General features: G+C 62.2%; 110 protein-coding genes, 1 tRNA gene, 6 pseudogenes and 1 riboswitch (1 of these 118 only partly in view). Of the genes and pseudogenes, 70 read left to right on the forward strand and 47 right to left on the reverse strand.

Annotated features, from left to right (window positions below):
* Together C6558_RS08960 and C6558_RS08965 are read left to right on the forward strand one after the other, a co-directional pair.
* A protein-coding gene (locus C6558_RS08960) for an alpha/beta fold hydrolase (protein ID WP_025427545.1) crosses the window boundary here: on the forward strand, positions 1–285 show its 3' portion. 525 nt of this gene lie to the left of the window's left edge; only the last 285 of its 810 coding nucleotides appear in the window; its start codon lies beyond the left edge, outside the window; it ends in the stop codon at positions 283–285.
* A complete protein-coding gene (locus tag C6558_RS08965; RefSeq protein ID WP_025427544.1) occupies positions 282–1,145 on the forward strand; it encodes a hypothetical protein in 864 nt (287 codons plus the stop codon). The genes C6558_RS08960 and C6558_RS08965 overlap by 4 nt, the downstream gene beginning before the upstream one ends.
* Positions 1,146–1,185: 40 nt before the next feature.
* On the opposite strand, the gene C6558_RS08970 is transcribed toward C6558_RS08965, so the two are convergent.
* Entirely contained in the window at positions 1,186–1,869 is a 684-nt protein-coding gene (locus tag C6558_RS08970; protein WP_025427543.1) for a glutathione S-transferase family protein, read from the reverse strand.
* 275 nt (positions 1,870–2,144) lie between these two features.
* On the opposite strand from C6558_RS08970, the gene C6558_RS08975 reads away from it, so the two are divergent.
* The 3 genes and pseudogenes from C6558_RS08975 to C6558_RS08985 all read left to right on the forward strand — a co-directional run bounded on the left by C6558_RS08975 (position 2,145) and on the right by C6558_RS08985 (position 6,650).
* Positions 2,145–4,103 (forward strand): elongation factor G, encoded by a 1,959-nt coding sequence (locus tag C6558_RS08975; RefSeq protein ID WP_025427542.1) that lies wholly within the window; start codon positions 2,145–2,147, stop codon positions 4,101–4,103.
* Positions 4,104–4,314: 211 nt separating this feature from the next.
* Positions 4,315–4,788, forward strand: coding sequence for a VOC family protein (locus C6558_RS08980; protein WP_025427541.1), 474 nt, complete (start codon positions 4,315–4,317; stop codon positions 4,786–4,788).
* 646 nt (positions 4,789–5,434) lie between these two features.
* Positions 5,435–6,650: pseudogene (locus tag C6558_RS08985) on the forward strand (TCR/Tet family MFS transporter).
* Positions 6,651–6,714: 64 nt separating this feature from the next.
* On the opposite strand, the gene C6558_RS08990 reads toward C6558_RS08985, so the two are convergent.
* Positions 6,715–7,632 (reverse strand): LysR substrate-binding domain-containing protein, encoded by a 918-nt coding sequence (locus tag C6558_RS08990; protein WP_057206207.1) that lies wholly within the window; start codon positions 7,630–7,632, stop codon positions 6,715–6,717.
* A gap of 248 nt (positions 7,633–7,880) precedes the next feature.
* Here C6558_RS08990 and C6558_RS08995 point away from each other — a divergent pair, with 248 nt between their 5' ends.
* Positions 7,881–8,675, forward strand: a complete 795-nt coding sequence (locus C6558_RS08995; protein ID WP_025427538.1) for a transporter substrate-binding domain-containing protein — start codon at positions 7,881–7,883, stop codon at positions 8,673–8,675.
* Positions 8,676–9,097: 422 nt separating this feature from the next.
* Positions 9,098–10,615, forward strand: a complete 1,518-nt coding sequence (locus tag C6558_RS09000) for a M81 family metallopeptidase (protein WP_107027154.1) — start codon at positions 9,098–9,100, stop codon at positions 10,613–10,615.
* Here the strand turns inward: C6558_RS09000 and C6558_RS09005 are convergent.
* Positions 10,612–11,493, reverse strand: coding sequence for a hypothetical protein (locus C6558_RS09005; protein ID WP_025427536.1), 882 nt, complete (start codon positions 11,491–11,493; stop codon positions 10,612–10,614). The two genes, C6558_RS09000 and C6558_RS09005, sit on opposite strands and share 4 nt — an antisense overlap.
* A 684-nt stretch (positions 11,494–12,177) precedes the next feature.
* Between C6558_RS09005 and C6558_RS09010 the strand changes: the two genes are divergently transcribed.
* Positions 12,178–13,623, forward strand: coding sequence for a phospholipase D family protein (locus tag C6558_RS09010; protein ID WP_158268924.1), 1,446 nt, complete (start codon positions 12,178–12,180; stop codon positions 13,621–13,623).
* A 215-nt stretch (positions 13,624–13,838) separates the two neighbouring features.
* Here C6558_RS09010 and C6558_RS09015 read toward each other — a convergent pair whose 3' ends face one another.
* The gene (locus C6558_RS09015; RefSeq protein WP_025427534.1) at positions 13,839–14,327 is read right to left on the reverse strand and encodes a RidA family protein; all 489 of its coding nucleotides are present in this window, start codon (positions 14,325–14,327) and stop codon (positions 13,839–13,841) included.
* 199 nt (positions 14,328–14,526) lie between these two features.
* Between C6558_RS09015 and C6558_RS09020 the strand changes: the two genes are divergently transcribed.
* Positions 14,527–15,225, forward strand: a complete 699-nt coding sequence (locus tag C6558_RS09020; protein WP_025427533.1) for a TetR/AcrR family transcriptional regulator — start codon at positions 14,527–14,529, stop codon at positions 15,223–15,225.
* Positions 15,226–15,591: 366 nt separating this feature from the next.
* Positions 15,592–16,224, forward strand: a complete 633-nt coding sequence (locus tag C6558_RS09025) for a dihydrofolate reductase family protein (RefSeq protein ID WP_057206213.1) — start codon at positions 15,592–15,594, stop codon at positions 16,222–16,224.
* Between the two features lie 217 nt (positions 16,225–16,441).
* Here C6558_RS09025 and C6558_RS09030 read toward each other — a convergent pair whose 3' ends face one another.
* From C6558_RS09030 to C6558_RS09040, 3 genes are all read right to left on the reverse strand, one after another.
* The gene (locus C6558_RS09030; protein ID WP_025427531.1) at positions 16,442–17,299 is read right to left on the reverse strand and encodes a sigma-70 family RNA polymerase sigma factor; all 858 of its coding nucleotides are present in this window, start codon (positions 17,297–17,299) and stop codon (positions 16,442–16,444) included.
* A complete protein-coding gene (locus C6558_RS09035) occupies positions 17,299–17,769 on the reverse strand; it encodes a carboxymuconolactone decarboxylase family protein (protein WP_025427530.1) in 471 nt (156 codons plus the stop codon). The genes C6558_RS09030 and C6558_RS09035 overlap by 1 nt, the downstream gene beginning before the upstream one ends.
* Positions 17,770–18,080: 311 nt before the next feature.
* The gene (locus C6558_RS09040; RefSeq protein WP_025427529.1) at positions 18,081–18,338 is read right to left on the reverse strand and encodes a hypothetical protein; all 258 of its coding nucleotides are present in this window, start codon (positions 18,336–18,338) and stop codon (positions 18,081–18,083) included.
* Positions 18,339–18,477: 139 nt separating this feature from the next.
* Here C6558_RS09040 and C6558_RS09045 point away from each other — a divergent pair, with 139 nt between their 5' ends.
* The 3 genes from C6558_RS09045 to C6558_RS09055 are packed head-to-tail and all read left to right on the forward strand — an operon-like array spanning position 18,478 to position 22,282.
* Positions 18,478–19,458: an ABC transporter substrate-binding protein gene (locus tag C6558_RS09045; RefSeq protein ID WP_025427528.1), complete on the forward strand. Its 981-nt coding sequence runs from the start codon at positions 18,478–18,480 to the stop codon at positions 19,456–19,458.
* 29 nt (positions 19,459–19,487) lie between these two features.
* Positions 19,488–21,269 (forward strand): iron ABC transporter permease, encoded by a 1,782-nt coding sequence (locus C6558_RS09050; RefSeq protein WP_107027167.1) that lies wholly within the window; start codon positions 19,488–19,490, stop codon positions 21,267–21,269.
* On the forward strand, positions 21,257–22,282 hold the full coding sequence (locus C6558_RS09055) for an ABC transporter ATP-binding protein (protein WP_025427526.1): 1,026 nt from the start codon (positions 21,257–21,259) through the stop codon (positions 22,280–22,282). Before C6558_RS09050 ends, C6558_RS09055 begins: the two co-directional genes overlap by 13 nt.
* A 73-nt stretch (positions 22,283–22,355) precedes the next feature.
* Here C6558_RS09055 and C6558_RS09060 read toward each other — a convergent pair whose 3' ends face one another.
* Complete coding sequence (locus C6558_RS09060; RefSeq protein WP_025427525.1) at positions 22,356–22,652, reverse strand: hypothetical protein; 297 nt, start codon at positions 22,650–22,652, stop codon at positions 22,356–22,358.
* 219 nt (positions 22,653–22,871) lie between these two features.
* On the opposite strand from C6558_RS09060, the gene C6558_RS09065 reads away from it, so the two are divergent.
* The 3 genes from C6558_RS09065 to C6558_RS09075 all read left to right on the forward strand — a co-directional run bounded on the left by C6558_RS09065 (position 22,872) and on the right by C6558_RS09075 (position 26,053).
* Entirely contained in the window at positions 22,872–23,480 is a 609-nt protein-coding gene (locus C6558_RS09065) for a glutathione S-transferase family protein (protein WP_057206215.1), read from the forward strand.
* Positions 23,481–24,083: 603 nt separating this feature from the next.
* Complete coding sequence (gene ftsZ / locus C6558_RS09070; protein ID WP_025427522.1) at positions 24,084–25,133, forward strand: cell division protein FtsZ; 1,050 nt, start codon at positions 24,084–24,086, stop codon at positions 25,131–25,133.
* A gap of 119 nt (positions 25,134–25,252) precedes the next feature.
* Positions 25,253–26,053, forward strand: a complete 801-nt coding sequence (locus C6558_RS09075; RefSeq protein WP_025427521.1) for a nucleotidyltransferase domain-containing protein — start codon at positions 25,253–25,255, stop codon at positions 26,051–26,053.
* Positions 26,054–26,184: 131 nt separating this feature from the next.
* On the opposite strand, the gene C6558_RS09080 is transcribed toward C6558_RS09075, so the two are convergent.
* Together C6558_RS09080 and C6558_RS09085 are read right to left on the reverse strand one after the other, a co-directional pair.
* Entirely contained in the window at positions 26,185–28,323 is a 2,139-nt protein-coding gene (locus tag C6558_RS09080) for a mechanosensitive ion channel family protein (RefSeq protein ID WP_107027155.1), read from the reverse strand.
* 267 nt (positions 28,324–28,590) lie between these two features.
* The gene (locus tag C6558_RS09085; RefSeq protein ID WP_057206216.1) at positions 28,591–29,364 is read right to left on the reverse strand and encodes an SDR family oxidoreductase; all 774 of its coding nucleotides are present in this window, start codon (positions 29,362–29,364) and stop codon (positions 28,591–28,593) included.
* Positions 29,365–29,501: 137 nt separating this feature from the next.
* Between C6558_RS09085 and C6558_RS09090 the strand changes: the two are divergent.
* From C6558_RS09090 to C6558_RS09120, 8 genes and pseudogenes are all read left to right on the forward strand, one after another.
* Positions 29,502–30,397: pseudogene (locus C6558_RS09090) on the forward strand (LysR family transcriptional regulator).
* A gap of 336 nt (positions 30,398–30,733) precedes the next feature.
* Positions 30,734–31,216: a transcription elongation factor GreA gene (gene greA / locus C6558_RS09095; RefSeq protein WP_025427518.1), complete on the forward strand. Its 483-nt coding sequence runs from the start codon at positions 30,734–30,736 to the stop codon at positions 31,214–31,216.
* Positions 31,217–31,415: 199 nt separating this feature from the next.
* Positions 31,416–31,712, forward strand: coding sequence for a hypothetical protein (locus tag C6558_RS09100; RefSeq protein WP_225906314.1), 297 nt, complete (start codon positions 31,416–31,418; stop codon positions 31,710–31,712).
* A gap of 476 nt (positions 31,713–32,188) precedes the next feature.
* Positions 32,189–34,579 (forward strand): arylsulfatase, encoded by a 2,391-nt coding sequence (locus tag C6558_RS09105; protein WP_025427517.1) that lies wholly within the window; start codon positions 32,189–32,191, stop codon positions 34,577–34,579.
* Positions 34,580–34,648: 69 nt separating this feature from the next.
* Entirely contained in the window at positions 34,649–36,082 is a 1,434-nt protein-coding gene (locus C6558_RS09110; protein ID WP_025427516.1) for an FAD-binding oxidoreductase, read from the forward strand.
* A 152-nt stretch (positions 36,083–36,234) separates the two neighbouring features.
* The gene (locus C6558_RS39630) at positions 36,235–36,561 is read left to right on the forward strand and encodes a hypothetical protein (protein ID WP_128090503.1); all 327 of its coding nucleotides are present in this window, start codon (positions 36,235–36,237) and stop codon (positions 36,559–36,561) included.
* Positions 36,530–37,636, forward strand: a complete 1,107-nt coding sequence (locus C6558_RS09115) for an endonuclease/exonuclease/phosphatase family protein (protein WP_025427515.1) — start codon at positions 36,530–36,532, stop codon at positions 37,634–37,636. The genes C6558_RS39630 and C6558_RS09115 overlap by 32 nt, the downstream gene beginning before the upstream one ends.
* A 2-nt stretch (positions 37,637–37,638) precedes the next feature.
* Positions 37,639–38,373, forward strand: coding sequence for an NUDIX hydrolase (locus C6558_RS09120; RefSeq protein WP_025427514.1), 735 nt, complete (start codon positions 37,639–37,641; stop codon positions 38,371–38,373).
* A 241-nt stretch (positions 38,374–38,614) separates the two neighbouring features.
* Here the strand turns inward: C6558_RS09120 and C6558_RS09125 are convergent, their stop codons facing one another.
* Complete coding sequence (locus C6558_RS09125; protein ID WP_025427513.1) at positions 38,615–39,145, reverse strand: N-acetyltransferase; 531 nt, start codon at positions 39,143–39,145, stop codon at positions 38,615–38,617.
* Between the two features lie 92 nt (positions 39,146–39,237).
* Entirely contained in the window at positions 39,238–39,570 is a 333-nt protein-coding gene (locus tag C6558_RS09130) for a hypothetical protein (protein ID WP_025427512.1), read from the reverse strand.
* 173 nt (positions 39,571–39,743) lie between these two features.
* Between C6558_RS09130 and C6558_RS09135 the strand changes: the two genes are divergently transcribed.
* Positions 39,744–39,992: a hypothetical protein gene (locus C6558_RS09135; RefSeq protein ID WP_025427511.1), complete on the forward strand. Its 249-nt coding sequence runs from the start codon at positions 39,744–39,746 to the stop codon at positions 39,990–39,992.
* A gap of 153 nt (positions 39,993–40,145) precedes the next feature.
* Here the strand turns inward: C6558_RS09135 and C6558_RS09140 are convergent, their stop codons facing one another.
* From C6558_RS09140 to C6558_RS09150, 3 genes are all read right to left on the reverse strand, one after another.
* The gene (locus C6558_RS09140) at positions 40,146–40,682 is read right to left on the reverse strand and encodes a GFA family protein (protein ID WP_025427510.1); all 537 of its coding nucleotides are present in this window, start codon (positions 40,680–40,682) and stop codon (positions 40,146–40,148) included.
* Between the two features lie 12 nt (positions 40,683–40,694).
* Positions 40,695–41,315, reverse strand: a complete 621-nt coding sequence (locus C6558_RS09145) for a TetR/AcrR family transcriptional regulator (RefSeq protein WP_038576209.1) — start codon at positions 41,313–41,315, stop codon at positions 40,695–40,697.
* 319 nt (positions 41,316–41,634) lie between these two features.
* Positions 41,635–42,339 carry a DUF930 domain-containing protein gene (locus tag C6558_RS09150; protein WP_084815196.1) on the reverse strand — a complete coding sequence of 235 codons (705 nt, stop codon included), beginning with the start codon at positions 42,337–42,339 and terminating at the stop codon, positions 41,635–41,637.
* A 564-nt stretch (positions 42,340–42,903) separates the two neighbouring features.
* Here C6558_RS09150 and C6558_RS09155 point away from each other — a divergent pair.
* Both C6558_RS09155 and C6558_RS09160 read left to right on the forward strand, forming a co-directional pair.
* On the forward strand, positions 42,904–43,821 hold the full coding sequence (locus tag C6558_RS09155; RefSeq protein WP_025427508.1) for a PhzF family phenazine biosynthesis protein: 918 nt from the start codon (positions 42,904–42,906) through the stop codon (positions 43,819–43,821).
* A gap of 444 nt (positions 43,822–44,265) precedes the next feature.
* Positions 44,266–44,341, forward strand: a tRNA-Lys gene (locus C6558_RS09160).
* Between the two features lie 87 nt (positions 44,342–44,428).
* Here C6558_RS09160 and C6558_RS09165 read toward each other — a convergent pair.
* The 4 genes from C6558_RS09165 to C6558_RS09180 all read right to left on the reverse strand — a co-directional run bounded on the left by C6558_RS09165 (position 44,429) and on the right by C6558_RS09180 (position 45,580).
* Positions 44,429–44,689 (reverse strand): hypothetical protein, encoded by a 261-nt coding sequence (locus C6558_RS09165; RefSeq protein ID WP_057206220.1) that lies wholly within the window; start codon positions 44,687–44,689, stop codon positions 44,429–44,431.
* A gap of 109 nt (positions 44,690–44,798) precedes the next feature.
* Positions 44,799–44,993, reverse strand: coding sequence for a hypothetical protein (locus C6558_RS09170; protein ID WP_025427506.1), 195 nt, complete (start codon positions 44,991–44,993; stop codon positions 44,799–44,801).
* Positions 44,994–45,138: 145 nt separating this feature from the next.
* Entirely contained in the window at positions 45,139–45,327 is a 189-nt protein-coding gene (locus C6558_RS09175; protein WP_107027156.1) for a hypothetical protein, read from the reverse strand.
* A 55-nt stretch (positions 45,328–45,382) separates the two neighbouring features.
* Positions 45,383–45,580, reverse strand: a complete 198-nt coding sequence (locus C6558_RS09180) for a hypothetical protein (RefSeq protein ID WP_025427504.1) — start codon at positions 45,578–45,580, stop codon at positions 45,383–45,385.
* Between the two features lie 348 nt (positions 45,581–45,928).
* Here C6558_RS09180 and C6558_RS09185 point away from each other — a divergent pair, with 348 nt between their 5' ends.
* The 5 genes and pseudogenes from C6558_RS09185 to C6558_RS09205 all read left to right on the forward strand — a co-directional run bounded on the left by C6558_RS09185 (position 45,929) and on the right by C6558_RS09205 (position 50,938).
* Positions 45,929–46,540, forward strand: coding sequence for a hypothetical protein (locus C6558_RS09185; protein WP_025427503.1), 612 nt, complete (start codon positions 45,929–45,931; stop codon positions 46,538–46,540).
* Between the two features lie 878 nt (positions 46,541–47,418).
* Positions 47,419–48,936 (forward strand): DUF1254 domain-containing protein, encoded by a 1,518-nt coding sequence (locus C6558_RS09190; RefSeq protein ID WP_057206224.1) that lies wholly within the window; start codon positions 47,419–47,421, stop codon positions 48,934–48,936.
* A gap of 174 nt (positions 48,937–49,110) precedes the next feature.
* The gene (locus tag C6558_RS09195; RefSeq protein ID WP_025427500.1) at positions 49,111–49,431 is read left to right on the forward strand and encodes a hypothetical protein; all 321 of its coding nucleotides are present in this window, start codon (positions 49,111–49,113) and stop codon (positions 49,429–49,431) included.
* A 450-nt stretch (positions 49,432–49,881) separates the two neighbouring features.
* A pseudogene (locus C6558_RS09200) lies at positions 49,882–50,481 on the forward strand (DUF6596 domain-containing protein); the annotation flags it as partial.
* 94 nt (positions 50,482–50,575) lie between these two features.
* Positions 50,576–50,938 carry an SPW repeat protein gene (locus C6558_RS09205; RefSeq protein WP_025427498.1) on the forward strand — a complete coding sequence of 121 codons (363 nt, stop codon included), beginning with the start codon at positions 50,576–50,578 and terminating at the stop codon, positions 50,936–50,938.
* Positions 50,939–51,383: 445 nt separating this feature from the next.
* On the opposite strand, the gene C6558_RS09210 is transcribed toward C6558_RS09205, so the two are convergent.
* Positions 51,384–52,046: a hypothetical protein gene (locus tag C6558_RS09210; RefSeq protein WP_025427497.1), complete on the reverse strand. Its 663-nt coding sequence runs from the start codon at positions 52,044–52,046 to the stop codon at positions 51,384–51,386.
* 237 nt (positions 52,047–52,283) lie between these two features.
* Here C6558_RS09210 and C6558_RS09215 point away from each other — a divergent pair, with 237 nt between their 5' ends.
* Together C6558_RS09215 and C6558_RS09220 are read left to right on the forward strand one after the other, a co-directional pair.
* Positions 52,284–52,457: a DUF1328 domain-containing protein gene (locus C6558_RS09215; protein WP_025427496.1), complete on the forward strand. Its 174-nt coding sequence runs from the start codon at positions 52,284–52,286 to the stop codon at positions 52,455–52,457.
* An 83-nt stretch (positions 52,458–52,540) separates the two neighbouring features.
* Positions 52,541–52,942, forward strand: a complete 402-nt coding sequence (locus C6558_RS09220) for a hypothetical protein (RefSeq protein ID WP_025427495.1) — start codon at positions 52,541–52,543, stop codon at positions 52,940–52,942.
* A 375-nt stretch (positions 52,943–53,317) separates the two neighbouring features.
* On the opposite strand, the gene C6558_RS09225 is transcribed toward C6558_RS09220, so the two are convergent.
* Complete coding sequence (locus tag C6558_RS09225) at positions 53,318–53,806, reverse strand: hypothetical protein (RefSeq protein WP_128090504.1); 489 nt, start codon at positions 53,804–53,806, stop codon at positions 53,318–53,320.
* 168 nt (positions 53,807–53,974) lie between these two features.
* Between C6558_RS09225 and C6558_RS09230 the strand changes: the two genes are divergently transcribed.
* Positions 53,975–54,127, forward strand: a complete 153-nt coding sequence (locus C6558_RS09230; protein WP_025427493.1) for a hypothetical protein — start codon at positions 53,975–53,977, stop codon at positions 54,125–54,127.
* Between the two features lie 230 nt (positions 54,128–54,357).
* Here the strand turns inward: C6558_RS09230 and C6558_RS09235 are convergent, their stop codons facing one another.
* The 6 genes from C6558_RS09235 to C6558_RS09265 form a co-directional block, all read right to left on the reverse strand.
* Positions 54,358–54,762 carry a hypothetical protein gene (locus C6558_RS09235; protein WP_025427492.1) on the reverse strand — a complete coding sequence of 135 codons (405 nt, stop codon included), beginning with the start codon at positions 54,760–54,762 and terminating at the stop codon, positions 54,358–54,360.
* A 100-nt stretch (positions 54,763–54,862) separates the two neighbouring features.
* Positions 54,863–55,483: a C39 family peptidase gene (locus tag C6558_RS09240; protein ID WP_057206230.1), complete on the reverse strand. Its 621-nt coding sequence runs from the start codon at positions 55,481–55,483 to the stop codon at positions 54,863–54,865.
* A gap of 34 nt (positions 55,484–55,517) precedes the next feature.
* Positions 55,518–56,156 (reverse strand): putative immunity protein, encoded by a 639-nt coding sequence (locus C6558_RS09245; protein WP_199196992.1) that lies wholly within the window; start codon positions 56,154–56,156, stop codon positions 55,518–55,520.
* Between the two features lie 115 nt (positions 56,157–56,271).
* On the reverse strand, positions 56,272–56,691 hold the full coding sequence (locus tag C6558_RS09255) for a GNAT family N-acetyltransferase (protein ID WP_025427489.1): 420 nt from the start codon (positions 56,689–56,691) through the stop codon (positions 56,272–56,274).
* 256 nt (positions 56,692–56,947) lie between these two features.
* Complete coding sequence (locus tag C6558_RS09260; RefSeq protein ID WP_025427488.1) at positions 56,948–57,154, reverse strand: hypothetical protein; 207 nt, start codon at positions 57,152–57,154, stop codon at positions 56,948–56,950.
* Positions 57,154–57,591: a hypothetical protein gene (locus tag C6558_RS09265; RefSeq protein ID WP_025427487.1), complete on the reverse strand. Its 438-nt coding sequence runs from the start codon at positions 57,589–57,591 to the stop codon at positions 57,154–57,156. The genes C6558_RS09260 and C6558_RS09265 overlap by 1 nt, the downstream gene beginning before the upstream one ends.
* Positions 57,592–57,839: 248 nt before the next feature.
* Here C6558_RS09265 and C6558_RS09270 point away from each other — a divergent pair, with 248 nt between their 5' ends.
* Entirely contained in the window at positions 57,840–58,088 is a 249-nt protein-coding gene (locus C6558_RS09270; protein WP_025427486.1) for a hypothetical protein, read from the forward strand.
* Between the two features lie 447 nt (positions 58,089–58,535).
* Here the strand turns inward: C6558_RS09270 and C6558_RS09275 are convergent, their stop codons facing one another.
* Positions 58,536–59,225, reverse strand: coding sequence for a S24 family peptidase (locus tag C6558_RS09275; protein ID WP_025427485.1), 690 nt, complete (start codon positions 59,223–59,225; stop codon positions 58,536–58,538).
* Positions 59,226–59,468: 243 nt separating this feature from the next.
* Between C6558_RS09275 and C6558_RS09285 the strand changes: the two are divergent.
* The 7 genes and pseudogenes from C6558_RS09285 to C6558_RS09325 form a co-directional block, all read left to right on the forward strand.
* Positions 59,469–59,735 (forward strand): annotated as a pseudogene (locus C6558_RS09285) (LexA family protein); the annotation flags it as partial.
* A 4-nt stretch (positions 59,736–59,739) separates the two neighbouring features.
* Positions 59,740–60,117, forward strand: a complete 378-nt coding sequence (locus tag C6558_RS09290) for a hypothetical protein (RefSeq protein WP_025427482.1) — start codon at positions 59,740–59,742, stop codon at positions 60,115–60,117.
* A gap of 1,193 nt (positions 60,118–61,310) precedes the next feature.
* Positions 61,311–61,964 (forward strand): hypothetical protein, encoded by a 654-nt coding sequence (locus tag C6558_RS09300; protein WP_084815199.1) that lies wholly within the window; start codon positions 61,311–61,313, stop codon positions 61,962–61,964.
* The gene (locus C6558_RS09305) at positions 61,903–62,571 is read left to right on the forward strand and encodes a hypothetical protein (protein WP_225906313.1); all 669 of its coding nucleotides are present in this window, start codon (positions 61,903–61,905) and stop codon (positions 62,569–62,571) included. Before C6558_RS09300 ends, C6558_RS09305 begins: the two co-directional genes overlap by 62 nt.
* The gene (locus tag C6558_RS09310; protein ID WP_025427479.1) at positions 62,561–63,145 is read left to right on the forward strand and encodes a helix-turn-helix domain-containing protein; all 585 of its coding nucleotides are present in this window, start codon (positions 62,561–62,563) and stop codon (positions 63,143–63,145) included. The genes C6558_RS09305 and C6558_RS09310 overlap by 11 nt, the downstream gene beginning before the upstream one ends.
* Before the next feature lie 295 nt (positions 63,146–63,440).
* Complete coding sequence (locus C6558_RS09320; RefSeq protein WP_371412248.1) at positions 63,441–63,974, forward strand: hypothetical protein; 534 nt, start codon at positions 63,441–63,443, stop codon at positions 63,972–63,974.
* Between the two features lie 525 nt (positions 63,975–64,499).
* On the forward strand, positions 64,500–65,831 hold the full coding sequence (locus C6558_RS09325; RefSeq protein WP_038577126.1) for an amidohydrolase family protein: 1,332 nt from the start codon (positions 64,500–64,502) through the stop codon (positions 65,829–65,831).
* Positions 65,832–66,051: 220 nt separating this feature from the next.
* Here the strand turns inward: C6558_RS09325 and C6558_RS09330 are convergent, their stop codons facing one another.
* Positions 66,052–66,474 carry a YciI family protein gene (locus tag C6558_RS09330; RefSeq protein WP_025427476.1) on the reverse strand — a complete coding sequence of 141 codons (423 nt, stop codon included), beginning with the start codon at positions 66,472–66,474 and terminating at the stop codon, positions 66,052–66,054.
* A gap of 410 nt (positions 66,475–66,884) precedes the next feature.
* Here C6558_RS09330 and C6558_RS09335 point away from each other — a divergent pair, with 410 nt between their 5' ends.
* Positions 66,885–67,433 (forward strand): BA14K family protein, encoded by a 549-nt coding sequence (locus tag C6558_RS09335; RefSeq protein ID WP_025427475.1) that lies wholly within the window; start codon positions 66,885–66,887, stop codon positions 67,431–67,433.
* A 307-nt stretch (positions 67,434–67,740) separates the two neighbouring features.
* Positions 67,741–68,061, forward strand: coding sequence for a DUF4440 domain-containing protein (locus C6558_RS09340; RefSeq protein WP_025427474.1), 321 nt, complete (start codon positions 67,741–67,743; stop codon positions 68,059–68,061).
* Positions 68,062–68,181: 120 nt separating this feature from the next.
* Here C6558_RS09340 and C6558_RS41395 read toward each other — a convergent pair whose 3' ends face one another.
* The 3 genes and pseudogenes from C6558_RS41395 to C6558_RS40630 form a co-directional block, all read right to left on the reverse strand.
* The gene (locus C6558_RS41395) at positions 68,182–68,316 is read right to left on the reverse strand and encodes a hypothetical protein (protein ID WP_255569852.1); all 135 of its coding nucleotides are present in this window, start codon (positions 68,314–68,316) and stop codon (positions 68,182–68,184) included.
* A gap of 468 nt (positions 68,317–68,784) precedes the next feature.
* A complete protein-coding gene (locus C6558_RS09345; protein ID WP_158268925.1) occupies positions 68,785–69,276 on the reverse strand; it encodes a tetratricopeptide repeat protein in 492 nt (163 codons plus the stop codon).
* A gap of 657 nt (positions 69,277–69,933) precedes the next feature.
* A pseudogene (locus C6558_RS40630) lies at positions 69,934–70,086 on the reverse strand (IS5/IS1182 family transposase); the annotation flags it as partial.
* Between the two features lie 415 nt (positions 70,087–70,501).
* Between C6558_RS40630 and C6558_RS09355 the strand changes: the two are divergent.
* From C6558_RS09355 to C6558_RS09370, 5 genes are all read left to right on the forward strand, one after another.
* Complete coding sequence (locus C6558_RS09355; protein ID WP_025427471.1) at positions 70,502–71,074, forward strand: hypothetical protein; 573 nt, start codon at positions 70,502–70,504, stop codon at positions 71,072–71,074.
* 448 nt (positions 71,075–71,522) lie between these two features.
* Complete coding sequence (locus C6558_RS09360) at positions 71,523–72,080, forward strand: lysozyme (RefSeq protein WP_225906312.1); 558 nt, start codon at positions 71,523–71,525, stop codon at positions 72,078–72,080.
* Positions 72,077–72,181 (forward strand): LPXTG cell wall anchor domain-containing protein, encoded by a 105-nt coding sequence (locus C6558_RS40635; protein ID WP_225906311.1) that lies wholly within the window; start codon positions 72,077–72,079, stop codon positions 72,179–72,181. The genes C6558_RS09360 and C6558_RS40635 overlap by 4 nt, the downstream gene beginning before the upstream one ends.
* A gap of 117 nt (positions 72,182–72,298) precedes the next feature.
* Positions 72,299–72,556 carry a hypothetical protein gene (locus C6558_RS09365; RefSeq protein ID WP_025427469.1) on the forward strand — a complete coding sequence of 86 codons (258 nt, stop codon included), beginning with the start codon at positions 72,299–72,301 and terminating at the stop codon, positions 72,554–72,556.
* Positions 72,543–72,917, forward strand: coding sequence for a DUF1515 family protein (locus C6558_RS09370; protein WP_038576200.1), 375 nt, complete (start codon positions 72,543–72,545; stop codon positions 72,915–72,917). The genes C6558_RS09365 and C6558_RS09370 overlap by 14 nt, the downstream gene beginning before the upstream one ends.
* 159 nt (positions 72,918–73,076) lie before the next feature.
* Here C6558_RS09370 and C6558_RS09375 read toward each other — a convergent pair whose 3' ends face one another.
* From C6558_RS09375 to C6558_RS09390, 4 genes are all read right to left on the reverse strand, one after another.
* Positions 73,077–73,340 carry a hypothetical protein gene (locus C6558_RS09375; protein ID WP_025427467.1) on the reverse strand — a complete coding sequence of 88 codons (264 nt, stop codon included), beginning with the start codon at positions 73,338–73,340 and terminating at the stop codon, positions 73,077–73,079.
* Between the two features lie 440 nt (positions 73,341–73,780).
* On the reverse strand, positions 73,781–74,026 hold the full coding sequence (locus C6558_RS09380; RefSeq protein WP_025427466.1) for a hypothetical protein: 246 nt from the start codon (positions 74,024–74,026) through the stop codon (positions 73,781–73,783).
* 136 nt (positions 74,027–74,162) lie between these two features.
* Positions 74,163–74,366 (reverse strand): hypothetical protein, encoded by a 204-nt coding sequence (locus tag C6558_RS09385; protein WP_057206239.1) that lies wholly within the window; start codon positions 74,364–74,366, stop codon positions 74,163–74,165.
* A 302-nt stretch (positions 74,367–74,668) separates the two neighbouring features.
* Positions 74,669–74,965 carry a hypothetical protein gene (locus C6558_RS09390; RefSeq protein WP_107027163.1) on the reverse strand — a complete coding sequence of 99 codons (297 nt, stop codon included), beginning with the start codon at positions 74,963–74,965 and terminating at the stop codon, positions 74,669–74,671.
* 251 nt (positions 74,966–75,216) lie between these two features.
* On the opposite strand from C6558_RS09390, the gene C6558_RS09395 reads away from it, so the two are divergent.
* From C6558_RS09395 to C6558_RS09405, 3 genes are all read left to right on the forward strand, one after another.
* Entirely contained in the window at positions 75,217–75,603 is a 387-nt protein-coding gene (locus C6558_RS09395; RefSeq protein ID WP_038576197.1) for a cupin domain-containing protein, read from the forward strand.
* Positions 75,604–75,993: 390 nt separating this feature from the next.
* A complete protein-coding gene (locus tag C6558_RS39880) occupies positions 75,994–76,293 on the forward strand; it encodes a hypothetical protein (RefSeq protein WP_156407972.1) in 300 nt (99 codons plus the stop codon).
* 68 nt (positions 76,294–76,361) lie between these two features.
* Positions 76,362–77,291 carry a sterol desaturase family protein gene (locus C6558_RS09405; RefSeq protein WP_038576195.1) on the forward strand — a complete coding sequence of 310 codons (930 nt, stop codon included), beginning with the start codon at positions 76,362–76,364 and terminating at the stop codon, positions 77,289–77,291.
* A 52-nt stretch (positions 77,292–77,343) separates the two neighbouring features.
* Here the strand turns inward: C6558_RS09405 and C6558_RS09410 are convergent, their stop codons facing one another.
* The gene (locus tag C6558_RS09410; RefSeq protein WP_239637573.1) at positions 77,344–78,375 is read right to left on the reverse strand and encodes a GlxA family transcriptional regulator; all 1,032 of its coding nucleotides are present in this window, start codon (positions 78,373–78,375) and stop codon (positions 77,344–77,346) included.
* A gap of 118 nt (positions 78,376–78,493) precedes the next feature.
* Here C6558_RS09410 and C6558_RS09415 point away from each other — a divergent pair, with 118 nt between their 5' ends.
* Together C6558_RS09415 and C6558_RS09420 are read left to right on the forward strand one after the other, a co-directional pair.
* On the forward strand, positions 78,494–79,501 hold the full coding sequence (locus C6558_RS09415; RefSeq protein WP_057206241.1) for an alpha/beta fold hydrolase: 1,008 nt from the start codon (positions 78,494–78,496) through the stop codon (positions 79,499–79,501).
* Between the two features lie 76 nt (positions 79,502–79,577).
* Complete coding sequence (locus C6558_RS09420) at positions 79,578–80,522, forward strand: MBL fold metallo-hydrolase (RefSeq protein WP_025427458.1); 945 nt, start codon at positions 79,578–79,580, stop codon at positions 80,520–80,522.
* A gap of 300 nt (positions 80,523–80,822) precedes the next feature.
* Here the strand turns inward: C6558_RS09420 and C6558_RS09425 are convergent, their stop codons facing one another.
* Both C6558_RS09425 and C6558_RS09430 read right to left on the reverse strand, forming a co-directional pair.
* Entirely contained in the window at positions 80,823–81,935 is a 1,113-nt protein-coding gene (locus C6558_RS09425; RefSeq protein WP_057222780.1) for an NADH:flavin oxidoreductase, read from the reverse strand.
* Position 81,936: 1 nt separating this feature from the next.
* Positions 81,937–82,329: a RidA family protein gene (locus C6558_RS09430; RefSeq protein ID WP_025427456.1), complete on the reverse strand. Its 393-nt coding sequence runs from the start codon at positions 82,327–82,329 to the stop codon at positions 81,937–81,939.
* Between the two features lie 139 nt (positions 82,330–82,468).
* On the opposite strand from C6558_RS09430, the gene C6558_RS09435 reads away from it, so the two are divergent.
* Complete coding sequence (locus tag C6558_RS09435) at positions 82,469–83,365, forward strand: LysR substrate-binding domain-containing protein (RefSeq protein ID WP_025427455.1); 897 nt, start codon at positions 82,469–82,471, stop codon at positions 83,363–83,365.
* A 57-nt stretch (positions 83,366–83,422) separates the two neighbouring features.
* Here the strand turns inward: C6558_RS09435 and C6558_RS09440 are convergent, their stop codons facing one another.
* On the reverse strand, positions 83,423–83,716 hold the full coding sequence (locus tag C6558_RS09440; RefSeq protein WP_025427454.1) for a hypothetical protein: 294 nt from the start codon (positions 83,714–83,716) through the stop codon (positions 83,423–83,425).
* 249 nt (positions 83,717–83,965) lie between these two features.
* Positions 83,966–84,409: a MarR family winged helix-turn-helix transcriptional regulator gene (locus C6558_RS09445; protein WP_025427453.1), complete on the reverse strand. Its 444-nt coding sequence runs from the start codon at positions 84,407–84,409 to the stop codon at positions 83,966–83,968.
* Positions 84,410–84,563: 154 nt separating this feature from the next.
* On the opposite strand from C6558_RS09445, the gene C6558_RS09450 reads away from it, so the two are divergent.
* Positions 84,564–85,328 (forward strand): alpha/beta fold hydrolase, encoded by a 765-nt coding sequence (locus C6558_RS09450; protein ID WP_025427452.1) that lies wholly within the window; start codon positions 84,564–84,566, stop codon positions 85,326–85,328.
* Between the two features lie 379 nt (positions 85,329–85,707).
* Here C6558_RS09450 and C6558_RS09455 read toward each other — a convergent pair whose 3' ends face one another.
* Entirely contained in the window at positions 85,708–85,980 is a 273-nt protein-coding gene (locus C6558_RS09455; RefSeq protein WP_025427451.1) for a hypothetical protein, read from the reverse strand.
* Between the two features lie 104 nt (positions 85,981–86,084).
* On the opposite strand from C6558_RS09455, the gene C6558_RS09460 reads away from it, so the two are divergent.
* On the forward strand, positions 86,085–87,860 hold the full coding sequence (locus C6558_RS09460; protein ID WP_025427450.1) for an SLC13 family permease: 1,776 nt from the start codon (positions 86,085–86,087) through the stop codon (positions 87,858–87,860).
* A 56-nt stretch (positions 87,861–87,916) separates the two neighbouring features.
* Here C6558_RS09460 and C6558_RS09465 read toward each other — a convergent pair whose 3' ends face one another.
* Together C6558_RS09465 and C6558_RS09470 are read right to left on the reverse strand one after the other, a co-directional pair.
* Positions 87,917–88,918 carry an NADP-dependent oxidoreductase gene (locus tag C6558_RS09465; RefSeq protein WP_025427449.1) on the reverse strand — a complete coding sequence of 334 codons (1,002 nt, stop codon included), beginning with the start codon at positions 88,916–88,918 and terminating at the stop codon, positions 87,917–87,919.
* Positions 88,919–88,976: 58 nt separating this feature from the next.
* Positions 88,977–89,792: an oxidoreductase gene (locus C6558_RS09470; protein WP_025427448.1), complete on the reverse strand. Its 816-nt coding sequence runs from the start codon at positions 89,790–89,792 to the stop codon at positions 88,977–88,979.
* 89 nt (positions 89,793–89,881) lie between these two features.
* Between C6558_RS09470 and C6558_RS09475 the strand changes: the two are divergent.
* Positions 89,882–90,356: pseudogene (locus C6558_RS09475) on the forward strand (winged helix-turn-helix transcriptional regulator).
* A gap of 289 nt (positions 90,357–90,645) precedes the next feature.
* On the opposite strand, the gene C6558_RS09480 reads toward C6558_RS09475, so the two are convergent.
* Positions 90,646–90,939: a DUF1330 domain-containing protein gene (locus C6558_RS09480; RefSeq protein WP_025427446.1), complete on the reverse strand. Its 294-nt coding sequence runs from the start codon at positions 90,937–90,939 to the stop codon at positions 90,646–90,648.
* A gap of 187 nt (positions 90,940–91,126) precedes the next feature.
* Positions 91,127–91,343, forward strand: a riboswitch (cobalamin riboswitch).
* Between the two features lie 107 nt (positions 91,344–91,450).
* Here C6558_RS09480 and C6558_RS09485 point away from each other — a divergent pair.
* The 9 genes from C6558_RS09485 (at position 91,451) to C6558_RS09530 (ending at position 101,556) form a co-directional block, all read left to right on the forward strand.
* On the forward strand, positions 91,451–91,864 hold the full coding sequence (locus C6558_RS09485) for a DUF1636 domain-containing protein (protein ID WP_025427445.1): 414 nt from the start codon (positions 91,451–91,453) through the stop codon (positions 91,862–91,864).
* 22 nt (positions 91,865–91,886) lie between these two features.
* A complete protein-coding gene (locus C6558_RS09490; RefSeq protein WP_025427444.1) occupies positions 91,887–92,693 on the forward strand; it encodes an ABC transporter ATP-binding protein in 807 nt (268 codons plus the stop codon).
* Positions 92,690–93,643 (forward strand): ABC transporter substrate-binding protein, encoded by a 954-nt coding sequence (locus C6558_RS09495; RefSeq protein ID WP_025427443.1) that lies wholly within the window; start codon positions 92,690–92,692, stop codon positions 93,641–93,643. Before C6558_RS09490 ends, C6558_RS09495 begins: the two co-directional genes overlap by 4 nt.
* A gap of 75 nt (positions 93,644–93,718) precedes the next feature.
* Positions 93,719–94,723, forward strand: a complete 1,005-nt coding sequence (locus tag C6558_RS09500; RefSeq protein WP_239637572.1) for an iron ABC transporter permease — start codon at positions 93,719–93,721, stop codon at positions 94,721–94,723.
* A 76-nt stretch (positions 94,724–94,799) separates the two neighbouring features.
* Positions 94,800–95,360 carry a DUF924 family protein gene (locus C6558_RS09505; RefSeq protein ID WP_025427441.1) on the forward strand — a complete coding sequence of 187 codons (561 nt, stop codon included), beginning with the start codon at positions 94,800–94,802 and terminating at the stop codon, positions 95,358–95,360.
* Positions 95,361–95,496: 136 nt separating this feature from the next.
* Positions 95,497–98,247: a mechanosensitive ion channel domain-containing protein gene (locus C6558_RS09510; RefSeq protein ID WP_025427440.1), complete on the forward strand. Its 2,751-nt coding sequence runs from the start codon at positions 95,497–95,499 to the stop codon at positions 98,245–98,247.
* Positions 98,248–98,415: 168 nt separating this feature from the next.
* The gene (locus C6558_RS09515; protein WP_025427439.1) at positions 98,416–98,679 is read left to right on the forward strand and encodes a hypothetical protein; all 264 of its coding nucleotides are present in this window, start codon (positions 98,416–98,418) and stop codon (positions 98,677–98,679) included.
* Between the two features lie 467 nt (positions 98,680–99,146).
* Positions 99,147–100,766, forward strand: a complete 1,620-nt coding sequence (locus tag C6558_RS09525) for a caspase domain-containing protein (protein ID WP_057206247.1) — start codon at positions 99,147–99,149, stop codon at positions 100,764–100,766.
* An 85-nt stretch (positions 100,767–100,851) separates the two neighbouring features.
* A complete protein-coding gene (locus C6558_RS09530) occupies positions 100,852–101,556 on the forward strand; it encodes a peroxiredoxin-like family protein (protein ID WP_025427437.1) in 705 nt (234 codons plus the stop codon).
* A gap of 48 nt (positions 101,557–101,604) precedes the next feature.
* Here the strand turns inward: C6558_RS09530 and C6558_RS09535 are convergent, their stop codons facing one another.
* Positions 101,605–102,357, reverse strand: coding sequence for a hypothetical protein (locus tag C6558_RS09535; RefSeq protein WP_057206249.1), 753 nt, complete (start codon positions 102,355–102,357; stop codon positions 101,605–101,607).
* A gap of 285 nt (positions 102,358–102,642) precedes the next feature.
* Here C6558_RS09535 and C6558_RS09540 point away from each other — a divergent pair, with 285 nt between their 5' ends.
* Together C6558_RS09540 and C6558_RS09545 are read left to right on the forward strand one after the other, a co-directional pair.
* Entirely contained in the window at positions 102,643–103,404 is a 762-nt protein-coding gene (locus tag C6558_RS09540) for an MBL fold metallo-hydrolase (RefSeq protein ID WP_025427435.1), read from the forward strand.
* A gap of 180 nt (positions 103,405–103,584) precedes the next feature.
* A complete protein-coding gene (locus C6558_RS09545; protein ID WP_025427434.1) occupies positions 103,585–104,988 on the forward strand; it encodes a DUF1254 domain-containing protein in 1,404 nt (467 codons plus the stop codon).
* 148 nt (positions 104,989–105,136) lie between these two features.
* On the opposite strand, the gene C6558_RS09550 is transcribed toward C6558_RS09545, so the two are convergent.
* Positions 105,137–105,835, reverse strand: coding sequence for a thioredoxin family protein (locus C6558_RS09550; RefSeq protein ID WP_025427433.1), 699 nt, complete (start codon positions 105,833–105,835; stop codon positions 105,137–105,139).
* Between the last annotated feature and the right edge of the window lie 130 nt (positions 105,836–105,965).

Raw genomic sequence — 105,965 nt, forward strand, 5'->3', positions numbered from 1 at the left:
TGCGGCCTGCTCTACAAGGCACCGATCCTGGAAGACCTTCGGCCTAAATCGGACTTCATAAGGGATATCGAAGCCGGGACGTTGACGCGGCTGGCGCGGGGCCGACTGCGATGTCTGGTCGCGACCAAGATCACGATCGGCCAGTATGAAAATATCGTCGAACCCGGCGATTTTGCGCAGGATCCGCCGTTCTATACCGTTGATCGTCGCAACCACACGGATGTCTGCAAGAGCGATGCCGGCTATCGCCGGGTACTCGACGACATCGAGGAGTGCCTGCGGTGAGCGACGTGGCAAGCCCCCAACTGTCGCTGGAGAGCTTTGCCGGTTTCGAGCACAATTGCTTCGAGCGGCACGATCTGCGCCTCTACAACTTGCCCGTTGTCGGCAGCGGCTATCTTCTGGCGCGCTGGGCCGCATCCAGACAGGTGCGGCTTGCCTGGCTCGCCTATCTCCAGACGTCGATGCTGCGCTACGAATATCTGGCAAGCCGGGGCGAGATCGAACGGGGCGTGCCGGACGCCGGCATCGTGCGCCTGGCGGAGGCGGAAGCCGCGCGCGGCTCGCCGATGTCGCCTTCTACCGTCCGGCTGGCGCTCATCCTCGCCAGGCGCTCGATGCCCTATTTCAACCTTGACCATGAACTGAGTGAGCTTGGCCCGCTCGATGAAGCGGAATGGACCGAGCTGATCGACACGGCGTTCCGGATCGATATCTTCCTGTGCTCGCGGCCACGCTTTTCCGAGACGTTGCGCGCCTTGCCGCGCTATCCTGAGGCCGATCTCGGGGCCGACGGTTATCTCTTCCTCGTCAATTTTCTGTCGATCCTGGGTTTGCGCTCGGAGCTCAGCGCCGGTTCGCGGGGCTACCTGCAACGCAAGATCAACATCGTGCTGCACTCGCTCGGACTGAATGTCGATGCGCTTCGCGCCGATCTCTACCGGGTACAGGACGAGATCGGCCGCCGGGAAATACCGTCTTCGCGCGCGAGGCTTGAGCCGATCGATGTCAGCATCGCGCTGTTTGAAACCGAACTTCAGGCGGCCTGGGAGCTGGTGCGCACGCTCGAGGTTCTGCAGCCGGCGAAGGCGAGGGACAGCGGCCCGGAAGGCAGCGGGCAGGCCGAGCCGCAACCACAATTCTAGGGTGCGGCGTCCGACGGCGGGCGGCGGTTTCGAGGCCGTTTCAGGCCCCGGCAAGAAAGCGCGCGGGCATGAGATCCTTATAGGGAAACATGTGGAAATAGGGGCGCGCCTCGGCCAGCACGCGGGTCATCGAAGGGCGTTCGAGCAGCCGTTCGAAATAGGCGGAGAGATGCGGATAGGCGTCGGCAAAGGGCTCGACAATTCCGGCATAAAAGAGTGCGGGGGCCGCGGCGCAATCTGCAAGGCTGAAGGCGGCACCGCCGGCAAAGGCGTTGATTGCGAAATGCCGGTCGGCCATGCGATAGGCGACGCCGAGCGTAGCGCGGGCATCTGCGACACCGCGATGGTCGTTCTCGCCCTGGGCGCGCAGCGTGTCGGTGACGATCTTCTGCATCGGCACATGGATGTAGAGATCGAAGAAGCGATCCCAGAGCCGCGCCTGTAGCGCCGCGTCGCTATCCCTGGGGATCAGCGGCTGGCTGCCGGGGTAATGGCGATCGACATATTCGATGATGATGGACGTCTCCGGGATGGTGACATCGCGGGCGCTGTCGCGCAGCACCGGCATCTTGCCGACCGGCCAGAGCTCAGCGAAACGGGCCGCCTCCACGGGATCCAGAAGATCGACCAGGCTCGGCTCGAAGGGTGTATCGTTCTCATAGAGCGCGATCAGCACCTTGTGGCAGAATGAGGCGAGCGGATGCAGATAAAGCGTGAGCGACATGCGGACAATCTCCGATGCTGACGGTTCAGGCGGGCGTTGCGTCCGGTAACCCGGCGCAACGCTGATGGGTCGGATTTTACTGGGGAACTTATGGCAAAACTGATGCACTTATGCAATCAGTTTTTGGAGTGTTGCGAACGCCAAGTGGCGTGCTTTGAAGCACGGTTCGTGTTCCGTTTTTGCCCAAGGCCATTGAAAGCCCAAAAGATGCGCTAGACTTAATAGAAGGCAGGGCGTCGAAACGCACGGCGCTCCGCAACAGGGGAGGATCGCCGATGCGCTGCTTCACGGTAGTTGGGCCTTCGCAGACCGGAAAATCCACGCTGGTGGAAAAACTGGCTGCGCTGGGGGAAAGCTCCAGAAAGGCCACGTCACCTTATGGATTGAACATCACCGAATTCGAGATCGGCAAGGAAGCCTGGTGCGCGCTCGATGCGCCCGGCGGCACCGAGGCGCTCGCGCACGCGCAGCACGCGCTTCTGGCGAGCGACGCCTGCGTGCTCTGCGTCTCGCCGGCGCCGGAGGAGGCGGTGCTGGCAGCGCCCTATCTCAAGGTGATCGAAGCATCGGGCACGCCCTGCATCATCTTCGTCAACCGCATGGACGAGCCGCGCGGCCGGTTGCGGGATGTCATCGCCGCGCTGCAGGACTATTCCAGCCACATGCTGATCCTGCGGCAGGTGCCGATCCGCGAAGGCGACAGGATCGTCGGCAGCTGCGACCTGATCTCCGAGCGGGCCTGGCGCTATCGCGAGGGCCAGACCTCGGCGCTGATCGAGATCCCGGATACGACGCTGGAGCGCGAGAAGGAAGCGCGCACCGAATTGCTCGAACATCTCTCGGAATTCGACGACTGGCTGCTCGAAGAGCTGATCGAGGATCGCGAGCCCGGCAGCGACACGATCTATGCCATCTCCTCGCGGCTGCTCAGGGAAAACCGGATCATCCCTGTTCTCGTCGGCGCGGCGAGCCACAGCAACGGCATCCTGCGGCTGATGAAGGCGCTGAGGCACGAGGCGCCGCCGGTCGACACGCTGCGAAAAAGGCTCGGCGAGGCGAGCAAGGTTCCCGAAGCGAACCTCGCTGCCGTCAGCTTTCATGCCTATCACCGCCAGAATGTCGGCAAGACCGTGCTTGTCCGCGCGCTTTCAAACGGCATCAAACAGGGTGCGGCACTCGGCGGCGGCGGTGTCGGCTCGGTGCAGGACCCGGCGACCGGAAAACCGCTTGCCACAGGGACACCGGAGCCTGGCACGATCTTTGCAGCCGTCAAATCCGACCACCTGCCGGTGCCGGCGCTTCTGACCGGCACTGCCGCATCCGAGGCGCCTGACTGGACGGTGCCGCCGACGCCGATGCTGGAGCGCATCCTGGTGCCCGACAGCGAGCGCGACGAGACCAAGCTTTCCGGTACGCTTGCGAAGCTGGCGGAGACCGATCGCAGCCTCAAGGTGATGCAGGAGGAGGGCACAGGCGCGCAGCTGATCTGCGTGCAGGGGCCGGTGCATCTGCGCGATCTCTGCAAGACGCTGGCCGATGTCTTCCATGTCGGCGTCACCGATAGGCCGCCGAGCCCGACCTATCGCGAGACGGTGCTCAAACCCTCAGACGTGCACTACCGCCACCGCAAGCAGACGGGCGGGGCGGGGCAGTTTGCCGACGTCAAGCTCAGTGTTCACCCCAACCAGCGCGGCGGCGGCTTCAGCTTCAACGAGACGGTGAAGGGCGGCGCGGTGCCACGCAACTTCATCCCGGCGATCGAGGCGGGCGCACGCGAGGCGATGGAGAAGGGGCCGCTCGGCTTTCAGGTGATCGATGTCGGCGTGACGCTGACGGATGGCCAGCACCATCAGGTCGACAGCTCCGAATTCGCCTTCCGGGCTGCTGCCAAGATGGGCGTGCGCCAGGCGCTGTCGCAGGCCTCCGCCGTGCTGATGCAGCCGGTGGTGCGCGTCGAGATCCACATCCCGTCGATCTATTCCGGCAGCCTGGTGCCGGTTGTCTCGACCTTCAAGGGCCAGGTGCTCGGCTTCGACCGCGACGAGGCGGCCAAGGGCTGGGACGTTTTTCGCGCCCTGGTGCCGGGCTCGGCGCTCGACGAGCTGGCGCGGGCGTTGCGTTCGGCAACGCAAGGGATCGGCTACTTCTCCAAGAACTTCGACCATTTCGAGGAGCTCTACGGCAAGGAGGCCGAGGCGGTGATCCATTCTCATGGGACGGCGCAGGCTGGGTAGGTCGCGCACGGACCAGGCTTTCGCTCCGGCATAGTCCTCGGCGGCCCATGCGGCGAGGCTCCGGGCCGCGCCAGGCAAACGGTTCGGCAAACTGGCCGGCTTGTCTCATTTTTCCCATCAAATTGGGTGTCCGGGCTGGAGACAGGCGGTTTTCCTCCTACTTCAAGTCGTTCAGGCCGGATTGGGCAACGAACAGTGAGAGGACGACACAATGGCCAAGAATACGATCTGCCTATGGTACGACAAGGACGCGGAGGAGGCGGCCCGCTTTTATGCCGCGACCTTTCCCGACAGCGCAGTAGGCGCTGTGATCCGTGCGCCTGGAGATTATCCGGATGGAAAACAGGGAGATGTGCTGGTCGTTGAATTCACGGTTGCGGGTGTTGCCTGTATCGGCCTGAACGGTGGCTCCACGTTCAAACACAGCGAAGCCTTCTCCTTTCAGATCGCAACCGACAGTCAGGAAGAAACCGACCGCTACTGGAACGCCATCGTCGGCAACGGTGGCAAGGAAAGCGAATGCGGCTGGTGCAAGGACAAATGGGGCCTGTCCTGGCAGATCACGCCGCGCGTGCTGACCGATGCGCTCGCCATAGGCGGTGCTGAGGCCAAGCGTGCATTCGACGCGATGATGACCATGAGGAAGATTGACGTGGCGGCGATCGAAGCGGCGCGCCGCGGCTGAGACCATCCCTTTCGCGGGCGACGCGCCTGGCGTGAAGCGCGCCGGGCGGCGCGAGCTGGTCAGATGGTTGCTCTGTCCTTCCATCCACCTTCAGAGGACCGCGCGAGCGCAACAGGCGCCTGCGGCCTCACCAGCCGCGGCAAATGGCGGCTCTGCGTAGACGCAGCCGGCTACCTCAACACAACGGCCTACAATCTGGCTTTCAGCCACGGCAGCCGAGGATGCCGGGTCGTGGCCATGGCGCGCAAGTCCTCCGCTGTCGGGCCGGAGGCGCGTTCTTTCCAAAAGAAGGCAGGACTAGGACGGACGCATTGGTGCCGCCGTTTTGGCAGGGCCAGGTCCAAACCGACGCCTGGCAAGAAGCTGCCAGCCACCACGCGCCAGCAGCAGGGGGCTTGCCGCGCGCAATCGTCTGGCGTAAATATCGCCCATCGCGAAAAGCGACTGCTTCCCTTGATCCGCTCAGTGGCGGAGTAAACAGGTGGACGAATTCACGTCCAGGCGGTCAAGCACACGCCATCCGTACGCCTGACGTATGGATCGGCCAGCGGTTCCCAGAACATCAAACGCCTGACCTCTGTCGGGCCTTATCGTGAGCTCATGGCGCCTGGCGGCGTCCGCATGCTTGCGTCCATCGGAACCTGTCATGACCAGACCCCTCATCGTCATCTTTACTGCCATTGTCCTCGATGCCATCGGCATCGGCCTCATCTTTCCAATCCTGCCCTCGCTGCTCAAGGAGGTGACCCACGCCGACAACGTCGCCCCCTATATCGGCATCATGACCGCACTTTACGCGGTGATGCAGTTCATCTTTGCGCCGGTGCTCGGCGCGCTCAGCGATCGGCTGGGCCGTCGGCCGGTGCTCTTGATTTCGCTTGGCGGTGCCGCCATCAACTACCTGTTCCTGGCTTTTGCACCCAATCTCTGGATGCTCTTCATCGGCCGCGCGATCGCCGGCCTGACGAGCGCCAACATGTCGGTGGCATCAGCCTACATCACCGACATCTCGCCGGAGGATAAGCGCGCCCGGCGCTTCGGCCTGTTCAACGCCATGTTCGGTATCGGCTTCATCATCGGCCCAGTGCTTGGCGGCGTTTTGGGCGACACTTGGCTGCGGCTGCCATTCATCGCGGCGGCCGTGCTGAACGGCTTCAATCTGCTGCTGGCGTTCTTCATCCTGCCGGAGTCGCGCGCGCCGAGCCGGGAGAAGATCGATCTTGCAGCGCTGAACCCGCTTCGGCCGCTGCGCTGGGTGTTTTCTGTGAAGAGCCTGCTTTCCCGTCATCCTCACCTTCTTCATCTTCAGCGCCACCGGCGACGCTTATGGCACCTGCTGGGCGCTCTGGGGCAGCGACACCTTTCAATGGAACGGGCTCTGGATCGGCCTTTCACTCGGCGCCTTTGGCGTCTGCCAGGCCCTTGCCCAGGCCTTCCTTCCCGGTCCGGTCGTGAAACTGCTCGGCGAGCGCGCCACCATCCTGACGGGCATCGCTGGCGTTTGTCTTGCGCTTGTTGTCATGGCGTTTGCGACAGAGGGTTGGATGATCTTCGCGATCATGGCGGTTTTCGCGCTTGGCGGCATTGGCACGCCGGCGCTGCAATCCCTGGCGACCCGGCAGGTCGACGAGGACCAGCAGGGCCAGTTCCAGGGCGTGCTGACGTCGGCCGTCAGCCTCGCCTCGATCGTGGCGCCGCTGGCGTTCTCAAGCTTCTATTTCGTCGTCCGGGAGCAATGGCCCGGTGCAATCTGGCTTACGGTCGTCGTCATCTATGCGATCGCCGTGCCCCTGGTTCTCGGTCTGCGGTATGGGCATTCGCTGCCTGACGCCGGCCCAGCGACGTCGTCATCCCGAGGGTGAGATCGCGTCGGCTGCATAGTGGTCGCGGAGCGGTACGGTTGCCCCGTCACGGCCACTCCGCGCCTTAGCCAGCGGAGCCGGCCGGGGCAATCTCGGCATAGCGGCGTTGGCGCTCGTCGATTTCCTGCAGCAGCCAGCCGAGAAAGCTCTTGGTCACCGGTTTGGTACGGAACAGCTCTTCCTGGCAGACGAACTGGTAGGTCTCTGCCGGTTCGTAATAGTGGTCGTGCACCAGGCAGATCTGTCCGGTTCTGAGCTCATATTCGACCATAGTGCGGTCGACGAGGGCGACGCCCTGTCCTTCCTTGACCGCCTCGAGGATGATGTGCTGGTCGTCGAAGATCAGGTCCTGGCGGCTGGGCGAAAGCCGGAGGCCGGAGGAGGCGATCCAGCTCTGCCATTCCTGAAGGCCGCGATAGTGCAGGCGGTTGCCCGAGAGAAGATCGTGCTTGTCGGCCTGCCCCTCCCAAGTGGCTTTGCCGCAGACCGGCACCAGGCGCTCGCGCAAGAGCCGCTGCGAAAACCGGGCGGGTGGCGGGTGCAGGCAATAGTCGATGATGACGTCGGCGGTGCCGGAGGCGGGCGTGTTGGTTTCGAGGTGGGAGAGGTGGATCTGCAGGCCGGGATTTTCGGCCAGAAACTCAGAGATGCGTGGCGCAATCAGCTTCATCGAAAAGAACGGCCCGACCTTGACCCGCAGGATCTTCTGGGTGTTGCGCGGGCGGATATGCTGGACGACGCCTTCGAGATCGTCGAAGGCGCGGTTGCAGGAGGCAAAGAGCAGGGCACCCTCGGGCGTCAGTTCGACGCCGTGCTGCTTCCGGACGAACACGCTGAGGCCGAGATTGTCTTCGAGAATTCGGATCTGGTGGCTGATGGCGCCCTGGCCGATGCAGAGCTCGTTTGCCGCCGCCGTGAGGCTGCCATTGCGCGCCGCCGCTTCGAAGGCGCGCAGGGATTTCAGGCTCGGCAGATCGCGCATGGGTTTCTCCGGAAGGCGGTTCAATCGCTCAAGTATATATGAATTTTTTGGATGGCTGGGATTATTTCTTTGACATTGCGAAGCGCTGCCGCATCCCCCATTGTCGATGAATAATAAAGCGAAAATGCAACAACGATCGGCAGCAAGTTTACGGAATAACAAGCGAAATCCGCATTGGGTGTAACCCGGTGTGCGGCTTTGCGAGCGATATTCCGGGAGGCGCCGAGAAGAACAATAAAGGGAACGAGATGCAAAAGAAGTTCATGAGTGCGGCAGCGATGTTCTTCGCCTGTGCGATGGCTGGCACCAGCCTTGCGGCGGACAAGCTGGCGATCGGCACGGAAGGCGATTATGCGCCCTTCAACTATGTGACGGCGAGCGGCGAGATCAAAGGGTTCGACTACGATATCGGCCAGGCGGTCTGCGCCGAGATCAAGATGGAATGCGTGTGGAGCACCAACGAGTGGTCCGGCATCATTCCCGCCCTTCAGGCAAAGAAGTTCGACGTGATGATCGCCTCGATGGCGATCAACGAGGACCGCAAGAAGGAAGTCGACTTCACCAAGCCCTACTACTTCAACGCCATGCGCTTCATCACCCGCAAGGACCTGGGCTTGGCGCAAGTTTCACCGGAGGCGCTGAAGGGCAAGGTGATCGGCACGCAGTCCGGCTCGGTGGCGGTCGAGGCGCTGCAGGAGTTCTTTCCCGACAGCGAGATAAAACTCTATCCAACGCTCAGCGAAGTGTTTCTCGACATGGCCAACGGCCGCCTCGACCTGATCCTCGAAGGGCAGATGGCGCTGACCGACTGGCTGGCCAAGGACGACAGCGGCTGCTGCGATTTCGTCGGCGACAGCTTCATTCTCGACACCGCCCAGGGCAACGCCATGGCGGTGCGCAAGGGCAACGAGGCGCTGCTTTCCAAGCTCAATTCCGGGCTGGAGGCGATCATGGCGAACGGCACCTACGAGAAGATCCGCAAACAGTATTTCGACTTCGACATCATGGCGCGGCCGAAGAGCACGACCGAATATTTCCGGTGAGGCGAGGGGCTAGAGCAGGATCGTTATTGGCTCATCGAAGCCCCTCATCCGGCCTGCCGGCCACCTTCTCCCCGCATGCGGGAGGAAGGGACATTGCGGCACCCGCTCGCAACCCCAACAGCCGCCAGCCCTCTCAGCTTTCTCTTCTGTCACGACAAGGTGACGGCGTCGCTGCCGCGCCCGCAACGTTCGCAACAGTGAATGAGTGCGCAAGGTGATGCGCGCGTGGCGGCCTCGTTCCCTCTCCCCGCCTGCGGGGAGAGGGTCAGGGTGTGTTGCACGCCTCTCACAAGGAATTCGCGTGTTGTGCGTTGCGCTCAGCGCAGGGCGCGGCAAGCGGTGGGCGCGGCGCCGGGGTGTTCGCGCTTCCCCGGCGCCCGTTTCCTCGATTTTCTCCCAGTCCCAACATGAAAGTGCATGCGATGAGCTTCAAGGTCGCCGTTCTCGAGTTCAACCAGGAAACCAACACGTTCTCGAAGCTGAAGACCGGCTTTAAAGATTTTCAGATGTGCCACTACTTCAAGGGCGCGGCGATCGAGGACAATTGCCGCGGCACCAATTCGGAAATCGGCGGCTTCATCGACTGTTGCGATCGTTATGGCTGGGAGTCGGTCTATACGGTGGCGGCGCGGGCGGAGCCCGGCGGAAGGGTCGACGAGGAAACGCGGCTGCGCTTCGTCGAAGATGTGACGGCGGCGCTCAACGGCGAAAAACTCGACGGCGTCTTCATCGTCTTTCACGGCGCCATGTGCACCGAAACGGCCGACGATGCGCAGATCCAGTTGTTAGAGACGGTCAGAGGCATCGTCGGGTCCGATCTGCCCATCGCTGCCACCTTCGACCTTCATGCCAATTCCGCGCCTGACATGGCCGCGCTGCTGGACATTGCCGTGTCGTTCCGCACCTATCCGCATGTCGACATGGCCGAGTGCGGCCACAAGGCCGGCGCGCTGCTGGAGGCGGCGATGCGCAGGGAGATCACGCCCACCATCGCCATCCGCCAGCCGCCGATGATCAATGGCTGCAACGACGGCCGCACGACCCATGCCTGCGCCATGACCGAACTCCTGGAGATCGCCGATGCCATCGCTGAGGAGAATGGGATCCTTGCGACCTCCATCAATGCCGGCTTCTACGACGCCGACATCCACAACACCGGACCTTCTGCCGTGATCTGCTACGACAAGGCGCGGGTTGCCGACGCCGATGCCATTGCGCACGCCGAGCGGCTCTGCGACGAGATCTGGCGGCGGCGCGAGCATCAGGACCAGCAATTGCCGCTTGCCGCGCTGCCGGGCGCCATCGCGAAACATTTCGCGGCCAAGCGCGAGCCCGGGCCGCTGGTGATCGCCGATTTCTCCGACAATCCCGGCTGCGGCGCCTACAGCGATTCCACCTGCCTGCTCACAGGCCTGCTGCAGGCGGGTGTCGAAAACGCAGCCTTCGGGGCGATGTGCGACCCAGCTGTGGTGGCCGAACTGATCGAAGCCGGCCTCGGCGCCGAGCGGGAGGTGACGCTCGGCTGCAAGATCGACCCTGCGGTCGGCGGCGGGCCGATCCGGGTGAGGGGCACGGTGCAGGCGATCTCCGATGGCCGGATCATCTTCGAAGGGCCGATGTTCCAGGGCCTGCCGGCGTCGCTCGGCCCAAGCGTGCGCTTCCATGTCTCAGGCATCGACATCCTGATTTCGAGCGAGCGGCAGCAGCTGCTCGACCAGAACCTGTTTCGCGCCGTCGGCATCGAGCCCGCCCGCTACGACATCGTCGTCGTCAAGTCGCAGCAACATTTCCGCGCCGCCTTCGGCCCGATCGCGTCTGATATCATCGAGGTCGACGCCGATGGTCTGAGCACCGCCAATATCGGGGCACGGGCATTCAAACGCGTGCGCCGGCCGATCTATCCGCTGGATAGGGAGGCAGAGATTGTGGCGGCGCGCTAGACCGGGGCGAGTATTGTGATGGCGAGCAGGATGAAAAAGGCGACCATGGTGCCGACAACGAAAAGCGCCATTGTTCGCAGAAGCTCCGGCATCCCGTCAGACGCACCAGCTCCGTCTGCCGACAGGGAGGCGGGTTTCTCGGTAACATCGTGCCAACCGAGCCGTTCGAGCTGACGGCTTATCCTCTCGTGCTCGGCCGCATAGCCCCGGTAACACAGCCAGCCCGGACTGGTGAAATCATAGAATGTCTCGCCGAGGCCGCGAATTTTTGCAAGCAGCCTGGCCGCGCCTTTCCGCGTATATGAGCAGCTCTCATCGTCGGGAGAACGCGCCCAATGTCGTTCAACGAGCAAGCCGTAAAGCGCGTTGCACCCTTCCATTGTCAGGGCGAGGTTTCGGATCTCGGAACTTTGGCAGAGATCGTAATCGAGGCGTTCGTTGCGGCCTTGCAACATGTACTCCGGCAACGATTGATCGTCCTCAAACACGACATCGTCGGGGCCTATCGTCAGCGTGCCCCAACGCCAGTGGACCGGGATTGCCACGGCGGCGCTGGACCAGGCGCGATTATGATCGTTGAGCGGTCGCCGCCAATGAGGGCCTTGGGGCGCAAGGCGCACCCGACCGCGCGTACCATCCGGCAGCCGGACATTGTCGGCGGCGAACAGCCCGTAGTGCCCATAATGCAGAACGGCAACCCCGTGCCGCCGCCCGAAGTCCCTCCATCGCAGTGGTGTCCCGGTCACATCCACAGGCAGCAAATACCCTTCCGGATACACGTCATCTTCGAATGGCCACATGGCTATCGGCACCTCGGCAACCGGCCACTCCTGCGGCAGAAGATCCCACCGGTAACGAGAGCGAGCGCGTTCGTCCATTTAGCAACCAGGGCGTTAGTATTTTGATAAAAGGGGGCGGACAGCGAGCGGTGGCTTGCGACAATTTCAGCCTCGCCTCCTTCCTGCATCGAGCGGAAAAGTCATTGAGTTCGGCTGGAAGGGAGGGCAGCGCCGAGGCCTCGCTCAGCAAGCGCATTGATCTCGCCGCGTGATCCCGTCACCTTCGCTGCACGACGATCGCCAGCCGCGAATCGCCATCATCCCCCAGTCGGCACCCTCGCTCGCACCGCCCACAGTGAACGGTGACGACATTGCATCTGAACCGTGTTATCGTTTCAGCCCAATATAGACGGGGAAAACATGCCGCGCCCACTGTCCATTGGCGCATTTTCCCTGACGCCAAATTGGGTGCGTCCAGAGCGATGACTGGGTCGACTGCCGACGTGTCGATACCGAGATTGGTCAACTCTGGCGACGTGGATTGGTCGAATTCGATCTGCGCAAAACCGGCTACATCAATCGATTCTCGCCTCCCAAGACGACGCGACGATGAAGGCGGAGATCATGAAGCTTCTTGAAGAGGGCTAAAGCGCGTAGCAATCTCTAGGATTCGCTTGCCGCGCTCTAAGTTCTTGTTTTTACGCATGTCGTTATCGCAAAACCGCGGCGCACTTTTGCGCGACATGCGTTAGGCGCCGCCGCCGCTAACCAGAGATGAAGGCCATGACGGGGTTCGAGCATACCGCGTTAACCCGGTTGAGCCAGTTCTTCAGCCCGGCCGCTGCCGCGCATCCTGGCCTCTCCGGCTTTAGCCTCTTGAGCGAGGCGCGACATGCCTTCATCACGCGTCTGGCGCTGGCCGACCTGGCCGAGAAACATCTCGACATGCAGTATTATGTGTGGGACGGCGATACAACCGGCCGGATCATCGTCGACCGGGTGATGCGGGCGGCCGATCGCGGGGTCAGGGTGCGGCTCCTGGTCGACGATCCCTATTACAAGGCCAGTGATCAGGTCAAAGCTGCCCTCGACGCCCACCCCAACGTCGAAATCCGTCTGTTCAACCCGACCAAGAACCGGAGGTGGTCCAGGCTAGACTTCCTTGTCGACTTCCGCCGGGTCAACCGCCGCATGCACAACAAGCTGATGGTGGCCGACAATTCGGCGGCGATCGTTGGCGGCCGCAATATCGGCGACGACTACTATGGCGTGAACACCGTCGCCAATTTTCGCGATCTGGATGTGCTGGCGGTCGGGCCCGTTGTGGACGATCTGTCGGGGGTGTTCGACCGATACTGGAACAGCGCCTCGACGAGGCCGATCGCGACCATCGTCAAGCGCACCTATGGCGCCGCCGATCTCGACGCCATTCTGACCCGCTTGCGCCAGGAGATTGCCGCCGCCGAATACCCCTATCCGATCGACCAGGATCTCGGCGAGCTGGCGACCCGGAGCGCCGAGCTGCGCGACGGTCTCGTGTGGGCGCCAGGGCGGATCATCGCCGACGACCCGGAAGCAATCGCCAGCGGCAAGGCGGCCGACGACGTTACCGCCTTCATTCGCGGGCGGGTCACCGAGTTGAAGGAGGAACTGCTCGTCGAGGCGCCCTATTTCGCCTTGCCCGCCGGGGCGCAGGCGATCGTCAAGGCGCTGCACGAGCGCCATGTTCGGGTGCGCGTGCTGACCAACTCGCTCGCTTCGAACAACCAGATCGCCGCGCATTCGGTCTATGCCAAGACCCGCAGGCGCCTTCTCGAGAACGGCCTGGAGCTCTACGAACTGCGCGCGGACACCGACGCATTCCGGTCAGGCTGGTCGCACCATTCCGGGCGGTCGCGGGCGGCCTTGCACACCAAGGCCATGGTCTTCGACAACAAGGCCGTGTTCATCGGCAGTTTCAACCTCGACCCGCGATCCGCGGTAATCAACACGGAAGCCGGCCTGTATATCGAGAGTTCGGAGCTTGCCTCGAGGCTGACGGCCTATATGGCGACCGGCGTCGCGCCCGCCAACAGCTACCACGTCTTCCTTGATCCTAATGGCGCGATCGTCTGGAAGACGGTGCGGGACGGCGAGATCGTCAGCTACGGCGACGAGCCCGAAACGGGATTCCGCCGGCGGCTCATCGCCGACCTCGTGAAACTCCTGCCGATCGACTCGCAAGTTTGACGCCGATCGCTTTGCGACCGGCGTGCAGCCTGACGTCCCGGCATTGCTGGGCCGTAAACGGCGCGACGACGTGAGCGCGCGCTGAAGCATGGAAGAATCTCCGCAGACGCGCCTCTTAGAGCAGTTGCGTGCCTGTTGGCGCGACGACGGTCCCCGTAAGTACCCATTGGTATCCGCTCACACAGTTGCCAATCGCGCCTCATGCGTCGCCGCCGCTATTTCAGCATGACGACGGCTTCGACCTCGAAGAGCATGGGGTCGATGGCAAGCTTGGGGACGGGGATCAGCGTCTGCGCCGGCAGGGACGCGCCGAACATTTCCTTGACGTTTTTGGTCAGGACCTCGAGCTTGGACATGTCGTGATCGACCACGAAGACCGTGAGTTTGGCGACCTGATCCGGTTTGGCGCCGAGCGCATCGAGGGCGGTGCGCAGATTTGCGTAGGCCTGCCTGACCTGGACGGCAAAGTCGGGCGACAGGGCGCCGGTGCTGTCCTGGCCGCCCTGTCCGGAGATGTAGGCAACCCGGCCTTCACGGGGCACGATCACCGCCGTGCTGTAGCCGTTCGGCGTCGGGTCGTAGAGGTTTTGCGGATTGACGATGGTCAGCTTGAGATCATTCTCATTCGCTGTCGTCGCAGTGGGAACTGCCATGCTCATGATGATTAGCCCTCCGATAAGCAGATGCTTGCTGTCGCGTGACATGATTTTCTCTTGGCTCCGAGAGGACCGTGAGCAACCGACGCTCACGGCCTGCAGGATTGAACTTGAACGCATTGCCGATGCGATTGACTCGTACGTTGTACGATTAAATTGCATCGTACAACGTACGCGTCAATTGGTCAGGATCGACATTCGGCGGATTGTCGGCTTAAAACGACGCTCTGATCAGCAAGGAAAAACGATGGCAGCCAAACGCAGCGGCACTCAGAGCAAACGGCCTCAGCGGAAGGCTGCGTCACTCCAGCCTGTGCAGGAGCCACGCAGTGAAGCGCCGCTCTCCCTGGAACGGATCGTGGCGACCGCCGTAGACCTGCTTGATGCCGAAGGGGTCGACGGATTGAAGATGCGTCGGCTGGCCGATCGCCTCGGCGCCGGCGCGATGAGCCTCTATTGGCATGTCGGCAACAAGGACGAGGTCTTTGATCTGGCGCTCGACGCGGTGCTCGAATATCGCGGGCCGTCGCATAGGGTCGAGGCTCAAGACTGGCGCGGGGACGTCGTTCATATGCTCGAAGACTGGCGCGCCGTCATGCTGCGCCATCCCTGGTCGGCATCGCTATTGCCGCGCCGGGCGCTCGGCCCGAACATGCTCAATCGCCTGGAACTCCTGAGCAGGACCCTGTCGGGAGCCGGTGTTTCGGACGCGGACTTGAACGTCGCGATATGGTCGCTCTGGAACTATGTGATGGGCGCTACCATCACTCGGGCGAGCTTCGACCTCTCGGACGAGGACAGGGCCGCCGGGCAGCAGCGCCTTGCAGGTCTCAGCGAACACTACCCGACGATTGAACGCTCTCGTCTGCTATTGGATAACGACTGGGACGGTGCTTTCAGGAAAGGCCTCGACTTCCTGCTCGATGGCCTCGGCCCGAGACGATGAGCGCGCGACGACACGGTTTCCCGCAACACCGCTGCACGCTTTTGCGCGACATGCATTGATACACGTCGCGATCTTTCAGATTCGCCTTCTGCGCTTTAAGCCCTTGTTTTTACGCATTTCCTGACGGGAAATCGTTTCGCCCTTCCTGGGAGCCGCTAACGGGCCACGGGACAATGGCGGCGTGGGTGACCGAGGCGCGGCAACAGGAACCATACCGGTTGCGCTCAACCGGTAATTCCGATCGTCCTGCGCAGGCCGAAGAAGCGACACGGAGTTGGTCGAGATTTTTTCGGCTTGGCGAATGCGAATTGTCGGAACCGATTGATCTCGCCCGTCCTTGGGTCGGACCAGCGTGAGGAAGAAGCAATGAGAGAGTTGATCCTGAAGATGTCCGTGTCGCTCGATGGCTTTGTCGGCGGGCCCGAGGGCGAAATCGAATGGGTGTTCAGCGGCGATCAAGAGGCCATTGCCTGGTCGGTGGAGACGGTGGGGAACGCCAGCCTACACATCATGGGCAGCCGCACCTTTAAGGACATGGCGGCATTTTGGCCGACCTCCACACAGGTATTCGCGCCGCCGATGAACCGGATTCCGAAGGCCGTCTTCTCAAAACAAGGGCCGGCGGTCCTGAAAGCGGCTGAAGCGACCAGGGCGCTCGAAGATGCCCGGACCGACGCGGGAAGCACGCATTCGGGGAAGCTGCAGCCCGGCGCGGACAGTTGGAGTGAGGCCTATGTGGCGAGCGGCGATCTGGCCGACGAGATCGCCAGGTTGAAGTCCCGGGACGGCAAGCCGATCCTCGCCCACGGCGGCGCCGCCTTCGCGCGCAGTCTCATCGCGGAAGGTCTGGTCGATCAATACGCCCTGCTGGTGCATCCGGTGGTGCTCGGCAGGGGTTTGCCGATCTTCTCTGACGTCGCCCCGCCAAAGCGCCTCAAGCTGATCAGCTCAACAGCGTTTCCGGGGGGCTCGGTGGCGCAGATTTATCGGCCGGCGTGACCACGTCCGAGCATGCGATCCACAACTCCTACTGCATGTTTTTATCCTTAGATCCTATTCGATTTAAGGACAAAAACATGCAGCAATTCAAAGTGCTACAGCGACCTAAGACGCGCGGCGCTGTAGAACGTTTCCGATTTAGACGAAAACGCTCTATCTCTCTGTTTTTTAGCATTTCCTGACGGAAAGCCGCTTCGCGCTTTTCCTGGAAATGCTCTTAGTGCAGATGCCCCAGCTTGTCGGGATTGCGCACGATGTAGATCGCCACGACCTTACCGTCCTCGATCTCTAGTGCTGTCGACTGCAGTTCGCCGTCGGCTTCGCGAGTGACGAAGCCGGGCAGGCCGTTGATGAAGCCGGAGCGCACGAGCGTCGAGATCTGCGTGCGGAAGGCGACCGCCAGTTTTTCGTGCACGCCGAGAACCGCCTCGAAGCCGAGGATGGGGCGCATCGCTGCGGGGCGCTTGCCGCCGCCGTCGGCGTGGATGCTGACATCGGAGGCGAGCATGGCGCCGAGCGTCTTCAGGTCGCCGCTGCGCGAGGCGGTGAAGAAGGCTTCGGCAAGTTCGACGCCGCGCGCCTGCTCGACATGGAAGCGGGGCCGCGCCTCGCGGACATGGGTGCGGGCGCGGGCGGCGAGCTGGCGGCAGGCGGCCGGGTCGCGCTCGATCGTCGCGGCGACTTCCTCGAAGCTGAGGCCGAAGACGTCGTGCAGCAGGAAGGCGGCGCGCTCGAGCGGCGACAGGCGCTCCAGAGCGAGCATCAGGGGCAGGGTGACGTCCTCTTCCGGTTCCTCCTCGACGACGGGGTCGGGAAGCCAGGGGCCGACATAAGTCTCGCGCTGGCGCCGCGCCGACTTCAGCTGGTCGAGACAGAGCCGGGTGACGGTGCTTCGCAGGAACGCTTCGGGCTCGCGCACCGCGGAGCGGTCGGCCCCCATCCAGCGGATGAAGGCCTCCTGCACTATGTCCTCGGCGTCGGCGACCGAGCCGAGCATGCGATAGGCAACGCGCATGAGTTTCGGACGCAGCGGGTCGAAACCGGCCGCTGCGTCGAGCTGGGCGTTGCCCGTCATCAGGCGGCGACCTCGGCGACTGCCTTTGCCGCTGCCGGCTCGATCCAGAGGCCGAAGCCGACGGCCAGGCGGTTCCAGCCGTTGATGACGTTGATCATGAGCGTGAGCTTCACCTGCTCCTCCTCGGTGAAATGGTTCTGCAGAGCCTGACGAGCGCTTTCGTGGGTATGGCCCTCCGACAGGCGAGTGAGCGCCTCGGTCCAGCCTAGCGCGGCGCGCTCGCGTTCGGAATAGCAGGGGGCTTCGCGCCAGGCCGACAGCAGGTAGATACGCTGCTCGGTCTCGCCCTTGGCGCGCGCTTCCTGGGTGTGCATGTTGATGCAGTTGGCGCAGCCGTTGATCTGGGATGCGCGGATCTTGACGAGTTCGATGAGATCAGACTCGAGGCTGGCGGCGACGGACATAGAGACGCTGGTCCAGCTCTTCATCAGTTGCGGAGCGGCGGCGAAAAGGTCGATCTTGGCAGTCATGGTTCCGTTTCCTTTCGTTGGTTCCGACTACATGACGAGCCAGGATTGGCCCCTGTGACATCGACGCAGATTTTTTCGCGAATTTTTTCTGGCAGGCCCGCAGGCGGGGTGCGTGCTGCACCTTTGAAGGGTGGTGAGCAGATGGTTGCGCTTGAGCCTTGCCGCCATCTTCGCCGCGGCCAAGCTGGAAACGTGTTTGCCTGTCTATGGGCGTGACGTGTTTCCCGCACGTCGAAGAGACCTGCGGCGAGAGCCCACGGTCTCACCCGATGGCTGCGGGATAGGGTCGTCGCCGATCGCAAGCGGTACCGTTATTTCGCGGGCTGACGGCGTTCCAGAATGGATTGGAACAGATCGGCCTGGCGCTCGGCGGCAAGGCGAATGCGCTTCAATTGGCCGAGCATCGAGCCGAAGGCGGCAAGGGCGATGCCGATGCCGATGCCCGGAAGCGCCCATTGCAGCGCCCACATCACCGCCGGTGCGCCGAAGGACGGCAGGGTTACGGCAACGGCCGCGCCAGCCGATACCAGGATGACCAGAGCGCCGGCCACTTTCAGCAAAGTATCCATCACAATTCTCCATCCGTTTGGGGCGCACGATTTCGCGGCTTGCCGGTGCTGTCAAGGGTGTGTCAGCCGGCGGCCCTGTCACACCCCTGTAAAACACCGGCTCTAAGGCTCGGCGCCATCTTGAACCGAGGATATGCCGATGAAATCGTTTGTTTCCGTCGTTGCCGGCGCGCTTGTCGCTTCGCTGCTTTCCACCGCCGCCTTTGCCGAGAGCCTGGTGCTTTACACCAGCCAGCCGAACGAGGATGCGCAGGCGACGGTCGACGCCTTCAAGGCGGCCAATCCCAGTGTCGAGGTGGAGTGGGTGCGCGAAGGCACGACGAAGCTGATGGCCAAGCTGATGGCCGAGATCGAGGCCGGCAACCCGGTTGCCGACGTGCTTCTGATCGCCGACACCGTGACGATGCAGCGCCTGAAGGAAGCCGGCCAGCTGCTCGCCTACAAGTCGCCGGAAGCGGCCAACTACGACGCGGCGCTCTATGACGCCGACGGCGCCTATTACTCCACCAAGATGATCACCACCGGCATCATCTACAACACCTCGGCCTCGACGAAGCCTCAGGGTTGGCAGGATCTGGCGAAGGCCGACGCCAAAGGCCTGGTGACGATGCCGAGCCCGCTGACCTCGGGTGCGGCCCTCATCCACGCCCAGACGCTTGCCGGCATCGACGGCCTCGGCTGGGATTATTACAAGGCGCTGGCCGAAAACGGTGCCACGGCTGCCGGCGGCAATGGCGGCGTGCTGAAGGCGGTCGCCACCGGCGAGAAGGCCTACGGCATGATCGTCGACTTCATGGCGATCCGCGAGAAGGCCAAGGGCGCGCCGGTCGAGTTCGTCTTCCCGGCCGAGGGCGTTTCCGCCGTCACCGAGCCGGTCGGCATCCTGAAGACCGCCAAGAACCCTGACGCCGCCAAAAAATTCGTCGACTTCCTGATCTCGGTGGAGGGCCAGAAGACGGCGGTGAAGATGGGCTATATCCCGGCACGCAACGGCGTGGCGCTGCCCGAAGGTTATCCGGCGCGCGAGACGATCAAGGTTCTGCCGATCAATGCTGCTTCGGCCGTGAAGAATTCCGACGCCGACCTCAAGACCTTCTCCGGCATCTTCGGTACGAACTGATCGCCTGAATGTCCGAACAGGGTGAAACCATGCGCAGCCGGCACCGCTGGCTGCGCTTTCCCATTGCGGGGCTGCAGCGTCCGGGGCGGGTGAGGTCAAGCGAGCCAGGGTCGGGTCGCGCGAGACCGGGTGCTTCGCCCGCCGGCGAGCCGCGCTGGCTGGTGCCCTTCGTGCTCGCCTGCCTTTTCTTCCTCTGCGCGCTGCCGCTCATCAGCCTCGCCAAAGCCGGCTTTGCGGGAGTGATCAATGGCAATTCCATCGCTGTCTTGACCGAGCCTGCGACCTATGCGGCCATCCGCAACACTCTGGTGACGGCGACAGGCGGCATGCTGATCTCGCTTGTGATCGGCGCGCTCTTTGCCTTTGCCGTGGCGCTCACCGATGTCAGGGGCAAACTGTTTTTGAGTTTTGCCTTCATGTTGCCGATGATGATCCCGCCGCAGGTGACGGCCCTTGCCTGGGTGGAGATGACCGGGCCGGCAAGCCCGCTCCTGAAAACGCTGGGGATCGCACCGCCGCTCGGCAGCCCGCAGCCGCTCTATTCGCTGTTTGGCATCTCTCTGCTTCTCGGGGTGCAGCACGCGCCGCTGGTGTTCCTGGCGCTGAAGGCGGGGCTGGCTGCGTCGCCGCGCGACGGGGTGGAGGCGGCAAGACTTTCCGGCGCGTCGCCGTTTCGCGTCTTTCTCGATATCGTTGCGCCACTGGCCGCCCCCGGGCTGATCGCCGGTGCCGCAATCGCCTTCGTCTCCGGCGTCGGCAATTTCGGCATTCCGGCGATCCTCGGCATTCCCGCCGGGATTTCGGTGCTGCCGACGCTGATCTACACGCGGCTCGCGAGCTTCGGCACCGGCACCTTCGGCGAGATCGCGCTGCTCTCCAGCCTGATCGCTGTGATCGCGGCCGCCGGGCTGATCCTTCAACAGCGCGCGCTGGCGGGCAGGGACTACCGCATCATCGGCCTTTCCGGCGCCAGCGCCGCCTTTTCGCTCGGGCGCTTTCGTGTGGCTGTCGAACTGGCGCTTTCGGCGATCCTGTTTCTGGTGTTGGTAGCGCCGCTGGCGGCGCTGATCGCCAGCTCGCTGGTTCCGGCCTATGGCGTGCCGCTCAACCTTCAGACCGTCTCGCTGCGCGCCTATGAAGAAATTCTCTTTCGCCAGACGATGACGCTGAGCGCCTTTGGCAATTCGCTGTTCCTGGCGAGCACGGCGGCGCTCGGGCTGCTCGTCGTCGCGGTGCCGGCCGCCTATCTCATGAACCGGCGCAAGGGTGCGCTTTCAAGCACGATCGGCATCCTGATCGAGATTCCCTATGCGCTGCCCGGCATTGTTTTGGCGGTTGCTTTCATCCTCACCTTTGCAGCGCCGCTGCCGATCCTCAAGGTATCGCTCTACGGCACCATCTGGATCATCCTGATTGCGTATTTCTCCTCGTTCCTTGCCGTCAGCCTGAAGCCGGTTATGAGCGCCTTCCTGCAGATGGACCCATCGCTGGAGGAGGCGGCGCGGCTGTCGGGCGCCGGTTTCTTCCGACGCATGCGCGACGTCATCCTGCCGCTGGTGGCGCCGGCGGCGGGCGCTTCGATCATCCTCGTCTTTCTGATAGCCGCCAATGAGCTGACGGTTTCAGCCCTGCTGTGGTCGGCGGGTACGCAGACGCTGGGGGTGGCGATCTTCAACCTCGACGACAGCGGCTCATCCGATCTGGCGTCGGCGCTCTCGGTGCTGGTCGTCATCATGGTGATGGTACTGATGGCGGCGCTCGAGGCCCTTGCAAACTATCTACCGGAAGGCGTGCTGCCGTGGCGCAACTGATCCTCAATCACCTGACCAAGGATTTCGGCGGCGGTCGTCCTGCCGTCTCCGACGTGTCGCTGACGGTGCGCGAAGGCGGGTTTCTGGCGCTGCTTGGGCCATCTGGCTGCGGCAAGACCACGGTGCTGCGCATGATCGCCGGCTTCGAGCAGCCGACCGACGGCTCGATCGACTATGGCGAGCGCCGGCTATCGGATGCCTCGCGGGCGCTGCCGCCGGAAAAGCGCAACATGGCGATGGTGTTCCAGTCCTATGCGCTCTGGCCGCATATGACCGTGGCGGAAAATGTCGGCTATCCCCTGAAGGTGCGCGGCATTTCCGGCGAGACCTGGCGCAGCCGCGTCGGCGAGGCGCTGGCGCTGGTAAAACTCACCGATTATGCCGAGCGCCGACCTGCGGCCCTTTCCGGCGGACAGCGGCAGCGGGTGGCGCTGGCGCGCTGCCTGGTGACGTCGCCCGATGTGGTGCTGCTCGACGAGCCGCTCGCCAATCTCGACCAGCACCTGCGTAAATCGATGGAGGAGACCTTCCGCATCTTCCATGAGCGCTCCGGCGCAACGATGGTCTATGTGACGCACGACCAGTCGGAAGCGATGGCGCTGGCGACCGATGTTGCCGTGATGTCGGAGGGGCGGCTGGTGCAACTGGCGCCGCCGGCGGAAATCTATACCCGCCCGGAAGGCAGTGTTGTCGGCGGGCTGATCGGCCGCGGCTCGATCCTCAGGCTACCACTACCAGAGGGCGCGCCGAGGGCGCTGGAGTGGCCGATGCTCCGCCAGGCGATCGGCTCCACCGACAGCGGCCTTCGTCGCGACGTGCTGGTGCGGCCCGAGCATGTGCGGCTCACCGCCGACGGCATCGCGCTCGAGGTCAAGGCTTGCGTCTACGAGGGCGAACGCTTTGCGCTGACGCTGGCGCTGCCGGACGGGCAGGCACTGAAGGCCTATGGCGGCACGGCCATTCCTGTTGGACAGAAAGCGACCTTCGCGATTGCCAGCAGCTGGCGGCTTTGAGGGCATAGGATAAGCGCCGATCGCGACCGACGGTCGGCAGCATCTGCGCCGGGTCGACAGGCAGGCAGAAACATCAATCGCAACGCGGTCTGTCGAGCTCCACCTTGAACTGTCTTGGTCCGACCAGCCCCGGCTCTGCCGGCAGGCCGACGATGTGGGCGATGACGGTGCATTTGCCGGCGACCACCGTATAGCGGTCGCGCCCCTGGCTGATGATCTTGTCGATCGGATATTTCGGCACTGCTGCGGCAACGGCGCTGATGATCGCGGTCAGTTCGTTGGCGCGCTGATAGTTCGGCGCAAGGGCGGCATGGGAAGCGCCGGCGCCGAGAAGCGCGACAGCCGAAAGGGCCAGGGCTCTGATCTGCATGCGCGGCTCCTGTTTGCAGCAGCAGTCCACGGAGCCCGGCGGTGTTCAAGTCGGGTTACCTTTGCGCCTGGCGACTTTGACGCAGTCGGCTTGCGCAACCGCGGCTCGAAATAAACTATATAGTTAAATAAAACTGGTTGCTAAAAACAACTGGTATGGCATAGTGGCTGCATCACGACGGGGCGGCAATCATGCCGTGCGAGCCGATGGGAGGAAGCGATGAAACTTTATCAGGGCATGGGACCGAATTCGTACCGGGTGCGTATCTTCATGGCGGAGAAGGGCATCGAATTGCCGATGGTGGACGTCGATTTCGCCAAGGCGGAGCACAGGGGGCCCGAGTTCCTCGCGCTCAATTCGCTTGGCCAGATCCCGGTGCTGGAACTGGATGACGGCACCGTCATCACCGAGAGCGTCGCCATCTGCCGCTATCTCGAGGAGACGCACCGCGAACCGCAGCTTTTCGGCAGCGACGCCGTCAGCGGTGCCAAAGTGGAAATGTGGAACCGGCGGGCCGAGCTGGTGATTTTTGGCACCATCGGCAATGTCGCGCTGCATTCCGATGCTTTCTTCAAGGACCGCCTGAGGCAGTTTCCCGCCTTCGCCGAGACCGAGCGGCAGGCGGTGCCGAGGAAATGGGGTTGGCTCGACCGGGAGCTTGCCGATGGCCGGCCGTTCCTTGCCGGCGACAAGTTCTCGATCGCGGACATCACCGCCGGCGTCTGCGCCTGGCTTGGCGACGTCTTCGGCATGGAGGTGCCGGGAGATCTCAGGAATGTCCAGCGCTGGCTGGAAAGGGTGCGGGCGCGGCCGAGCTTTGAGGCTTAGACCGCCCGTCGAGGGACGGGGTTATCGCGGTGATCCGCCCCTCATCCCCCTGCCGGGACCTTCTCCCCGCTGGCGGGGAGAAGGGACTTTGCGGCACCCGCCGAGACGCATTCCGCAAGAGGGATGGAATTGGACGTGCGGAGAATTGGAGGGGGCCGCACGCTCGGTTCTCCCTCTCCCCGCACGCGGGGAGAGGGCTGGGGTGAGGGGCAAATCTGGCCGCCATTTGCAGTTCACGTTTGCCCCCGATTGGCACTTGTATTGGCCGATCCGCCCTGTCGACATAGAGTGGGAAGAGATGCGCCGCGCCGTTTCGGTCCATTGAAGCAAGAAGAGGGTGGCGCCGGCTCGATCCGAGGCAAATGGCGGTTGCCTATGTGGAAATGTAGCAAGTCATTGATAAAAAGAATTAATTTGGTCGCCACGACGAACTGGGCGAAGGACTGAAATCCCACTCGAACGGCAAATGACAAATCATGTGTGGAAAGTGGCATCAGCCTTTTCTCTTGCCTTCTCCGTGGCTTTTTTCAATTCCTAAAATAACAGCTGCCCGATTCGCCCCGATCCGTTGTTTTGGCGGCGTTCGCCCTAGGAGACAAAGCCATGAACGATTTCAAGAAGCCCACGATCACCGAAATGCGCCCGAAGATCACCGTCATCGGTGTCGGCGGCGGCGGCGGCAATGCCATCAACAACATGATCACCGAAGGGCTCCAGGGGGTCGATTTCATCGTGGCGAATACGGACGCCCAGGCACTGGCGATGTCGAAGGCGTCGCGGTTGATCCAGCTCGGTGCGCATGTGACCGAGGGCCTTGGTGCAGGTTCGCTGCCGGAAGTCGGGCGCGCGGCGGCGGAAGAATCGATCGACGAGATCATGGATCACCTCGGCGGCACGCATATGTGTTTCGTCACCGCCGGCATGGGCGGCGGCACCGGCACCGGTGCTGCGCCGGTGATCGCGGCGGCAGCCCGCAAGGCCGGCATCCTGACGGTCGGCGTCGTCACCAAGCCGTTCAGCTTCGAAGGCAAGCGCCGCATGCAGATGGCTGAAGAGGGTGTCGAGCGCCTGCGCGAAGCGGCCGACACCGTTATCGTCATCCCCAACCAGAACCTCTTCCGCATCGCCGACGCCAAGACCACCTTTGCCGATGCCTTCGTGATCGCCGACCGCGTGCTCTATTCCGGCGTCGGCTGCATCACCGACCTGATCGTCAAGGAAGGCCTGATCAACCTCGACTTCGCCGACGTGAAATCCGTCATGAAGGGCATGGGCCGGGCGATGATGGGTACCGGCGAGGCGACCGGCGAGGGCCGCGCGCTGATGGCGGCGGAAGCGGCGATCGCCAACCCGCTGCTCGACGAAGTGTCGATGCGCGGCGCCAAGGGCGTGCTGATCTCGATCTCCGGCGGCATGGACATGACGTTGTTCGAAGTCGACGAAGCGGCCACCCGCATTCGCGAGGAAGTCTATGACGAGGCCGACATCGTCGTCGGCTCGATCTTCGACCGCACGCTCGACGGCACCTTCCGCGTGTCGGTGGTGGCAACCGGCCTCGACAGCCAGCGCAACGCGGCAGACCCGGCAAGTGCTGCGGCGAACGCCGGCCAGCCCGGCCAGCCCGGCCAGGCGCCGACCCGCACGCTGCAGTAACGGCTCGGCCTCACGCGCTGCCAGGTTCCTGGCGGCATCGAAGCCTTCTGCCTTTCTTTGAAAATCCTCCCGTGCGATGACAGCCGCCCGGGGGGATTTTTCGTATGGACGAGACGGGCATGATGGACGCGGAACGAGACGGTCAGGCGGGTTTGCCCGACAACGACGCCACGGCCGCCCAGCGCGTGCGGGCGGTTCGCACGGCCGAAACGATCCTGAACGAGCGCTATCCAGGCGCGCTGTTTGCCATCGTTGCCGGCTCGATCCTGCGCGGCGAGGGCACGCCATCCTCCGATATCGATCTGGTGGTGCTGCACGAACACTTGAGCAATGCCTGGCGCGAGAGCTTCATCGCCGGCGGATTTCCGGTCGAGGCTTTCGTCCACGATTTCGAGACGCTGAACTGGTTTGTCGATCAGGATCTTGCCAGCGGCTATCCCGTGCTGCTCGACATGGTCGCAGGCGGAACAGTTGTCGGCCGGGACATCGATCGCGGCCTGGCCCTCCAGAACGAGGCAAAGGCCAGGCTTTCATGCGGGCCGGGTCCGCTCAAGGCGGAGCGGCGGGACATGCTTCGCTACCAGATCACCGACCTGCTTGACGACCTCAGGGATAGGCGGCCGACGGCGGAAATGCGGGCGATCGCCGCGGCCCTCCACCAGCCGCTATGCGACCTGGCGCTGCTCGGGCGCGGCCACTGGTCGGGCAAGGGCAAATGGCTGCCGCGGCTCCTCCAGCGTCTTGACCCCGCGCTGGCGCAGCGCTTCGACGACGCTTTCCGGTTGGCTGGCGAGGCGCAGCCAGATGTGCTGGTGACTCTGGCGCAGGACGAGCTCGAGCGCCAGGGTGGGCCGCTGTTTGACGGTGATCGCCGCGATGCGCCGCAGACTGCACGGCGGCAGGGTGGGCTTTCGGGCTAGAGCATCTCCAGGAAAAGTGCGAAGCGGTTTTCCGCCAGGAAATGCCGTGGCACGGCGCGCCGCGATTTCCAGGGTGCGCTTCAAGCTCGTGTATTAGCAGCATGTCGCTGCGCACGTTTGCGCGACAAGCGTTATGTCTCGGCGGCGGCCGCTTCGGGATCGATCGGCTTTTTCGCCAGCCTCGCATTCGCCGCAGCCACATCGGCGTCGCTCAGGCCACCGGGGCCGGAGCGCACGGTGACGGCATTGGAGGCGAGGCTGAGGCCGGCCTCGCGCAGCGCGGGCAGCAGCCGTTTCATCGCCTCGCGCTGCAGGATGCTGGGGTTGCCCGGCCGGGCGGTGAATTTCAGCCGCACGACCAGCGAGTTTTCGGTGACGTCCTGGATGCCCTGCATCTTCAAGGGTACCAGGAACTCCGGCCCGAACTCCTCGTCCTCCAGCATGGCAAGGCCAACCTTCTTGATGGTCTTGCGGATTATTTCCGGATCGTCCTCGCGCTCGAATTTCAGCTCGAACTTCACCGTGCTCCAGTCGCGGCTGTAGTTGGTGACGGCCTGAAGCTGGCCATAGGGAATGGTGTGGATCTGGCCGTTCTGGTGGCGCAGGCGCAGCGAGCGGAGCGAAATGCGCTCGACCGTTCCCTTGAGCTTGCCGGTGTCGACATATTCGCCGACGCGAAATGCGTCGTCGGCGATGAAGAAGATGCCGGATACCACATCCTTGACCAGCGTCTGCGAGCCGAAGGAAAGCGCCAGGCCAAGCACGCCGAAGCCGGCAAGCAGCGGCGCGATGTTAATGCCGAGCGCCGAAAGCACGACGAGGCTGGTGACGGCGAAGATACCGCCGAAGACGAGATTGCGGATCAGCGGCAGGATGGTCGAAAGCCGGCTTGTCTGATGGATCTGCGCCTCCTCCTCGGTCTCGCCGGGCATGGAGACGCGGGCGGTGGGCGCAAAGGCCTCAAAACTGCGCCAGAGGAAGCTGCAGATCACCCAGCTGGCGACGACGGCAAGGCTGACGCGCTCTAGAATGACGATCCAGTCGACGGCGGCGGTGGTATCGCCCTGGATCATGATCGGCCTCCACAGCACGATGATGATATGCAGCCCGATCAGCCACACGGCGCCGGCAAGGGCGGTCTGCACGCTGCCGGCGATGGCCAGGTGCAGCGGCGAGGAGGCGGGCGTGCGCCGGCGATCGGCGGCCGCACCCGCCAGCGAATGGATGCCGAAGGCGAGGATGGGAAGGCCGAGCAGGATGACCTGCGTCGTGCCGCCGGCAAAGCTCCACTGAGCGCTGTTGGGGCTGCCGGCGACGATGCAGCCCATGAGCCAGAGCGTCAGCGCACTCAGCGCATAGAACTCGGGAACGACGAATGCGATGGCGCGGCGGACGGCGCCGGGCGCTTCGCCGGCAAAGAGATTGCGGATATCGGTGCGGCCGGCGATGAACCAGTAGAGCTTCAGGAACGTCACTGCGGTGACGCCGATCAGAAACCAGCCCTCGATGGCGGCGGGCTCCAGGGCACGCTCGTTGGCGAAGCGCACGCTGGCGCCGACGACGGCACCGATGGCGCCATAGGCAACCAGCATGGCGAAATGGAAGCGTGGCCGGGCGATGGGCAGCAACCGCGTCTGCGGCCGCGACGGGGCGAAGAGAAAGCGGCCGCAGACCGCATAGGCGGCCGTGGTGACGGCGACGGTTACCAGCGCGCGGGCCAGCTCTTGCGAGGCAGTGCCGGCGGTGAGGAAGAACCTTAGCATCGCATGCGCGACGCCTGCGAAGATGACGAGATGGATGATGTCGAGACCCAGTCGCACCAGCGAAGCGCGCACGCGGTGCAGCACGTCGACGATGGCGAAATGGCTGCCGATGAGGCGGTGGAAGACAAAGCCGAGCAGGCCGGCGGCGGCGAGGCCGGCAAGAATGGCCGCCAGCGCCACCGAGGTGACCGAAAGGATAGACCGTCCCTCGGCGCGCACGCTGGCTGCGACATCGCCCATGACGGCAGCGATGGCCGAGGTGCCATTCAGGCCCATCTGCAGGCCATTGACGAAGCGAGCCGATAGTCCCTCGAGCGCGTCGTCGGCCGCGGGCGACTGGGGCTGAGGCGTTGTGGCGGCGGCTGTGGTGGCGTCGATCGGTGCCTTTGGTGCGGTGTCCGGCGCATCGCGCCATTCGACGGTGACCGGCCGGCCGGAAGCGGCTGCTGCCCGCAGCGTGCTTTCGATCTCCTCGCTTGGCTGACCATGGGTGAGAACGACGGTCACGGGGGGCCGGCGGCGTCTGCGCCCGGGCGTAGAGCGGCGGAAGGAGCATGACGAGAAGGGCGAGCAGCGCAGGCAGGCGAGGCGACGTGGGCAGGAAAGACGCCATGAAATCCATCCGTGAAGCGCCGGGGCGTTGGATGCCGCAGCAGGTCGAACGGCCGCCCGCTCCGGTCGATCTTCCGTCGGCGGAGCAGGGCGGCTCGTTTATGAGGCTATTGTGAAATTTCTGTCCTGTCGACGGGCGGCGCCAGCACCGCCCTTTGCCGGTCACTTCGTGGTGTAGCCGCCATTGACGAGGATGGTCTGGCCGGTCATCCACCAGCCGTCGGAGACGAGGAAGCGGATGAAAGGCACGATGTCCTCGATATCGGTAAGGCCTGTGGTCGAGAACTTCGACAGCGCGGAAGCAGTCTTGTGATAGGCAACGGCATCGGCGCCTTCGGCAGGATAGAAGAAGGGCGTATCCATCGGCCCCGGGCCGATCGCCGTCACCGAGATGCCGCGATCGCCGAATTCCTTGGCGGCGGCGCGGGTGAAGTGTTCAACCGGCGCCTTGGTGCCGGCATAGGCGGCGTAAAACGGCGTGAAGGCGCCGAGCAGCGAGGTGACCAGCGTGCAGACCTTGCCGTTGTCGCTGACATTTTTGCCGGCTTCCTTCAGGAAGAAGAAGGCGGACTTGGAATTGACCGCGGTCATCTCGTCATACTCGGCCTCGGTGATGTCGACGAGCGGCTTCTTCACCACCTTGCCGACCGTGTTGACGGCGATATCGATGCCACCGAGCGCGGCCTTGGCATCGGCAAACAGCTTTTCCACCGCGCTGGCGCCGGTCAGGTCGGCCTGGAAGGCGAAGGCATTGGCACCAGCCGCCTTGATCGCAGCCACGGTCTCCTCGGAGGGGGCCTTAGTTGCGGCGCTGTTGTAATGGATGGCGACGGCGCGGGCGCCCTGTTCGGCAAAATCGCGCGCCAACAAACCGCCGAGGTTTTTCGCGCCGCCGGCGATGAGAACGGATTTACCTCTGATGCTGTGATCGGTCATGGCCAGAACCTTTTCGGTGCTTGAAGGCCGCCCGCTGCGGCCGTCTTTCCACCCGAAGCATATCGTCGGCATCTCTGTTATAAAGCCGCCGTCCGTGACATAACCTGTCAGGAATCTCGAACAATAAGCGGCTGACCATGGACCGGATCGAGCTTTTTCGCATTTTCACACGCGTCGTCGACTGCGCCAGCTTCACTCGCGCCGCCGACACGCTGGATATGCCGCGCTCGTCGGTGTCGGCGGCGGTGCAGGCGCTGGAAACCCGGGTGGGCACGCGGCTCCTGCATCGCACCACCCGCAAGGTTTCGCCGACCCAGGATGGGGCGGCCTTCTACGAGCGCTGCATGCGGCTGATCGCCGATGTCGACGAGACGGAAAACCTGTTTCGCCAGGGAGAGGACTGGCCGACCGGCCGGCTGCGCGTCGAGCTGCCGGATCGGCCGGCTGATCGTCGCCCTGAACTCGCCAGCTTCCTCGAGCGATATCCCGGTATCGACGTCGACCTTGGCATGACCGACCGGGCGGTGAACCTGATCGAGGAAAGCGTCGATTGCGCGCTGCGGGTCGGGCCGCGCAGTGATTCCGCCCTGATCGCCCGGCCGATCGGTAACCTCAAGCTCGTCAATGTCGCAAGCCCGGCTATCTCACGCGCTATGGCACGCCCGAAAAACCGGAAGACCTGGCCCGGCATTTCGCCGTCAACTACGCGTCGCCCTCAACCGGCCGGGTGGAGGAGTGGGAGTGGATCGAAGGTGGCGAGACACGGACCGTGGCGATGGCCGGCCGCGTTACCGTCAACAGCGCCGAGGGCAGCATCGCCTGCTGCCTGGCGGATCTCGGCCTCATCCAGATCCCGGCCTATGACGTCAAGGCGCATCTGCAGGCCGGAGACCTCGTCGAGGTCATGCCCGGCCATTGCGCCGAGCCGATGCCGCTGGCGCTGCTCTACCCGCACCGCCAGCATCTTTCCCGTCGCTTCCAGGTGTTTGCCGAGTGGCTGGAGGGATTGATGCGGCCGTTGCTCGCCACCTGATGGGGTGCGTGGCGGCGAAGGCGGGCAGCCGCTGATTGCAAGGGTGGCGAGGCGCGTCGCGGGTTTTGCGGACAAGAGGAGGCGTCCGGTGCGGCGATGGCCCTTACTCATTCGGGCTTCGGACTGTCATGGATGGCCGATCCGCGCCTCTGCCTGGTGCCGGTTTCCAAGTGCCTCATGCCAGCGGATGACGTCAGATAATGCGGGGTGACCGCCGCCCGCGGATGGGGCAATATCAGCGATTACTCTTGTCATCCCCAGCGCGGTGCCTCACCGACAGTGGGCTTTCGCGCGGAGGCATTGTAAGAGCCTGCCGCGTCCAAACGGAGTTCGATCGTGAGCGTTGCCTTCACCAAGGAAGAAAGTGCCGAAACCGCGGCGGAAACCCTTTTGCCCGACCGCCCGGTTTCGCCGCATCCCAACCTTGTCACCGAAGCGGGCCTCAAGGTGCTGGAGCAGCAGCAGCGCGAAGCGCGCGCGGCCTATGATGCGACCAGCGGGATCGAAGACGTCAACGAGCGCCGGCGGCAGGCGGCCGGCCCCTTGCGCGACCTGCGCTATCTTGCCGAACGGCTGCGCACCGCCCAGCTCGTCGCCGCCCCGACCTCGACTGACATCGTCGCCTTCGGCAGCACCGTCACCTTCAGCCGCGACGACGGCCGGGTGCAGACCTATCGCATCGTCGGCGAGGACGAGGCGGACCCGAAGGCCGGATCGATTTCCTACGTTTCCCCGGTGGCCCGGATCCTCATGGGCAAGGGGGTCGGCGATGTGGCTGCCATGGGCGGACACGAGCTGGATATTACGGGGATTTCATAGGGCGGGCGTTTTGTCCGACGGCCATTTCCTCTCGATGCAACGGCGTCAGTCGGGCATTCTTGTGAATGTTCATTCGGTGCGATCCTGGAAAACTGAGGTGTGGTAACTCCAGTCTCCTAAATCTGCTCCAAATGGACAACCTCCTGAAAGTTCACAGCTAGAGGCGCTGGCTTGGCTGCTACTGGCCCGGGATGGGACGATGGCTATCAATCACGGCTATCGTGGAAAGAGAATTCGATATTATATTCAATCAACAAAGGCTTCGAAACAAACTGGTTTTGCCATGGCGCAAGAAAAACCTACAGTCATGCGGCGCACGGTCGTGCTCATCAAGATCGTATGGTCAGTGTCGATCATCGTCGCAGCGACAGCGGTGGGAGCTTCGACTGGCTGGGAGAACCATGGACTTGTCGGAGCGCTAGCTCTTGGATTCGTTGGCCTCTTTGTTGGCGGCTTCCTAAGTTCGCCTTCGCTGCTTTTGCAACTGATAACTTAATATCTCGCCGACGTTGAGCCACTTCACATCGGGGGTGTTTTTCAACGGTATCGGCCAAAAGCTGCCGCTGCCTTTCACCCGGCTACTCGACGGTCGGGGGCGAGCCACGCCGGGTCGTGAGCGGTTGAGTCAGTATCAAGAGCGCAATCTGTGTGGTAGTATTCCGCCACATCCGGAAGACTGATCCAAGCGGCGCATCAATGACGCCGTCCGGTTGCTCGCATTCGCTGCAATCACTGCCGTCACGTCGTCCTGCTCAGAAGCGTCATCGCTGAAATAATCAAGGTGCCGATTCTGAAAGCTCCGCCGATGTTGCCGGCCGTGCCCAAGGCGACCAAGGGCACAGTCCTACGTCTCTACAGTCCGATCGAACCTTTCTTCAGTATGGAATGGCCGCCGAGCGAGATCGAAATGGTGCAGTGCGCGTCCGCCCTCGGACGGAGCTGCCACGAGGGGAGGGTGTTGACATGCGTAGCATGAAATCGACCGCGATTGCATCGACCGCCATCATCACAATCCTGATGGGGTTTGGTGCGGCGAGCGCACAACAGATCACCGGCACACCGGGCAACCCGGATGCCACGACGACGGTCGACGGGCGATATCTCCCCAACCCCCCGCCGACATTCGGTGGTGCGATCGGGCTCAGCGCGAAAGACTCGAAGCCCTATTGGCCGCCGCAGATCGTGCCCCCAAAAGGCGCGCCGAACATCCTTTTGATCATGACCGACGACGCGGGCTACGGTGTCCCTGGTACCTTCGGCGGTGTTGTCCCCACGCCTGCATTGGACCGGATCGCGCAGGCGGGGCTCCGCTACACCCAGTTCAACTCGACGGCGCTCTGCTCGCCCTCGCGCGCGGCTCTGATTACCGGCCGCAATCATCACTCCGTGGGTTTCGGTGTGATCTCCGAGCAGGCCACCGGTTATCCAGGTTATGATTCCATCCTCGGTCTCGATAACGCCAGCGTCGGTGAAATCCTGAAAGACAACGGCTATGCGACGTCCTGGTTCGGCAAGAACCACAACACGCCGAGCTATCAGTACAGCTTGGCGGGCCCCTACGACCAATGGCCCTCTGGGATGGGTTTCGAATACTTCTATGGCTTCATGGGCGGCGAGACCGACCAGTGGACACCCTACCTGTTCCGCGATCACACACAGATTTTTCCATGGATCGGAAAGCCCGGCTACAACCTCACGACTGACATGGCGGATGAGGCGATCGGCTACATGCGACAACTCAGCGTCGTTGCGCCTGATAAGCCGTTCTTCCTCTATTACGTGCCGGGCGGCACCCACGCCCCCCATCATCCAACCCAGGAATGGGTCGATAAGTTCAAGGGCAAGTTCGACATGGGCTGGAATGCCATGCGCGACCAGATATTCGCCAATCAGAAGAAGCTGGGCGTCATTCCGGCGAACGCCCAACTGACGCCGTGGCCCAACGATCTGCCCAAGTGGGATACGCTCGACGCCGACAGCAAGAAGCTCTTCGCGCGCCAGGCGGAAGTCTATGCCGCCTATGTGGCCTACACCGACAATGAGATCGGACGGGTGATCCAGGCGGTGGACGATTTGGGCAAGCTCGACAATACGCTCGTCATCTACATCGAAGGCGACAATGGTACCAGTGCCGAAGGTTCCACCGTTGGCACGCCGTTCGACCTGGCCGCGATCGAAGGCATCAATGTTCCGGTCAAGGAACAGTTGAAATATTACGATGTCTGGGGTTCGGACAAGACCCAGCCGCACATGTCGGTGGCGTGGTCCTGGGCCTTCGACACCCCATTCAAGTGGACGAAGCAGGTGGCATCGCACTTTGGCGGCACCCGGCAAGGCATGGCCATGGCCTGGCCGGCCCGTATCAAGGATGCCGGTGGAATCCGCACACAATTCCACCATTTGATCGACATCGTCCCGACGATCCTCGAGGCGACCGGCATTCAGGCTCCCGTGATGGTCAACGGCGTGGCGCAGAAGCCGATTGAAGGCGTTTCCATGGCCTATAGCTGGGACAAGGAGAACGCCAATACTGCGTCTAGGCGTACGACGCAGTATTTCGAAATGCTGGCCAACCGCGCCATCTACCACGACGGCTGGATGGCATCCACAACGCCGCCGCTTGCGCCGTGGTTGCTCGGTTTGGGTAAGATGCCCGAAGTGGTCAATGGCTACACCTGGGAACTCTACAATCTCAACGAGGACTATTCGCAGAACAACGACCTCGCGGCCAAGATGCCTGACAAGCTTCAGGAGTTGAAGGAACTGTTCCTCGTCGAGGCGGCGAAGTATGGTGTGTTTCCGCTCGACAACGACTTTCTCCAGCGCGTTCTCGCACCCCGCCCGAGTGCCACGGCCGGAAAAACCTTGTTTACGTACTCAGGCGAAATATCCGGTCTTCCATCCGGAAACGCGCCCGACATCGTCAATAAAAGCTACACTGTCACGGCTGAGGTAGACGTGCCGCAAGGCGGCGGCGATGGCATGCTGGTCACCCAAGGCGGTCGCTTCGGCGGGTACGGGCTCTACCTGCTGAAGGGCAAGCCGGTCTTCCTTTACAACCTTCTGGCACTGGAAAAATTCCGTTGGGAAGGCCAGGACGCGCTCACTCCGGGCAAGCATACCATCGTCTTTACCTTCAAATACGATGGTGGCGGCCCCGGCAAGGGCGGCAGCGGAGTCCTGAACGTCGACGGCAAAGAAGTCGCCAGTCAAAAGGTCGCAAACACCGTGCCCTTCCTCATGACGATTGACGAGACCTTCGATGTCGGCGTCGATACCCGCACTGGCGTCGAGGACGGGGATTACCAGGTGCCATTTCAGTTCACGGGAACCATCGACAAGCTGTCGGTGCAACTGAACTAAGCAAGGGCCGGTTCGTCCGTCTGCGCCCCAAGAGGCGTCTCGTACATCCGTGCCGGCAGGGAGGATGAAATGACAGATGTTCAATTTAGTGGGCTTCAGGGCGAAACGGTCACCCTTTCAACCGACCTTTTGGAGATGTTGGGAACTCGGTGTCGCGGGAACGTGTGTTTGGCCGGCCAGGCTGGTTACGACGAGGCCAGGACAATCTGGAACGCCATGATCGATCGGCGGCCTGGGGCTGTGGTGCGCTGCCATGGCGCAGGAGATGTCGTAAAGGCGGTGCAGTTTGCCCGCGACAACGGATTGCTCCTCTCTGTACGCGGTGGCGGTCACAACATATCCGGCAATGCCGTCTGCGAAGGCGGACTTTTGATCGATCTTTCGCCGATGCGTTCTGTCCGGGTCGATGACAAGGCACGCACCGCGAGGGTCGAGCCTGGCGCGACGCTCGGAGAGTTCGACAAAGAGGCGCAGGCGTTCGGTCTTGCCACCCCGCTCGGTATCAACTCAACCACAGGGGTGGCCGGTCTCACGCTTGGGGGTGGTTTCGGGTGGCTCAGTCGCAAATACGGATTCACGGTAGACAATCTGATTTCGGCCGATGTGGTGACCGCCGACGGCGAGCTTGTCCATGCAAACACAACGGAAAATCCGGACCTATTCTGGGCTCTTCGCGGCGGCGGTGGAAATTTTGGCGTGGTCACGTCGTTCGAGTTCAAGCTGCATCCGGTCGGTCCCGATCTGGTATCCGGGCTGATCGTTCATCCGTTTGCCCACGCCCGTGAACTTCTTGCGGGGTATCGCCGCGTGGCGGCCGCTGCGTCCGACGATCTTACCATTTGGGTGGTCCTGCGTAAGGCGCCGCCATTGCCGTTCCTGCCCGAAGAGGTGCACGGCAAGGAAATCCTCGTCTTCGCCGTCTGCTATGCCGGTGAGCCGAGCAGAGCCGAGGAGGCACTTGAACCACTGCGTTCGCTTGGCGAACCGATCGCCGACGTCGTCGGCGTGCAGCCATATTCCGCATGGCAGACGGCATTCGATCCGCTTCTCACGCCAGGGGCATTCAACTATTGGAAGTCGCACAATTTCACGGCCCTGAGCGACGGGTTGTTTGAGATCCTGAGCGAACATATAGGGACGTTGCCGACTGATGAATGTGAAATCTTCATCGGGCAGCTCGGTGGTGCCAGCAGCCGCGTGGCACCCGACGCGACCGCCTATCCGCATCGCGAGGCCAAGTTTGTCATGAACGTTCACACCAGGTGGCGTGACCAGGCCGACGAACAACCCTCCATCGATTGGGCGCGGGCAATCTTTGCCGCGGCTGCGCCACATGCGACAGGTGGCGTCTACGTCAACTTCATGCCGGAGGATGAAACCGAAAGGGTCGCCCAGGCCTATGGTGGCAACCATGCACGGCTGGCGGCGCTTAAAGCCAAGTACGATCCTGGCAATCTCTTCCGGCTCAACCAGAATATCCAGCCAGAACGAAAATCGGGCTAACGCGGCAAAAGCTTTCATGCAGCGAGGAATTCGCGCGGTGCCTAGGAACGCCAACGTGCCGGCGCTCGGCACGTTGGCCATGCGCCCACCGCCGTCAGGCTTGGGACCGCGAATAGACCAGCTCGACACCGGCGTGGAAACAACGCTGGGCCATGGCTGCTGCATCAAGCAGCGGGCAGAAATCCATCCGCTTCATTTGCTGTATTCCGGCGGTTTCTCATGGGGTCGCCTTTGTCGGCACGAAAAAACTCTTGGTTTTCGCCTTCACGGTGGTCTTCGGTTGTTTCGAAGACACGCAGGCGTGTGCTTTCCACATCACTGACCGTTCGCTGGACAACAAGCGTTGGGGGCCACTCAGGAGAGGCTCCCGCACCTGCCGGGAAATCGCCCTCGACATTTGCGCTTCAATGCCTAATCTCCGCGGCAATTCAGTTATGGAATTGCTTGATGTCCCTTCGACTTGCCACCTTCAATATTGAAAATCTCATGAGCCGCTTCGATTTTTCCGGCTTCCGCAATCAGCTCAAGCAGGACCGGGTGCTCAGACTCTTCGAGGTGAAGAGCGAGGCGGAGTATCAGCGGCTGGAGGAGGCGCGGACGATCGCGCATACGGATGATACGCGGCAGATGTCGGCGCTGGCGATTGCCGATTGCGATGCGGATATTCTGTGTTTGCAGGAGGCCGACAACATGGCGTCGCTGCAGGCGTTTGAGTACAACTATCTCTTCCGCATGGTCGGCAACGGCTATCGCCAGAAATACCTGATCGAGGGCAATGATTCGCGCGGGATCGACGTGGCGGTGCTGATGCGCGAGGAAACGCGCGATGGCCAGCCGATCGAGTGCCTCGAGGTGAAGAGCCATGCGGGGCTGACCTATGCGGATCTCGATATCTTCAACGATGCGCTCGCTGCCTCCAGCCGGCCGAACGACCGGATCTTCAAGCGTGATTGCCTGGAACTGGACCTGCGGATCGGCGGGCGGCCGCTGACGCTTTATGTCGTGCATTTCAAATCCATGGGGCCGGCACGCGACGGGCTCGACGGGCGCCAGGCGACGATGCCGGTGCGGGTGGCCGAGGCCAAGGCCGTGCGCCATATCATCGAAAGCCGCTTTGGTCGCGGGCATACGGCTGACAAGATGTTCGCGATCTGCGGCGACATGAATGATTATCAGGAGAAGGTCGACATCCTTGGCGACCGGCGCAACGGCTACGAGTTCGTGCCGCGCGAGGAGGAGGAAAGCGCGCTCGATGTGCTGACTGCAGACGGTTTTGTCGAAAACCCGATGCTGCGCCGGCCGGTGCTCGACCGCTGGACGCTGTTTCACAGCCGCGGGCCGCAGGAGCGGCACCTCTGCCAGCTCGACTATATCTGGCTGTCGCCGGCGCTCGCGCAGCGCAATGCAGCCCAAGTGCCGGAAATCATCCGCGGCGGCCAGCCCTTCCGCACGATCTTTCCGCCGGGGCAGGAGGTGGAGCGCTATCCGCGCACCGGCTGGGACCGGCCGAAGGCATCGGACCATTGCCCCGTGGCCATGACACTGGACGTGTGACGATGGATACTCTCGAAAGCAACCTTGCCCACTGGCCCGAAGAAGGCGAGATCCTGCCGATCTCAGGCGTCGATATCCGGGTGAAGGAGGGCCCGCATCCCTTCCATCTCGATCAGGTGGATACCGCGCAGGAAAACTGGCGGGCGGAGATCGCCGCTAACCCGCATCTCTTCGACGGGCAGATGGTGCTGCAGCGGGCGCTCCGGATCGAGGACGGCCGCGTGGTCGGCGAGGGGCATGTGGTGCCCTATTCGACCTTTCTGTGGTGGCGCAAGACCCGCGCGGACGCCGCCTTCCACCTGTTCGCCATGCCGGTGATCGTGTCGTCCGATGGTGCCCTGATCCTGGTGCGCATGGGATCGCACACGGCCAATCCGGCCCGGGTCTACAGCCCCTCGGGCTCGCTGGAGCCTGATGACGTGGTCGACGGCCGCTGCGACATTCCAGGCAATATCCGCCGCGAGGCGCTGGAGGAAACCGGCATCGACCTCGATGCCGCGACTGCCGAACCCGGCTATCACGTGCTGCACATGGGGCGGGCGGTGACGGTGTTCCGGCTCTACCGGGTGGCGGAAACGGCGGAAGCGCTGGTTGCAAGGGTGGCCGCCCATATCGCCGGCGATCCCGAGCCGGAGATCGACGAGGCGATCGCCATCTGGGGGCCGGATCCGGGTGCGCACAACTATCCGCCGTTCATTTTGCCGATCCTCACCTGGCTGTTTGACGGAAAGCGGTGACGATGTCTCGGGGGCATGGCCATTGCGCTGTGCGGCGGCGGAGCGCGTCGTCTTTGAGATGTGGTCAACCGGTGCGCGGAGCGGCCCTGTTCGTCGGCAGGCGGCGAACGGCAGCGCTATCCATGGGCGGCGCGCGGCTGCTTGGCGTATGCCGGAAAATGGCAGGGGCTGATTCAAACGGTCGGCGTTGGCTTTTCGGCGAACGATCGGCGCAACCGTCAACCGTGCGGAATTGAGACGCTCACAGCGATCGACCCAAGACTTCCATTCTGTGCTGCTTTGTCCCGATGGGGACCGGCCCTGCGGTGCGCACCATCTCGAAGCCCTGGCCTTCCCAGAAGCGAAGGCCCTGTTCATTCTCTGCGAAGACGGCGAGCTCCACGCGGTCCGCGCCTTGTGTCTTCAGCCAGCTGAAGAAGTCGTCGCAGAGTGTTTTCGCCGCGCCGTGCCGGCGAAAGGCCGGATCGATCATCAGCAAGGCGATCCACCAGGACTTCTCCTGCGGATAATTGCGGTCGCAGGCGAGCATGCCGATGAGGTTCCCGGCGCCCGATTTCAATCCGAAGACGAACTTGTCGGCCTCGGTTCTGCCCGGCGGAAAGCTTTGAAATTCTTCGATCGCCACGGTTGCATCCGGTGGATGGCCGCGCTCCAAAACCACATAGTCCTGACAGTTCTGGTAAAGCGGCATCAGTCGCGGTGCATCCGCTTCAATCAGCCCTTCGATCTCAAAACCGGAGAGCGAGATCGGGAATGTCGTGGTCTTATCCATGGCCGGCACATTACATGGCAAAGCTATCGGTACAATCCGCATTGTGGCGGTGCGGCGGCGCCTGCACATCGGTCGTCAGGGAGGACACGGCGTCACGGTCGATAATGTCGATCGTGCCTCTTTTTGGCGTTTCGGACCCAATGCCGAAGAATGATCGTGGCTAGGCAGGCGGCTGCGGCCGGATAGATCGCGGGCCACTGGAACAGCAGTGCGACGATGGCACCCACGTAGCTGGCGAATGCACAATAGATGACGATGGAAAACGACCCGGCATAAAACGAGGTGATGCGGCGATAGTCCTGCAGGAATTCCGCCAATCCCCTGGCGAACGGCGACAAAAGCCCCCGAGACGGTGGGCGTTCGACGCCGCGCCGCGCCTCCATCTCCCTGAGCTTGTTGAGTAGCCGCTTTGTTGTGCTGGGCATTTGTCGATGTTGATGGGCGTCGTGACAGGATTTCATCCGAGATTATCGCAAGAGCAGTTTCGGCAAGGTAAAGGCAACTCTTCCGCGTAGCCGCATTCAATGCGTATCCGACCCCGATGGTGCCCAATGGTCGGGCGTTGGCTCGGATCACCAAAATCCTATAGCCGTAAAGCATGAAGACACTCGCTTGCCTCATCCTATCCGCCGCATTGGCGTTTGCTTCCAGCCTGATCATCGCGGGGTTGTTTCTACCCGTCTACGGCATTTTCGAGGGCGGGACGCACAACTGCCTGAATGACGGTTTGCGGGCGTGTGTCTCCATCATCCCGCTGAGCGCGCTGATTTACGGACCGTTGTTTGTCTTCGCCGGCGTCGTGGTCGGGACGCCCATTTTCATGACGATGCTCGCATCGCGCGGTTGATTGCTGTGGTTGGGTGCGCAGATATGCAGTCAGCAGCGCTCGCCAGATGCGGGGTCCGGGCTGGTGGGCATGATGTCGCGTTGCTGGTGCAGCGCCGCTGGCAGGGGCGCGAGACGGAAGGCCGACATGTGCCGACCCATCCGCACGCCGGCGTCAGGCCTCGATCTTGCGCGCTATTGCGATCTTCGGGTTGCGGAAGCCCATGGCGATCCAGGCCCAGAGAAGCTTGGCGTAGAAGGATACGGTGTGGGTCTTCAGGTTGGGGATGTCCTTGGGCAGCCAGGAAGCGTCGGGCAGGTCGCCGACCATGGTGCGCAGCTCGGCCTTCGGCCGCGTCTCGGCCGGCCAGAGGTGCAGATAGAGGCTGAGCCAGTGCGCGCCCTTCATTTCCAAAAACATCGGCGTGTTGCAGCAGGTGGCGACGACGCGGCGTGAGCCCGCACCCTCTGACAGCCGGAATTCGCTGAGGTTCTCCTCGCCGGAGACAATCGTGATCCGGTCCTTGCGGTATTCGGCGCTGGGGGTGGCCTCATAGGAAGTCAGGATGTTGCGGGCGCCGGGCAGGGCGCCAAGGCGGGCGGCGGCCGCCCTGCAGCTGTCGCAAAGGCATTCGGAAACAAGGATCGGCGCTCCCTGCACTTTCAGCCGTGTCTGTCCGCAGGCGCATCCGATATGGGTGGTATCGCTCATGTCGCATCCTCCTCAAGTGACGTGAAACAGGTGCCGGATGTACCGGTCGAGATGGTCGAGGCTTTCGCGCGCAAGCTCGGGGTCGTTGCCGGCCTTGGCGAGCACGAAGCCGCCCTGGATGACGGCCTGCGTGTGCCGGGCCAGGCTTTCGGCCGTCCAGGCGTCGACAATGCCGCGGTCGCTGCGTGCGGCCTCGATGTCGGCTTCGAGCGTGGCGGTATGACCGAAGATGCTGCGGGCGCAAGCCTCGCGAATGTCGGGCGCGCTGGCATAGACCTCCTGCGCCAGCGTGCCGACCAGACAGGTGAACTCGGTGATTTCACCGAGGATGATCGCCTTGCGGAAGGCGACGTAGGCGAGAACGCGCGCCAGCGGATCGGGCGGTCCGTGATAGGGGGCGGCGGCGAAAAAGTCGGTCGTCGTTTCCGCCCAGTAATCGGCCGCAGCGACGCCGAGCGCGTCCTTGCTGGCGAAATGGTGGAAGAACGCGCCCTTGGTGACGTCAGCCGCACGGCAGAGGTCGTCGACGCTGGTGGCCGCAAAGCCTTTTGCGCGAATGACATCGCGCGCCGCATCGAGAAGCCGGATCCGTGCGTTGCCGCGTTCGGGTGATTGCTTTGTTGGTCTGGGCATTTAACCAACATACCATACGGTCGGTATGTGTCAATGGCGGGATTTTTTGGTAACTGGGCGATAGGAGCGATCCCGAGCGGCTATGAGGGTGATTTTCGTGTCATTGCATTGACGAAGGCCGGAATGGGACGCGACACGGGGTACCTCACGGGCCCGGATCATGATGGGCAAATGCCTGAATTTATTCAAGGAATTGCGCGCGCTATTTAACGCAACGCAACATCTCCATGCGGCCCCGGTTTTGGCGCAACGCGCCATAACGGTTTGGCGCCGGAGCGATGGCGAAGGGCGGGTAATGCGAGGGGATGGTTCGCGACCATCAGTCGGCGGCAGTGTCGGCGATGGGAAGCCCAAGGTCCTGCCATTGCTCGCGCGGGATGGCATCGCCGACCTTGAAGTCGAAGCCGACCACTGTCGTTCGATCCGGCGTGACCGAGCAGGAATAGGCGATGCGCCACCATTGCCGTTTGCTGCGAAACGCTCCGCCATTGGTCTTCAGCGTTTCCCCGGAGAACTTCACGCCCGACAGGGCATAGGCGACGAGGTAATCCGGATCGAGGTCGGCCTTCCAGCGGTGGACCTGTTCCATCGCTTCGAGATTGCAGAGCTGCACCACGCGCTCTTCGGGCGCCAGCTGCGCCAGACCCTTACGCGCCTGGCGGCTACGCGGCGAGGCGAGGATGCCGGCGGAATAGAGGTTTTGGGCGTGCACCAAGCCTGGGGCCTGCGGCGCGGGCTGGTTGCCGCGGGGGCGCTCGTCGGTCGTCTTGGCCGGCGTCTTCAGATTTTCGCGCTGCGGTTCTGGCACCGGCAGGCTCGCTTCCGACGCGGGCACGGCAGGTTTCGGCTTTTCCGGCACGCCGGCCAGGATTTCGACCTCGATGCTGTCTACGGCGCCCGGCGGGGGCATCAGCTTCGGCGGCAGGCGCGAGAATGCGGCGAAGGCGAAGGCATGCAGCACCAGCGCAAGCGCCAAGGCCCACCAGATCGTCGTGTCATCCGCCCGTCGCATCGTTTGCTGCATGCGCTACTGCCCGCTCCTTAAATCCTATTCGATTTAAGGATAAAAACATGCAGCCATTCAAAGTGCTACAGCGACCTTTGCGCGTCTAATAGATGCGCGGCGCTGTAGATCACGTCGTTCAAGATCGGTTTGCTGCGTTGTGTTTTGAAGTGTTGCCCGTTTCGACGGGGTCGCAGAAGCGCTCTACCTCTTTGTTCTTAGCTTTTCCTGACGGAAATCCGCTTCGCACTTTTCCTGGAAGTGCTTTGGCTTCTCGCCCTATGCACGTCGTGACGCGGAAGCGCGGGACATTTTCGGGCGCCATGCATGAGATCAGCACCAAATCCGCGGCACGGTCGCGCATTGGCGGCCGCGGCGATCACTTTTCCGGCACCGGCAGGGGCGTTCTTGCGCAGTCGTGCCGCTGACGGGTGTCCCATGCGGTCAACGGCGGCCTTGTTTTCGGCCCAGTGGCGAGGGGGATCGGATAACGATGGGTGTGGTGCACGATGGCGTTTTTGCGCTTGCCGCCCGGGCGATGACATTGCAAGTTCGTGGCCGGACTATATTCGCAAGGGGGAATAAATGCCGCTCAGCTACGCGATCTACGATGTCTTCACGCAGAACCGGCTGGAGGGCAATCCGCTGGCCGTCGTCTTCGGGGCGGATGCACTCGACGATCAGGCGATGCAGACGATCGCGCAGGAGTTCAACCTTTCGGAGACGGTGTTCATCCGCCGGCCGGGCGGGGCGGCGCATACGGCGCGGCTGCGCATCTTCACGCCGGGGCGCGAGCTTCCCTTTGCCGGGCATCCGACCGTAGGTGCTGCGGTGGCGATCGCCGAAAGAGCCCACGGCATGGCTGAGGAGAGCGCCGATCTCGTGCAGGTACTGGAGGAGAAGGTGGGGCCGGTGCGCTGCGCCGTGCGCATCAAGCCGGGCGAGGCGAGCTTTGCCGAATTCGACCTGCCGCGCAGATCGACCCGGCTCGACGCCCGCTTCGACAAGCAGGCGCTTGCCGACGCGCTGAGCCTGAAGACCTCGCAGATCGGCTTCGAGAACCATGCGCCGTCCTTCTGGAGCGCCGGCGTTCCCTTCGTCATGGTGCCGCTGCACGATGTATCCGCGGCCGCTACCGTCGAATTCGACCCGCAGCGCTGGGAGCATCTGGCGCCGCTTGCCGAAGGACGCCTAGCGTCTGCCTATCTCTATTGTCGCGGCGGCATCAACCACACGGCGCGGTTCCACACCCGCATGTTCAGGCCCGAGATGGGCCTTGCCGAGGACCCGGCAACGGGTGCGGCGGCGGCAGCACTTTCCGGTGCCATCCACCACTTCGACCAGCTGGTCGATGGCCACCACCCCTTTCTGATCGAGCAAGGGGTGGAGATGGGGCGGCCGTCCTTCATCCACCTGCATCTCGATGTGGCGGGCGGCCAGATCAACACGGCGCGCATCGGCGGCCATGCAGTGAAGATCGCCGCCGGCGAGCTGCTGCTTTAAGGGAGCATGGCGCAGGGGCGGATGTCAGGGCGCTTGTAGCGTGCCGCGATCCCTGGGGTTGGCCAGTCGGACTTTAGGCGTGTCGCTACCCGCAAACCGGCTGCACGCTTTTGCGCGACATGCGCTTGGGTTCTTGTCCTCGATGTATTTAGCCTGATGCATGTCGTCGTCCCGAGGCCGCGATATGCTTTGGGAGGCATGCATTCGCCACAGACGCGGCGTTCAAGGTCGGGCAGGGGAAAAGACGGCGTGTTGTTTCAGAGGCTTATGGTGGGTGCATCCAACGCAGTTGGCGAGAAGGGCGGCAGATCCTGTGGAAAAAGCCTGTTTTCCGCCCGTCTGAAATTTTTTCCCAAGAATTTTACAAAGGACGCTAGACAAGCCGAAAGAACGCCTTTATACGCCCCTCCAGACCGCAGCGACAAACACCGAAGCGGTCCGGATGGGTGATTAGCTCAGTTGGTAGAGCAGCTGACTCTTAATCAGCGGGTCCACGGTTCGAGCCCGTGATCACCCACCAAAACTTCCTTAAGCCGCTGATTTATTTCCAAAATTCCTGCTCTGTAAGAAGTTGCCGGTTTCCAAGAATTTGGAAACGGATTCCAATTTACATTGCGTTCTTGTTCCGGAAAGCAGCCGGTTCAATCTCGCTCCAACGAGCCTCCATCAGCTTCATTGCGTCCTTCGCCAATGACCGCAGCGCGACCTCTCGGCCGTAGTGCTGAACCATCTGCGCCGACATGTTGCAGATCGCCCCGACCTGGTTCTCGGTGCACCCAACTTCCAGCAGATTGATGACCGCGTTTTTGCGCAATCCGTGAAAGTCAATCCGCTCGTCGCGGAACCGTGTGAACTCGTGCTTCTTCATCAGCTTCTGCCATTCGGTCCGGAAACCGTCGGCCGACTTATAGGAGGGGGCCTGGGGCGGCCCACTACATGTGGCTGGAGATCGAAACGGCCACGGAAAGCCCACCAGATTAGATCAACTTGGCGAGCTTGGCGCCGTAGTAGCTCAAGCCACCGCTGACGATGAGGCCGACCCAACTTACCCACATAGGAACTGTCCAGCCGTCGATGACAACCGAAAAACCTATGAGAATGCGAACCAAGTGCACCATTGCAACGATCCCGAATATTGCGGCCGCAATCGTCAAGAAGGTCTTCTCGGTCATCGGAAGTTCCTCGTCTCAGAAACAAATAGTCTCTATCACACGCGCATCAGGGTCGTCTTGCGCCGGATCGCTCTGTGACCATACCGCAGCAGCTATGGTCGCCATGTGCAAAGTTGGTATAAGCAGGGTGAGCACTTGCAGCCAGCTAATGTCCACGTGGCGTGTCCTCGTTGTCGGCAAGTTCCATCAGCGCCGTCGCCACTTCCTCGCGTGACCGTCCGGCCTGGAAGGCCCGATCGGCAATCGACTGAAATTCGGCTTCTATCGCCTCCTGGCAATGGAGGTCGCGATCTGGATGGCATTTGGGATGCTTCGGCGCGGCGATTTTCGGCATGGCGTGTCCTCCCGCAGAAGATGGTAGGGCGCGGGTTGCCGTTCTCAAGGCCTAGCTAATTCACTGATGCCTTCTCGAACACGATGTGCATGTCGGTCCAACCGCGCTGGTAGGCCTCTTCGAGCACGTCGCACGACACGTCGTCGTCGACCCCGTTGACCCAATTTGCATGAGCAAGGTGGAAGATGCCCACTAGGCAAAACTCACGCAAATCGTCGTCGTCAAGCTCGGTGATGAAGGGGGTTGCTTCCATGATGGTCTCCTTTGATCGGAGGCTAAGGCGCATCGGTTGCGGTTGGCTACTCTCACTAGTGATAGTGATTTTTCGGGGTAGTCGACTCGACAAGAGCACGGATCGAAGAATTGGCCGGAGGGTTTCCCCTCCGGCCCCAGGCGCTGTGATGCCGAGGGTAGCGTCGCACGGCTCACACGCAAGGCTGCCACTAGCGCGATCAACGTCAGGCGTCATTCCCGGAGGTCTGTACCGCAAAACTTGACGTCGACCTTTTGAACCTGCCTATTCAAGAAATCTTAGGCGGACTTCCGCAAAGTGGATGCACGCGCGCGCCGGAGAAAACATGAAGTGCAGGAATAGTCCGATATGAAGGCTTCAACTGCCATCCCGCTTGCTCTGCTGCTCGGCGCTGCCACGATGCCGTTCTTGGGAACAACCGACGCGCAGGCACAGAACCGCGACGTCGATCAGTCGGTATTCGCCTTCGGCGGCACGATGGTCGACGCGGACATGTTCCAGTCAGCCAATCCTTTCGGCGTCAAATACGCCGACCTCCCGATCGTCGGCCTCGGCTACCAGTACTTCCCGGTAAGGATGGGCTCCTTCAGGTTTGGACTGGAAGCGGGGCTCGCCGGAAGATTCGGCGGGCATCCGAATGCGGAATTCTGGGGCGGCGTCGTCGGTCGCTACGACGGTTTCGAGATTGGCGATGCTGTCCGTATCTCGCCAGCCCTTACGTTTGGCATCAGCTATGTCACGCATGCCCAGGAGGGACGGGAGCGCCAGAACGAGCTGGAACGCAACGGGAATGCCAGAACCCTGTTCTATCTCGGCCCCGAGTTGAACCTTTCCTTCGAAACCATGCCCGACGTTGATTTCTTCTGGCGGGTTCACCACCGGTCCGGAGCCTGGGGGACGCTCGGCGACATGCACGGAGGCTCCAATGCAAATGTCCTTGGCGTGCGGTTCAATTTCTGAAGGACCTTCTTCGTCTCCAAATCTTCCGAATGCCACGATTTATGTTCTCTATCGGTTGCGCCATCGCACTGCAGCCGATCGAATTCCTTAGTTCACCAAACGCCGAACGGCATTGGCAATGTGTGTCGGTCGTTTGTGGAATTACAGAAAATAATCTAAATAGCGATCAGAATCGGTTGCCAATTCGCGATATGTTCCGGCGTTTCTCGTGCTTTGTCCTAAGCACATTGGAAACAGCTTTACTTGGGCGGTGGCGTTTTCAGCCTAAAGTCAATTACTCTTAATCAGCGGGTCCACGGTTAGAGCCCGTGATCACCCACCAAAACTTCCTTAAGCTGCTGATTTATTTCCAAAAGTCCTGCTCTGTAAGAATCGATCGGCTGGCTTTGGTCGACCGTTTCGCGTCTCATGTTGACCATTGAGGACAGCTCCGCCGGTTCCCTTAAGTAGACATCGTGCAAAAAACTCCAGAAATAACAGAGCCCTGGCGTAAAATGAGTGGTTTCGAACTCTGTTTGCTGCTCAGTACCGTAGAAATATGAATGTCGCGCAAGCAAAGCCGTCTTGCGACGGCGTGCAACACACACGTCCTACTGCATTAGCGAGGGGCAGACCATGACGACCAGACGGAATCTCCTGCTGGCAGCCACAGCCGTCGCAGCGACGGAAGTGCCACTCAGACCGCAGCACGTCGTCCGATACGCCCGCCACTGAAGCCTCGTTGCCCCGAAGGGCGCATCGCGTTCGAGGTTTAGTTACACGCTCGTAACAGTAATTTACGTTGCTCTAAGCCCGGAAGCGACGCAGCGTAAGTGGTGCACTGAGGGAATTCTATTTCACAGATCCAACGGAATTTTAAAGGTTCGGCCATGAGAGCAATGATACGTACGACGAGACTGCTTTGCGCCGCCGCCGCGGCAGTCCTGATAGGCTTGAGTACTGCTTCTGCTGCCGATACGGCGCAGACCTACAAGATGACGACGCCCTTTGCGTCGGGCGTCGCGGTTCCGGATAAGATCGAGTCCTCGATCGGGACGCTGAATCTCAATTACGGCTACCCGTCGGCCGATACCGTCGACAAAATCTACGACAACCTCGACCGTTCGCGCGCGCTGCAGGCTTATCTGCTGGCGATTCCGATCGTAAATCAGGCCGGCATGCGCGACTCGATACGCAAGTTCGGGCCTGATAACCAGACCGACGTGATCTGGGAAAATCTGGTCGATCCGAAGTCCGTGGAGCTGACGGCCAACGATAACACGATCTACAACTACGTTTGGGTCGACACGAGCAAGGGACCGTTGGTGGCCGAGATACCGCCCAAGGTGCTGGGGATGGTCGACGACTTCTGGTACAAGTGGGTGGCCGACATCGGCATCACCGGGGCCGATAAGGGCAAAGGCGGCAAGTACCTCCTGTTGCCGCCTGGATTCAAGGGCGACATACCATCGGGGTATCACGTGGTGCGGCCGAGCACTTTCGGCAGCTACCTCGTCTTTCGCGCCTTCGTTGTAGACGGTTCCACCCAGCCCGGGGTTGACTCGGTCAAGAAGCACCTGCGGATCTATCGCCTGGACGAGGCCGCCAACCCGCCGCCGATGAAATTCGTCAATGCCTCCGGAATTCCGGCGAATTTCGTCTCGCCAGGCGACTATTCGTTCTGGAGCCTGTTGAACCAGGTCATCCAGGAAGAGCCGGCGGACGGTTCCGATCCCACCACCTTGGGCCTGTTCGCCTCGATCGGCATCGTCAAGGGCAAGCCCTTCAATCCCGATGAGCGGATGAAGAAGATCCTCACCGATGCCGCCAACATCGGCGCCGTGACGGCCCGGACGATCGCTTTCAAGGTTCGCGCGAAGGATGCGTATTTCTATCCTGACAGTACGTGGCGCCTGCCGTTTTTTGGCGGCTACAAGTTCGAGTCGGCGCCCGGTGTCAGCAACCTGGATGGTGCTGTCTTCTACTATTACTTCGCCATCGGCGTGACACCGGCGATGGAAGAGAAGATGGTGGGCGAGGGCTCGCAATATCCGTGGTCGGTTCAGGATTCGGAGGGCAATCCCTTTAATGGCGGCAAGACCTACAAGCTGCGCCTGCCGCCAAATGTCCCGGTCAAGGATTTCTGGTCGGTCATCGTCTACGACAACCAGACCCGGTCGATGGTGCAGACCGACCAGCAAGCCCCAAGCGTCAGTAGCCAGAACAAGGGCGTCAAGGCCAATGCGGATGGTTCGGTGGATGTCTATTTCGGACCGAAAGCCCCGGCGGGAATGGAGAACAACTGGGTGCAGACAATCCCGGGCAAGGGCTGGTTCATGATCCTTCGCCTGTACGGTCCGCTGGAACCTTGGTTCAACAATTCCTGGCGGCCTGGTGAGATCGAACTGGTGAAATAGGGGAAAACAGTCGAACGAGCGGATGGTTCGCCATCCGCTCGTTCGATCGTCAGGCGAAGGTTCGTCTCGCAGCGCCGATCGGAGCCGTGCGCTGGCCAAGGCCAGCCGCTCTGGAGGTAAATCCGCGCGCCACCCATCTTGAAAAATCGCAATTGTCGGATTACCGGATATCTCATGAAGATCTTCTCCGGAATTGCGTTTGCTGTTGCTACCCTCTTGCTTGTTTCGTCCTGCAGCGAAACTGGTCCGTCCGGGGATTCCCGGGCTGGCGTCGAAAATGCCCATCTGAGCGAAAAGGCCAAGGCGAAGCCTGCGAGCGGCAAGAAGGCCAAGACTGCAACTGCGGCCGAGGCGAAGGCGCTGGCTGATGCGAAGAGCCCAAGACAGTGCAAGACCCCGAGACAGCAGTGCGGCTATGGCGCAGGTCCGGCCGGCGAGCCGTGTTCGTGCTGGTCGAACGAGGGCTCGCCCGCAATGGGCGTGACCGTCAAGTAGCGAGAGGCAATCTGTCCCGGCCGCCGCGAATCTCTGCGCCTATGTGCCGAGGGCAGGGGTAAGGGCGTGGTGCATCTCGCCCTATTGTTGACCGTGCACTATCAAGTGATCTGTCTGGCTCCATCAGCCGTGTTCGGTTGATGGGGTCTTTTTTGTCGGCAGCGCTTCCGTTTCGACAGACGCAATCCACTGCATCCTCACCTTCAGGCCTTGCCGGCATGCCAACAGGCCGCCGCGCTCGAGCCTCTCTCGCCGATCCTCCAAAAATATTTCGGACGCATGTCGAAATCCGACGGCGGCTTCCGTTCTTGGGTCGTACGCAACTCAAACCGGGGATATCCCCATGATGCTGACGACCACTTCCCTCTACGCCCTCCTGCTCATCCCAATCTGGTTCGTTCTCTGGATCAGGGTGAGTAACGCCCTCCGGCGCAGGGCCGGGATCTCGCCGAGGAGGCCCTGTTTCTGTGCCGGCTGCTGAACCGGCTTCGCCCTGAAGATCCAGAGATCGAGGGGTGCCTTGCGCTTGTGCTGATCACGCATGCGCGCTGCCTGGCGCGCGTCGACGGCGATGGCGTCACCGTGCCGCTCGGCGAGCAGGACCGGACGAAATGGAACCGGGGGCAGATCGACGAGGGGCTCGGGTTGATCGATACCGCCATGCGGCGGCGCGCGCCGGGGCCATACCAGATCAAGGCCGCCATTGCCGCCTGCCACGTTCAGGGCGAGGCATCCGACTGGGCGCAGATCGTACTGCTCTATGACAGCCTGCTGCGGCTGGAGCCGACGCCTGTCGTGCGGCTCAACCGGGCGGTGGCGCTGTGCGAGGCGGGGTGGCAGGAACCGGCGATGCGCTCGCTCGACGCGCTTTCGGCCGAGCTTCGGGACTACCAGCCCTATCATGCGGCGCGAGCGGAGCTCCTGTCGCGGATGGGGCAAGCGGACGAAGCGGCAAAAGCCTATGCGATCGCCATTGCTCTCGCCGGTTCGCCTTCCGATGCGGCCTTCCTGCGGCAGCGGGCAGAACGTCCTTTGCGAACAGCCACTTGAAGTTTCACCTTGCAACAACCATCTCGAATCCAGGGCGTGCAACTGCGCGCTGGCAGTGACGCCTTGGTGAAACTTCATTCGTGGAGGTTATCAAATGGCGTACCATTTCATGGAAGGCAAAAGAGGGCAGGATTGGTGCAATCTTGCGCTGGCAGTGTGCCTTTTCCTTTCTCCCTGGGTGATCGGGTATAGCATGGAAACCGTTCCGGCTTGGAATGCCTGGATTGTTGGGCTTGCGCTTGCTGTGCTGGCCTACGCTACTCTCTCGGTCTTCGCAGAGTGGGAGGAGTGGGCCAATCTGGCGCTTGGGGCATGGCTGGTCGTGTCGCCCTGGGTGCTCGGCTATGCGGTCAATATGAGCGTGATGTGGACGCACGCCGTCCTCGGGCTGCTCGTGGCCGCCGTGTCGGCCTGGGCGGTTTGGGCGCATCGCCACGATCCGCATGCGCATGCGTGAAAGAGCATCGTCTGATAATCCATGATGGCCCCGGTAGGCGCAAGCCGAAGGGCCATCATGGACGAAGGACAGGTTTGATCGAAGGGTTCTCAAGGGACTGACGACACGTGCGTTCATTGGAACTGTTCGTTAAGTTCTCATGGCTCCGGGGCTGGGCTCCGGGTCTGGGGCGGAGCAGCGTCTTGCAATGCTGGTTGGGCCCTACAGCGCCGCGCATCCTGTTGGACGCGCAAAGGTCGCTGTAGCTTTGAATGCTGCATGTTTTTGTCCCTAAGCCGGATAGGGTTTAAGGAAACATGCGGTAGCAATGAAATCGGAAAATCGCTGGAATGATAGACCAATGGCGAGCGCCGACGCCGGCTTTCCATTGTCGGGCCGCGATCGCGGGCGGCGGCTTTCCGGACCGCGAGGCGCCGTTGCGCCCACGGCGCCGGCGTTCAGCGGTTTATGGGCAGCAACCGAGGCGTCTGCAGGCGAATGTATAGGTCCTGTCGGGCGGCTCGAAGACTTGCTGCGCGGACTGCAATGCGGACCAGACGACACTCCTGACGTTGTCGGCAAATAGGGCAAGGAACGTTCCGATCGGGCCTTCCGCCAGCGGGCCGTGGATGGCGGCATGACCGAGCCCCTCGTCGAGTTCGTACGACTGCTCGGCGGTGATGTGCAGCACCTCACCCCGCGTCAGATCTTCCGGGTTGGGGACGCCGACATAGGCGAGCACGGTGGAAGCCAGGAGCTTGCAGACCTGCTTGCAGGCGCGGCAGGACAACTCGCTGGCGGCACTGACAAAGGCGCTGCCGATGCGAGCGATGATGGCGCGAAACCGGCTGCCGGGTCGGGCGCGGATCTCCAGAAAGGCATCGTAGGCCCGCCGCGCGGGGGGTATGATATAGAGCCGCACGCGATCGGCGAAATCCCTGGCCAGGTTTGCGACATCCGGGCCCCTGAGCGTGAAGGTGACGTCGCCGGCCAGGATCTCCAGAAGCAGAACGATGTGGGAATCCTCGTCATCGAACAGGATGCGCTCGTCGATTTCGACGCTGCCTTCGCCAACGAACTCCCGCACCTCTATCGTGTGCTCGCGGATTTCGGTTCGTTGCAGAAACATTGCCGCCCCCAGGGTCGCAACCGTGGGCATATCCTACAATGCGGGGCGGAACCGGGACATTAGCCTTATCTGAGTATCGACCCCGTTTGCTGACTAAGCCTGCGGAGTAACGCAAGGGCAAGGGCCGTATCTCCGACGCTTTGCGAGGTAAAGCGCATCACCGGGAATGCCACGCGGACGGGAACTTTTTGCCGGGATTCGACTTTCCGTAGCGACAACCAAACAGGAGTATTTGCGATGCTCAAGTGGGCGCTGATCTTCTTCGTCGTTTCATTGATCGCCGGCTTTCTCGGCTTCTCCGGCGTTTCGTCGGCAACGGCGGGCATCGCCAAGATCCTGTTCTATCTTGCTTTGATCGTCTTCCTGATCTTCCTGGTGCTGGCGTTCATGGCCGGTAGCGTTGTCGTTTGAGGTGACGAGGGCTGCGGCGCCGACACTGGCGGACATATCGAATTTTCTGTCGCCGCCGTCAGCGAGATGATACGGACCCGCGCATGAACCAGACCTTCCTTGCCGATCGCGCCTGCGGCACCTGCACGCTCTGTTGCCGGCTGCCGGATATCGATGCGCTGGCAAAGCCGGCCAACGAATGGTGTGAGAATTGCGTCGAGGGCAAGGGCTGCCGGATCTATCAGCGGCGGCCGCAGCTTTGCCGCGATTTTCTCTGTCTATGGATGACGGATGAGCGGCTCGGGCCCGAATGGGATCCTGCGAATTCGCACATGATGATCTATCGGCAGGGGCCGCAGATCACCGTGCTTGTCGATCCGGACTTCCCCGATATCTGGAGACGCGAGCCCTATTGGCGGCAGCTTTCGGACTGGGCAAGCGAGCCGACGACGGAGGGGCAATATGTCATCGTCTTCGCCGGCGATGCCGTCTTCAAGGTCGATTGAAATGTTTCCGTCATCGACGGACGAAAACCGCTTCGCATTTTTCCTGGAAGGGCTCGGTCTCTTTGTTTTTCGCATTTCCTAACGGAAAACCGCTTCGCACTTTTCCTGGAAAGGTTCTGCGCCCGGTAAGAAAAAGCCCCGCGCGATGGCGGGGCAAGCAAGCACCCAAAATGGCTCAGGGTGCGGGGAAGCGCAGTTCATAAAGGAACGTACTGCGCGGTACGGTAAATACTATGCCGACCTTGGGCTGGGGAAGGTCCGATTCGGCGATTCCGGTACGCCTGATGAAATAAATACGACGGGCGAGCTGTAGCGGCGCGGTTGCGCGGGCCGGCAGTACGGCTCAGGGCCGCCGGGGCGAGACAGGTGGCGGGCCTATTCCGGCGTCGTCAATTCCTCGTCCCAGGCCTCGAGGCTGCCCAGGATCTCCCTCAGCGTCTCTCTTCCCTGAACCCAGAGGCCTTCGTCCGGGATCGGCTGCACATCACCGCCCGCCGCCGCGATCGCGCTTCTGACCTCTTCCGGGCTTTCGCGGACATATTGGCGCTTGCCGCCGATATCCAGCGCTGACCCTAGGCCAGGCACGCGGTGGTTGGGCGCAAGCGGCATTGGCCCCTTGGCCGCGTGCACATTGACCCAGACCGGCGCGCCGATGCGATGGGTGAAACGATAGAGGGATGGCAGCTCGGCCTTGACGGCAGCGGCGACGGCCGCTGCCTCCTCCTGGACGAAAAAGGTCTGGCCGGCATTGATCAGCGTGTTGCCGAGACCGTCATCGAGGCGCGGATCCGTCTTGCGGATGCGCAGCACCTGGCTTGCCTCTAGCTCCAAAGGGGTGCCACTCCTTCGCATAAGCCTGATCATGAAATCCTCTCGAACGACAGGTTTAAGAGTGCTCCAAGTTTCGGAAGGTGTCGAGTGGGCGGTGCCGGCACGAAACTGGTTTAGTCCTTGTTTTTGTTGTCGGACACGTTGATTTTACCAGCGGGCGCGTCATCTCGTCAGGCGAGGCAAATCAAGACGGAGATGAGGATGTCCAGGGCCACCATCGCGCTGGTGTGTCCGGTGCTGCTTTCGCTGACGGCCTGCGGGAACACGGTGCGCGGATTCCAGAAGGACGGCACCGAGACCGGCCTTGCTCTCGACAATGCGACGTATCGGGTGCTGAAGGCGAGCGCTCAGTAAAGAGCGCCCGGCCTTGCCACCGGGAGACGGCCGCGCGTCTTTGCGAGCCAGCGCGGTTCCGGTAAAGACGGAAACGCGCTAGCTCCTTGTTTTTTACGAAAACCGCTTCGCACTTTTCCTGGAAATGCGCTGGAGCGTTTCCCGTTTAGACTGAGCCGCAGAACGCTATGGCTCTTTGTTTTTACGCATTTCCTGACGGAAAACCGCTTCGCACTTTTCCTTGAAATGCTTTAGCGCGACGGCACCGCGGTCGGCCGCGTCACCGTCTCGCTGCTGCCAAAGATGATGGCCGCAAACAGGAGCACGCCGATGAAGGTGATGACCGACGCGATGGCGACCACCGGCTCCAGTTGCGGGCTGCCGGTCAGCATCAGGTACAGCGACGGCACCAGCAGCGCGACGCCGGCGGTGTAGACGCAGTACTGGATCATCGCCAGACGCTTCTGCGCCTTGGCCGGGTTCAGCGCGTGGTAACCACCGAAGATCGCCATCGTCACCCATCCCAAAAGGTTTGCATGGGCGTGGGCGCCGATCGCGCTGTGATCCTGGCCGATGGCCATGTGCAGGCCCATCGATATGCCGATGATCAGAAAGATGATCGCTGTCTTGAAATACAATTGTGCTAGGCGTGGCATAAAGTAATTCCCCTCTGTTCCTGCCCCACCTGATTATTAGCATTTTCGCAGATGATTGCTGCCTGCCTTTATTGGGTAGTTCTTTGGGCTGGGTGCGAGATCAGCAGCTGACGGCGATACCGCGATTGGCGAAGAAACGGTCGAAGGTGGAAAGCGGCACGACGACATCGGCTTGATTGGCCCGGTCATGGCCGGAAGGATTGTGAAACCGGACGCTCTCGCGCGAGGCGGCCGTTACCAGCACGAGGTGTCCGCCTTTTGAAGGCGGCTCGCGCTGCGGCCACCGTATGGCGCTGCTGACCGAAGCGATGAAGAAGCGGCCTTCGGAAAGCACCTCCGGAATGTCCGTCGTCGGGATGTTGGTCAGCGTTTCGGCGGCAAGCCCGAAGCGCTCGCCGACGAAAGACACGAAGGGAGCGTAGATCAGTCCCTTGATCGAGGCATCGGCCTCGTTGACGACATAGCCGCCATAGTCGGTGCAGCCGCGCGCAAGCGACAGGATCGGGTGCAACTCGCCGCGTGCGGCCAGGATCATCTTCAGGCAGGCCATGCCGCAGACATTCACCGCCCAGCGCGCATATTCCTCAATCGTCTCAGCGCCCGAGTTGCGCCAGAGCGGATCGCGGTGAAGGGCCGCCGCACCCTCCGACAGAACCGCCAATGTCATCTCCGGGCTTTCCCATTGGCTGAAATAGGGGACCTTGTGTTCTACTGTTTCCATACCGCTTACTCCGTCGGGCGCGACGCAACTTTTGTCATTGGCGCAAGCCCCTATCAAGCCGGTAGAGCAGCGCGTGGAACTGGCCCTTGCTTGGTGCGCGCGCCGGCATTCGCTGCACGATGTGCCGGACTTCGGGTGGTGCCTGCGCGATCGCCCAGCGGACTTCCGCTTCGATGATGCCGGCCGGATCGACGGCGGCGAGCGCTGCGGCTTGCGCGCCGTAGGCTGCCGGGCCAAGGATGTGGTTGACCTGGTGAGGGGTGGCGATCGGATGGGCGTAGGCGGATCCGGCGGCAGCCATTGCGGCGCGGGCGGCGGCGGAGGCTGCGGGATCGCCGGCCTGGCGTGCAGCGGAATTGGCCGCCCAGGCTAGCTTGCGCAGCGCTGCAGTCCGCGCACCGCCTTGCGCAAAGGCGCGGATGGCCGAGAGAGCTGCGCGCGGGCGGGTATCATCAGGGGCCTCCGTCTCGAAAATGGGGAGGGCGCGTTCGGCGCAAACGGCAGCCCAGAGCGCAATATTGCGCAGGTCTTCTTCGTTCAGCAGTGGCGGATTCGTTTCGATGGGCATCATCTGCGGTCCCGGCGCGATGGGCGTGTCGATGTCTGTTTCGATGAAGCGGGGGATTTCGGCAATATCAGGGCGTGGCGTGGAGCGTCCCCCAAAGGCTGTCACGTTCAACGCCTCTCTACGGCCGGCCAAGGGTGTTTCTAGTCTCAGAACCGCTGCAGCGCTTTGTTTTCACGCATTTCCTGACGGAAAACCGCTTCGCACATTTCCTGGAAATGCTCTATGCGGCGCGGAAACAGAACACGATTTCGGGGTCGTTTTCATCGAGGTTGTCGATGTACCCGCTTGTGTGAAAACCGGCGCCGCTCAGGAGCTGCTGCATTTGCCTGTTGGACTGGTTCGTCGATGTGAAGATCTTCGGCGTTGCGCATATGCTCTTGAAATGTTCGACGAGCGCCATTCCGAGGCCCTGGCGACGAAACTGCGCGCCGACCATGACCATTTCAATGAAGCCGTTGCCGAAGAAATGGTAGGCCAGGACACCATAGGCTCCGACGGATTTGTCCGTCTCGGCCACGTAGCAGCAGCCTGTCTCTATCCACGCCCTGATATGATCACGGCGCTCGGGGTCGCCAGCCGCAATCGTATCGAGGGCGACCAGGCTGTCGTAGTCGGCGATGGTGGCGCTTCTGATTTTCATCAACGAATCCGGATGTGGTCGAGTCAGGGCGTAAAGAATCCGCCGAGCGAGATGCGGGCACGACGCCTAGCTTTAGGCGGCCAGCGCATCTTTTTCCATGGCGGATTTTCAGAAGCGTACAGCGGGACGAATGTCTGAGACGGGAATGAAGAGCGATCGCACGGGCAGCCAAGATCGGTATTTGAGCTGGCATTTTGGGTGATGAGGGCGGGTCGTTGCTCGACCCTCAAGTGGTGGAACAGATGCGAACGAGTGATCAGCGCCGCGCCGCATCAGGCTGGCGAGCAGTGGCGGCGGCAAGGGTGGCGCGCTTGCGGGTGGCCATCTCGTTGAATGGGGCAAGGCCCATGCGCTCGATATAGGCTGTTACGGCTGCCTCGACGCCCTTGTCGTTGCCGTCTTCCGTTTGCCAGAAGGCTTCCATGGCGGCGAAGAGGGCCGATTTGTCGAGTGCGATATCCATCAGGGCTGGGGTCCGAACTGCTGGCGGTGATTGAGCGTGCCGTGGCCCGGCTGGCAGAAGGGAGCGGCCTGGCGGAGGCCACCACCCGGCGCCTCGAAATCCGCGCACCAGCGTTCCCACGCCTCAGACGTGCGCACGAAGGCGGGCAGGAGGTGTTCATCGTCAGGGGTGCGATCGAAATCGTCGAGCCAGGCGTCGGCGACGGTCTCGGAGATGTCTTCGCCGGAGAGCGCTTCGAGATCGAAGCGGATGAGCTTGGTGGCGTGCTCGCCGTCATGGGCCCTCAGCCAATCGGCGGCAGTCGCAAAGATGGTGCCGATGCAATCGCTTTCCTCGATGAAATGGCCGCGCCCGAGCATGGTGACCGCGAGGATGATCTCGCGGCTCTGGGTGAAGGGGCTGACAAGCTTACCTTCTCGTACTGATGTCACTGTCATGCCTTCTCCCTGGCGAAACAGCAGGAAGGGCCGGCACGAGCCTTGAGGCGCGCTGCCGGATCCGGCTTTCCTCGTTTTCAATTGATGGTCACATAATAGGGAAAATCCTATTTATCCATCAATAGGAAAAATATATTCGGCAGGATTTTTCTGACTGGCCTGTCGATATCCTTCTGTTTGTTCTTGTTTTGTTCGGAAGATTGAGTCAGCTTAGGGCTGCCATTGCAGGTGGCAGAGAGGAGCATGACATGGTCACAAACTTCGTCGTTCAGAGCTTTACGCGGGGAAATCGGGGTGCCTTGCTCGCCGACACTCCGGTGCAGGCGACAGGGGCCGATCACGCGCTCCGGCTGGCCGAAAGGCTGGCATCGACCAAGGTGGGCGTTGTCGCATTCAGCCGGGCAGGGGATCTGTCGACCGGCGAATTCGAAGACGCGACCATCCTTTTTATCGGCGGCGACCTGCCGTCCGAGATGCAGGAGATCATGGCCGCATAGACGGATCGGCAATTGCGTGAGACGGGCCTGTCCGTCGGTCTCGCGTTCTTTTCCGGTGTCCCAGGCGGCGGGGTGCGTTGTGTGGGCGGGCGCTTGGGCGCCGGTGGGCCGCTTAAGGCTTCCCAACTGTCATGCGAGCCGGCGCCGGGCGGCCACGTTGCACGCGCCGGTTCCCGGGATTTTTACTGCGTGCCGGCTTCCTCTCGGCGGCGTGCCATTTCGGCTGCGTGCTCCGCTGCTGACAGTGCACTCCAGCGCCGCGCGTCTTATTAGACGCGCAAAGGTCGCTGTAGCGCTTTGAATTGCTGCATGTTTTTATCCTTATCGCCGGCTGCTCTCGCGCATGACGTAGCGTCAAGCAGGCGCCATTTTCGAAAAGCTATTACTTTTGAAGCTGTTGCGGAGCGGTGTTCCGGGCGGCGGCTGGCGGGCGATGCCTGCGCAGCGTCAGCGGGCGCTGTATTTGCCCACGACCCGGTGGCAGAAGGACCATTCCACCCGGCTCTCGGTGAATTCCAGATAGGGATTGTACTGCTTCAGCGTCCATTCCCGGTCGTTGAACGACACCAGGCGCTTGATGATCGCCTCGGCGTCGTTGGCGGGTGGCACGTGGTAGAGCACGACATCCTTGTCGCGCGCCGGCGGCAGGTGCGGATGCACCAGCGCCATGTCGCCGGGCTCATAGGCCGGAATCATCGAGGTGCCGGTGAGGTAGATGCCATAGGCGCCCTTGACGCCTTCGAGCACCGAGGGGCGCTTGACGTATTCGACCGCATCGAAGGTGACGATCACATGGCCGTCGCCGCCCTGGGCGGCAACGAAAATCGGCAGGTCGCGATGGCCGACGAGCTGCTCGCCGGGCACGATCTGCGGATTGAAACCGGTGGCGTTGCGGGGTTGGCCGGTTTCGCCCGCGTCCGGCGTCGCGCTGATCAGGTCGGTGATGGTGCGCACGTCACGTTCGCGCAGTTCGCGCGGGCTCTCGCGCTCGACGAACTGCTGGATATAGGCGTGGTTCTTCCCGATCGCGATGGACAGATCCTTGTAGGTCGTCCTCTTCGCGTCGACTGCTTCCCGGATAAGGCGCCGCAATTGATCCATGGCAATGGCATCCCAGATTCCGCTTCCTACGTCCAATAGGATTTTTCCTCTTGATAAAACGATACGATCCTATTATTGATAGGATATGAACGGAAACGAACAGTCAATCGAACTTTACGAGGCCGACATTTTCGGTCGCGGCTCCAGCCTGGAGCGGGCCGGCTGGCACTTTGCCGGGCATGCCAGGCGCGACGCCTCGTGCTTCGCGGGCGGGTGTGACCGACGAGGTAACGCGGCGGGCCGCATCGACGATGACTGCCTGCTTGCTGGAGTGAGCCGATGACTGCCACCAGAATCGCATCAAGGACAACCAGGCGCGCCACGCGCCAGCCGCTCGGCCTGACGCTGCGGCAGAACGAGCTGCTCAGATTCATTCGCTGCTACAGCGCCGACAAGGGCGGGGTCTCGCCGACGTTCGACGAGATGAAGGACCATCTGGGTCTGTCATCGAAATCCGGCATCTCGCGGATGGTGGCGGCGATGGAGGAGCGCGGCGTTATCCGCCGGCTGAAAAACCGGGCAAGGGCAATCGTCGTGGTGGAGGTGGCACATGCTTGAGCACGTGACGGACACGCTTCTCGGCAATCCTGTTTTCGCCGGGCTTGCAGCCTTTTCCGCCACCTCGGTGACGCTCGCCGCCTTCAGCTGGGCTGCCAGCCCGGCGCTTGGCTGCGGCAGGCAGCGCACGGGCAGGAGGAGGGCGGTCGGTGAGGCCGGGCTGGCCGGCCGGCTTAGGCGGTGGGGCATGGCGCTTCTCGCGGGCCGGATGAAGCTGGCGCCGGGGCTCGAGCTGATCGGCAAGGGGGACGCACCGGGCAAGAGGGACCTGCCGGGCAAGGAGGACCTGCCGGGTCTCGACTTCGAGGCATTGCAACGCGAGCTCGACGAGGCGTTCGCGCCGGTCTGGCGAGACAGGAGGAAATCGTGATGTCCGGTCCGACAGTCGTCATCGCCTTTGTCGGTGGCTCTGTCGCCGGCTGAAGGCGAGGTGGGGAATGGCTCCCTCCCTCAGGTGAACGGGAAGAGGCCAGGGAATTGTAGGCCATTGGTTCGTCGGCAACGACGGGTGAGGCCCTACTGCATGTTCCTTAAATCGTATTCGATTAGGGACGAAAACATGCAGCAATTCAAAGGGATACAGCGACATTTGCGCGTCTAACAAGACGCGCGGCGCTGTGGAAGAGACTGATCGTCGTCCTGCTGCTGCCCCCGATCTTTTCGGTGCCATGCGGCGCGGCTGCAGCGTCCCTTGCGTGCCGATCCGGCGCGCGGGCGCAGCCGCAGCGGCGATCACAGCGAGGGGCTGCTGCCCACCTCCTCCCCGGTGGCCCCTCGCTTCCATTTCGGCGCCGGCAAACCGTTTCTGACGCATGCCCCCGACGATCGGATGCGATCTCGGTGCGTGATCATGCGCGGGTTCGAAAGGCTGGAGCGGTTTGTGCGTCATGGGGGGTGCCAGGGCATCGTGGATGCCGGGGCATACCGGACGCGCAGCGCTCCAGCGCCACGGTCACGTGGCCGAACCCAGTCCCGCCCAGCAGGCTGCAGGCGGGGTTTCAGACGGCTTGCCGGCGAGGGCGCGGAGGAAAGTCAGACCAGGTGCAGGGCACGAAGAGCGATCGTCGGTTTGGGCGACGCGAACCTGTGCCGACAATCATGAGGAGCGACGTGATGCGAGAAGTGAGTTTGCAGAGATTTCTTTGTGCGTCGGTCCTGTCGGCGGAGAAATGGCCGCGGAGATGGGTGGCGGGTGCGAGCGTTTGGTCGAGCCGGCGCGTGCACGACCGTAGCGCCATGGCGGACCGGTCGTTGCGGCGAGGCGGCGTGCCTGCCGTTGTCGTGCCGGTGGATGGTCGTGTCCTTTCGTCTGCGAGCGGGATCTTGGCGACGCTTGCCCAGCCTGTTCGACCGCGCGCCATCGCCGGCCGGATCAACAGGTTTGTGCAGCGGCTTTTGCCGCAGCGGCATCGCGGTGTTTTCGTCCGCGTGGCGCTAGAGCGTTTCCGATTTAAACGGAACCGAACAAACGCTCTATCTCTTTGTTTTTACGCATTTCCTGACGGAAAACCGCTTCGTACTTTTCCTGGAAATTCTCTAGCCCTTGCGAGCGAGGACTAGGCGATGCGCATCACATCGATCGTCGAGGCTCTGGTCCAGTGCGGCGCGACGCCGGAGATGATCCTGTGTGCGGTGCGTGCGGCGGAGGCCGGCCAGCAATCGGGCATCGACAAACGCCGGGCCAGCGATCGCGAACGGCAACAGCGCCGCCGCGCTCACGTGACGTCACAGGTCGTCACGGCGACGGACGGCGTCCCCCTCTCTGATAAAGAAAGATCCCCCGCACCCCCTAAAGAAATTAACTCTCCCGACAACACCCAAACCCTTGCGCCGCGGCGTCCTGTGCCAGGTGGCAGGCGCGCCACGCGCCTTCCCGAGCAATTCGAGCCGGACCGGGATTTTGCCGCCCGGCTGGGCTTCGGCGCGGCCCAGGTGGATCTGGAGCTTGAAAAATTCCGGGATTACTGGACGGCGAAATCCGGTCGGGACGCGGCCAAGCTCGACTGGCTCGCCACCTGGCGCAACCGGATGCGCAATGCCGCAAGGCCGCGCAAGGATCACAGGCCACAGGCGCCGCCGCGCGAAAGCGCCTTTGCCCGCCACCAGCGGGAATGCCGACAAGCGATAGAGCGAGAACTCAATGGAAACCTTGGAAATGACGACCTTATCAACAAACCGATATTCGACCTTGAGCCGGGAGATTACCGCGCTCACTGAACGGCTGGCGCCGGCAAGCGACGATGCGATCCTGCGCAGCCTCAACGTGATGCAGACGGCCGGCATGACCATGCCGCAGGGCATCGATCCCCGAAAACTTCTGCCTGTCTACCAATATGCGCTGGCGGGGGTGCCCGCTTGCGGGCTTTCGGTAGCGACGCAGAAGCTGATCCGCGGCGACTATGCCGCCAACGCCAACGTGCTTCTGGGCACGATTCCGAAGCCGCCAGTGCTGGCGGCGCTGGCCAAGAGCGAGGCAGCAGCGACGCGCGCCGAACTGGCGCGCAGACGCGACCTCGCCGTGGCGCTGAACCCGACAGGGCCAGTGCCTGAGCGCTCGCCCGAGATCCGCGAGCGGGTGAGGGTGCGGCTTCGCCAGTTTCGTGCCGAGCAGGCGGCGGTCAAGGCGGCCAAGGCCATGCCAAGCGAGGCGCCAGCGGTCTCGCGGGCCGGGGTGCTGGCTGAGATGATCGGGCTTCCCGATGCAGCCACCATTACGACCGAACAGCGCGCCTATCGAGTGAGGCTGGAACGCGAGATGGCCCATCCCGCAGGGCGTGGGGCGGCGATGGATTTGACCATGGAGGTGGCGAGCGATGCAGCCTGAAACGAGATATTCGACGATGCCGACGGGCGAGCAGCTCGCCCAGAAGGGGTCCGGCAGCGTCGGCACCGCGCGCGGCAGGAGGGGCGGGCCGGATGCCGAGCCGCATTCTTTGGAAACGCGGACGGCGGACTGCACGACCAGCGGAAATGCCGGCGAAAGCGAGCCGCCGCAGGCGCCAACGCCCGACGCGTTGCTCGGCGCGCTCAGCGCCCATGTGAAGGCGCAGCGGCTGCGGGTGCTGGAGCTGGAGCTTGCGCTTGCCGACGCTGAAGCGCGGATCCTGTCGCAAGCGCAGCTGCTCTGCGGCACGAATGCCGACGGCGAGGGCGGCCTCTTCAGCCGCCGACCGGTGCGCGAGATCGTCGAGGAGGTGCTCATTGCCTATCCCGGCATCGGCTGGGCCGATGTGATCGGGGTTCGCCGGGAGCGCCGGCTGGTGGAGCCGCGCCACCGCTGCATGGCGGCGGTTTATGACGAGCGGGAGGACCTTTCGCTTCCGGCGCTCGGCCGCATCTTCCGGCGCGACCACACCTCGGTGCTGCACGCGGTCAACAAGGGCAGGGCGAAGCGATGAGCCGCTCTCTGAGCGGTCGGCCTGACGGATCGTGGCCCGGTCCACGGGCGATCGCGATCGGCGGCGACGGGACGGGGTGGCTTGGGCGGCGGACTATCGCCAGCTTCGGCTGGTGGGTCGCCGGCTATCGCCGGTGGCGGGCTGCAGTCTCTGCTCGCCGTCGCCATCGGGCGGGTGTGGCGGTGCCAGGCCCGGTGCACGATGGACGCACTGACGAACACGTATTTTCGAGGCGAGCACCCGCATTGCCGCGGCCAAGCGGGCAGGCAAGGCGGGCCGGCCGCGCAAGGCCGATGTGGCGCGCTATCCCGGCGGGCAGATCAAGCATGGCGAAACCGAAAGAGAGGTGCGCTCGGTCGCCATCGCCGCACGGCAAAGTCACCACTTTTCAGGAGCGAAGGGCGTCGATGTCGGCAGTCCCTTTGCCGGCTACACACTCGGCCGGATGTTTCTCGACGGCAAGCTGACCGCACACGAACGCGCGGCTGGCGACGAGTATGCCCGGCAGATGGCGCGCTATTACAGCCTGACCGGCATTCCCTTCCCAAGCGTGCGGGCGCAGTCGCTGTTCAGCGTCAAGGGTTTCGAAGGCGAGACGACCGAGCGCACCCGGGCCGCAATGGCTGCGACCAACCGGATGATGGAGCTCGAGGGCGTGCTTCTGAAGCTGCCGGAAGGGCCGCGGGTGAAGACCACGGTCTTCAACGTCTGCGTCATGGACTACGAGGTGCTGCGCACCATGCCGGAACCGCAACTGGCCTGGCTGAAGCGCGGCCTGACCGAACTGCACTGGCATCTCGGGCTTTCCAGGGAGAGGGAGGCGGTTTGAGTGGCGCGCGCCTGTTGCCGAGGGAGCGGTCTCAGGCAGGCCCCCTAGGCTCCGGGCAATTGCTGATAATGCCTGGGAGTGACCCCGTTGACCTTATCCTCGTCCCTGTGGCCGGGATCCAGCGACCTTTGCGCGTCTGATAAGGCGCGCTGGGCTGTAGGGTGAGGCGGAATCGCGCCGCGATGGCCTTGGTGCAACCATGATCCATGGCGACGCTTCGGCTTGCGTCATCAACGTCTGCTTGTACCTAAAAGCAGACGTTGATATTGTTTGGTGCCGAATGGCGATCGGCCTGACTGCGAACATGGCCTTGCAAGTGCATGGACGAGCGGTGGCTCGCGCCTCGGCCCATCGCAATGGATGCTGCAACTTTCTCTCGTGTGCCACGACCCATCCCTTCCTCAAGGTTGGAGAATCGCCGTGTGTATCAATTCTTTCGAATCGCAGGAGTTGATGAAAGCCACGTTTGTGACGCGTGCCTTGTCCCACGCCGTAGCCGTGTACGCTTGTGTCCGCACAGCTTTCATGGTGCTGCTGTCCCGCAGGCGGTGGATTGCGGCAGTTCTCGTGCTCGGAGCCTGCCCGGCTGCGTGGGCGGATGATGTGCTTTTCGAGAACGTCCGCATTTTCGATGGAAAAGGAGCGACCTCGCTTTCGGCTCCGTCGAATGTACTGGTCAAAGGCAATGTGATCACTCGGATCTCGACAAGCCCTGTCGAAGCGGAGGGTGCCCAGCGCATTGCCGGGAACGGCCGAACGCTGATGCCGGGTCTTATCGATGCGCATTGGCACGCAATGCTGGCCCGGTCCACTCCTGCAGAATCGTTCGGCGACGTCGGCTTCAACAATCTTGTGGCCGGCGACGAGGCGACGGACACACTGATGCGTGGCTTCACCACCGTCCGCGATGTTGGAGGGCCGGTGTTCGGTCTGAAGCGCGCGATAGACGCCGGTATTGTCGAGGGCCCGCGCATCTACCCCTCCGGCGCCATGATCACCGTGACCAGCGGGCATGGAGACTTCCGCCAGATGACCGACCTGCCGCGGGTGATCGGCGGCCCGCTCACCCGCATGGAGCAGATCGGCGGGAGCATCGTCGTCGACAGCCCCGACGAGGTGCGCATGCGGGTCCGTGAGCAACTGATGCAGGGCGCGGCGCTGGTCAAGATGACGGCAGGTGGCGGCGTGTCGTCACCCCACAGCCCGCTGGATGTAACTACCTTTACCGAGGCTGAGCTGCGGGCCGCGGTCGAAATAGCCGACAATTGGGGCACCTACGTTGCGGCACACGCCTTCACGTCGCATGCGATCAAGACAGCGATTGCCGCCGGCGTGAAGTGCATCGAACACGGCTTCCTCATGGATGAGGAAACCGCCAAGCTGATTGCCGACAAGGGCATCTGGCTAAGCCTGCAACCGCTTCCCGAGTTGTTGCGGCAAGGCTTTCCTGAGGGATCGGTCGAGCGGGCCAAGGCAGATGAGGTGTGGCCCGGCATCGGCAGAACCTACGAGCTGGCGAAGAAGTACAAGATCAAGACGGCGTGGGGCACCGATGTCTTGTTCTCCCGCGCATTGGCGCAGCAGCAGGGGGCGATCCTCGCCTCCCTCGTTCGCTGGTACACGCCTGCCGAAGCGCTCTCCATGGCGACTGGGACTAATGCGGAGTTGCTGGCGCTATCCGGCCCGCGCAATCCCTATCCGGGAAAGCTCGGCGTGATCGAGGAGGGCGCGCTTGCCGATCTCCTGCTCGTCGACGGCGACCCGTTGGGCAACATCGACCTGGTGGCCGATCCCGCCAACAACTTCAAGATCATCATGAAGGACGGCATCATCTACAAGAACACGTTGGTGAAATAAGGAACAACTAAAACGGCTTGTTGCCTGGCACACGATTGTGAGAAACGGTACAGCAGGCTGACGGCGCAGGCCCGAGCGGCGGCGGATTTGCCGTCAGATGATAGCCAGGCACAGGCGGCAAAGACGTACCCGGGAAGATGGCGTGCTCAATGCTGGTGTCGACAGCCGGGATTCGTTAGAACCCCAGCTCTCCGCAATGCATTGCCGGTCTAAGACGCTCTCAATTGCCGCCGATGCGTTCGCGCAGGCGGTCGTCGCGCTCGGCGATCTCCGGGGTGATCAGGTCGCCGAAATCGGCGGCCTCGAAGACTGGGCGGATTTCGATTTCGCTCGGGCCCGGCATCGGGTTGGGGCAGCGCTTCACCCAGGCGATCGCCTCGTCCATGTCCTTGACCTGCCAGATCCAGAAGCCGGCGACCAGCTCCTTGGTCTCGGTGAAGGGGCCGTCGATGACGAGGCGGCTTGCGCCGTCGAAGGCGACGCGCTTGCCCCTGGACGAGGGATGCAGGCCTTCGCCCGCCTGCATGATGCCGGCGTTGACCAGTTCTTCGTTGAACTTGCCCATGGCATCGAGCAACTCGGTCGAAGGCATCTTGCCCGCTTCGCTATCCTCGGTCGCCTTCACCATAACTATCACGCGCATGGTCTTTTCTCCTTTGATCGACGAAGCCACAACGACCTCTCTGCCTGAATGACGATCGGCCGACGACGGGGCCGACATTTCGCCGAAACTTTTTTCCGCACACCGTCGCGGCACTGCGTGAACCCCACGCAGAGAGGGAGCGCAGCGTTTCCGCAACGCCTGGCCGAGTGCTCAGGTGGTGTCGTCGACCAGCGCAGGGAAGACATCTTCGTAAAGATATGGCGATTGCCGCGGATGGCGAGATGCGCTGGCGACGAGATCGGCTGCGCTGTCGCGCTGGTTTCCGAGTGTGATGACCTGTCGTTCATATCTCTATGTTTTTAAATGATAATATGACGAAGGACGCATTCACCATGGGTTCACGTCAGGGGGACATAGCTTGCGCCTGTTCGAAACGGATAGGTATCGAGATGAAGAAGATAGGCATTGTGATCCTTGCGGCGGTGACGGCTCTGACGAGCTACACGCCTGCGAATGCCATGCCGGTTGCAGCCGTTCAGCTGACGCAGCAGAGTGACATGGACAGGGTACAGAATCGCGAATGGGGCGGCGACAGACATCGTCCGCGGCCGGGTTGGAACCATGGCGGATATCGGCCGCGCCCAGGTTGGCACGGCGGCTACCGTCCGCGTCCGCACTGGGATGGCGGCTACCGCCCGCGGCCGGGCTGGCATGGCGGCGGATACCGCTATGGCTGGTACAATGGTCACCGCGGCTACCGCGGCTATCGCGACGGCTATCGTCGCCACAATGACGGCTGGTGGTATCCGCTGGCAGCCTTCGGCGCCGGCGCCATCATCGGCGGTGCGATCGCTGCTCCGCCACGCCGCGTCGAGTCCGGTGTGAACCAGCGTCATGCCAGCTGGTGCTATGACCGCTACCGCTCCTACCGCGCCTGGGACAACTCGTTCCAGCCCTATGGCGGACCGCGGCAGCAGTGCTACTCGCCGTATTATTGAGCTGAAAGAGAACCCGCCGATCGGCTGCGATCGGCGGGTTTCCTCGGGACCTGCCAGACGCTTCGTTCGGTCGCGGCGCGCGCTTTTACTTGAGCTGCCAGGCCGAACCGAGCCCCACAGACGATGGACGCGCCTCCTCGCTGGATTGCCGGTGACCTACTGCATGTTTCCTTAAATCCTATTCGATTTAAGGATAAAAACATGCAGTAACTCAAAGTGTTACAGCGACCTTTGCGCGTCTGATAATACGCGCGGCGCTGTAGAGTGCATGGTGTCCCCGATGACCCCTGATGGAAGCGCGTGAGACATGGCCGATTTTGCCGTTCATATTGACGAGATCCGGGCACTCGAGGAGGCGCTTCATCGTCCGGAGCTGCGTCGCTCAAGAGCGGCCGTCGAGGTGCTGCTGGCCGAGGGCTTTGTCGAGTTCGGAGCGTCCGGGACGAAATATCACCGCGCGGAAATGATCGACCTTCTCTCAGAGGAAGACGACGACCCAGCGGGTGATGAGCTTCGAGCGACGGACTTTTCGCTGACGCGCATTTCCGCCCGGGGCGACGACACGATGTCGACCGAAGCAGGTGCTGATGCTCGCGCACAATGCTGCCTGGTTGATGGCCGCGGCTAATTCATCCGGGCGGGCGCGGCTTTTGCGTCATGTGGACCGACGTTGCGGTCAACTCCGGTTTCAGCGTTGTTTTTGCGCATGTCGTTATCGCAAAACCGCTTCACACTTTTGCGCAAGCGCCTAGAATTTCAGCGTGGCGTCGTCGTGTTTGGGTGGCGGGTGGCTGTCTCTCTGGCGGCGCATCCCGTAGGCGAGGGCAAGCCCCAGCACGGCAGAACCGATGACGACGGCGAGTAGTGCGAAGAAATTCTCCATGACATTCTCCTCCCGGCAGCGATGATAACACAATCGGACGCGCACAACCAAATTCCTGCACATCCTCGAGAACCGGCATTGGCTGCAGGCAAAAGTCGAGCCCGAAGGGACAACGAGGGCGGGGCGTGGGTTGTTCCGAGCGGTTTGAAGATATCCGGTTTAATCGGCCGGACGCGGGCTTTGGTTGTCCGATCTGCGTTTGGAGCCGTCGGCGAAGTCGATGGGACTTTGTCAGTTTCGCGTTGAGACCGCCTGGCCGCACGTGATGGCATGGTCCGGAATGTGCGGCCTCAAAAAAAGAACGAAAATAGAACAAAGTTTGTCCGAGAGGGTTGCCATTCGCCTAGAACCGGGCTAAGGATATTACAGGATGGTCGTTTCGTAATCGAAGCGGCCTTTTTCATTTTAGCGGGGCAGGCGGCCCTTCCGGGCGACACCTCTCGTTGTACTCAACACCTCTCGTTGTACTCAACGGCGCCCAGTTTCTCTCTGTTCGTCTTCGACCCTCTCCAGCGCCTGATTTGACAGGCTTTCCGCAGGCTTTCTTTCGACGGGTCCTTCGCGCCTTTCGCGGGGATCGAGTGCTGCGCACAGGCTGGCCGATGCCGTGTTCTGTTCGGGGCCACCGTCGTCCTGATTGCGCCTGTCGATCACCTGGCGGGCGCCGTGATGACCCTTGCGCGCGGCGCTCCGCAACCAGCGAAGTGCCTCCTGCTGGTCGGGCTCGACACCGATGCCCTTGTGGTAGATCGCTGCCAGGCGGGCTTGCGATGCGGCGTCGCCCTGGCGGGCGGCTTGGCCGTTCCAGTGGTAGGACGCAGCGTAGTTTTCCTTGCGGCCATCGTTGAAATAGATTTCGCCGAGCGCCGCCTGGGCGTCGAGATTTCCTGACGTGGCGAGTTCGAGCAACCTTGGCGAGACATTTGCGGCGGAGAGCCGCGGCTTAAAAATGGTCTTCAACCTTCTGACTGCATTTTGGATCATCAGACACCCGTCTTATTCATCGCATAATTCCTCAAAGTCGGCATCGATCGAACGGATAAATTATGCTGCGATTTGAAAGTGTTATGTCTTCAACCTGCCTGTCATATCCGCTGCGAGGCGCCTTTGGCCGCCCAGCGTGCCGCGAATGCGCTGCGTGTAAATTAGTATTGGTGACAGAATACAACCTAAGGTCAAGTAGGTGAATGCAATTCCCCGTGGATATCGGGTGGCTGTTGCCTGATTGCCGATGGCCGGGCGCGTGGGTGCGTGGGCGACATTAGAGAGCTTTGCGGCGCTACTGCATGTTTCCTTAAATCGACGCGTGGCGCTGCATGGGAGCCATCATCATGAGCATCGGTAAGCCAGCCAAGGACCCGAAGACCGGGCGCTTCCTGCCGCGTGTGCCGGGGGCGGCGACACCAGTCCGGACACGCGCCCGCAAGGCGGTGCGCACCAAGCTCGGCGAGCTGTTTCTCGAAGACATGCTTGTTGCCTGGGAGAGCCGGGGGGCGGCCGCGATCCACGCGCTGATCGAAAAGAGTCCGCACGATTTTCTCAAGGCCGTGGCCTCGCTGATGCCGAAGGACGTGAATGTCAATGTCAACCAGATCGGCGAGATGACGGATGCGCATCTGCCCCCCCTTTTCCTCCGGCTGCCGATCGATGCGCTTTGGCGGTCGTACTATCGATCATATGAATATCCGCATCGCCACACTTGACCAAAGCCTCAACCAGCCGCCGCCATATTCCCCGTGCCGACCAGCGATGAAACCGGTTGTAGATGGTCCTCCTTTGGTTGAGTGATTGAATCATGGCAACGAAGAATGTTCAATGGCTTGATTGGGTTTTGACCCTAGAGCCACAAGAACAAACCACTCATCGGATCCTTCAGCGAAGAATCTAAATCAGATGTCAGCCAAAATTATTGGGTCCAGAGCCTAAACGGCGATTGAGGCCGCAAGCACTGCCAGAAGTGTCGCGAGTGCGAGAGCGGCTCCGTACTTGGCCACTGTGATGCGGCGGCGGCGTCCGCCGGTCCAATCGTAGCTCATGGTCTTGCTCCGACGACTTTCATGTCGCGACGCGGACGATCGGTGATTCTGCTTAACAAATAGGAAAGCATTGTCGACAAAACTGCGCTTGCGTTTTGGGGATGCTGTTAGTCTGGCGTCCAGAGGCCCCTATGAGGCGGAGGTAGCGTATGCCGGATGCTTCGATCGACTTGGCGCTCTATTCGGCAGCGCTGAACATCACTGCGCCACCGGCGCTTATCCGGCCCTTTCTCGACCAGTTGGCGGAGGGCCAATTCTCCGTTGATGAAATCAGGAGGCGTTGCGCGGAGAACGGCGTCCGCCTCAAGGCCCATCTGCGCAAGGGCGAACGCACCCGCAAGGACCTGCGTGCGGCCTTCGACCTGCAATCGGTGGAGCGGCGGCACTTGGATATTCTCGACATGCTGATTGCGAGCCTGGAGGCCAAGGCTGCGCGTGACGCCAGCGAGTTCGATGGGCTGCTGGATGATTTCAAGGCGAGGGTTTCAACCCTTTCCGGCTCTGTCGATGTGGGGGAAGCGGCAGAGCTCGAAGAGATCTACAGGACGATCGAGGCGCAGGTGCGGGTGGAGATCGGTGAACTCGTCGATGTCGCCCAGTTCTTGCGTGGCCTGCGCTCGAGATGCGGTGACGACCGAGGCGAGAAACGCCTACCCGACAGCGAAAGCCTCAAGACGTTGCTGGGTTCGTTGTCGCCGTCCAAGCCCCCCTCTGTCTCCTAGTGCGTTTCCGGTCTAAACGGAGTCGTAGAAACGCTCTATCTCTTTGTCTCGACGCATTTCCTGACGGAAAACCGCTTCGCACTTTTCCTGGGAAGGCTCCAAACCGGCGAGAGTCCGCATGTCCTATTCGGTCGGACGCGGCTGTTACCGGCGACCCTGCGATGCAGGCGCCGCGACAGATGTTGTCCGCGAATTGCCGCTTGTCAGTAGGGCTGCACCATGATGACACAGCTGACAAGCACGATGACCAAAGCGGTCATCTTCACGAATGCGGCATCCATCATGGCTAGATCTCCCCTTTGATCGTTTCCTTAAATCCCATTCGATTTAAGGAAACATGCAGCAATTCAAAGTGCTGCAGCAATCTTTGCGCCTCTAATAAGACGCGCGGCGCTGTAGCAACACATTACCGTTGCTTCTGGTTCCCAATCTAAACAGGACAAACGACATGAACATGAACCGACGCATCAACGCGGCGGGCCTTGCGCTCGTCAAGCAGTGGGAAGGTCTGAAGACGAAGGCCTATCGGGACGTCGCCGGTGTGTGGACCATCGGCTATGGCCATACCAGCGCCGCGGGCGCTCCGGCGGTGACGCCGGGAATGGTGATCTCCGAGGCGCAGGCAGACGATATCCTGAGGGCGGATTTGGCGACATTCGAGGAACGGGTCTTGCGTCTCGTTAAGGTGCCGCTTTCCGACAACCAGTTCGCCGTGCTTGTCTCGTTCGATTTCAACACCGGTCGCCTCGGCAAATCGACTTTGCTGAACAAACTGAATGGCGGCGACTATGACGCTGTGCCGGGCGAGCTTATGAAATGGGTCAATGCCGGCGGCAAGCGCGTGAAGGGGTTGGTCAATCGCCGAGCTGCCGAAGCCGGGCTTTGGGCCAAGGGCGAGTTCGTGGCCTCCAACACCGTTATCGCCGCGCCGAAGCCGCCCGAAGCGGAACAAAGGAGAATATCTCCTGGCTCGCGGGCATTCTGTCCTCGCTCGGCTTTGCGTTGACCGGAAGTGGCCCGCTGCAATGGGTGTTTGCCGGCATCATTGTTGCTGCCTTCGCAATCGGCGCCTTCCTCTTCGTTCGCAAGCGGCTCGATCCGGCATGATCGCCCGGCCAAAGATCCTTTTCGGCGGGCTTGTGCTCGCTGCCGTCACCTGGGCCGTACTCGAGATCCGGGCGGACGGCGCCCGGTCCGTTCTTCATGCGATTGAAAGGCAGAATGATGACGCTGCGAACCGCGCTCGAAAGATGCGCCTTGATTACGATTCCTGTCTTCGCGCTGGCGGGCTATGGGATTTCGGCGCCGAAGACTGTGACCGGCCTTAAAAGCGTCGTCGGCGTCGACCTTGTCGGCGCGCGCGGCGCGACGCCGGCAGATCAGCGCAAGATCGACCGCACTGTCGTCGGTCTCTGCGCCGCGGCAGTCTGGTCAAAGGCGGACTGCGCAAGGCACGGAGGGCGTCAAGATGTCTCCAGCTGAAATCGATGTCAGCGTGCACCGCCAGCTCGGAGAGCTGGTCGCGGGCATGCGCGGTCTGCAGGAATCGATCCGGCGGATCGAGGAGGGCGCACAACGTGCCGAGGATAAGGCGACGAGCAGTCGGGCGGGCGTCCATCAGCGGATGGACCAGTTGGTCGATCGCGTCGGTGATCTCGAGGCTTCGGTCTCGACGCTTGGTGGTGACGTTGCAGAGATGAAGCCGGTGACCGACGACGTCAAACGCTGGAAGCTGATGGGCATCGGCGCCCTTGGTGTTACCGGCATAGCGGCGATGGCGCTTGGCGTCAGCTTTGCCGAGGCGATAAGGCGGATCATATTCGTCATTGTCGGAAAGGGGTGATGGTGTCGTTCGCAGCTGCTGCTCTGCCTTGGCCGAACAGGGGTGAGCCAAGCAACGTGACAGCGGCAAGCTGCCGCTGTCACTGATGTGCGCGTGAGAGCATGAGGCGTGAAGGGGGCCGCGGAAATGGTTCGATTGGCTCAGTCCAACCGGGCCAGCCTAATGAAGCGTCTGGACGGGATGTTCGGTGAACGTGTGGATGCCATCGCGTTCGATCGTGGCGAGGAATTCTTCGTAGGCGTCGCGGTCGGTGGGGAAGGAATCTTCCCAGACGGTGGAGTAGCCCTCCTCGTCGATCACCTCGAGCGTCCAGTCGAGATTGGAGCCCGTCGGGCGCGAGATGCGGATATGAACAACGACGTCGTCGTCGGCAAACTCGCCGGACAATTCCGAAAGCTCCAGGTCTTCTTCTGTTTGGGTCATGAGCGTTTATAACATGTCCTGAGTGAGCGAACCAATCTTGTGGCGGTTCCTGGCCTTTGCCTGCGTACGAAGGCTACGTTTGCGTAGCCGATTACTGCATGTTTCCTTAAATCCTATTCGATTTAAGGAAACATGCCGTAATTCAAAGTGCTACAGCAACCTTTGCGCGTCTGATGAGACGCGCGGCGCTGTAGGTGAGGGCGTTTGACGCCTTGATAGGCCGAAAGGCGATTGCCATACAATAGGATAGGTTTGGCCGGGGTTGCTTTGCAACCCCGGCGTCTTTTGCACGTCAAGATGGCGGCAATAGCGAAACGATCCCGGATCGCTACTGCATGTTTCCTTAAATCCTATTCGATTTAAGGAAACATGCAGTAATTCAAAGCGCGACAGCGATAGCAGGTCATGCCGGCGCCGGTCATCCTTGTTGCCTTGCAACGTCACTGCTCGGGAGCCAACGACCACGGCTCGCTTCTGCGCTCGAACCACAGAGCCCGCTCGCACAGGGCCGCCTCGTCGCGTGTGCCGGAGCGGAATTCGCCGATGATGAATTTCGCCAGGCGATTGGCACGGTAGTCACTGCGCGGCATCCTTGCTGCAAGGCAGGCCGTGTTGAGAACCCGCTGGAGCATGGCGATCTCAGCTGGATTGAATGCACAATCGAAGTGTTTGGAATGATGCTGCATTTTGACCTCCCTACTGCATATTTCCATAAATCGTTTTCGATTTAAGGATGAAAACATGCAGCAATTCAAAGTGCTACAGCGACCTTTTCCGCGTCTGATAAGACGCACGGCGCTGTAGGTGCGACTGCGGGAGCCTTCATTTCTCACTGTCGGCTTGTATCGTCGTGCACGCATGTATCAGGTGGTCAAGTTCCACCTTATAGGGGCCGTGCTTCGCGAAAATCTCGCGTGCCTCCAGCGGCGGCAGGCCGGAGGCGGCGATGAATTCCTCCAGGTCGTATCGTGTATTCCAGTTTTTGACGATCCGGCCGAACTGTCTTTTCGTATCTGACGCAAACATGATGAACCTCCCGTTCTGCAGGCTAAATTCGCGACGCGAACGGTGGTTCCACGGTGCTGAAAATTCCGTCTTCTGGGATGTGCCGGCCCTGTTTTCTCAGCTTGCATCGTTCGGGCGCCGCCGCGACGGCCTCGCGACCAGACAGTTATAGAGAAACGTCTGTGGCAGGTCAGAAATCGCCACACGCGACCCGTTGCAGTTGTGGTCCTGCGGGCAAGACAGGCGTAGAGTAAGCCATTGCACATCAATCTTGAATGCGGTCTCGGTTATCCACGGAGAGGCCGCATTTTTTTGTGGCGGCCTCAGCGCTGATGCGGACTGCGCCGGCCGGGTCTGGCAACCCAGATGTCGACGGTTTCGGTCTCTTCTGTCCTTGGCGGTATCCGGCGCCGTTCGCGCCACAGCGCGCATTCCAGCAGCGTGCGCTCGTCGCCATTGCCGATGCAAAATTCATCCATGATGAATTTGGCCAGCCGGTTGGCGCGTTCGCCGCGGCGTGGGACGCGGGCGGCAAAGCAGGTCGCGTCGAAGACCCGCTGCAGCATTTCGATGTCATCCGGACTTAATTGTCTGCCCGAGGTCTGCGGGAGATCATGCATTCGAACCTCCTTCATGGACGTCCATAGCCAGTGCCGAAGGGAGACAAGATACATCAGCCGTCTTATCGGGCAATACGGAAATATTCGCCTGCATCCCGGACGTGGTGTCGGCAGCAATTCCAAGTCCTACGGCGACCTTAGCGCGTCTAATAAGACGCGCGGCGCGGTAGACCGCGCCATCTGCGCACGATCGTTCAAGATCGATGCCCGCGCTCCATGCATGTTGGCACTTCATCGAAATGAGGAAAGACATGACGGAAAGCATCGAGACGTCCGACCGCAAGCCCATCAAATTCTCCGAGAAGCTGGAGATGATCGCGGAACTGTGGCAACCGCGCGTGATCGCCGAGATGAACGACTACCAGTTCAAACTCGTGCGCATCGAGGGCGATTTCATCTGGCACGACCACCCCGAGACGGATGAGACGTTCATCGTGCTCGATGGCATCCTGCGGATCGATTTCCGCGATGGATCTGTACAGATTGGCCCTGGCGAGATGTTCGTCGTGCCTCGAGGCGTCGAGCACAAGCCGTTTGCAGAGAGCGAGGTGCGGATGCTGCTGATAGAACCGCGTGGCGTTTTGAACACCGGTCATGCCGGCGGCGAGCGCACAGCGCAGAACGACCGCTGGATCTAGGGCAGGGCTGTCGCGCTGGCGTTTCCTTGATGCCCGCTCGCGTCGTATTCCTGTCAGGCGCCTACAGCGCCGCGCGTCTTATCAGACGCGCAAAGGTCGCTGTAGCACTTTGAATGGCTGCCTGTTTTTATCCTTAAATCAAATAGGATTTGAGGAAACATGCAGTAGTGATCACCCGCGCCTGATCGGCAATGCCGATGCTAGAAGGGGCAGGCCGGGCCGACGGCCAGGCAGGCACGGGCGAAATCGGCCCCCGGATCAGTGCAATGCTGGTGTAATGAAATCAGTAGAGTTTGCCGCCAATGCTCCAACGATGAGGATTGGCGTCATCCCATGTGTTTTCTCAGGATCGGTCTGCTGGCATGTCACCTGCTCGGGGCGTCATCCCAGATGGAACACAGCCGCCTCGAAGCGAGCGGCGACGATCGCTTTGCACTCGAGCGACAGTTCGTTCAGTATCGCCCGGATCCCTGCCGCGACGGGCGTTTCAGTGACGGCCGGCCGCGCAGCTGCGCGGAGCTTCGCCGCTGGCTTGACGACGGCGGCGACCCCGGCTGGCGAAAGCACCGGGAGGGATTGAGTTGGGCCGAGCGTCGCCGGCGGATCTGCACCGACGGACGTTTCAGCGATGGCCATGCGCATACCTGCGACGAGCTGATGGAGCGATACCATCCGCAGGACGAGGATTAGAACATTTCCTGAGATAACCCCCTGCCGTATTGCATCCCTCCGATTTTCTGAAAAGTGGTCGAAAAATAATGGTCTTTCATCAAGCTAGCTCTTCATCGCCGCTACGATACTTGGTCTCCATCCTGTTGTGGCCGGCGCTTTATTTCGGCGGACTGGCCGCAGCCGGATTGGCTTTTGCCACATCCTCGCCGGTGCCCTGGTTCAACGTCGTCTACCTCTCGGTGGTGGCGATCATCGCGCTGTTCGAGCGCATCATGCCCTATGAGCCGACCTGGCTTGCTCCGGATGGCGAGACGCTCAACAATCTCGGCCATACGATGTTGACGAAGGGGATCGTGCAGATCGCGGCGGCGTTCGGTGCATCCTTTCCATTACTGGTCGCCATTTTCGCGCAGCCGTTCTTCGGGTCGCAGCCGCATATCTGGCCGGCACATTGGTCGATGTTCGCCCAGGTCGTGCTCGGGCTGGTCGTTGCCGAGTTCGGGCTCTATGCCGCTCACCGCCTGGCGCATGAGCGGCTTGGGCTCTGGCGCTTCCACGCGCTGCATCACAGTGTCACGCGGCTTTGGGTGCTGAACACCGGCCGCTTTCACGTCGTCGATTCCCTGCTGAAGGTGGGCCTCAGCCAGCTGCCGCTCTATCTGCTCGGGGCGCCGCTGCAGGTCTTCCTCTGGATCGGTGCCGTCACCGCCTTTACCGGCCTTCTGACCCATTGCAATGTCCAGATGCGCACCGGCCCGCTTGACTGGGTCTTCTCGACGCCACGGCTTCACCGCTGGCACCATTCGAAGGACATGGCCGAGGGCAACAGCAACTACGGCGAAAACATCGTGCTTTGGGACCAGCTGTTCGGCACCTACTTCAATCCCGACCGGCCATCCTCCACCGACATCGGCATCACCGGCAAGGTGTCGCGCAGCTTTGTCGGCCAGCTGGTGCAGCCTTTTTCAAAGAGCGGCGCGCGCCAGATCTTGGGGCGAAAGCCGAGCGGCGATTAACGGCGCCCGGAAAACGTGTTGGCGAAACATGCCGGCGTCGACGCCGTGCAGATCAGGCGGGCGCGGCGGCTGCAAGTCCTGCCATGGCCGGCCGTCGCGTGCCGTCCGACACCGAGAAGCGCAACCGGTACTCCCGCGGCGACAGGCCGAGGATCTTGCGGAAGATCTTGCGGTAGGCGTTGGTGTCGTCGTAGCCGCTCTGCCAGGCAACCTGCTCGATCGACAGGTGCGAGCGCTCGAGCAGGTCGCGTGATTTGGCGATCCTCAACCGCTGGCAATATTCCGTCGGGTTGAAGCCGGTCGCCTTCTGGAAGCGCCGGAGAAAAGTGCGGTCGCCGAGCCCGGCGCGCTCAGCCATCATCTGCAGCGTCACGCCCTTGGTGTTGGCGCCGTGCAGCCAGTGCTGGATTTTCAGGATCGTGCTGTCGCCGTGGTCGAGCTTGGGCGCAAAGACGCTGTAGTAGCTCTGTTCGCGGGCACCGGGATCGATGATCATGAAGCGGGCGGTTGCCAGCATCACATTGGTTCCAAGGAACCGGTCGACGAGTTTCAGCCCCAGATCGATCCAGGCCATCATGCCACCGGCAGTGATGATATCGCCTTCGTCGATCAATAGCTTGTCGGTATCGACACGGACATCGCGGTAGCGATCGGCGATCAGGTCCTGGTGCGACCAATGGGTGGTGATCGTGCGACCTGCGGCGAGCCCGGATTCCGCCAGCAGATAGGCGCCGCCGCAGACCGAGCAGACAGTGGTGCCACCGGCATGCTGCTCGCGCACGAAGGCGGGCAGCTGGCCCATGCGCCCGCCTACGGGCAGCTCCGCCAGCGTCGGCGGCAGGATCAGCGCGACGAGACCCGAGGAGGGGCCGGGGTGGGTGTCGAGCGTCTTTTCGACCGAGCCATCCTCCTGAAGCTGCCAGTGGCTGACGCGGATGCGAGGTGCGCGTGCGCCGCCCTGTTCTGTCGCCTGCATGCCGGCCACCTGGAACATGTCGGTCAGCCCATGGACCGCCGACTTCAGCGCGCGCGGATAAACGACGATGCCGATCTCCGCCGGTTCGCTTTCGAGTGGTTTTGTCACTTCTGCCCCCATCGTTGTCAGCTTTGCCGGTCGAGAGGGTAGGCCGGTCATTCTATCAATTCAACCAGCGCTCCGGAACGGAGATCGCCGGTCAACCGAGATGGAAGAGGGCAGGACAATGATTGAAGCAGAAGCAGTTTCCACAGCAGTCTCCACTGGCCTTTCGCGCCGCACAGTTCTTTCGGCTGCCTTTGGCGCCGCGGCCACAGCCGCCGCCGTTCCAGCCGTCATTCGCCCGGCGAAAGCCGAAACCGCATCAAGCACCACATCCGACACATTGGGAGTAACGACCATGGGCAGCCGCATCATCACCCGCGATGGCGTCGAGATCTACTACAAGGACTGGGGCTCAAAGGAGAGCCCGGTGGTCGTGCTCAGCCACGGCTGGCCATTGTCATCGGACAGCTGGGAGGCGCAGGCCTTCCACCTCGCCAGTAACGGCTTCCGCGTCATCACCCATGACCGGCGCGGCCATGGCCGCTCCTCTCAGCCCTGGGACGGCAACGACATGGATCACTATGCCGACGATCTTGCCGACCTGATCAATGCGCTTGATCTGAAGGACATATTCCTCGCCGGGTTCTCCACCGGCGGTGGCGAAATCACCCGCTATATCGGCCGTCACGGAACAAGCCGTATCGCCAAGGCCGGATTGATCTCGGCGGTACCGCCGCTGATGGTCAAGACCGACAGCAATCCCGGAGGGCTGCCGAAGGAGGTGTTCGACGGGTTGCAGGCGGCAAGCCTGAAGGATCGCTCCAAGCTCTATCGCGATATCGCCTCGGGTCCGTTCTTCGGCTTCAACCGGCCGGGTGCCGTGGCTTCGCAGGGCATGATCGACAGCTTCTGGCTGCAGGGCATGATGGGCGGGCACAAGAACACCTATGACTCGATCGTCGCCTTCTCGCAGACCGACTTTACCGAGGACCTGAAGAAGTTCGACGTGCCGACGCTGATCATCCATGGCGACGACGACCAGATCGTGCCGATCGATGCGGCCGCCCGCGCTTCGAAGCAGCTGGTGCCGAGCGCCACCCTGAAGGTTTATCCCGGCGCGCCGCACGGCATCACCGACACCCACAAGGACCAGCTCAACGCTGACCTGCTCGAATTTGCACGGTCTTGACCCTCGGCCCCCGGCCGGTGCCGCGGAAACGCGCTGCCGGCCGGTTGCTCTCGCTCAAAACAGAAGGAACCGATCCATGACCTGCACAGACGACAAAACCTCCGGCCTCAACCGCCGTTCCTTTCTCGCCGGCTCCGTAGCGGGCGCTGTATTGCCGCTGCTGCCGAAGGGCGTTTACGCCGCAGACACCCACCGCTTCACCCATGGGGCTTTCGATATCGCCGTCGTCAGCGACGGCTTCCTGACGCTGCCGGTCAGCATCGTGCTACCGGATGCGGCGCCGGAGGAGCGCGACGGAATCATGCGCCGGCTCGGCGGCACGCCTGAGGGCGCACCCTTCCACACCAACATCCCGTTCATCCGCACCGGCAGGGACCTGATCGTCGTCGACAACGGATCGGGCGGCAATTTCCAGGCGAGTGCCGGCAAGCTTGCGGCCAATCTGGCGACTGCAGGTATTAATCCGGCGGATGTGACCAAGGTGGTCTTTACCCATGCCCACCCGGATCATGCCGGCGGCACGGTCGGGGCAGACGGCAAGCTCACCTTTCCGAATGCGCAATATTTCGTCTCGGAGCGCGAATGGGCATTCTGGACGAACCCCGACTACGAGAAGGTCATGCCGAAGGCGCTGCACGGCTTTGCCCGCGGTGCGCAGCGCGATCTTTTCGCGGTCAAGGAGCGCCTGACGCTGGTCAAGCCGGGCGACGAGATCGTGACCGGCATGCAGGTGCTCGACACGCGCGGCCACACGCCGGGCCATATCTCGCTGGAACTTGCCGGCGACAACGGGCTCGTCATCTCAGGCGATGCGGCAACCAGCAATATTGTCTTCTTCGAGCACCCGGACTGGCACTTCGGTTTCGATACCGATCCGGAGCAGGCGCTGAAAACCCGCAAGACGCTGATCGACCGGGCAGCAACGGAAAAGCTGACGCTGCTCGGCTACCACTGGGGCTATCCCGGCATCGGGCGGGCCGAACGGAACGGTGCCGCGTATCGCTTCGTCGCGGGCGCGTAGGGGGCGAGGCCGCTGTCGCCACCAGGCGCAATGGCCAACGTTGGATCAGGGGTTCTTGCCATGGCAATGCCTAAACCGTCCTCATCTCTGTGCTTGTCACAGAGATCTCGCGCAGTTCCGTAGGAACTGCGGGACCAGCCCAAGTCTTTGGGCTGAAGGGTCTTTTGACTCGACAGACGTCGGGTCGCTGGATTCCGGCACAAGGCCGGAATGAGGGACTGGGGATGTTCCTACGCTCAAAGCAGGCCTGTCAGCTGTCAGGCCAGGGCGGCGCCTTGTTGTGGCGCCGCCTCTCTTGGCTCAAAGCTGAAGCTCGCTGTCCTTGATGTCGCTGATCGGCGACAGCATTTCCAGCTTCAGCGGGCGGGCCTCGCGCTTCTCAGTGGCGATGCGCGGCCAATCGGGATTGGCGAGCGCGCCGCGACCGAGCGCGATCATATCGGCGCCGGCCTGCAGCACCTGCTCGGCGCGGGCGATATCGTGCAGACCGCCATTGGCAATGACGAACAGATCGGGCGCATGCTGGCGGGCAAGGGAGACCAGCGATCTGCCGCCGGAAGCAAAGGCCGGTTGCCAGGCTTCGAACTCAGTCACGTGTACGAAGTCGGCGGGACTGGTGGCCAGCGCCTTGAAAACGATGGCAGCACCTTCTTCGCCCTCCGCCCATTTATGTAAGGGGTCGTTGACCTTGCCCTGGGACAGGCGGATGCCGACGGGCACCTTATCGCCGACGGCGCTGCGAACCGCGTCCAGCACTGCGAGGCTCAGGCCCAACCGCTTGCCGATGTCGCCGCCCCAGCGATCCTGCCGCCGGTTGGTGTAATCGGTGAAGAACTGGTCGAGCAGATAGCCGTTGGCGCCATGGATCTCGATGCCGTCGAAACCGGCGACATCGATGGAAAGCCTGGCGGCTTGCGCAAAGCCTGATATCGCTTCGGCAATCTCCATCCCATCCATCTCCCGCGGCTCGGCATAGAGACCCTCACCGTGGTAGGAGACCATCTGTTTGCCTCTCGGCTGCAGTGCCGAGGGTCCGACTGTGTCGCTGCGGAAGCGATTGCCCTGGGCGAGCGCACCGCCATGCATAAGCTGGGCAAAGATGCGGCCGCCCGCGGCGTGCACCGCATCGACGACCGCCTTCCAGCCTTCCGCCTGTTTCCGGTCGGCAAGTCCCGGTTGGTCCCTATAGGTTTGCGCATAGGCCTTGTCGGGATAGATGCCTTCAGTTGTCAGGAGGCTGAAGCCGCCCTTTGCGAAGCGCCGGTAGTAGTGCGCCATCCTTTCGGTCGGTACGCCCTCGGCAGTGGCGCTGATGCGGGTCATCGGCGCGACGGAAAGCCGGTTGCCGAAGGCCAGCCCTTTGAGCGTCGTTCCGGTCAGGATCGGCGAGGCGACCGTGCTGTGCGCGTTCATCTCAACGATCCTCGGTCAGCGCAATCGCCTCGATCTCGATCATCGCCTTCGGCGAATAGAGCGAGGAGACCTCGATGATGCTGTCGGCGGGATAGGGTGCCGAGAACCATTTGCGGCGCAGCTCGACGATCTTCCCGAAGTTTTCCATCGAGCGCAGGAAGATCGTTACCTTCACGACCTTGGAAAGGCTGGAGCCGGCAGCAGTCAGGACGCGGTCGAGATTGCGGAAGGCCTGCTCGGCCTGACGGTCGAAATCGTTCTCACCGACGATTTCGCCATCGTCGCCGATTGCGGCCTGGCCGGAGACGAAGACGAAACCGTTGGCCTTGATCGCCTGCGAAAGCAGGAATGGCGCGTAAGGATCGGGCTTGGTGATGACCTGTTCGAGAAACACGGGGAATCCCTCTATGCTTGAGTTCAACTCAGCTTGGCGGCGTTGCCTTGGCTGCTGAACTCAATATGATGAGGCTTCGCCCGGCTGACAAAAGACCATTTTTCAGCCGACAGATGAATTCAAGTCATTTGTTGCCGTCATGAGAAAATTGCCGCCGCTCGGCGCATTGCGGGTTTTCGAAGCGGCCGCCCGCCGCTTGAGCTTCAAGCAGGCGGCCGACGAGCTGAACGTGTCGGCGACGGCCGTCAGCCATCAGATCCGCCAGCTTGAAGATCTGCTGGAGCTGAAGCTGTTCGAGCGCGGCACGCGCCAGGTGCGGCTGACGCCGGCTGGGCAGACGCTGTTTCCGGTGCTACGCGATGGGCTCGACCGCTTCGAGCAGGCGATCGGCGAACTGCGCCGCAGCCGTGACACCAAGGTGGCGCGGCTCACCTCAACCGTCGCCTTCGTCGCCAAGCGGCTGGCACCGCTCGCCGGCAGCTTTCGCGACGCTCATCCGGACTGGAACCTGCGCCTCGACGCCTCGAACAGGACGGTGGATCTGGATGCCGATGCCGACGCGGCCATCCGCTATGGCGACGGGCAGTATCCCGGCCTGCTTTCCGAGCCGCTTTTCGCCGATCGTTTCGCGCCGGTCTGTGCGCCGCGGTTGGCGCCGATGTCCCTCGATGCGCTGCGAGAGGCGACACTCATTCACTTCGATTGGGGGCCGGCGCGGCGCGACGACGAGCGGGCGCCGGTCTGGCGGCAATGGCTGAGGCACGCAGGCGTCACCGATATCGACCCGGCTGGCGGCCTCTCCTTCACCGACGAGATCCATGCGGTGCAATCGGTCGTGGCCGGGCAGGGCATCGGTCTCTTGAGCCTGACCCTGGTTGCCGAGGAACTTGCCTCCGGCATACTCGTCCAGCCGTTTGCACTGTCGCTCGAAAGCTACCGCTACGATCTGGTCTATAGTCCGCGGGCTGCCGAGCGGCCGGCAACGCAGGTGCTGAGGGATTGGGTACTGCAGCAGTTCAACGGCGGAAGCCAGTAAGAGGCGAGGCAGCCGATCGCCTCGGCAAGCTCAATTGCCGCAAGGTAGGCCCCGCAATCAGTCGAAGTCACCGAAGACGTCGAGGCTCCTCCAGCGGCGGCTGACGAGGCGCAGCGAGCGATCCGGTTCGATCACGTAGGTCTCAAAGACCTGACGGCCGAATTGGTCGAAGAACTGGTGCGGCACGATACTGCCGACCGGCGCCTTCTTCAACTTGGTGCGAGGCTGGCCGCCATAGGTGATGCTGCCGGGGATCGGCTGAAGGTTCGGCGAGTAGCCGTAGGTCTGAACACCAGTGGTGCAACCACTGAGAAGGAGGACGACGGAAAGGGCGGCAAGAGCATGTTTCATATCGATGGTCCTCGACTATGCAGAAGGCGGATCGGAGTTCTGCCCGACGCCATGCGCAACTTCCAGGGCGTTACGACTTACTTTGGCGCCTGCGGGCGATAATCCAGCACCTTTCTCTAAAGTGTAGCGCTTCAACGGAAATTTCCAAGTTTCCGTGCGGCGATTGCCGATGGCGACAGGACCCTCGGTGGCCGCGTGTCTCATTAGACGCGCAAAGCTCGCTGTAGCACTTTGAATTGCTGCATGTTTCTACGCTTCTTCGCGGGTGAGGCCGTCGCGCAGCATCTGGACCTTTTCGTTGAGATCGATCATCTCGGGCACGGTAAATCCGGAACGACGCAGCAGCGTGTCGGTGAGGCATGCGGTCTTGGGGTGAAGCTCCTTGCCCTTCTCTGTCAGGAAAACCTCGACCAGCCGTTCGTCGACGGTGCTTCTGCGTCTTGAAAGGAAACCGGCCGCCTCGAGCCGCTTGACTGCCGGGGTGATGGTGCTCGGTTCCAGGCCGAGCCGATCGGCAATCGCCGATATGCTCAAGCCGTCCTGTTCCCACAGTGTACTGACGGCCAGATACTGCGTGTAGGTGACGCCGAGCGCGTCCAGCATCGGCTTGTAGGCGCGATTGATGGCGATCGCTGCCGAGTAGATCGAGAAGCAGAGCTGGCTGTCGAGCGGAAGCGGTGCGGGTTCGGTCATGGTCGTCTCCAATATTTAAGTCCGTGGCTTTTCATGAGCTTAGCACGAAAACCATTATTGCGATAATAAAATGCTGGACAGGTGATCGCGTAAGGCATATCTAATGATTACCGCGATAACAACTATCGCGCTAACAAATTAAGGAGTTGCGCAAATGTTGAAGACATCTCTGCTTGCCGCCGCCGCCTCGCTCACCCTGGCCGCCACCGGCACCACCGCGTTTGCCGCTGATGCAGGCGCAAAGAACGTCGTTCTCGTCCATGGCGGTTTCGTCGATGGCGCCGGCTGGAAGGGTGTCTACGACATCCTGAAGAAGGACGGCTACACCGTCAGCATCGTCCAGAACCCGACGACCTCGCTTGCCGCCGACGTCGCTGCCACAAGGCAGGCGATCGACAAGGCTGATGGATCGGTGGTGCTGGTCGGGCATTCCTATGGCGGCGTCGTCATCAGCGAAGCCGGCACCCATGAGAAGGTGCAGTCGGTCGTCTACATCGCCGCGTTCGCCCCGGATAAGGGCGAGTCGGTCTCGTCCTTGATTGCCAACCCGCCGGCCGGCGCGCCGGTGCCGCCAATCCTGCCGCCGGTCGATGGCTTCCTGTTCCTCGACAAGGCAAAGTTCGCCGCATCGTTTGCTGCTGACGTCGATGCCGAGACGGCCGCCTTCATGGCAGACTCCCAGGTTCCGTGGGGCGTCGAAGCGCTGGCCGGCGCCGTCACCGAGCCTGCTTGGAAGACCAAGCCGAGCTACTATCTGGTTGCGGGTGAAGATCGCATGATCCCGCCGGCTGCCCAGCAGATGATGGCCAAACGCGCCGGCTCAACCGTCGTCGAAGTGCCCGGCAGCCACGCCGTCTATGTCTCCAATCCGAAGGCGGTCGCCGATCTCATCGAGAAGGCGGCGGAAACCGCCAACTGATCGTCGGCGACGAACGACACAGCAACAATCGACCAACACAGGGCCGGGAGAGGGATCTCCCGGCTCTAAAGCGCGTCGCGATCTCCAGGATTCGCTTGCTGCCCTTTAAGCTCTTGTTTTTGCGCATGTCGTCATCACAAAGCCGCTGCGCACTTTTGCACGACATGCTCTAGATTGCCGACATACCCCAGAGAATCCTGTCTAACGGGAGGCTCACCCAGTTCTCCCTCATTCCGGCCCTGTGCCGGAATCCAGCGAGCTGACGTCTGTCAGGTCGAAAGACCTTTCAGCCCAAGGACTTGGGCTGACTGGATTCCTGTGACGGGCACAGGAATGAGGGTGCTTTGAGCGCCGTGAAGGCGCCCGAATGTCGAACAGGTCATATGGATGACTTTGTCATCAGTCTGAGGGGCGGGAGAGGGATCTCCCGGCCGTGTTTGCTGGGCAGGACCTTCCGTCTTCCGAACGGCCCGGCGGCAACATGCAGCTTGCCCACAGCTTCGCCGTTGATGGCCACGCTGGCCCATTGGTACAAGCCTTCCACCGTCAGCTGTGGGAAGAGGGCAGGTTGCGAGTTCGCCGCGCCAACCCGATGCGTTTCGCGCTCATACCCAGATTTGTCGCTGCGGCGAATTCCGATTTGGCGAAACATGCGGTAGTCCTTGGGTGAACTTCCCGTCGGATTGTGCGTCAGGCCCCAAGCGCCTGTCGCGCGCTCTGCTGTCGCCCAGTCCTTCTGCCGAACCCAGGTATTGCATGACCGCCGAACAGTCCCTCGCGTTTATAGTCATCGGCGCCATGATGGCATTCTTCATCTGGGGGCGGTTTCGATATGACGTGATTGCCTGTTCCGCCCTGATGCTTTCGGTCGCCGTTGGCATCGTGCCTTTCGATCACGCCTTTGATGGTTTCAGCGACGATATCGTCATCATCGTCGGTAGCGCCCTTATCGTCAGCGCCGGGGTGGCGCGCTCCGGTGTCGTGGATGCGGCGATCCAGCGGTTTCTGCCGAACATTTCCTCGGTCCGGGCGCAGCTTGCGCTGCTGGTCATCACGGTCACGGTGCTTTCCGCCTTCATCAAGAATATCGGCGCGCTGGCGATCATGATCCCGGTGGCGTTCCAGTTTGCCCGCCGTTCCGGCGTCCAGCCCTCGGTGTTCCTGATGCCGATGGCCTTCGGCTCGCTGATCGGCGGGCTGATGACCCAGGTCGGAACCTCGCCCAATATCGTCGTTTCGCGCGTGCGCCAGGAGTTGACGGGCGAGAGCTTCACCATGTTCGATTTCACCCCCGTCGGCGCCACGCTTGCTGCCGTCGGTGTCGTCTTCCTGCTGTTTGCCTACAAGCTGGTGCCGCAGCGCACGAGCCAGCATGTCTCGGTGCAGGCGGCGATCGAGATCACAGACTATACCTCGGAGGCGGTGGTTGCCGCCGGTACGCCCATGATCGGCAAGTCGCTGAGCCAACTCGTCAAGATTGCCGACGGCGGTGCCGTCGTCACCGCGATGTTCCGGCGCGGCCTGCATGTGGCGCCATTGCCTGACGTCAAGCTCGAGGCCGACGATATCCTGCTGCTCGAAGGCGGGCCGGATGCGCTCGATCGTATCGTCTCGCAGGCCAAGCTGAAGATCTCCGGCGACCGTTCGCCGTCATCCAGCGAAAAGACCGGCGCGGAGATCGAGGCGGTCGAGGCTGTGATCGGCGGCGGCTCGCCGCTCGAAGGCATGACCGCGCAGCGCCTGGCGCTGTTCAGCAACCACAACATCAACCTGCTTGCCGTCAGCCGGCAGGGCGAGCGGCTGAAGCAGCGGCTCGGCAACATTCGCTTAAGGGCCGGCGATATCGTCGTGCTGCAGGGCGCGCGCCGTGAACTGCCGTCGTTCCTGCAGGACTTCGGCTGCCTGCCGCTGGCGCAGCGCGAGATCCTGCTTGGCACCATCCGCAAGGCGACGCTGCCGCTCCTCGTTCTTGCCGCCGCCATGGGCTCGACGGCCGTCGGCCTCGTGCCGATCCCGATCGCCTTCTTCGCCGCGGCCCTTGCCATGGTGATCTTCCGCATCATTCCGCTGCGCGACGTCTACCGGTCGGTCGACGGGCCGATTTTGGTGATGCTGGCAGCGCTGATCCCGGTCAGCGATTCGCTGCGCACGACAGGGGGCACCGACGTGATCGCCAGCTGGCTCGGCACGATTGCCGCGGGCCTGCCGCCGGCCGGGGCGCTGACGCTGATCCTGCTCGCCGCCATGGCAGTGACGCCGTTCCTCAACAATGCCGCGACCGTCCTGGTCATGGCGCCGATCGCCGCCAGTTTCGCGACCACGCTTGGCTACCGCCCCGAAGCCTTCCTGATGGCGGTTGCCATTGGCGCAGGCTGCGATTTCCTGACCCCGATCGGCCACCAGTGCAACACGCTGGTCATGGGCCCGGGCGGCTACAAGTTCAGCGACTATCCGCGCCTCGGCCTGCCGCTTTCGGTGGTGATTGTCATCGTCAGTGTGCCGGCGCTGATCGCCGTCTGGCCGCTGCGCTAATCGCCTTCCTAAAGGTAGTTGCTTCCTCTAACGGCAATCGGACCGGACCCCAGACGTCACTTCACAGCGACGACGACTTTCCCCTTGGCACGCCCCGTTTCGACATAGTCCAGCGCCTCGTTGGTCCTCTCGAACGGGAAGACCCGATCCACTACCGGTCGTATGGCACCTGTGTCGATCAGGGAGGTGATCTGACCAAGCTGCCCACCGTTGGCCGTCATGAAGTGGAAGGAGTAGCTGATCCTTCGGCGCTTCGATTTTCTCCTGATGCCGAAACTCAGCAGGCGCATGACCTGTTGAAGCAGCCAGCCAGAACCGTTCTGCCGCGCGAAGTCCGGATCGGGCGGACCGGAAATCGAAATCAGCTTCCCGCCCGGCTTCAGAACAGCAAGGGATTTCTCCAGCGTTTCCCTCCCTAGGCTGTTCAGCACGACGTCATAGCCCTGCAGCACTTTCTCGAAGTCATCCTTCTTGTAGTCGACGACGACGTCTGCGCCGAGACTTTTCACAAGAGCGATATTTGGTGTGCTCGTGGTCGTCGCCACATATGCCCCAAGATGCTTGGCAAGCTGGATCGCGATCGCGCCCACACCACCGGAGCCGGCATGGATCAGGACCTTCTGTCCCTTTTGCAAGTTGGCCCGCTCGACAAGCACCTGCCATGCTGTCAGGGCAACAAGCGGAATGGATGCGGCCTCGTTCATACTCAGATTGTTCGGCTTCATCGCTACATCGGCCTCGTCCATGGCGATGTACTCTGCAAATGTCCCGATGCGATCCTGGGCCGGGCGTGCATAGACCTCGTCACCAGGCTTAAATCGCCGGACATTGGCCCCGACCCTGACCACCACGCCCGCTACATCGTTGCCCAGCACCAGTGGAAGGCGGTAGGGAAGGATGACCTTGAACTCTCCGTCCCTGATCTTATTGTCCAAGGGGTTCACGCCGGCGGCATGAATCTCAACCATGACATCGTTCTCACGCAACTCCGGCTGTGGGCCTTCGCCGAGCCGGAGAGCGCCGCCTTTCAGATAGCGATCGATCAGGAATGATTTCATCAGACTAACTTTCGTTTCTATGGTGAGCCGGCAGCGCCAGCAGTGCGGCGGCGACAGCTCAATCGGGAAGTCTGCTGAACTTCCGAAGGTTCTTGTCGACGATGGACTCGGGCAGGAAGCGACGCATGAAACGGACTTGTCCTGCAGCTTTTCCGGCGGTGTAGCGTCGTTTGGGCGATGCCGCATTGGCGGCCCTTACGACGGCTTCGGCGACCACCTCGGGTGCATCGCCCTTCGCGACGATGTCGCGCATCAGCCTCTCCGCGTCGGCGCGAACCGTGTCGTAAACGGCAAGCGGGCGGTCCGGTCGCGTGATGTTCTCTTCGAAGGATGTGCGGGTTACGCCGGGCTCGACAAGCACGATGCGGATGCCTTGCGTTCGCACTTCGTGGTCAAGAGACTCCGAATAGCCTTCGATGGCATGTTTGGTCGATGCGTAGAGCGCATTGTAGGGGGCGGGGATCAGCCCGAGTATGGAGCTGAGGTTGACGATCCGTCCTCGATGCTGCCGTCTCATCGTGGGCAGCACCGCATTTGTCATGCGTATGATGCCGAACACGTTTACGTCGAAGACGGCTTTCGCCTGTTTCGTCGTGGATTCCTCAGCGCCGCCGAGCAGTCCGATCCCGGCATTGTTGACAAGAAGATCAATCCGTCCTGCGCGACTTAGAACCTCGTCGACGGTTGTCTGCACCGATGCGTCATCGGTTACATCGCAGATCAGCATCGTGATCCCGTCCGGGGTATCGGGCATCGGCTTTCGGCTGGTACCGAAGACACGGTAGCCATCGTGCCGCAGCGCTCGTGCTGTCACCAACCCAATGCCTGAGGAAGCGCCCGTGACCAGGGCAATGCCGCGTTCTGTCTTGCTCATCGGCTTGTGCTTTCATTTTATCATGGAATATCGCTGAACATTCAGTTACTATTAAATTAGTAGTTAGTCACTATCAAAAAGATACTAACATGAGAAATCTGTCGAGCCAGCCATGCCTGATCGCCAGGAGCCTTGCGCTTGTGGGGGATGCCTGGAGCATGCTGATCATGCGAGATGCCCATGCGGGCCTGACCCGCTTCGATGATTTCCGCAAAAGTCTTGGTATCGCGCCGACGATGCTGACGGGGCGGCTTTCAGCGCTGACGGAGGAGGGGCTGCTGGAGAAACGCCGCTATTCCGATCGTCCGCCACGAGACGAATATGTCCTGACCGAAGCTGGCCAAGACTTCCTGCCGGTTCTGTTTGCCATCGGCGCGTGGGGACGCAAGCATCGCGGCGGGGGCGAGGTAACCCGGTTCTTCGACGCCGAGACCGGAACGGAGATCGATCCCGTCACCATCGACCGGGCGACCGGCGCTCCAGTCGGGACACGTCCCATTCGTATCGCCGCACCGGAATGAGGCACCCCAGGCAGATGAAGTATCGCCTGACAACGCCTCTTGAAATCGCTTCCAGCACAGAGTTGCCGGTCCGTTGGTCGAGCAATGTCTTATGACCGTCGCCGGCAAACGCTGATGCCAGATTAATAGGTCCGGTTGACAGTCGCGATCGATCGTCCTGATGGCGTGAGAAGTGCTCTGCCAATGTGCGTCGCAGGCATCATTCGTTAGCTTGTGTTGTATTATGATATTACATAACAGATGAATATGAAAATATGCCGCATGTTGATATGCCAATGCCGCACCTTTGCGGTAAACGTCGGAAGCTGCTGGAACAATGACGGCCCGACTGCTTAGGTGGCAACGCCTTCCAGCGTCATGATCCGCGTCTTGGCGCAGCGCTCTCGGATCGCCTTGAGGCGTTGATACGCCGGCGAGTTGTACCACTCGAGCAAGGAGTGCATGTCCGGGAACTCGACAATGACGAGCCGGTGCGGCTCCCAGTCTCCCTCGAGCACCCGGGTAGCGCCACCGCGCCCCAAATATCGGCCACCATAGCGCGCCTCCGTTGCCGGCACTTCCCGTATGTATTCTTCAAAGGCCGCGGCATCGGTGACCTCGACATCCGCAATCAGATAGGCGGCCATGGCAGATCTCCTTTTCCACACAGGCGCCATCGAAGGATACGCCCGTTGGTCGGTGCGGGCGAGTTGGTCAACATATTTTTGTGTTGAATAATGTTATGTTATCACATAACAAATGCGCATGAAAAAATGCGACATGTTGATAGGCCAAGGCCGTGCTGTCGCGGCGGTTGTCACCTCCGCCGAAGTGTGCGACGAAGGCTTTGATGGTGCTGCAACCGCGACAATGCGGAAGCGGCTGAAAAGGGAACACGGAGCGGACGACCCAAATGGGGCCGAAACCGTGGCTGCCCCCGCAACTGTGAGCGGAAAGCGCATTCACACCATGTCACTGGCGATCAGCCGGGAAGACGTGGATGCGCCGCGACCCGCGAGCCAGGAGACCTGCCATCGAACCGATCAACCACAACGGACGGGGTGTTCCGATGGAAAAGAACTGGTTTTTGCGCGACGGTCATCCGTCATCATGCCGCGTTGCCACATTCTCTCCGGACCAATCCGGAGGAGAAGAGACATGGCCAATCCGGTTTCCCGACAGCACACGATAACGGTCTGCACCGATTGCCGTTTCACCGGCGGCCCATGCCGTCCGGGAGCGGATCTGATCCAGCGGCTGAACCGCAGTATTGCCGCGCTCGGCGAGCCGCTCGACCGGGATTTCTCCATTACTGGGACGGTCTGCATGGCCGCGTGTACCAGGCCTTGCACCATCGCTTTCCAGGCAACCGGCAAGGCGACCTACCTCTTTGGCGATATCTCGCCCGAGGAGGATATCGATGATCTCGTCTCGTTCGCGACCACCTATGCCGGAAGGGGCGATGGCATGACGCGGGCGGCCGAGAGGCCGCGCGGGCTCAACGGCAAGACGCTGGCGCGCATCCCGGCAGCGATGCTGGTCTCCGAAGACATCGGCTGGCATTTCCAATGATGGCGCGGGGAGGGACGAGCCGATGAGCTGCACCGCGACAGGGGCCGGGCTTCGGGTCCACGCCCTGGATTGGGGACCGCGCCCGGACCTGCGGCTGGTCCGCGAGATCGACTTTGCCATTGCGCCCGGCAGCCGGCTTGCCATTCTCGGGCCGAACGGTGCCGGCAAGACCTCGCTGCTGCGCTGCCTCTATCGCTCGGCCCAGCCGATAGCGGGCGCAATCGAGGTCGATGGCGTCGACATCTGGGCGATGACGGCGCGCGAGGCGGCAAAGATCATTGCCGTCGTGCTGCAGGAAATGCCGAGCGACTTTCCCTTCAGCGTGCGCGACGTGGTGATGATGGGCCGCATCCCCCGGCGTGAGGGCATGAGCGGCTGGACCGCGAGGGACCGCGAGACGGTTGCGCACGCGCTCGAGCATCTCGATCTCACCCACCTTGCCGGGCGGCAATTCGCGACGCTTTCGGGCGGCGAGAAGCAGCGGGTGCTGATCGCCCGGGCGCTTGCCCAGCAGCCGCGCATCATCATTCTCGACGAGCCGACAAACCATCTCGATATCCGCCACCAGCTCGAAATTCTCGAGTTGTTGCAGACGCTGCAGCTGACGATCGTCACCACGCTGCACGACATCAACCTGGCAGCCGAGTTCGCGACCGATGTGGCGATCCTGACGGAGGGACGCATGACGGCCTTCGGCCCGCCCGAAGACGTGCTCAACCCACAAGCGCTTTCCGCCGCCTTCGGCGTCACCGCCACTGCCCACAACAATGCCGTTTCGAGCGGCGCACGCTTTTCCTTTTCACTTGCTCGACAGGAACTGATTTCATGAAGACCTTCATTGCCCATTCCGCCTTTGCCCTGCTGGTTCTGGCGGCAACGCCGGCGCTCGCCTATCCCGTGACCGTCAAGAGCTGCAACCGCGAGGTGACCTTCGATTCAGCACCGAAGCGCGCCGTTTCCAACGACGTCAACCTCACTGAAATGATGCTGGCTCTGAAATTGCAGGACCGCATGGTCGGCTATACCGGCGTATCCGGCTGGAAGACGCTGGACGAAAAGCTGCGCGAAGGCGTCAAGGCGCTGCCGGAGCTTTCGGAAAAATATCCGACCAAGGAAGTGCTGCTCAATGCCGACGCCGACTTCTACTTCGCCGGCTGGAACTACGGCATGAAGGTCGGGGGCGAGGTGACGCCGGAAACGCTCGAACCCTTCAAGATCAACGTCTATGAGCTGACCGAATCCTGCATTCACGTCATGGCCAAGGGCAAGCCTGTCATGGACGACATGTTCGTCGATATCCTCAATCTCGGCCGCATCTTCGGCGTCGAGGATCGGGCGCAGGCGCTGGTCGACGGTTATCGCCGCGATCTCGACAAGATCACTGCAGACACCGGCGGCATCGAACGCCCGACCCGCGTCTTCGTCTATGATTCCGGCGAGGAGAAGCCGTTCACGTCAGGCCGGTTCGGTATCCCGACGGCAATGATCGAGGCGGCGGGCGGCGTCAACGTCATGGACGACATCGAGAAGAGCTGGACCGAGATTTCCTGGGAGCCGGTGATCGACAAGAACCCTGAGGTGGTGGTGATCGTCAACTATGGCGAGGTCACCGCCGAGCAGAAGATCGCCTTCATGAAGAGCAACCCCGCCTTCAAGAACATCGATGCCGTCAGGAATGACCGCTTCGTCGTGCTCGATTATGTCGAGGCGACACCGGGTCCACGCAACATCGATGCCATTGCGCGCCTTGCCAGGGCCTTTCACGGGCAGGCGATGTAACCGAGGCGGCCTGCGGGAGCATGCCGTTTCGCATGCTCCCGCCTTTCCATTCCAATAATTGACCAGGGACGGACTGTGAAAACCACGACCGCCATTCTCGCGGCGCTGCTGTTGCTGTGCCTGACGATCACTGCCGCCGTCTCATGGGGTTCAGCGCCCATCCCGGTCTCGACCGTCTGGTCGATCATCGCCTCGAAGCTGTCGCCCGGCAGCGTCGACGTCGTCTGGTCGGCGGGGCGCGAAAGCATTGTCTGGGACGTGCGCCTGCCGCGTGTCGTGCTTGCCGGGCTGGTTGGAGCCGGGCTGGCCTTGACCGGCGCCGTGCTGCAGGCGGTTACCCGCAATCCGCTTGCCGATCCGCATCTGCTCGGTGTGTCCTCCGGCGGCGCGCTCGGCGCGATCATCGCGCTACTGCACACCGGACTCATTCTCGGCCTTGCCACGGTGCCGCTGTTTGCCTTTGCCGGCGCGCTGGCTGCGACCGCACTTGTTGCGCTCGTGACAAGGGTGCTCGGCACCAATGCCGACCGGCTGGTGCTATCAGGCGTGGCCGTTGCCTTCACCTTGACGTCTGTCGGCAACCTGATGATTTTCCTCGGGGATCCAAGGGCGGTGCATACGGTGATTTTCTGGATGCTCGGCGGTCTCGGGCTCGCGCAATGGCCGCATCTTGTCTATCCCGCGGTGGTGCTGACAGCCTGCCTCGGCTACCTCGTGCTGAGGGCGCGCGAGATCAATGCGCTTGCCATGGGCGACGAGACGGCAACGACGCTCGGCATTCCCGTTCGCCGGTTCCGCCTCGTCCTCTTCGTCGTCACCGCACTTCTGACCGGGGTCATGGTCGCTTTTTCCGGCGCGATCGGCTTTGTCGGCCTGATGGTGCCGCATTTCGTGCGGCTGTTTGCCGGCAGCGACAATGTCCGGGTCATCCCGCTTTCGGCCTTCGTCGGGGCGCTGGTGCTGATCTGGGCGGACCTCTTTTCCCGCGTCGTCATGGCGCCCGAGGATATGCCGATCGGCGTCATCACCGGGCTTGTCGGCGGCATGGCTTTTATTGCCATTTTGAAGCGTCGCGCGTAAGCCAGCGGCATGGACACGGTGCGATTGCCGCCTATCTGATAGGTCGACCGTCCCCACGGCATGACATGAGGAGCGAATGACCCATCAAGCTGAGGCCTGCACCCCGGATGAAGTGCTGAAATTCTGGTTCGAGGAACTGTCGCTCGACCACTGGTTCAAGCCGTCGCGCGAGCTGGACGAACATTGCTTCCTGCGCTTCCAGGCGTCGCACCTCGCCCTTGCCAGGGAGATCGGCGACATCTGGCGGGCGACGCCGGAAAACCGGCTGGCGGCAATCGTGCTTCTCGATCAGTTGCCGCGCAACATGTATCGGGGGACGCCGCTTGCCTTTGCGACCGACGGCCTGGCGCTCCGGGAAGCCAAGCTCGCCGTCGGCGCCGGCGCCGACATGGCGGTCCGGCCGGAGTGGCGGGCGTTCTTCTACATGCCGTTCGAGCACTCGGAGAACCTGACGGATCAGACGATGGCGGTGAAGCTTTTCACCGAGCTCGGCGATCCCATGTATATCGATTATGCAATCCGGCACCGGGAGGTGATCGAGACCTATGGTCGCTTCCCGCACCGCAACGCCTTCGTCGGTCGGACGTCGACGGCGGCGGAACTGACCTATCTGGCGCAGCCGGGCGCAGGATTCTGACAGTTTTACGGGCTGTGAAGGCATGTTTACCGTGTCTTTGCATCTTTCCGCCGTCTTTCGTATTCAAACCGCATTGTGACGGCTGCCGGGGCGATTCCGCATCCGGGCGAGGTCTGGGCTTCCGAGGGTTTTGAAATTGCATTTCGTGGCAAAGTTGTTCGCTGTTTCTGTCTGCCTGCTGTCGCTGGCCGGTGCCGGCACTGTCGTGGCGCAAAACGCCCAACCGGTGCAGACGACGACGCAACCCGGCGAGAAGCCCGCTCAAGCTCCGGCAGTGCCTGCCGAGGGCGGCGCGCAGCCTGCCCAGAACACACAACCGGCCGCCGACGGCAAGGCGCAGCCGGCAGCGAACGTGCAGCAGCCTGCAGCGGGTGCTGCCCAACCGGCGCAAAACGCCGCGACGCCAGCGCAGCCGACCGACGCAGCCGTTGCTGCCGAAGCCGGCCAGAGCCAGACGGCGGAGCAACTGGCTCACGCCGGCAAGGAACTGGCGCGGCTGAGGGACCTCATTGCCAAGGCCAGTGACGACGACATTGCGCTTGCCGAGCTCAAGGTGCAGGTCGATGCCGTCGCCAAGCAGATCATCTCGACCTCGATCGCCACGCGTCCGCGGCTGGACGAGATCAAGGCGCGGCTGACCGAACTCGGCGATCCACCGGGCGCGGGGCAGCCACCGGAAGCCGATATCGTCACGGCCGAGCGCAAGCGGCTGCTTGCCGAACGCGGCGAGATCAATGCGCTGACGGGGGAGGCCGAGGGCCTTTCGGTCCAGGCGACGAAACTGTCGAACGGCATCACGGCGACGCGACGCGCGCTGTTTTCCAACACGCTGTTGAAGAACACCGACGTTTCGGTCGAAATGTTCGACGAGGCGCTGTCGGCAACGGCCAATGAAACCAAGGTGCTGTCGCGCAGCACGATGAGCTGGCTGACCTTCGTCTGGAAATACAAGCGGATTCCCTTGCTGACCGCGATCTTCCTGTCGATCTGTGCCGCACTCGTCTTCCTCGTCGGCAGTAACAAGCTGTTTTCACCCTATATCCACCACGACAAGTCGGACGAGGAGCCGAGCTATTTCCGGCGTCTGTCGGTTGCCTTCTGGTCGACATTCATTCCGACCATTTCGACAGGCGCCTTTGCGCTGTCGAGCTTCTTCTTCCTGCACAGTTTCAACGTGCTGCGTTCGGATATCACGCCGATCATCGCGATTGCGCTTGCGGTCACGGTGGTCGGGTTCTTCGTGACCACGCTCGCCAATGCGGTGCTGTCGCCGTCGGACTCGCGCTGGCGCCTCGTGCGCGTGTCGGATCGCGGCGCCAAGGTGCTTTTGGTCACCATCTTCGCCATGGCGCTGGTCAACGGCCTTGACTACATGTTCGGCGGCGTCAGCGAAGCGCTCGGCTCGCCGGTCGTGCTGACGGTGGTGAAGAGCTTCACCGCCTCTGTCATCATCGGTCTGATCATCATTGCTTCGGCCTGGATCAAGCCGACGCTCAAGCACGATGAGCCTTTCGATGCGCCGGGTCGCCCGTGGCCGCGCCTGGTCTCCATCGTTCTGATCCTGACTGGCGCGTCGCTCATCATCGCCGCCGCTACCGGCTATGTCGGCCTGTCCCGCTTCATCGCCACGCAGATCATCATTACAGGCGCGATCCTGGTGATGATGTATATCGGCTTCCTCACCGGCAAGGCGGTCTCGCGCCAGGGGGCGTTCGCCGAAACGGCAGCCGGGCGCTATCTCGAGCGCCGCTTCAAACTTGAACAGGTCGGGCTCGATCAGGTGGGCCTGGTGGCAGGCCTCAGCATTTACGCGCTGGTGACCCTGTTCTTCATTCCGCTGATCCTGCTGCAATGGGGCTTCCAGGTCGCCGACATCGAATCCTGGACCTATCGCGCCATCACCGAGATCAAGATCGGCACCATCACCATCTCGCTCATGGGCATCATGGCGGGCATCCTGTTCTTCATTCTTGGTTACATCGTCACCCGCTGGGTGCAGCGCTGGATCGACGGCAACATCATGGCGCGCAGCCGGGTGGATGCGGGCGTCAGAAACTCTATCCGCACCGGCATCGGCTATATCGGCGTTGGGCTCGCGTGCCTGATCGGCCTTTCGGCTGCCGGTATCGACCTTTCCAATCTCGCGCTCGTCGCCGGTGCCCTCTCGCTCGGCGTCGGTTTCGGTCTGCAGAACATCGTTTCGAACTTCGTCTCGGGCCTCATTCTCCTGGTCGAGCGTCCGTTCAAGGTCGGCGACTGGATCGTCAGCGGCACGACGGAAGGCTTCGTCAAGCGCATCTCGGTGCGCGCCACCGAGATCGAGACCTTCCAGCACCAGTCGATCATGATGCCGAACTCGCTGCTGATCAACGCGTCGGTCGGCAACTGGACGCACCGCAACAAGCTCGGCCGTTCGGAAATCGCCGTCACCGTCACCTATGCCAGCGAGCCCCGGCGGATCATGGATCTCTTGGCCGAGATTGCCGCCGCCCATCCGATGGTGCTGAAGAACCCGTCGCCAAGCGTCGGCTTCACCTCCTTTGGCGATGACCGCATGACCTTCGAACTCCGGATCTACGTGGCCGATGTGTTGACCGGCGGCGGCGTGCGCAACGATCTGCGTGTGGCCATCTACGAGCGCTTCCGCGACGAGGGCATCGGTGCACCGTTCCCCTTGAAGATCGAGGACGTGCCGATCGAAGATCAGACCGGCATCGAGAGCCACGAGCCGGAAACCGTCGGCGAGCCAAAGGGCGCAACGTCGGCCGAGGCGAGGGCCACAGCCTCGAAAAAGGAAACCGCTTCCGCGGCGCCGCTTGACGAGGAAAATGAAGAGGAAGGCGGCAAGCGCCGCGCTTCCAGCCGCCGCTCAAACCCCAACCGCTGATAAACGGAGCGTTCAGCCGCTATTCAGCCTGCCCGCGATAAAAAGCATGCAATTCTTCTTTTGACGGTCTAGGCTGTCATGGGCTGAAGAGGTGGCCGGAGCCACCGTCGCTTATCCGACGGGGCGGACGGCTGTGCAAAAGGGCGGCGCCGCGGGCGTCGATGGGCGATGAAGACATTTGTGATTGCTTTGCTTTCCGGCGTGCTGGCGGCAGGGGCGGTTTCGGCCGCGACTGTCACGAACAAGGATGGCGAGACTGCTGTTCTGGTTGTCGTCGAGGGCGAAAGCCGCATGGAAGTGGCGATCAGCGCCGGCGCCACCGAGATGATCTGCCCCAGCGGCTGCTTCGTCACCACGCCGAGCGGCGACCGTATCGGCCTGCAGGGCGACGAGAATGTCGAGATCGTCAACGGTTCGGCGATCGTCAAGTAAGCGCAGCTCTTCAAACGGAATTCGAAACGGCGTCGGGATCACCCGGCGCCGTTTTCCGTTTCACGACATCGCGCCAGATGCATCGGTGCGCGACCTCGCCGGCAAAAGCGGCCTGCGCGCAGCCCTAAACCGAAGGGGTGAGGACGCGCTAATCCCATTTGGCAATTGAATGAAATGCGGCGATCGCCCGTTATTCCAGAGACGAAGCGTCCACAAGGTTTCGCGCAGACCGGGTGACGCAAGGGCGGGTCGGCGGCATTGACAGGGCCGGCAATGGATCGCACCCTTGCGACAACAGGCGCTGTGCGGCGGCGGGGCAGGCGAGTTAAGACAGCGCCGCGCGTCTTATCAGACGCGCAAAGGTCGCTGTAGCGCTTTGAATTGCTGCAGGTTTTATCCCTAAATCGACAACGATTTAAGGACACGTGCAGCGGGGGGCATGCATGGGCATGCCCGGGGGGTATGGCATGCATTGGCTTCGCATCGTCATCGCGGTCTTCCTGGTGCTGATATGTTCGCAGGCGCTTGCCGAAAGGCGGGTGGCGCTGGTCATCGGTAACTCGGCCTACCAATATGTGCCAGAGCTTCCCAACCCCGACAACGACGCAGGCGACATGGCCGCCAAGCTTGAAGCGCTGGGATTCGAGGTCGTCGTCGGTCGCGATCTTGATCTTGCCGGCGTGCGCAACACGATCCGCGACTTCGTCGGCAAGCTCGACGGTGCGGACCTCGCGCTGTTCTACTATGCCGGCCACGGCCTGCAGGTGAACGGCGAGAACTATATCGCTCCCATCGACGCCAAGCTTCTCTCCTATATCGACCTTGAATTCGAGGCGGTACCGATGAACCTGATCCTTTCGGCGATGGAGCGCGAGACGCGGGTCAATCTGGTGTTCCTCGATGCCTGCCGCGACAATCCGCTGGCAGTCAATCTTGCCCGCTCGATGGGCACGCGCTCCAGCTCGATCGGCCGGGGGCTGGCGAAGGTCGGTACCGGCATCGGCTCGCTGATCGCCTTTGCCACCCAGCCCGGCAACGTTGCGCTCGACGGCGCCGGGCGCAACTCACCGTTCACGGCGGCGCTGCTGCGCCACCTCGGCAAGCCCGGACGCGACATCACCCGTGAGCTGATCGACGTGCGCCGTGACGTGCTGGAGGCGACCGATGGCAAGCAGGTGCCCTGGGACAATTCCTCGCTGACCGGCGAGGTGGTGCTGAAGCCATCGACATCGACGGAGCCTGCGGCGTCGGCCGGCGGCGACAAGGGCGACAACGCCGCCGAGCTTGCCTATTGGGACACGATCAAGGGATCGAGCGACCGAGACCTGTTCGACGCCTATCTGCAGCAATATCCTGGTGGTGCCTTCGTCTCGCTGGCTCAGGCGAAAATCAGGATCATCGAGCGTGCGGCGGCCGACGTTGCGGCTGCGCAGCTGGAAGCCGAGGGGGCGAAACAGCAAGCACCGCCTGTCGGGGGGCTGCCCACCGCAACGGAGCAGGTGGCTGCATTGACCCAGCCGCTGGCCAACCAAACCCCGACGCTTGAAACCGCCTCGCCCGACCGGGAGCTGGTGCGCTCGATCCAGAAGGAGTTGAACCGCGTCGGCTGCCGCGCCGGCAGCGAAGACGGGCTCTGGGGTCTCGGAAGCCGCAGGGCGCTGGAGCAGTTCGCCAAACTGATCAAGGTCGAGCTTGCGGCCCTTGAGCCGTCTGATGGCGTGCTGGAACGATTGCGGACGCAGAAGGCGCGGATCTGCCCGCTCGTCTGCGCCCAGAACCAGCAGCTGAAGAGCGGCCGCTGCGTCGATATCAAGCGCGAGGCGAAGCTGCCGGAGCCGGCGAAGACGCGCAGCACCGACGAGACGCCGACCAGGAAAGCGCCATCGAACACCATTACGGCGCCTGACGACGCCAAGAAAAAGAGTTTTGCCAACTGCCCGGCCAGTGCCCAGCTCGCAGCCCGCCAGACCCTGGAGCGCGGCACGGGGCGCGGACGCACGATGAGATCCGCCATGCATTCCTGCGGCCGCACCTTCGTGTGCCACCGCGCCGCCCGCGGGCAGCCCTGGGACTGCAGCTGGCGGTGACAGGGCCGCGGCATGGCGACCGACCGGAACGGCGTCGCGGCCACACAACAGCGTGATCTTCGGACCCAGATGGAGGATAGTCAGCATGAGCCAAGCGATCCGCGCACTGCAACCGGGCGAGCCTGCTCCGGCCTTCTCGCTACCCGCCGCCAACGTCGGGGGCGTGGTTTCGCTCGCGGACCTGCGCGGACGCCCGTTTCTGATCGGGCTGTTTCGCGGCCTGCATTGCCCGTTCTGCCGGCGCCAGCTGCGGCAATTTTCCGCGCTCCAGCCCGCCTTGCGCGAGGCGGGCGTCGAGACACTGGCCGTGATCAACACGCCGCTCGAGCGGGCAAGGCTCTATCTCCAGTTTCAGCCGACGCCGGTGACGGTGTTGTGCGATCCGGAGTGCCGCACGCATCGTGACTTCGGCGTGCCGCGCGTGGTCTTCGCCCCGGCCGACGGTGAGGAAAAGAAGCAATGGCCCTTTCACGCCAGCTTCGAACAGTTTGCCGCAGCGCGCATCAATCCGAACGACGAGATGGCCGAGCCGGCACACCCGATGGAGGCCAATACCGTGCTCAACACCAAGGATGGCTTCGAGCTGAATGACGTCGACCGGTCCATCTTCGAGAACCATGGCACCCAGCTTGTCGGCCATTTCCTTGTCGATGGGTCAGGCCATATTGCCTGGGCCGAGGTCGAGGCACGCAACGGCCCCGAGGGCCTTGGAACCTTGCCGACCGCCGAGCAGATCATTGCCGCCGCAGGAGATGTGGCGGTTTCCTCCGCCAACCAGGGGCCGCGATGATGGATGCTGCCGTGGCGAAATCAACCGCGCTCCTGCATGCGTGATGTTTCAGTCGCGCCGAAGACCGAAGCTTGTTGTTGCGCCGCGCTGGGGCTGGCCTGTCTCGGCCGGTCCGCCCGTGTGTTTTCGGCTGGCGTAGATGAGATAGACCGAGGCAGCGATGAACAGCGACAGCGGCAGGCCGGGATAAAGGGTGAAACGGTGCAGGTAGACCTTGGCCCAGGTCAGCGCACCGTAGAGACCAAAGCCATGCAGGCCAAAGAAAAATGGCCACAGCATTATCGCAAGCCCGAGCAGGCCGTACGCCATCATGAGAACGAGCAGGGTGGACCAGACGCGATACGCGGCGGCGTGGCCCTCGTTCATCGGACCGCTTGGTGCGCGTGCAAGACTCAGCGTGATGATGGCAATGACCGCGCTCAGGAGCGAAGTGGGTAATTGCGGGCCGGCGAAGCCGAAAAAGAAAGCGACGCCCCAGTGCGCCCCGAAAATGAGCGCAAAGGGAAGATCGGACAGGGCAAGCAGGACGATGTAGATGCCGATCTTGCCCGGCATGCCGACTACCTTGCTCCGGGCGATCGAGATGCGTGCAAGCGACGCTGCGAAGGTCAGGTAGATGATCGGCTTCAAATAGACGCCAAGCACCACGGCGAAGGCGCCGGCAGCGTCAGTTCTGGCGGCGCCGCTCATATGGACCAGGGCATACACGATAAACGGAAATGCCAGGGTGACGACGACGAAAAGGCCAAAACGCCATGCCCATGCCCGCGCGTAGGCTCCGCCGCTAATGACGTTTTCCACGATGTCTCTCCCGATTGCTCGTGCTTGTCGCCACGTTTGGCGATAGGTCGTTAAAGTTCTGCTCGGTAGAACAATGCAACTTTAGGGATTGTCTCCTTTGGCGGTGGTAATTGCGAACGCGGGCAGTTCCCGCGGTCGGCGCTCCCAGCCCCATCCGCGTCGTCGGGACCACGCCGCGTGTCCGGCTCGCCCGGCCGTGGTCGCATTTCGGGGCTTGATTTTGTCGCCGCAATCGTAACCATCCGGCGACCGTCAAACACCTGATGTCGCCAGAGGATGCGCCCCATGAAACTGCAGCTGATCCGCAACGCCACCTTGAAGCTCGACTATGCCGGCCGCACGGTGCTGATCGATCCCTATCTGGCGCCGAAACACAGCCTGCCGTCCTTTGCCAACCGGTCCGAGAACCCGATGGTCGAGCTGCCGGTGTCGATCGAGGCGATCCTTGATGGCGTGGAACTGGTCATCGTTTCGCACCTGCATTCCGACCATTTCGACGATGTGGCCAAGGAACGGCTGCCGAAGCATCTGCCGATCTTCTGTCAGCCTGGCGATGAAGGCGAGATCCGCGCCGCGGGCTTTACCGACGTGATCCCGCTTGTCGACCGCGCCAGCTGGCAGGGGCTGACGCTGACGCGGCGCGAAGGCAGCCACGGCCTTGGGGCCGTCGTCGAGCTGATGGGCTCGGTCATGGGCTTCACGCTTGAAGCTGCGGGCGAACCGTCGATCTACTGGGCCGGCGACACCGTGCTCTATCCGCCGGTGGCAAGCGTGATCGCCGAGACGAAGCCCGACATCATCGTCACCCATTCCTGCGGTGCCCGCTGGGACGGCGACCTCATCGTCATGGATGCGCAGGAAACCGTTGCCGTCTGCGAAACATCCGGCGATGCCGTGGTCGTCGCCACGCATATGGAGGCGCTCGACCACGCCACGATCACCCGGCATGACCTGCGCGAAGCTGCTGATAACAGCGGGATTTCGGCGATGAAGCTGCGAATCCCGGCCGATGGTGATGTCCTGGTTCTTGAAGGGGCTGCGACATAATTTCGAGCGCGGGCGCCATCGCGAGTCATGCTGGCCCTCAGCGGAAAGGCGGCTCTCGCATTCGCAGACGGCTGCCGCCGTCTAACTCCGCTCTCGCGTCTGCATTTACAGTAACGCACTTACGTCTGCGATCGATTCGGACAATGCTGTAGCTCCACGGCCAATTGGCAGGAGGGCAGCATGAGGCGGTTGTTTTTTGCGGCGATGGCTCTGGCGGCGATGTCGTCGGCCGCCGCAGCACTTTCACCCGATGAACTCGCACGGCGGACGATCGAGCGTCGTGCGGTGGAGGCAGTGATCTGGGGCATGCCAGCGGTCAATTATGATCTGATGCTCCAGGAAATGCTCACCAAGACCAAGGGCAAGGTCAACGAGATCGTCTACTGGTCCCGTCCGCTCGATTGGCAAAATCAGACGCTGACGCCCAACCCGGATGCGATCTATCTGATGACCTTCACCGATACCCGTGATGTCGGGCCGGTGGTCATCGAGGTGCCCCCTGCCGAGGGTGGATCGATCAACGGCAACATTGTCGATGTGTGGCAGATGCCCCTGGAGGATGCCGGTCCGTCCGGCGCCGACCAGGGCGAGGGCGGAAAGTACCTCGTTCTGCCGCCGGGCTATGTCGGGACGATCCCCGAAGGCTACATACCACTGAAGTCGAATACCTATGGCGGTTATGCGCTGTTGCGGTCCAACCTCGCCAGCCACGCCGACGCTGATATCGAAAAGTCCGTGGCCTACGCCAAGAGGCTGAAGGTCTATCCGCTGTCCCAGGCGGCATCTCCGCCGGAGACGGTGTTTACCGATGCCAGGGACGTGCTGTTCGACAGTACCATCCGCTACGATGTCAGCTTCTTCCAGTCGCTCGATCGCATTGTCCAGAGCGAACCATGGCTGGCGCGGGACCGGGCGATGATCGATCAGCTGCGGTCTCTCGGCATCGAGAAGGGAAAGCCGTTCAGGCCGGAAGCCACGACCACCGAGGCGCTCGCGGTAGGAATAGAGGAGGCCCGCGAATGGCTCGAGTTGAAATACGATGCCGGCTTGAAACCCTTCTATGACAAAGGACGCTGGAATTTCCCGGCCGACCCGGAGCTCGTCAAGGCGGCGCAGGCGTCGTACGATGAGCCGGATGCCTATCCCGTCGATATTCGCGGCGTCACCTACAGCTATGCCTATGTCGGCATCAAGCGCCTGGGGGCGGGGCAGTTCTACCTTATTGCCATCAAGGACAAGGACGGCCAGGCTTTCGAGGGGTCGAAGACCTACCGGCTGACGGTACCGGCCAATGTCCCGGTCGAGCAATACTGGTCGCTGACCGCCTACGATCGCCAGACCCACGCGCTGATCCGCAATATGCCGCACGCCAGCCGTTCCTCGCAGGTCGCCGAACTGCAGAAGAATGCCGACGGCTCGGTCGATATCTACCTTGGTCCGAAAGCTCCTGATGGAAAAGAGTCGAATTGGATCCCGACCGATTCGCAGCGCGACTTCGAACTTATGTTCCGCCTCTACGCGCCGACAAAGGCCTTGTTCGAAAAGACGTGGGTGCTGCCGGACGTCGAGCCGGTACGCGAATGATCCGGGATCGGTAACCGGGGCAGCCGTCATGTGGCTGCGCGTCGTGTGCCCCTTGCGGTGGAGAACTCGCGCGTCGCACCACACGCCGCGATAGGTGGCGACCGGCTGCACTGCGGCCGGTCACCTTGCCTCGGTATTGATCGTGGCCTCAGTACTGGTCGCAGCGGCGCACCCATTCCATCGGGTAATTCAAGCTGTCCTCGTCGCGGCCCTTGGGTACGAGGTCGAGGAAATGGTAGGCGCCGTTCAGCATCTCGACGCCGCGCGAGTAGCAGGAATAGGTGTGGAACAGCTCGTTCCTGTCGTCTCTGTAGAATACGCTGATGCCCACCTGTTCCGACACGGTGCTCGGCTGGATCTTGTAGTTGTAGTAGGCCTCGCCCTTGGCGAGCTGTTCGGGCGTCCGGGATGCCTGATAGTCGAAGTTGAAGTCGCTGCCGAAGGATGACACCCATGGGAAGCTCCAGCCCAGCCGCTTCCTGTAAGCCTCGATCTGGGTGAGCGGTGCGCGCGATACGGCGGTGAAGGTCACGTCGCGATGGTTGAGATGAACCGGGATGCCGTTGAAATTGTCGGCCCAGAACGAGCAGTGCTTGCAGCCTTCCTGCCAGTCGGGACCAAGCATGAAGTGGTAGACGATCAGCTGCGAGCGGCCGTCGAAGAGATCGGTGAGCGACAGGGCGCCGTTCGGCCCGTCGAACTGGTAGGATTTTTCCACGCGCTCCCAGGGCATTTCCATGCGGCGGCGCGTCAGCGCCTCCCGTTGACGGGAGAATTCCTTTTCGGCGGCAAGCAGGTCCAGGCGCGCCTTCAGCCACGCCTCGGGTGAAACGATTTCGTTCTGCATCGTGGTCTCCAATGAAAGAACACAAGGGGCGAAACGCCTTCGATTGGCGGCTTTTCCTTGGGTTCGGTTGGTTATTGATCGGCATTTTCGCCGATCGGCTAAATCTCTTCCTTCCGCGCGACAGGCATCT

Source organism: Ensifer sp. NM-2 (assembly GCF_003024455.1).
Classification (GTDB): Bacteria; Pseudomonadota; Alphaproteobacteria; order Rhizobiales; family Rhizobiaceae; genus Ensifer; species Ensifer canadensis.

Excerpts from the sequence above, each read along its gene's own strand:
- C6558_RS08970 (WP_025427543.1), bottom strand. The coding sequence starts at position 1,869 with ATGTCGCTCACGCTTTATCTGCATCCGCTCGCCTCATTCTGCCACAAG.
- C6558_RS08975 (WP_025427542.1), top strand. The coding sequence starts at position 2,145 with ATGCGCTGCTTCACGGTAGTTGGGCCTTCGCAGACCGGAAAATCCACG.
- C6558_RS08980 (WP_025427541.1), top strand. The coding sequence starts at position 4,315 with ATGGCCAAGAATACGATCTGCCTATGGTACGACAAGGACGCGGAGGAG.
- C6558_RS08990 (WP_057206207.1), bottom strand. The coding sequence starts at position 7,632 with ATGCGCGATCTGCCGAGCCTGAAATCCCTGCGCGCCTTCGAAGCGGCG.
- C6558_RS08995 (WP_025427538.1), top strand. The coding sequence starts at position 7,881 with ATGCAAAAGAAGTTCATGAGTGCGGCAGCGATGTTCTTCGCCTGTGCG.
- C6558_RS09000 (WP_107027154.1), top strand. The coding sequence starts at position 9,098 with ATGAGCTTCAAGGTCGCCGTTCTCGAGTTCAACCAGGAAACCAACACG.
- C6558_RS09005 (WP_025427536.1), bottom strand. The coding sequence starts at position 11,493 with ATGGACGAACGCGCTCGCTCTCGTTACCGGTGGGATCTTCTGCCGCAG.
- C6558_RS09010 (WP_158268924.1), top strand. The coding sequence starts at position 12,178 with ATGACGGGGTTCGAGCATACCGCGTTAACCCGGTTGAGCCAGTTCTTC.
- C6558_RS09015 (WP_025427534.1), bottom strand. The coding sequence starts at position 14,327 with ATGTCACGCGACAGCAAGCATCTGCTTATCGGAGGGCTAATCATCATG.
- C6558_RS09020 (WP_025427533.1), top strand. The coding sequence starts at position 14,527 with ATGGCAGCCAAACGCAGCGGCACTCAGAGCAAACGGCCTCAGCGGAAG.
- C6558_RS09025 (WP_057206213.1), top strand. The coding sequence starts at position 15,592 with ATGAGAGAGTTGATCCTGAAGATGTCCGTGTCGCTCGATGGCTTTGTC.
- C6558_RS09030 (WP_025427531.1), bottom strand. The coding sequence starts at position 17,299 with ATGACGGGCAACGCCCAGCTCGACGCAGCGGCCGGTTTCGACCCGCTG.
- C6558_RS09035 (WP_025427530.1), bottom strand. The coding sequence starts at position 17,769 with ATGACTGCCAAGATCGACCTTTTCGCCGCCGCTCCGCAACTGATGAAG.
- C6558_RS09040 (WP_025427529.1), bottom strand. The coding sequence starts at position 18,338 with ATGGATACTTTGCTGAAAGTGGCCGGCGCTCTGGTCATCCTGGTATCG.
- C6558_RS09045 (WP_025427528.1), top strand. The coding sequence starts at position 18,478 with ATGAAATCGTTTGTTTCCGTCGTTGCCGGCGCGCTTGTCGCTTCGCTG.
- C6558_RS09050 (WP_107027167.1), top strand. The coding sequence starts at position 19,488 with ATGCGCAGCCGGCACCGCTGGCTGCGCTTTCCCATTGCGGGGCTGCAG.
- C6558_RS09060 (WP_025427525.1), bottom strand. The coding sequence starts at position 22,652 with ATGCAGATCAGAGCCCTGGCCCTTTCGGCTGTCGCGCTTCTCGGCGCC.
- C6558_RS09065 (WP_057206215.1), top strand. The coding sequence starts at position 22,872 with ATGAAACTTTATCAGGGCATGGGACCGAATTCGTACCGGGTGCGTATC.
- ftsZ (WP_025427522.1), top strand. The coding sequence starts at position 24,084 with ATGAACGATTTCAAGAAGCCCACGATCACCGAAATGCGCCCGAAGATC.
- C6558_RS09075 (WP_025427521.1), top strand. The coding sequence starts at position 25,253 with ATGATGGACGCGGAACGAGACGGTCAGGCGGGTTTGCCCGACAACGAC.
- C6558_RS09085 (WP_057206216.1), bottom strand. The coding sequence starts at position 29,364 with ATGACCGATCACAGCATCAGAGGTAAATCCGTTCTCATCGCCGGCGGC.
- C6558_RS09100 (WP_225906314.1), top strand. The coding sequence starts at position 31,416 with ATGGCTATCAATCACGGCTATCGTGGAAAGAGAATTCGATATTATATT.
- C6558_RS09105 (WP_025427517.1), top strand. The coding sequence starts at position 32,189 with ATGAAATCGACCGCGATTGCATCGACCGCCATCATCACAATCCTGATG.
- C6558_RS09110 (WP_025427516.1), top strand. The coding sequence starts at position 34,649 with ATGACAGATGTTCAATTTAGTGGGCTTCAGGGCGAAACGGTCACCCTT.
- C6558_RS39630 (WP_128090503.1), top strand. The coding sequence starts at position 36,235 with ATGGCTGCTGCATCAAGCAGCGGGCAGAAATCCATCCGCTTCATTTGC.
- C6558_RS09115 (WP_025427515.1), top strand. The coding sequence starts at position 36,530 with ATGTCCCTTCGACTTGCCACCTTCAATATTGAAAATCTCATGAGCCGC.
- C6558_RS09120 (WP_025427514.1), top strand. The coding sequence starts at position 37,639 with ATGGATACTCTCGAAAGCAACCTTGCCCACTGGCCCGAAGAAGGCGAG.
- C6558_RS09125 (WP_025427513.1), bottom strand. The coding sequence starts at position 39,145 with ATGGATAAGACCACGACATTCCCGATCTCGCTCTCCGGTTTTGAGATC.
- C6558_RS09130 (WP_025427512.1), bottom strand. The coding sequence starts at position 39,570 with ATGCCCAGCACAACAAAGCGGCTACTCAACAAGCTCAGGGAGATGGAG.
- C6558_RS09135 (WP_025427511.1), top strand. The coding sequence starts at position 39,744 with ATGAAGACACTCGCTTGCCTCATCCTATCCGCCGCATTGGCGTTTGCT.
- C6558_RS09140 (WP_025427510.1), bottom strand. The coding sequence starts at position 40,682 with ATGAGCGATACCACCCATATCGGATGCGCCTGCGGACAGACACGGCTG.
- C6558_RS09145 (WP_038576209.1), bottom strand. The coding sequence starts at position 41,315 with ATGCCCAGACCAACAAAGCAATCACCCGAACGCGGCAACGCACGGATC.
- C6558_RS09150 (WP_084815196.1), bottom strand. The coding sequence starts at position 42,339 with ATGCAGCAAACGATGCGACGGGCGGATGACACGACGATCTGGTGGGCC.
- C6558_RS09155 (WP_025427508.1), top strand. The coding sequence starts at position 42,904 with ATGCCGCTCAGCTACGCGATCTACGATGTCTTCACGCAGAACCGGCTG.
- C6558_RS09165 (WP_057206220.1), bottom strand. The coding sequence starts at position 44,689 with ATGAAGAAGCACGAGTTCACACGGTTCCGCGACGAGCGGATTGACTTT.
- C6558_RS09170 (WP_025427506.1), bottom strand. The coding sequence starts at position 44,993 with ATGACCGAGAAGACCTTCTTGACGATTGCGGCCGCAATATTCGGGATC.
- C6558_RS09175 (WP_107027156.1), bottom strand. The coding sequence starts at position 45,327 with ATGCCGAAAATCGCCGCGCCGAAGCATCCCAAATGCCATCCAGATCGC.
- C6558_RS09180 (WP_025427504.1), bottom strand. The coding sequence starts at position 45,580 with ATGGAAGCAACCCCCTTCATCACCGAGCTTGACGACGACGATTTGCGT.
- C6558_RS09185 (WP_025427503.1), top strand. The coding sequence starts at position 45,929 with ATGAAGGCTTCAACTGCCATCCCGCTTGCTCTGCTGCTCGGCGCTGCC.
- C6558_RS09190 (WP_057206224.1), top strand. The coding sequence starts at position 47,419 with ATGATACGTACGACGAGACTGCTTTGCGCCGCCGCCGCGGCAGTCCTG.
- C6558_RS09195 (WP_025427500.1), top strand. The coding sequence starts at position 49,111 with ATGAAGATCTTCTCCGGAATTGCGTTTGCTGTTGCTACCCTCTTGCTT.
- C6558_RS09205 (WP_025427498.1), top strand. The coding sequence starts at position 50,576 with ATGGCGTACCATTTCATGGAAGGCAAAAGAGGGCAGGATTGGTGCAAT.
- C6558_RS09210 (WP_025427497.1), bottom strand. The coding sequence starts at position 52,046 with ATGTTTCTGCAACGAACCGAAATCCGCGAGCACACGATAGAGGTGCGG.
- C6558_RS09215 (WP_025427496.1), top strand. The coding sequence starts at position 52,284 with ATGCTCAAGTGGGCGCTGATCTTCTTCGTCGTTTCATTGATCGCCGGC.
- C6558_RS09220 (WP_025427495.1), top strand. The coding sequence starts at position 52,541 with ATGAACCAGACCTTCCTTGCCGATCGCGCCTGCGGCACCTGCACGCTC.
- C6558_RS09225 (WP_128090504.1), bottom strand. The coding sequence starts at position 53,806 with ATGATCAGGCTTATGCGAAGGAGTGGCACCCCTTTGGAGCTAGAGGCA.
- C6558_RS09230 (WP_025427493.1), top strand. The coding sequence starts at position 53,975 with ATGTCCAGGGCCACCATCGCGCTGGTGTGTCCGGTGCTGCTTTCGCTG.
- C6558_RS09235 (WP_025427492.1), bottom strand. The coding sequence starts at position 54,762 with ATGCCACGCCTAGCACAATTGTATTTCAAGACAGCGATCATCTTTCTG.
- C6558_RS09240 (WP_057206230.1), bottom strand. The coding sequence starts at position 55,483 with ATGGAAACAGTAGAACACAAGGTCCCCTATTTCAGCCAATGGGAAAGC.
- C6558_RS09255 (WP_025427489.1), bottom strand. The coding sequence starts at position 56,691 with ATGAAAATCAGAAGCGCCACCATCGCCGACTACGACAGCCTGGTCGCC.
- C6558_RS09260 (WP_025427488.1), bottom strand. The coding sequence starts at position 57,154 with ATGGATATCGCACTCGACAAATCGGCCCTCTTCGCCGCCATGGAAGCC.
- C6558_RS09265 (WP_025427487.1), bottom strand. The coding sequence starts at position 57,591 with ATGACAGTGACATCAGTACGAGAAGGTAAGCTTGTCAGCCCCTTCACC.
- C6558_RS09270 (WP_025427486.1), top strand. The coding sequence starts at position 57,840 with ATGGTCACAAACTTCGTCGTTCAGAGCTTTACGCGGGGAAATCGGGGT.
- C6558_RS09290 (WP_025427482.1), top strand. The coding sequence starts at position 59,740 with ATGCTTGAGCACGTGACGGACACGCTTCTCGGCAATCCTGTTTTCGCC.
- C6558_RS09300 (WP_084815199.1), top strand. The coding sequence starts at position 61,311 with ATGCGCATCACATCGATCGTCGAGGCTCTGGTCCAGTGCGGCGCGACG.
- C6558_RS09305 (WP_225906313.1), top strand. The coding sequence starts at position 61,903 with ATGACGACCTTATCAACAAACCGATATTCGACCTTGAGCCGGGAGATT.
- C6558_RS09310 (WP_025427479.1), top strand. The coding sequence starts at position 62,561 with ATGCAGCCTGAAACGAGATATTCGACGATGCCGACGGGCGAGCAGCTC.
- C6558_RS09325 (WP_038577126.1), top strand. The coding sequence starts at position 64,500 with ATGGTGCTGCTGTCCCGCAGGCGGTGGATTGCGGCAGTTCTCGTGCTC.
- C6558_RS09330 (WP_025427476.1), bottom strand. The coding sequence starts at position 66,474 with ATGCGCGTGATAGTTATGGTGAAGGCGACCGAGGATAGCGAAGCGGGC.
- C6558_RS09335 (WP_025427475.1), top strand. The coding sequence starts at position 66,885 with ATGAAGAAGATAGGCATTGTGATCCTTGCGGCGGTGACGGCTCTGACG.
- C6558_RS09340 (WP_025427474.1), top strand. The coding sequence starts at position 67,741 with ATGGCCGATTTTGCCGTTCATATTGACGAGATCCGGGCACTCGAGGAG.
- C6558_RS41395 (WP_255569852.1), bottom strand. The coding sequence starts at position 68,316 with ATGGAGAATTTCTTCGCACTACTCGCCGTCGTCATCGGTTCTGCCGTG.
- C6558_RS09355 (WP_025427471.1), top strand. The coding sequence starts at position 70,502 with ATGCCGGATGCTTCGATCGACTTGGCGCTCTATTCGGCAGCGCTGAAC.
- C6558_RS09360 (WP_225906312.1), top strand. The coding sequence starts at position 71,523 with ATGAACATGAACCGACGCATCAACGCGGCGGGCCTTGCGCTCGTCAAG.
- C6558_RS09365 (WP_025427469.1), top strand. The coding sequence starts at position 72,299 with ATGACGCTGCGAACCGCGCTCGAAAGATGCGCCTTGATTACGATTCCT.
- C6558_RS09370 (WP_038576200.1), top strand. The coding sequence starts at position 72,543 with ATGTCTCCAGCTGAAATCGATGTCAGCGTGCACCGCCAGCTCGGAGAG.
- C6558_RS09375 (WP_025427467.1), bottom strand. The coding sequence starts at position 73,340 with ATGACCCAAACAGAAGAAGACCTGGAGCTTTCGGAATTGTCCGGCGAG.
- C6558_RS09380 (WP_025427466.1), bottom strand. The coding sequence starts at position 74,026 with ATGCAGCATCATTCCAAACACTTCGATTGTGCATTCAATCCAGCTGAG.
- C6558_RS09385 (WP_057206239.1), bottom strand. The coding sequence starts at position 74,366 with ATGTTTGCGTCAGATACGAAAAGACAGTTCGGCCGGATCGTCAAAAAC.
- C6558_RS09390 (WP_107027163.1), bottom strand. The coding sequence starts at position 74,965 with ATGCATGATCTCCCGCAGACCTCGGGCAGACAATTAAGTCCGGATGAC.
- C6558_RS09395 (WP_038576197.1), top strand. The coding sequence starts at position 75,217 with ATGACGGAAAGCATCGAGACGTCCGACCGCAAGCCCATCAAATTCTCC.
- C6558_RS39880 (WP_156407972.1), top strand. The coding sequence starts at position 75,994 with ATGGAACACAGCCGCCTCGAAGCGAGCGGCGACGATCGCTTTGCACTC.
- C6558_RS09405 (WP_038576195.1), top strand. The coding sequence starts at position 76,362 with ATGGTCTTTCATCAAGCTAGCTCTTCATCGCCGCTACGATACTTGGTC.
- C6558_RS09415 (WP_057206241.1), top strand. The coding sequence starts at position 78,494 with ATGATTGAAGCAGAAGCAGTTTCCACAGCAGTCTCCACTGGCCTTTCG.
- C6558_RS09420 (WP_025427458.1), top strand. The coding sequence starts at position 79,578 with ATGACCTGCACAGACGACAAAACCTCCGGCCTCAACCGCCGTTCCTTT.
- C6558_RS09425 (WP_057222780.1), bottom strand. The coding sequence starts at position 81,935 with ATGAACGCGCACAGCACGGTCGCCTCGCCGATCCTGACCGGAACGACG.
- C6558_RS09435 (WP_025427455.1), top strand. The coding sequence starts at position 82,469 with ATGAGAAAATTGCCGCCGCTCGGCGCATTGCGGGTTTTCGAAGCGGCC.
- C6558_RS09440 (WP_025427454.1), bottom strand. The coding sequence starts at position 83,716 with ATGAAACATGCTCTTGCCGCCCTTTCCGTCGTCCTCCTTCTCAGTGGT.
- C6558_RS09445 (WP_025427453.1), bottom strand. The coding sequence starts at position 84,409 with ATGACCGAACCCGCACCGCTTCCGCTCGACAGCCAGCTCTGCTTCTCG.
- C6558_RS09450 (WP_025427452.1), top strand. The coding sequence starts at position 84,564 with ATGTTGAAGACATCTCTGCTTGCCGCCGCCGCCTCGCTCACCCTGGCC.
- C6558_RS09455 (WP_025427451.1), bottom strand. The coding sequence starts at position 85,980 with ATGTTTCGCCAAATCGGAATTCGCCGCAGCGACAAATCTGGGTATGAG.
- C6558_RS09460 (WP_025427450.1), top strand. The coding sequence starts at position 86,085 with ATGACCGCCGAACAGTCCCTCGCGTTTATAGTCATCGGCGCCATGATG.
- C6558_RS09465 (WP_025427449.1), bottom strand. The coding sequence starts at position 88,918 with ATGAAATCATTCCTGATCGATCGCTATCTGAAAGGCGGCGCTCTCCGG.
- C6558_RS09470 (WP_025427448.1), bottom strand. The coding sequence starts at position 89,792 with ATGAGCAAGACAGAACGCGGCATTGCCCTGGTCACGGGCGCTTCCTCA.
- C6558_RS09480 (WP_025427446.1), bottom strand. The coding sequence starts at position 90,939 with ATGGCCGCCTATCTGATTGCGGATGTCGAGGTCACCGATGCCGCGGCC.
- C6558_RS09485 (WP_025427445.1), top strand. The coding sequence starts at position 91,451 with ATGGCCAATCCGGTTTCCCGACAGCACACGATAACGGTCTGCACCGAT.
- C6558_RS09490 (WP_025427444.1), top strand. The coding sequence starts at position 91,887 with ATGAGCTGCACCGCGACAGGGGCCGGGCTTCGGGTCCACGCCCTGGAT.
- C6558_RS09495 (WP_025427443.1), top strand. The coding sequence starts at position 92,690 with ATGAAGACCTTCATTGCCCATTCCGCCTTTGCCCTGCTGGTTCTGGCG.
- C6558_RS09505 (WP_025427441.1), top strand. The coding sequence starts at position 94,800 with ATGACCCATCAAGCTGAGGCCTGCACCCCGGATGAAGTGCTGAAATTC.
- C6558_RS09515 (WP_025427439.1), top strand. The coding sequence starts at position 98,416 with ATGAAGACATTTGTGATTGCTTTGCTTTCCGGCGTGCTGGCGGCAGGG.
- C6558_RS09525 (WP_057206247.1), top strand. The coding sequence starts at position 99,147 with ATGCATTGGCTTCGCATCGTCATCGCGGTCTTCCTGGTGCTGATATGT.
- C6558_RS09530 (WP_025427437.1), top strand. The coding sequence starts at position 100,852 with ATGAGCCAAGCGATCCGCGCACTGCAACCGGGCGAGCCTGCTCCGGCC.
- C6558_RS09540 (WP_025427435.1), top strand. The coding sequence starts at position 102,643 with ATGAAACTGCAGCTGATCCGCAACGCCACCTTGAAGCTCGACTATGCC.
- C6558_RS09545 (WP_025427434.1), top strand. The coding sequence starts at position 103,585 with ATGAGGCGGTTGTTTTTTGCGGCGATGGCTCTGGCGGCGATGTCGTCG.
- C6558_RS09550 (WP_025427433.1), bottom strand. The coding sequence starts at position 105,835 with ATGCAGAACGAAATCGTTTCACCCGAGGCGTGGCTGAAGGCGCGCCTG.